The organism is Sphingosinicella microcystinivorans (genome assembly GCF_003634215.1).
GTDB classification, from domain to species: Bacteria; Pseudomonadota; Alphaproteobacteria; order Sphingomonadales; family Sphingomonadaceae; genus Sphingosinicella; species Sphingosinicella microcystinivorans.
This window is the reverse complement of record NZ_RBWX01000007.1, coordinates 50,001-161,751: the sequence shown is the minus strand read 5'-3', so window position 1 is coordinate 161,751 and position 111,751 is coordinate 50,001. Positions and strand designations below refer to the sequence as shown.

Sequence of the window (111,751 nt, the reverse complement as noted above, 5' to 3'; positions counted from 1 at the left end):
CACGTCGCCCGCGCCGAAGTTTTCCACGGCAACGACATGGCCGAGAGCGGTTCCGTCATCGGCTTCGGCGGGAAGGCCGATCAGATCGAAATGATAATATTCGCCCGCCTCAAGCGGCGGCAATTCCGAGCGGGGAACCGTCAGCGCCGTACCGCGCAACGCCTCGGCGGCATTCCGGTCCCCAACCTCGACAAAACGCGCGATCGCGCCTTTTGGAATGATGCGCAGCGATTTCAGCGTCAGTGCGCCATCGTTGAAGCGCTGGTAGCGGCCAAGATCATCAGCGAAGATTTTCAGCCGCACCTCGCCGGTCACGCCATGCGCACCGGTGACGGCGGCAAGCGTGACGCGGCGTTCAGACATAAGTTACGCAGCCGTCTCGTCGGCCGCCGGCGTTTCTTCGGCAACCGCTTCAGCGGCAGCTTCTTCAGCCGGAGCTTCGGCAGCGGCTTCTTCCTCGGCAGGTGCGTTCGCGGCGGCTTCGGCTTCGGCTGCCTTCGCGGCACGCTCTTCGGCGCGCTCCTTGGCCTTCTCGCCCGGTTCAGCCTTCTTCGGGTTGTTCTTCGCCGTGCGCTTCATGAGGCCGGCGGCATCGAGGAAGCGGGCAACGCGGTCAGACGGCTGCGCGCCGACCTTCAGCCAGTGCGCAGCGCGCTCGGTGTCGAGCTTCACGCGCTCGCCCGAATCCTTCGGCAGCAGCGGGTTGTAGGTGCCGAGGCGCTCCAGATACTTGCCGTCGCGCGGATTGCGCGAGTCGGCGACGACGATGCGGTAAACGGGGCGCTTCTTGGCGCCGCCGCGGGCGAGACGGATGGAAATAGCCATTTTCTTCGTTTCCTTGCTTGAACTGAACTCTAACGCTTGAACTTGTCGAAGCCGGGCGGCAGCTGCGGCATCCCGCCTCCGCCCAATCCTCCGAGACCACCAAGGCCGGGAATGCCCCCGCCCATTTTCCCCATGAGACCGGCGAGCCCCTTCATGCCGCCCATCTTCCGGATCTTCTTCATCGCGGTGGACATTTCCTGGTGCATCTTCAGGAGCTTGTTCACCTCCTGCACCGTCGTCCCCGCGCCGTTCGCGATGCGGATCTTGCGCTTCGCGTTCAAAATCTCGGGCTTGCCGCGCTCCTTCGGCGTCATGGAGAGGATCACCGCCTCCATCCGGCCGAGCAGCTTGTCGTCGGCGCCCGCCTTCTCGGCCTGCGCGGCGAGCTTGCCCATGCCGGGCAGCATCCCGATCAGGCCCGCCATGCCGCCCATCTTCTGCATCTGCTGAAGCTGCGAGCGCAGGTCGTTCATGTCGAACTGACCCTTGGCGAGCTTCGCCGCCATGCGCTCGGCGTCTTCCTGCTCGATCGTCGCCGCCGCCTTCTCGACAAGGCTGACGACGTCGCCCATGCCCAGGATACGGCCCGCGACACGCTGCGGATCGAACGCATCGAGCGCATCGAGCTTTTCGCCGACGCCGACGAACTTGATCGGCTTGCCGGTGACGTGCCGCATCGAAAGCGCCGCACCGCCGCGCGCGTCGCCATCCATGCGGGTCAGCACGACGCCGGTGAGATCAACCTGTTTCGAGAAATTCTCGGCGACGTTCACGGCGTCCTGACCCGTCAGCGAGTCGACCACCAGCAGGATTTCCTGCGGAACCGCCACGGCGGCAACGCTCTGCATTTCCGCCATCAGCGCCGCATCGACGTGCAGGCGACCCGCCGTGTCGAGCATCAGCACGTCGAAGCCCTGCAGCTTCGCGGCCTGAAGTGCGCGGCGGGCGATATCGACCGGCTGCTGCCCTGCGATCACCGGCAGCGTCGCCACCTCGGTCTGCTCGCCAAGCACGCGGAGCTGTTCCTGCGCGGCCGGGCGATTGACGTCGAGCGAGGCCATCAGGACCTTCTTGCGGTCCTTTTCCTTCAGACGCTTCGCGATCTTCGCGGTCGTCGTCGTCTTGCCCGAACCCTGGAGGCCGACCATCATGATGATGGCGGGCGGCGTGACATCCAGTTCGAGCCCTTCGGCGTCGCCGCCGAGCATCATCGCGAGCTCGTCGTGGACGATCTTGACGACCTGCTGGCCGGGCGTGACCGAACGGGTGACCTCGGCGCCAATGGCGCGCTCAGTGACCTTGTCGATGAAGCTCTTGGCAACGGGCAGCGCAACGTCGGCTTCCAGAAGCGCGACGCGGACCTCGCGCATCGCTGCGCGCACGTCCGCCTCGGTCAGCGCACCGCGACCGCGAAGACGATCGAAGACACCGCCAAGACGCTCTGAAAGACTTTCGAACATCACAATCCCTTATGCGAAACGCTCCAACGCAAAATACGCCGGTGGGCGAACCTTCGCTGACCGGCGTGCATCCGTAGACGCGTCTCGTACTCGCGCTTTTCAAGAAAAAGCGTGGCTCCCCTAGGCGGAGGCACCCTCAATGTCAATGCCGCAGGCGCTGATGTGGCTGACCTGCAACACCGCGGACACGTTTCGTCCTCTCCCATGCAACCCGAACCCACAGCCGCTGGTTATGCGGGGGTCGCCGGTTCGAGTGGGCAATTTGACCGGCGAGATGTTCAGCCCAGGCCATGGGTTTCTCCCATGGGCCTCAGCGTAAGAGGAAAATCTCCATGAAAGCCATTATGATTGCAGCGCTCGCCGCTGCCACCCTCCCGTTTGCCGCCGCGAACGCGCAGGAAGCTCCCGATGGCAGCAAAGCTTTCGGCATCGAACCCTATGTAGGCATCGGTGGCGGCTGGCACGATTTCGACACCGGCAACAAGGGCCTGCTGCAGACGCAGGGCAGCGCCAAGGGCGGCCTCCTGACCGGCTTTGCGGGCGTAAACGTGCCGCTCGGCATGTTTGTCGTCGGCGCCGAGGGCAACATCGCCAAGGGTTTCGGCGACATCGATTGGGAATACGGTGTCACCGGCCATCTTGGCCTGCGCATCGGCGAAAGCGGCATGATCTTCGGCCGTGCGGGTTATCAGTGGGTCAACACCGACATCGGCGATGACCGCAACGAGCTTTACGGGTTCGGCATCGAGGTCGGCCCGAAGGACATCGGCCTCGGCGGCGTCACCGGCGAGAGCGGCGTGCGCCTGCGCCTGGCGGTCGACACGTTCGATGAGTTCCAGAGCATCCGCCCGACAGCGGCGGTCGTGTTCCACTTCTAATGCAGCCAGCGGCGCCGTGGAGGCCTACGGGTCTCTACGGCGCCGATCGGCAAGGTTGAATGTCGATGGGCCGGGGACGCGGCTTCGTCGCCGCGTAGACCGCCAGATACGACTTGCCATCCAGCTCGTGCAGCGCCTGCCGTTCAAAGCCGATCGCCTGCACTTCACAGTCGACCAGCCAAGGCGGCGTACCATGGTTGCGCGTCGGTCGGTCGGCATCGACAATACCGACAAGCGCATCCGGCTTCAGGCTTGTCCGCAGATTCCAGAGCAGCTCATACGGGTTCTCGATCTCGTGGTACATGTGCACGAGGAGCACACGATCGAGACTTGTCGCCGGCAGCTTAGGATCGCCGGGCGTGCCCAGCACCACAGACACGTTTGCGAACCCGGCGGCATGAACGCGGCCACGCAGGTCGTTCACGGTGTTGTCGAAAATATCCTCCGCGTAGACCCGGCCTTTATCGCCCACCCGGCGCGAAAGGTTAACCGTATAATAGCCGCGCCCGGCGCCGATGTCAGCGACGATCGAGCCCGGGGCGATGCCCATCAGATCCATTACACGGCGCGCCTCCCCCGCCTGCTCACGGCTTTCCTCGTCTGAAAACTGCGCGCTGACGATCTCGGCGACAGGCCGCTCGACGGAGGGGAAACTGTCTTCTCCGGGCGGAGACGGCGGCGCCGGCGGCGCCTTGCAGGCAGCCAGCAGCACGAGTGAAGACAGCAGGAGGGTGCGACTATTCATTGAACCCTGTCTACCGCGAACGCTGCCGCGCAGGCAATCCGATGGGCGCGTGCATGGACTTGGGCGCGTGCAATCCCTAAATGCGGCGCGATGACCCGTCCGTTTCTCAAGATGCACGGCCTCGGCAACGACTTCGTCGTGTTCGATGCGCGCGTGGAGCCGCTGTCGCTGACGGCGCAGCAGGTGCGCGCCATCGCCGACCGGCATACGGGGATCGGCTGCGATCAGCTGATCGTTATCGAGCGATCCGACCGCGCCGACGCGTGGATGCGGATCTGGAACGCCGATGGGAGCGAGGTCGAGGCGTGCGGCAACGCATCCCGCTGCGTGGCGCAGGTGATCGGCGCGAATGCCCTGATCGAGACGGCTGGCGGCCTCATCGAGGGCACGGCGACGGCAGAAGGCGCCAGCATCGACATGGGCACGCCACGCTTTGGGTGGGATGAGATCCCGCTCGCCTACGCGATGGACACGCTGCACATGCCGGTCGGCTGGGAAACGCTGGAAAGCCCGGTCGCGGTGAACGTGGGCAACCCGCACGTCGTGTTCTTCGTGCCCGACACTGATTCGGTGGACCTGGAGCGGCTGGGGCCGATCATCGAACATGACCCGCTGTTCCCCGCGCGCATCAATGTGAACGTTGCAAGCATCGTCTCGCGCGAACACATCCGCCTGCGGGTGTGGGAACGCGGCGTCGGGCTGACGCGCGCCTGCGGCACCGGGGCGTGCGCCACCGCGATCGCGGCGATGCGGCGCGGCCTTGTTGATCGCGACGTGACGGTGACGCTGCCCGGCGGCGACCTTTCGATCGCATGGCGGGACGACAACCATATCGTCATGACCGGCCCGGCGACGACCGCTTTCACCGGCGAGATCGACCTCGAGGCCTACGCTTGAGCGACCATCAGGTCATCAATCTCGGTTGCCGCCTCAACATCTACGAGGGCGAGATCATCCGGCAGCACCTCGCCACCGCCGGAGACGCTGACACCATCGTCATCAACAGCTGCGCCGTCACCGGCGAAGCGGTGCGACAGGCGCGGCAGACGATCCGGCGGCTGAAGCGCGAGCGCCCGGAAGCACGCGTCATCGTCACCGGCTGCGCGGCGCAGGTGGACGCGGCGGGCTTTGCGGCAATGCCCGAAGTCTCCCGCGTCGTCGGCAATGCTGAGAAGCTGGACGCCGCCACGCTGCTCGGGGGCGAGCGCGTCCGCGTCGGCGACATCATGGCGGTGCGCGAGACGGCGCCGCACTTGATCGACGGCTTCGCCGCCAACACCCGCGCCTTCGTGGAGGTCCAGAACGGCTGCGACCACCGCTGCACCTTCTGCATCATCCCCTACGCGCGCGGCAATTCGCGCAGCGTGCCTGCGGGCCTTGTCATCGACCGCATCAAAAGGCTGATGGACGCTGGCGCGCAGGAGGTGGTGCTGACCGGAGTCGACCTTACCTCCTACGGCCCCGATCTTCCGGGCAGCCCAACGCTCGGCAGCCTCGTGCAGCGCATTCTGACCCACGTTCCGACATTGCGCCGCCTGCGCCTCTCCTCGATCGACTCGATCGAGGCCGACCCCGCGCTCGTCGAAGCGATCACGGGCGAGACGCGCGTGATGCCGCACCTGCACCTGTCGCTGCAATCGGGCGACGACATGATCCTGAAACGCATGAAGCGCCGCCACACACGGGCCGATGCCGTGCGCTTCGTGGAGGCGGTAAAGACGAGGCGGCCGGAGATCGCCATCGGCGCGGACATCATCGCCGGTTTCCCGACCGAAACCGACGACATGTTCGAAAACTCGCTGCGCCTGATCGACGACTGCGACATCGTGTTCGGCCACATCTTCCCCTACTCAGCGCGCGCCGGCACGCCCGCCGCGCGGATGCCCCAGCTTGCCGTTCCCATCCGCAAGGCACGCGCGGCCCGGATGCGCGAAGCCGCCGCCCGGAGGCTCGCCGCCCACCTCGCCGCGCAACAGGGCCACGCCATCGACATGCTCGTGGAAAAAGACGGGCGCACCGGCCACGCCGCCGATTTCACCCCCGCCGCGCTCGATCGGTCCGTCGCGCCCGGCAGCATCGTGCGCGCATGCGTCACTGGCGCGGAAGCGTCGAGGCTGCTAGCGACCCCGGCGTGAGCGAAGAACAGGCAGAACCCAAAGGCTGGCTCGCGCGGCTCCGCGCCGGGCTTCAGCGTACCTCCGGCAAGCTCGGCGAGAATCTCGCGGGGCTTGTTTCGAAGCGCCCGCTTGACGATGCGATGCTGGAGGAGATCGAGGAGGCGCTGATCGCGTCCGATCTCGGCCCCGCCACCGCCGCGCGCATCACCGCGAAACTCGCTGCCGACAAATTCGACCGGCAGGTGAGCGACGACGAAGTGAAAACGGTCGTCGCCGCCGAAGTGGAAGCGGTGCTGACGAAGGTTGCTCACCCCATCGAAGTGACGGCGTTTCCGCGCCCGCACGTGATCCTTGTCGTCGGCGTCAACGGATCGGGCAAAACCACGACCATCGCCAAGCTCGCGCATCTGTTTCAGGAGCAGGACTATTCGGTGATGCTGGCGGCGGGCGATACGTTCCGCGCCGCGGCCATCGAACAGCTTTCGATCTGGGGCGGGCGGCTCAACATCCCCGTCGTTTCCGGCAAGGTCGGCGGCGACGCTGCCGCACTTTCGTTCGAAGCGCTGACGAAGGCGCGCGCGGCGGGTGCGGACGTGCTGATCATCGACACAGCCGGGCGCCTGCAGAACAAGGCCGGGCTGATGGACGAGCTCGCCAAGATCAAACGCGTGCTGAAGCGCCAGATGGAATCCGCACCGCACGACGTCGTGCTCGTACTCGACGCGACCACGGGCCAGAACGCGCTCAATCAGATCGACGTGTTCCGAGAGGTCGCGGGGGTCACGGGCCTTGTGATGACGAAGCTCGACGGCACCGCGCGCGGCGGCGTTCTCGTCGCGGCGGCGGACCGTTCTAAACTCCCCGTTCACGCGATCGGCGTAGGGGAACAGATCGACGACCTGCGCCCGTTCGATCCGGCGGAGTTCGCCCGCGCGCTTGCGGGTATGGGCGCGAAGAAGGACGCGTAATGGCGGAAGACAAGACCAAAGGTTCGGGCCTGCGCATGGCGCTCGATTTCGGGCCGCTGCTCGTGTTCTTCGCGGTGAACAGCCTTGCGCCGGGCGACGACGTCAACCAGGCGATGTGGGCGACCGGCGCGTTCATGATCGCAACCGCCATCGCGATGATCGTTTCCAAGCTGAAGACGGGCCGCGTCGGACCTATGCAGTGGTTCACCGGCATCATCGTCGCCGTGTTCGGCGGCCTGACAATCTACCTGCACGACGAACGCTTCTTCCAGATCAAGACGACAATCATCTACGCGATGTTCGCCGCGATCCTGTTCTTCGGGCTCGTCACCGGCCGGCCGCTGCTGAAGCTCGTGATGGAAAGCGGCTTTCCCGAAATGGACGACCACGGCTGGAAGAAACTGACGCGCAACTGGGCGTTCTTCTTTCTCGCCATGGCGATCCTGAACGAAGGCTTGCGCGCCTACCTGACCTTCGACCAGTGGGTCGCCTTCAAGGTTTGGGGCGTGCTCGTGATCTCGATGATCTTCGCCGCTTCACAGGCGCCGATCCTGATGAAGCACGGTAAGGATCAGGAAACAGACGCCTGACCAGCGCCTGTCACGTTACCGGTCATACGCGCACAGGCTGAAGCCGTGTTCGCCGCCTCAGCAGCCAGCGCTGCGCGGGCTTCTCGATGTAGCGAAATAAAAGGTGCGATGCGATGAGCAGGCCCAGATAGAATCCCATCACGAGCCATAGCGGCGTCACCTCGTCTGCCTTCACGAACACATGCTTGAAGGCGATGAAACCGAGGTAGTGGCAGAGGTAGGTTGCGTAGGAAATATCCCCGAGCCACACGAGCGGTCGATATGCCAGCGGGTTGGCGCGGCGCCACAGGGCGAATCCCAGGATCAAGGTCACCCAGATCAGGGGGATGACGGGTGCCTGCGTATCCAAAGCCCTTATTGTTATGAAGAGGGCCGCGATGGCAAGCAGAGCCGCGATCTTGAGCGCACTCGCGCGCTCATCGCGAAGGTAGATGACGCACAGGATCATTCCCATAAGGAATTGGGACACACAGCGCAGAAGGCCGGTCTGCTCGATACCCCCCGCGAAATTCAAGCCGAGCACCTGAAAATACAGGTGTAGCCCGAACGCGATGAGGACCAAAACACCCCCGAGGAGCCATGTTGGCCACTCGCGGACCTTCACGAAAAATCCCAAAGCCGGAAAACAGAGGTAGGCGAAAAATTCCGTCGATATCGACCAGGCCGGGACATTCCATTGCAGGCCGTTCGAAAACCCCCAGTTTTGCACAAGAAACACGGATTGAATGAAATACGAATACGTTTCTTTTTCCGGAAAATCTCCAGAAAATATGGAAAATGCGGAAAAATAAATTAAAAACAATATAAGTAAAAAAATATGAAGCGGATATATTCGCGCAAATCTCTTGTATAGAAAATCCGATATCGAAGAGAACGATTTCCCAATCTTCTCGGAATAATTAAGATACATGACAAAGCCGGACAAAACAAAAAACATGTCGACCGCGAGATCGCCATTCCGGAAAAAAGACATCACCGGTGTCAGGACATGGGGCTCCAGAACGGACCTGGTGTGATATAAAACCACCCACCACGCTGCGAGGCCTCTAAGGCTCGTGAGGGCGTTGAGGTGCTGGTTGGATTGCAATGACGTATTCACGGCTGCGCCCGCTTGTCCCTTTCAAAGGCAACTGCGGCATGTTTCCAGCTTAGAATACCTGGATAGCGCCATACTTTCGTTGCACGGCTTGCTCGTTCCGTCTTGACGATGGCGTCGTCCAGCCCGTCGAAGGGCCGAAGCCAGCCGCGATCACTTGCATCGCGTGCAAAGCGAAGCACCCAGTATCCGCGAAGAACAGTATGAGGACTTGCGCCGTCGAAACTGTCTGTTGGGTGCTGGCTGGTCGAATTCACCCATTCTATAAACGAAGCTCGATCACGGTACGGCATCTGGCCCTTGACGAGGATAGGAAAGCCGCTTCCAGACCCGGCACCGTAAACCCCTCGGGCACCGCCGATCGCCCCGAACCGAAGCAGAAAATTTTCCGTAATGCGCGACAGCAGTGCCGGCTCTCCGGCCGAAGCCCAGAGATAGGCCGCCTCGGGGCCATAAATCTGTATCATGAAGTTCGAATAGGCATTGTCGTCATTGCCATCGATACCGCGGAATATCGAGACTGAACGGTTCTGCGGATTGGGCGATACATCAAGACGCGCAAGATCAGCCTTCCACCCGGCCCACATGTCTGCGTTCATCTTGCGCGCGCGCACCTGCGGCCAGAAAATATTGCCCCGCTCGGTGCGGACGTTCGCTGCAATGTCGCGCAGCTTCCACATGGCGGAAAACTGATTGAGCGTAGTGCGCTGATAAGCAAAACGCGGTCGATAACGGCCAGCGCTGCGCTGGTAGTTGCTGGCCAGTGCATACGCCATGATCGCCTGCTGCAGGATCGCAGCGCGCGGATCGCCCGTGGCCAGCCAATAGGCATAGCCGTGGTTGAAGAGATGCGCCTCGTCCCGGCGATGGCTATAGGTCTTCCCCGCCTCTGCCTTGATCTCGGCGAGCCATGGGTAATCCGCGGGTGCAGTCCACTTTCCTTCGTCGCCATAGCCATCGCCGCCGGAGATTCTGCCTTCATTGGCGTAGGGACGATCACCCGGCAGCGGTATCTGCGGATCGCGCATTTGATGATGCCGCTCGGACCAGATCACGAAATTGGGCAGGCTGAGACCATAAAGCGTTTCGACGCGGGCGCGCTTTGCGGCGGCTTCAAAGGTACCACCATCGCGATCCAGGGCCGCCGCAATCATGCGTGCGTCCGTTCCAGACACGAATCCACGCGACGAACCCGCCTCGCCCGCCTGCCCCGAGACGGTGCCAATGGCGTTGTTTGAAGACGAGCGCCCATAGATCCGGTCCGGGCGGTAGATATCCTCCGGTGTTTTCCGCGTGCGCGGTTTAAGGAATCCAGAGAAGGCGGTGGCCGAGAAGGGAAGAACCCTCTTTTCCTGCACCGCCTGCGCAAGTCGCGCCATTGTCGGCTTTACCGGTTCGCCGTTGTCTGCGCATTTCATTGATCCGGGCAGGACCGTAATCGGCATCGCCCGTCCATCTGCCGTCATGTCATAGCGGCGATCGTCGATACTGCCGTCGCCGTCGGGCGCGCGGACAATGCACAGCGAAAACCAGTCCGGCTTCGCGCGGTACGTGAAGAGGTAGGCGCGGCCTTCAGCGACCCGACCGAGATCGAAGACCGGCCATTCACCGCTGGGTGTCTGGATGACGTCTAGCGGAACGGGTCGTACCGCCCGGCCATCAATGGCAAAAGTGGCTGGCGCGGCCCTCGCTGTTTCAGAAACTTGCAGGCTGCAGAAAGCTGCAAGAGCGAGCGGGAGCAGACGGAAACGGCAACAGCGAAACATTCCGCAAGGTGGCACCTTGTCCCGAAAAGGACAAGGTGCCCGGGGGGAAGAAGGGTTTGCGAGACCCGCAGGCTGGTTCAGCCTGAAACGATCCGGTCTAGAAACTGACGGCCGCGTGCTTCCACGCCAAGGCGCTCGTGTCCTTGTTGGGTGCGGTTTTCGAACGCGCGGCTTCCATCCTGGCAATGGCGTCGTCAATGCCCGGGACTGCATCCATCCAGCCACGTTTCACAGCGTCCTGCGCGAGCTTCAGCGACCAGTAGGCGCGTTGCACCGTGTGCAGCGCGGCGCCGTCGAAGCTGTCGGCAGGAAGCGCATTCCCGTCGTTCGTCCAGGCAACGAAGCTCTCGGTATCGGTGTAGGGCATGGTGCCGCCGTCAAGAACGAGGAAACCCGAACCCGAGCCCTTGCCATAAACGCCGCGCGTTCCGCCGATTTTTCCAAAGCGCAGGACCATGTTCTCGGCAATCCGCTTCAGCATGGCCGGTTCACCCTTCGACGCGAACAGGTAGGCCGCCTCCGGTCCGTAAAGCTGGATCATGAAGTTGGAATAGGCATTGTCGGAGTTGAGATCGATGCCGCGGAAAATGGACGACGAGCGCTCATAAACACTCGTGCCCGCATCCATCTTGGCAAGCTGCGCCTTCCAGTCGGCAAAGACGTCACCGACCATCTTAAGCGCGCGCGCCCTGGACCAAAGGATATTGCCGTTCGAGCTGCTGGCGTTTTCCGCGACGTCCTGCAGTTTCCACAACGCCGACCAGACGTTCATCGTCGTCCGCTGGTAGCTGAAACGCGTGCGATAGCGACCGTCCGAATAGGCCCCCTGATAGACGCTGGCGAGCGCAAAGGCCGCGATGGCCTGCTGCAGAACGGCTGCTCGTGGGTCGCCCGTGGCCAGCCAGTAGGCATAACCATGGTTGAAGAGATGCGCCTCGTCGCGCGTATGCGAGTAGCATGAGCCTGCGGTCGCGCCGATCTGGCTGAGCCAGGGGTAATCATCGGGGGCACACCATTCGCCCTCATTGCCCAGCTGATCGGCCTTTGTGCTCGTACCCTCGTTCACATACGGCCGGTCTCCAGCGAGCGGGACCTGCGGATCCCGAAGCTGATTGTGATTTTCCGACCAGATCGCGAGGTTGGGAAGGCTGAGGCCATAAAGTGTCTGGATACGGGCCTGTTCGGCCGCATCGTTGAAGACGGTGGTGTTGCCCGCAAGCGCTGCCGCAATCATCACGGCATCGTCACCCGAAATGAAGCCGCGGGACGATCCGTATTCGCCGCCCGCACCGGTGATCGCATAGGCGATCGCATTGTTCATGCCGGAGCGGCCATAGATGCGGCCTGGGACGTATCCTGCCCTGTTTTCGGTCGTGCGCTCGGTTTCAAGCGTCGGCGACTTCGGCCAGCCGGCGAAGGCGGCGCTTGAATAAGGCATCACGCGCTTCGCGGTGACCGCTGCGCGGATGCGGTCCATCGACGGCGCGATTGGTTCGCCGTTGTCGATGCACTTCATGCTGCCGCCAAGGACGGAAAGCGTCGTTTCCACGCCGCTGACGGAGATCGCGTAGCTGCGCTCGCCGACCGTGGTGTCGCCCGGCACGGCATAGCGCACAATGCAGACGCTCCACCACGTCGGGCGGCTTGCAAGGCCGAACATATAAGCGCGGCCGCCGCTGACAGGACCGAGATCGCTGACGGGCCACGTGCCGGTCGGCGTGGTGATGGTGTCCATCGCCGCCGCGGAGAGACGCGTGCCGGCCACGGACACGCTCACCGGACCCGACGGCATTGTCGGATCAGCCGGCGGAGGCGTCGGCGTTGGTGTGGGCGTAGGAGTCGGTGTGGGAGTCGGCGTCGGCGTAGGAGTCGGCGTCGGTGTGGGAGTCGGCGTAGGAGTCGGCGTCGGCGTGGGAGTCGGCGTCGGCGTGGGAGACGGATCGGACGGCGTCACCGATGCCGGGGGCGTAGGGCTCCCCGCATCGGTTTGCGTGCCGCCAGAGCTGCCGCCTCCACAGGCCGACAGAAGAATTAACGCGGAGATGAAAGCCACAGGCTGGCCTCGGCCGCGCAGACGCCCAGCAGAATAAATGTTCATTGACCCCAACGACCCCTCGTTGTGACCGCAAAATCGCGGATTTGAGGGGATTCTTGGGCGCCAACTCTAAACAAATACCTAATACATCAAGTGCCGTGCGACACTTTGATGGTTAAGACAGGCGAAGTGATTGTAATTACGGCGACGAAATGTCGGTTAATTTCTCATTTTCTTTTAGCCGTAACATTTCGTCAACGAAGATTGGTCGCCGCAAAGGACCAGTTCATCGTATTGGTTAAGAAATCGTCTACGAAGTCCGGCCGGGCATTCTGGTAATCCAGATAATAAGCGTGTTCCCAAACATCGAGCGTGATGAGGGGGTTAAGCCCCTTATGGACGAGCGCGGAATCGGCATCGTGAGTCGAAATGATCTTCAGACCGTCGGTGCCTTCCTGGCAGAGCCATGCCCAGCCGCTGCCGAAATGACCGGTCGCTTCGGTCTTGAAGGCCTTTTTGAATTCCGACAGGCCGCCGAACGCCGAGTCGATCATGTCCTTGAGCTTACCTTCGGGCCCGGCAGCCTTCGGCGACAGTGAGTTCCAGAAGAAGGTATGATTCCAGGCCTGAGCGGCGTTGTTGAAAAGACCGTCGTCGCCTTTGCTCTTGGCCGTCTTCACGATCTCTTCCAGCGAGGCGTTTTCCAAAGGCGTTCCGGCAATCGCCGCGTTCGTCTTGTCGACATAACCCTTGTGATGCTTGCCGTGGTGAAATTCGAGCGTGCGCGCGGACATGTGCGGCTCCAGCGCATCCTTCGCGAACGGCAGCGGCGGGAGTTCGATAGCCATGAATAGCTCCTTTGTTTTGGGTGGGTGTTCAGAGGGATAACGCAGCGCCGTGACGGATGTTGCGTTCAAAAACCCTATCGATGTGGGTCAGGATGCCGCAGCGGCGCGGTGCAGGCCGTGACGGCGCAGGCAGTGCCTGAGCTGATCGTAAGTGACCGCGAGCGCCTCCGCGGCGGCACGCTGGTTATAGCGGCAGCTTTCGAGCGTGCGGACGAGAATGTCCCGCTCGTATTCCGCGACGGCAGCGCGCAGGTCGCTGACCGCAGCGCGCTCCTCAGCCGCCGCGATAGCCGCAACTGCCGGTGCAGCCGGCGGCGCCTTTGCCGCCTCCACCCCCGCCATCACGATCGACCGCTTCGGCCGCCACGGGGAGTCGAACGGATCGAACTGGAGGGCATCAACGGGCGTCGCGGGATCACCCCACCTGTAGAGCGCGCGCTCCACGACGTTCTTCAGCTCGCGGACGTTGCCCGGCCATGCGTAGGCGCGCAGCTGCTGGCGCACCTCGCGGCTGAAGCCGGGGAAGTCCGGCCAGCCCAGCTCGACGGACATGCGCCGCGCAAAATGGTTCGCCAGTTCCATGATATCGTCGGAGCGCGCACGCAGCGGCGGCAGGGTGATGACTTCGAAGGAGAGGCGATCGAGCAGGTCGGCCCGAAAGCGCCCCTTTTCGACAAGCGCAGGCAAATCTTCGTTGGTGGCGCCGACGATACGGACGTCGACGGTGAGCGGCCGGTTCGCACCGAGCCGGGTCAGCTCCCCATATTCGACGACGCGCAACAGGCGCTCCTGCGCGGCGGAGGAGAGCGTCCCCACCTCGTCGAGGAACAAGGTGCCGCCGTCTGCCTCTTCAAACCGTCCGCGCCGCGCCGAGGTCGCGCCGGTAAAGGCCCCTGCCTCATAGCCGAAGAGCTCGGCATCGATGAGGTTCTCTGACATCGCCGCGCAGTTCATTGCGATGAACGGCTCCTCCCAGCGCGGACTGAGGCGGTGCAGGCGCTCCGCGACCATCTCCTTGCCGGTGCCGCGCTCGCCGATGACGAGCACAGAACGGTTCAGCGCGGCGGCAAGGCTCGCCCGCTCAATCGCATCGAGCAGTTCGGTCGATTGGCCAACGAGAGTCGCCGAGTCCTTCATTGCCAATATTTAGCAAAAAATCCCAATTTTTTGCAATATGCACACACGGAAATTTCGCCAACTTCCAAGCAGAATACGTATAACATATTGAAAATACACAAATCACAGCGTGCCAGAAAAACTGGCACGACCCTTGCTGAACATTGGGCAACGGATTTGAAAGCAACAGTTAAACACAGGAGGCATCAATGCTTACGCAGGCCAACAGCAACATGTTCCGGACCCTCTTCTGCACCGTCGGTGCGGTCGCGGTCAGCTCGGTCTTCCTCTTCGCCGCGGCGGGTCCCGCCCGCGCCGAAACCCCGGCCAAGCTTGCCCAGGTCCAGATCATCCCGGTTTCGACGAGCGCTCCGATCGTTTACTGATCGGCCCGCAGCGTCTAGCGGCCGGAGCGGATCCCCCCAGTCCCCTCCCGCTCCGGCCGCCACCTTCAACTTCAGGAGTTCAGACCAGATGGGCATTTTCTCGAGGACGCGCGACATCATCGCCGCAAACGTCACCGACCTTCTCGACCGCGCCGAAGACCCGGCGAAGATGATCCGCATGATCATCATGGAGATGGAAGAGACGCTCGTGGAAGTCCGCGCCTCCGCCGCCCGCACCATCGCCGACCAGAAGGAAATGCGCCGCACGATCCTGAAACTGGATCAGGCGCAGGCGACGTGGGCCGAGAAGGCTGAACTGGCACTGTCCAAGGGCCGCGAGGATCTCGCCAAGGCGGCGCTGCTCGAAAAGCAGAAGATGAGCGGCAGCGGCGCCCAGCTGCAGGCCGAAGTCGATCTGCTCGACGAACAACTCTCGCACTACGAAGGCGACATCCAGAAGCTGGAAAGCAAGCTTCGCGAGGCACGCACACGCCAATCGGCGCTGCTGTCGCGGCTTGAGACGGCGAACAACCGGGTGCGGATGCGCAGCCTGCTGCGCGGCCCGAAGGTGGACGAGGCCTTCTCGCGCTTCGAGGTGCTGGAACGCCGCGTCGACTACGCCGAAGGCCAGGTGGACGCGCTCGCACTCGGCGAGACGCGCAGCCTGGAGATGCAGATCGCCGATCTGCGCACCGACGACGCCGTCGAGGCCGAGCTTGCCGCGCTGAAATCGCGCATGGCCCAGAAGCAGGAGGGCTGATCCATGGCCGAAGCTATCGTTCCGCTTATCGCCATCCTTGCCATCTTCATCGGTATGCCGTGGCTGTTCCTGCATTACCGCATGAAATCCAAGCAGAACCGCAGCCTTTCGATCGAGGACGAGCGTATGCTCGACGATCTCCACCAGGCCGCGATGCGCCTGGAGGATCGACTGCAGACGATCGAACGCATCATGTCGGTCGACAATCCCAACTGGCGCCACATCGCCGCCGGCAGCCCGGTCGGCGAACGCCTTGAAGACACGCGCACCGCGGAAATCAGGAGGATGAAATGAGCTTCGCACTCGACAAGAGAAACGCCATTTTCCTCGGCGTCTGTGCCGGATTTGCAAGGATGACCAAGACCGATGCGCTCTGGTGGCGGCTTGGCGCCGTCGTCGGCACCATCGTCGGCTTCGGCATCCTGCCGATCATCTACCTGCTCATCGCCTGGCTCGCCCAGCCGCGCACTCACGACGCCTGACACGATCCGAAAACGGGAGGCACAAATGTCCAGCCGCACGAAATTCTACCTCAATAAGCGCGAAAAGAAGTGGCTGGGCGTGTGTGCCGGCCTTGCGGACTTCACGGGTATCGATGTGCTGTGGTGGCGCGTAGGTGCAGTGGTCGGCACCATCCTCGGTGCAGGCATCCTGCCGGTGGCCTATCTGGTGATCGGCCTGATGGCCTCTGACAAGCCCACGGAATTTTACGGCGAAAGCGTCGTCGACCAGAAGTTCTGGCAGAAGGTCCGCGTGGCGCCGAGCCGCTCGATCCGCGACGTTCATGCGAGCTTCCGCGACATCGACCGCCGCCTTGCCCACGTCGAGCGGCACTACACGTCGCAGAACACACGGCTTGCCGACGAGATCGACAGCCTGCGCTAGCCCAAGCGAAGGGAAGCATCGCCATGGATTGGGGTTCACCGTTCTTCGTGCTCGCCATCATCGCCATCAGCACGGGCGGCTGGCTGATCAGTACCTGGATCCGCGCCCGCCACGGCTATCCGATCGAAAACGAGTTCTGGGGCACGACCAACAAGACCGCGGGTGAGAGCCTCGCCGCGAGCCGTAAGACCGAACTGCTGGCGAACGAGAATGCGGAAATGAAGGGCCAGATCGCCAGGCTCGAAGAGCGGATCACGGTTCTGGAGCGCATCGCGACGGACAGGTCGCGCAGGCTCTCCGACGAGATCGACGGCCTTCGTTAGCACGGCCAAACAGGGGGAATGTGAGCCATGCCTGCCGAAGTCGGATTTCTGATCGGTCTCCTCGCCGGAGCCGCCGGCATGTGGCTGGTGCAGGTGTGCAGCAGACGCGGCGCGGCAAGCGAGCCCGCCGAAGCTTCCGCCGAAACACCGGTCTACAGCTTCGAACGTGAACTCGAAAGCCGTCGCCTTGCCGCCGAGAACGCCGCGCTGATCACCCAGATGGAGGATGTGCGCGAACGGCTGGCCACACTGGAACGCCTCGCGATCGACCGCTCTACGCGGCTCGCCGATGAAATAGAGGCCCTGCGGGCCTGAACAAAAGGGACTGGATCATGGACATCTTCATCTACCCCTATCTCCCCTGGATTGTCGGCGGCGGCTTCGCGCTCGGTGCGCTCGGCATCGCGGGCTGGGTGTTCACGACCTTCATGCGCATCAAGCACGGCTATCCGCTGGAAAACGCCTGGGGCATGGCGGTGCATCCCAAGGTTTCGACCGAGGCGCAGGAGCGCATTACACTTCTGACCAACGAAAATGTTCAGCTTCGCGCCGAACTCGGCAGCGTGAAGGACAGGCTCGCCAACGTGGAACGCATTGTGACCGACAGCTCGTTCAGGCTGGAAAACGAGATCGAACAGCTTCGCGGCCCGAAGAACTGAGACGCGGCAAGACACGGGAAAGGGACAAGCGATGCATCCGTTCGAAATGGTAGTCCTGATCGTCGCCATCGTGGTGTTCGGCAAGATCGCGCTTCAGTACATGAAGCAGAAAGGCCGCGGACGGCCTGACGCCGAACTTGAAAACGACCGCCTGCGCGGCGAGATCGGCGACCTGAAAGACCGCATTGCAACGCTGGAACGGCTGGCGACCGACCGCAGCCGCCTTCTGGCTGACGAAATCGACGCGCTTGGGCGCGATCGGTAAGAAGGGAGTGACGGACATGCCCGGATTTGAAAGTCTGATCGTCATTACCGCCGGGGCCATATTGGGGCTCGGCATGATTGCCGGCATCGCCGCGTGGTGCTGGAAGGGTTGGCTCGAACTGAAGCGCGCGGAGCTCGGAAACGGCCGCGTCGCGGCAGGTCCGCCCGTATCGGGCCGGATCGACGTCGCCGACCTCAAGGAACGCGTGCGCAAGCTCGAAGCGATCGCCGCCGGCGTCGACTACTGACGCCGGCGACGCTCGCGGATCTTCAGTCGAACAGCTCTTCCAGGAACGATTTCCGCTTTTTCCCATAGCCGTAGCCATAGGGTTTGTGATCGCGCGCATAGCGATCATCGTCCCGCCGGGGCACGGAAACGCGCGGCGCCTCAGATGGTGCAGCGTCCCGGGCGCTTCTCTCCAGAATCTTGTCCAGCTCGCCGCGATCCAGCCAGACACCGCGGCACTGCGGGCAATAATCGATCTCTACACCCTGACGCTCGCTCATCACGAGCGCCACCTTGCACACGGGGCATGGCATTCCGGCAGCGGGGTTCGTCATTTCCTGGTCTCTCCTCTTGTCTGAATGCCAATCGAAGGCGACCGGCATCGAGATGGCTCGATGCGGTCCGACATCGCAGATCGTCAAAAATGACGACCGCCAGAGGGGCCCGGCCCGCTGGCTTTAGTTGAGCGCCCGCACGCCGGCTTTCAAGACCCGCGCGCGCCTTCGGCTTGACGCGGCATCGCGGCTCGCCCAAGTCTTCGCCCGCAATGACACTGCCCGACTTCGATACCATCCGCGACGATTTCGAGATCCTCGACGAGCCCGACGACCGCTACCGGCTGCTCATCGATCTCGGAAAGGCGTTGGAGCCGATGCCGGACGCGCTGAAGACCGACGCCACCAAGGTGCGCGGCTGCTCGGCGAGCGTCTGGGTGTATCCGACCATCGCCGAAAAGGGCCGCCTACACTTCCTTGCCGACAGCGACGCCGCGATCACCAAGGGCATTGTCGCGCTGATCCTGACGCTGGTGCAGGACCGCACGGCGGACGAGGTGCTGGCGATGGACATCGCCGCCGAACTCGCGCCGTTCGCGCTTTCGAAGCATCTTTCCTCGAATCGCACGCAGGGCATCCCCAACATGATCGCGCTCATCCGCGAAACCGCCGCGCGGCTCGCTGCATGACCCCGATCCTGAAGCCCGTCGTCGACAGTTTCCTGCGCTTCCTGCCCCATGTGAAAGCGCTCGGCATCGGTTTCCACGGGATCGGCGACAATTGGGCGGAACTCGCCCTGCCCTACGCCGAACATCTCGTCGCCTATCCGGGCGACGACGGCGTGCCCGGGATCATCGCCTCAGGCGCGATCTTCTCGCTCATGGATTCGGTTGGTGGCATGGCGGTGGTCGCGAAGTCGAAGCGCATGGTCCGGCAGGCGACGCTCGACCTTCGGATCGACTATCTGCGCCCGGCAGAACCCGGCAAGACCGTGATCGGCCGTGCCGAAGTGACCAAGCTGACACGCGCCGTCGCCTTCGTGAAAGGCATTGCGCACGATGGCGACCCGGACGATCCCGTCGCGCTGATGACGGCGAGCTACATGTTCACGGCGGGCGCGAAGTCATGAACTTCGACACGCTGGTCCGCGAGCTTCTGGGGGCGCCTGACGAAGGCCCATTGTCCTCGCTGCCCTATGCGCGCACGCTCGGGCTCAGCTACCGCCGCGATGCGGACGGCATCGTGATCATCATGCCCTTCTCCAAGGATCTGATCGGCGCGCCGAACCGGCTGCACGGCGGCACCGTCGCCGGGCTGCTCGAAATCGCCTCGATCGCGCAGCTCGTCCATGTCCTCGGCCGCGAGGAGACCGCGCCGGGCGTCAAACCTATCAACGTCACCGTCGATTATCTCCGCGCCGCTGCCTGCGAGACCACATACGCCGCCGCGATCGTCACCCGCATGGGCCGCCGCATCGCCAACGTGCGCGCCGAGGCGTGGCAGGGAGACCGGGCCGCGCCCGTCGCCGCCGCGCACATGAACGTGATGCTGGTTCGGGAATAGCAGGTCTAGACCGCCGTCTCGTAAGCGGCATGGCCCTCGCGCACCTTGTCCCCGTCGAACCGAAGCGTCTCGGCTACGCGGATGCCGGCCTGGTTGCGGTAGAGGATCGTCACCATATCCACGCCGCCGAACACGCCTTCGATCGTGAAATGCAGATCAGGCACGGCACGCACGCCGCCGGTCCAATAGGCGCGAAGCGCGGCCTTGCCTCTCACCGTGCCGCCCGATTCCGGAACCCGCTGCGCGGCGAGCGGCGATGTGAACACAGCGTCGTCATGGAAATGCGCAAGCACGCGCTCGACATCGCGCGCATTCCAGGCCGCGCACCACTCGGCTGCGAAATCCGCCCAGTTCGGTCCGATCATGCGCTCAGTCTTCGCCTTTCCAGCTCTTGCCCTCTTCGGCGCGGCGCAGCACTTCATAGGCTGCCTGCACAGCGTGGAACTGCCGCGCAGCCTCCTTGTCGCTCTGGTTGCGATCCGGGTGATACAGCTTGGCGAGCTTGCGGTAGGCGCGCTTCACCGCCTCGAAATCCGCATCGTCCTCCAGTTCGAGCGCGCGCAGGGCATCGAGCTCGCCGCGCGTGCGGCTGCCGTCGCCGGGGCCGGTCCACTGCCAGTGGCGCGCCTGTTCGAACGCGGTATCGCCGCGCTCGGCCTGTTCGCGCGACGCGGCCTCCTCCTTCGTGAGCCCCTCGAAGTAGTTCCAGTTCTTGTTGTACTCGGCGGCGTGGACTTCGCAGAAGAACCAGCGTTCGGGGCTGTTGGGAGACTTGGGCGCGGGGCGGTCGCCGGGCGAGGTGCACCCGTGGCGGTCGCACAGACGCACATTCACCGCCTCGCGCGCGCCGCCGTAGCTGCGCCAGCGGGGAAAACCCCAGTCGTCCTTGCGAGTCTGTCTGGCCATGACGTCTAGTTAGGCGACCGTCGGCAGCGGCGCCAGATCGGGAGTGACGAAATTCCGCCGAGCCTCCGCTGAAAACAGCCGGTCCCGACTGTAGAAGCCGAGCGGCCAGTCGCGCCGACCCTCGGGTGCGGCAAGCAGCGCATTCACCGCCTCTGCAAGGCCAAGCGCCGCGTGCCGGGCCGCGAAGACGCGCACGCCCGCGACATAGAGCTGCGTGATCGTCTCATGATAGCCCTGCGTGTCGTCGTTCACGCCGCCCACGGCGACGTTGTAGCCGGCGATGATGCCCGGCAGTTCGCGCGTCAGCTCGATGTCCGGCCGCTCGCGGACCAGCCACAGGCAGGCCGCCAGATGCGCCTCGTGCGTCCACGCGTCGCGCGGCAGCGTGTGCGCGAGCAGGCCTTCGCCGATTCGGCGCACGGCGGCGTCGTCCGCAAACAGTCGCGGCTCATTGAGGGTCATATCCGCCTCCAAAAATGGAAAGCGCGCCGGCCACGGGGACCGACGCGCTTTTTTGAGCTTGTCCTGGGTTCGGTGTCAGGCTGCCTTGGGGGCCGCCTGCCGAACGCCTTCGTCCACGTGATCCGCGAATTGGGCGAAATTGTCGATGAACAACCCCACCAGCTTGCGGGCTTGCGCATCATATGCAGCCTTGTCCGCCCATGTTTCGCGCGGGTTGAGGATCGCGCTGTCGACACCCGGCACCGCGGTCGGCACCTGGAAGCCGAAGAACGGATCGGTCACGAAGCTCGCACCCTTGAGGCTGCCGTCGAGCGCGGCGTTCAAAAGCGCGCGCGTCGCCTTGATCGGCATGCGGTGACCGGTGCCGTAGGCGCCGCCCGTCCAGCCCGTGTTGACCAGCCAGCAATCGACACCGCCCTTGGCGATCCGCTCCTTGAGAAGGTTGCCGTAGATGCTCGGGTGGCGCGGCATGAACGGCGCGCCGAAGCAGGTGGAGAAAGTCGCGCTCGGCTCGGTGACGCCGATCTCGGTGCCCGCCACGCGCGCGGTGTAGCCCGACAGGAAGTGGTACATCGCCTGCTCGGGCGTGAGCTTCGCGATCGGCGGCAGCACGCCGTAGGCATCGGCGGTGAGGAAGATGATATTCTTCGGCACCGGCCCAAGGTTCTTTTCAGAAGCGTTCGGAATGAAATCGATCGGGTACGAGCCGCGGCTGTTCTCGGCGAGGCTGTTGTCGTCGAGGTTGATCTTGCGTGTGACCGGATCGATCACGACGTTTTCAAGCACCGTGCCGAAACGGCGCGTCGTCGCGTAGATTTCCGGCTCGGCCTCGGCCGAGAGGTTGATCACCTTCGCGTAGCAGCCGCCTTCGAAGTTGAAGACCGCCGTGTCCGACCAGCCGTGCTCGTCGTCGCCGATGAGTGTGCGGGAGGCGTCGGCCGAAAGCGTCGTCTTTCCCGTGCCCGAAAGCCCGAAGAAGACCGCGCTCGATCCGTCGCTGCCGATGTTGGCGCTGCAGTGCATGGGCATCACGCCCTGCTCGGGGAGCATGTAGTTCAGAAGCCCGAACACCGACTTCTTCATCTCGCCAGCATAAGCAGTGCCGCCGATGAGGATCAGCTTTTCGGTAAAATTGACGGCGATCACCGTTTCGGTGCGGCAGCCGTGCCGCGCCGGATCGGCCCGGAAGGTCGGCAGATCGATGATCGTGAACTCGGGCGTGAAGCCGGGGAGGTCCGCCGGGTTCGGGCGCACGAGCAGCGTGCGGATGAAGAGATTGTGCCACGCGAGCTCGTTGATGACGCGCACGCGGACGCGATATTCCGGCTGCGAACCACCGTAGAGGTCCTGCACGAACAGCGTCTTCTTCTCACCGAGCGCGGCGAGGAAATCGGCCTTGAGCGCGGCGAAATGCTCCGGGCTCATCTTCTGGTTGCCGCCGTTGAACCAGATCGTGTCCCGGGTCGTGGCGTCCTCGACCGTGAACTTGTCCTTTGCGGAACGGCCGGTGTGCTTGCCGGTCTTCACGACGAAGGCGCCGTGTTCGGAGAGGAGGCCTTCCTGTCGCTCAACGGCCTTTTCGATGAGCGGGGCGGTGCCCAGGTTCCAGTGAAGCTCCGCCCCGGTGATAATCCCCTGTTTATCAAGAGTGAAGGCGGGAATCGGGGACGCGGTCATGATCACTCCTCAAGGATTCGGGCGGGCGCTTTTGCGGGAGCCCCTACACGATTCGCGCGCGATACGTCAAAAAATGCAAAGTTGGCGTTAAACGCGATCCGGTTTGCGCCGCGAATCCCGTTCGTTTACTGGTGCGTCCCATGTCATCCGCGCCCGCAACGATCGCCCTTGTCGACGACGACCGCAACATCCTGACCTCGGTCTCGATCGCGCTGCAGGCCGAGGGCTACACCGTCCGCGTTTATTCGGACGGGGCGAGCGCTCTGAAGGCACTCACAGACAATCCACCCGACCTTGCCGTGCTCGACATCAAGATGCCGCGCATGGACGGGATGGAGCTGCTGCTCAAGCTGCGTGAGAAATCGAACCTGCCGGTGATTTTCCTTACCTCCAAGGACACCGAGATCGACGAGGCGCTGGGCCTAGCGATGGGCGCCGACGATTATATCGGCAAGCCGTTCAGCCAGCGCCTGCTGATCGAACGCATTCGCGCCGTGCTGCGCCGTGCCCAGAACCGTGCCCAGGCGGCAGGGGAAAACGCCGAGGAAGAGGAAGCACGCACCCTGACGCGCGGGCGTCTCTCGATGGATACCGGCCGCCACCGCGTGACGTGGGACGGCAAGGAGGTGCAGCTCACCGTCACCGAGTTCCTGATCCTGGAAACGCTGGCGATGCGACCCGGCTTCGTGAAATCGCGCGATCAGCTGATGGACGCCGCCTATCAGGACGACGTTTACGTCGATGACCGCACCATCGACAGCCACATCAAGCGGCTGAGAAAGAAGTTTCGCGCGGTCGATTCGACCTTCGAGGCGATCGAGACCCTGTATGGCGTCGGCTACCGCTTTGACGAAGAGTAGCGAGGGCACGCGCGACGACACGCAGCTCCGGTGGTCGCGCGGCTGGTCGCTGACGGCGCGCATCCTCGCCGTGAACATGTTCGCCGTGCTGATGCTCGCGGGCGGTATCATCTACCTCGACAGCTTTCGCGAGCGGATGCTCGAACGCCGCGCCGAAGAGGCCGGTGTCGCCGCCAATCTGATGGCGGCAGCGATTTCCGACCGGATGCTGCAGGCACCCAATCGGCTGGACCCCATACTGGCGCACTTTGGGAAGACGACCGCCGCGCGGCTGCGAATCTATGATCGGCAGGGCGCCCGCGTGATCGACAGCTGGTCGCTTACCGGCCCCACGTTCACGCTTCGAGACCCCGACGCGGAGCCGCTGCGCAAGGACGTCGCGCGATTCCTGGACCGCATGATCGAGGGCGCGGTCGGGGCGCGGCAGTTTGACCGCTTCGCCGAGCCCACCCCCGACGTGCGCCGTGCCTGGCCCGAGGCGGAAGCGGCTCTGGCCCGGAAAACGGTGGACACCACGATCCGCTTCGCGCCGGACCGCACCATCATCATCACCGCCGCTGCCCCGCTTGCCGATGGCAGCGTGCTCCACATGACGATCGACGCGCGCGACGTGACGCGCGGGGTGCGCGACGAGCGGCTGACGCTGTTCGTGATCTTCCTGGGCGTGCTGCTGCTCTCGCTGCTGCTTTCAAGTTTCCTTGCGCGCACGATCGTGCGCCCGCTGCGCCGCCTTGCGATCGCCGCCCAGCGCGTCCGACTGGGCCGCGCACGCGAGGTGACGATCCCGCGCTTCCAGAAGCGCCGCGACGAGATCGGCGCGCTTTCCCGCACGCTTTCGGACATGACCGCAGCGCTCCGGGCGCGCATCGACGCGACCGAAGCCTTCGCCGCCGATGTCGCGCACGAGATCAAGAATCCGCTCGCCTCGCTGCGCTCCGCCGTGGACGCGATGGGGAACGTGAAGGATCCCGAGCTTTCCGCGCGGCTGCTCACTGTCGTGCGCGACGACGTGCAGCGCATCGACCGGCTGATTTCCGACATTTCCGATGCCTCGCGCCTCGACGCGGAACTGAGCCGCGTGCGCTTTGAGCGCATCGACCTCGGCGTCATGCTCGCGACCTTGATGAGCATTTACGAGACGCAGCCTGCGACCGCCGGTGTGACTCTGGCGTTCGCGCGGCCGCAGTTCGGATCGGCAGTGGTGAACGGGGACGGCAGCCGCCTCGCGCAGGTCGCCCGCAACCTCATCGACAATGCGATCAGCTTCTCGCCATCGGGCGGCCTTGTGCAGGTGACGGTGGCGCGCGCCGGCGAACGCGTGCTGATGCGCGTCGACGACGACGGTCCCGGCCTGCCGGCCGAAGGCATCAACCGCATCTTCGAGCGCTTCTATTCGGAGCGGCCCGAAGGCGAAGCGTTCGGCAAGCATTCCGGCCTCGGGCTCGCAATCGCCAAGGCCATCGTGGAGGCGCACGACGGCACCATCGCGGCGGAAAACCGCATCGAACGCGGCGAGGTGAAAGGCGCCCGCTTCACCGTCAGCCTGCCCGCCACGCAATGACGCGCATTCACGCCACCGCTGTTTCCATCGGCGGCAAGGCAGTGCTGCTGACCGGCGCATCGGGCGCGGGCAAGTCCGATCTCGCATTGCGGCTGATCGACCGGGGCGCGGTGCTCATCGCCGACGACCAGGTCGAGCTCCGCCTGCAGGACGGCGTTTTGCGCGCATCGCCCCCGCCCACGATCGAAGGCAGAATCGAGGTGCGCGGAGTTGGCATCGTGGCGATGCCGTTCACTTGCGACGTGCCCGTGGCACTCGCGATCGACCTCGATCTGCCGCCTGAACGCCTGCCGGAACGGCGCACGCGCATGATCGGCGGGACTGCCGTATCGCTCGCACTCCTCGACCCGCGCGAAATCAGCGCACCCCTGAAAGTCGAACTGCTCTTGAGCAGTTGTCCAACGGCACTAGATTAGGGGACATAATGGCAAATGCCGATCACCCCGTCGCACGTGCACCCTTGTTGCTTGTTACCGGCATGTCCGGCGCCGGGCGCTCGACGGCGCTGAAAGCGCTGGAAGACAACGGTTTCGAGGTTGTCGACAACCTGCCGCTCTCGCTGCTGAAGCGCCTGCTGGCGGTGCACGACAAGACGCAGACCGGCAGCGATTCGGACCGGCCGCTCGCGGTGGGCATCGACGCGCGCACGCACGCGTTCGATGCCGAATCGGTCGTTTCCCACATAAAGTCGATGCGCGAGCGTGGCTTTGATGCGCGTGTTCTATTCATCGATTGTGCGGGCGGAGAGCTCGTGCGGCGCTTTTCGGAAACGCGCCGGCGGCACCCGCTGGCGCTCGACCGGCCCGCCGCAGACGGCATCGCGCGGGAACGCGAGGTGATGGCTCCGCTCCGGCGCTGGGCGGATATCGTGATCGATACGACCGACTTCAGCGTCCACGACCTCAGGCGCACGATTCGCGAGAAGTTTGCCCGCCACCTGCGCGGCGAACTGACGCTCACGGTGATGTCATTCGGATTCGCGCGCGGGCTGCCGCGCGATGCCGACATGGTGTTCGACATGCGATTCCTCGCAAATCCGCACTGGCAGCCGAACCTCCGACCGCTCACGGGAAAAGACGAGGCCGTGGGGCGCTATGTTGCCGCCGATCCGGCGTATGTCGATGCTTTCGAACGGATTTCCGGCCTCGTCCTGTCGCTGATCCCAAGCTATCGGCGCGAGGGGAAGGCCTATCTCACCATCGCCATCGGCTGCACCGGCGGACGCCACCGGTCGGTTTTTGTTGCCGAACGCCTTGCCGAAACGATAAGGGCCGCCGGCTATACGTTGAACATCGTGCACCGCGATATGAGCGGGCACAGCGAGGGCGTGGAGGCCGAAAGCTTCGCGCTCCCGGATCATGGAGAGAGACTGCCCGCATGATCGGTATTGTGCTGGTGACGCACGGGCGGCTTGCGGCTGAGTTCGTCGCGGCCATGGAGCACGTGGTCGGCCCCCAGAAGAACGTCGCCTCAATCTGCATCGACGCCGATGACGACATGGAGGTGCGCCGCGCCGACATCGCGAACGCGGTGAAGACGGTGGACACCGGGCGCGGCGTCGTTATCCTCACCGACATGTTCGGGGGGACGCCATCCAACCTTGCGATTTCGCTGCTTTCGGGCGGCCATGTGGAGGTGATCGCGGGGGTCAACCTGCCGATGCTGATCCGCCTCGCCAGCGTACGCGGCGAGATGAAACTCGCCGAAGCGGTCGTGGCAGCGCAGGAGGCGGGACGTAAATACATCTCCGTTGCATCGAAAATTCTGGGAGAAGTCGCCTGAGCGACGATACTGACGGCGTTCCCGTCGGCGACGCGCTCGCCGTCCGCCAGCGCGTGCTCATTCGCAACAAGCGCGGTCTCCATGCGCGCGCCAGCGCCAAATTCGTGACGCTAACCTCCGAGTTTGCCGCAGCTGTCGTGGTGGAAAAGGATGGCCAGAGCGTCACCGGCACGTCCATCATGGGCCTGATGATGCTGGCCGCGAGCCCCGGCGACGAGATCGAGATCATCGCGAGCGGCGCCGATGCGGATGCTGCCCTCGCCGCGCTCGTCCGCCTCGTCGAGGACCGCTTCGGCGAGGAATAATGCCCCGCCGCATCACCAGCTTTTCCAACGAGACGATCAAACGCATCCGGTCGCTCGAACAGAAGAAATTCCGCCGCATCGAGAACCGCTTCATGGCGGAAGGCATGCGTATTGTCGCCGAGGCCGCGGAGGCGGGACGGATCGCCGAAACGCTGGTGTTTGCGGAGGACCTCGCGGAGCACGCGCTGCTTCGGCGGCTCATCGCGCAATGCGAGGCGGCGGGCGGCGAGGCGATCGAGGTGCCGCGCGAGATCCTTCACAAGATCACCGGCAAAGACAATCCGCAGGCGCTCGTTGGGGTGTTTCCGATCCCCGAGACGCGGCTGGAAGACCTCGACCGGAAGTCCTCCGACCTTTGGACGGTATGCCAGTCATTGAAGGACCCCGGCAATCTCGGCACCATCCTGCGCACGAACGATGCGGTGGGCGCGGGCGGGTTGATCCTGCTCGACCAGAGCTGCGATCCGTGGTCGGTGGAAGCCGTGCGCGCCTCGATGGGGGCGCTGTTTACGCAGCCGATCGTGCAGACGACGGGCCCGGCGTTCTTCGAATGGTTGCGCGCGGGCCCGGGAATGCTCGTCGGCACCAGCCTGCGCACGGACCACGACTATCAGGACGTTCGCTACGACGCGCCGACCTTTATTCTGATGGGCAACGAGCAGCACGGCCTGCCGCAGGAGTACGAAGATGCCTGCGACGTGCTGGTGAAGATTCCCATGCGCGGCAAGGCCGATTCGCTGAACGTCGCGGTCAGCTGCGCGGTGATGCTCTACGAAGTGCTGAACCAGCGGCGGCGCTGATCACTCCGCCGCGAGCTTGGTGAGCGGTCGCGGCTCGCCGGTCACGCGCGGCAAATCCTCCACGGTTTTCGACGGTGCGGCGATGGCGTGTTCGCGGAGGCGATGCGCCGAGGTCATGACCTGGCTTTCGAGACTGCCGACCATTTTGTTGTAGGCCGTATTCGCGGCTTCAAGATTCCGCCCGACCTTGGCGACATGTTCCCCCATCGTCGCCAGCCGGTCGTAGAGCTGCTTGCCGAGTTCGGCGATTGCGCGCGCGTCGGCGCTCGCCCGCTCCTGCTGCCACACCATCGCCACCGTCCGCGCGATGGCGATGAGATTGGTCGGCGAGGCGAGGAGGACGCGGCGCTGGAACGCCGCTTCGAACAGTTCCTGATCCGCTTCCAGCGCGGCGGCGAGGAAGTTCTCGCCGGGCACGAACATGATCACGAAATCGAGCGTGTCGCCGAACTGCTCCGCGTAGCTCTTCTTGCCCAGGGCATCGACATGGACGCGCAGGTTCCTTGCGTGCGCGAGGAGATGCGCGCGCCGTGCATCCTCGTCCGGCGCGTCGAGCGCGTCCTGATAAGAGTTCAGCGAGCACTTGGCGTCGATCACCAGCACGCGTTCACCCGGAAGGCGCACAACGGCATCGGGACGCTGGCGCCCCTCTTCCGTTTCCACCGAAACCTCCTCGGCGAAATCGACGTGCGGCGACAGTCCGGCCATTTCGAGCACGCGGCGAAGCTGATGCTCGCCCCAGCGGCCGCGCGCCTTGGGGGCGCTGCGGAGCGCATTGACGAGCTTCGCAGCCTCGCCCGAAACCCGCTCCTGCCCCTGCTTCACCTCGGCGATCGCGTTGTGGATGGCCCCGTAAGCCGTCGCCCGCGCCTCTTCGATCTGGCCAAGTTTCAACTCGTACTTCGCAAGCGTGTCGCGCATCGGCTGAATGAGCTTGTCCATCTCGGCGCGGTTCTTCTGGAGGCCTTCGCCGGCCGCCTCGCGGTGGCGCTTTAGCGTCTCCTCGGCAAGCTTCACGAACGTCTCGTGGCTCTTCGAGAGCGATGCGCTCGCCAGCGCATCGAAGCGCTGATTGAGGTCCGCCTCGCGCTCGGCGAACGCGCGCTCACGTTCATCGGCGCGGCTTTTCAGTTCTGCAAGCGCAACACTGTCTTTCCGGAGTTCAGCGATCTCCGCCTTTAACCCTTCGATCCCGGCCGCACGCTGTTCGGCTAGCGCCTTGTCGGTGCGAAGCCCCGCCGCTGCATCCATCAACCCGTCCCGCTCGGCGCGCAGCGAATCACGTTCGCTGCGCAGCGCGGCGCGGTCTCGCGACCAGAGCAGCCAGCCAAGGCCGCAGCCGAGGGCGAACATCGCAAGGCCGACAATAAGAGCAACAGGGGTCATGCGACACGCCTTCGAACGTGAACAGATCAGGAACTTCATAGCTAGCGCAATTGCCTGCCAGACGCAAAGACCTTGCATCGAAAGCGCTTTGGCGGACAGGATGCAGCGGGAGGACGGATCGGAATGAGCGCATTCGAAATCGTCGCGGAAGGCCTGCAGTTTCCCGAAGGTCCGGTGTGGATGCAGGACGGCAGCGTGATCGTCGTGGAGATCGCGGCGGGTCGCATCACGCGCGTGCTGCCGGACGGCCGCACCGAGACGATCGCCGCGCCGGGCGGCGGGCCCAACGGCGCCGCGATCGGGCCGGACGGCGCGCTTTACGTGTGCAACAACGGCGGCTTCGAGTGGATGCTGCAGGACGGGCTGATGATCCCCGGCCACATCGCCGCCGACTACACGACCGGACGTATCGAGCGGATCGACCTTTCAACGGGTAAGATCGAGCGACTTTATGACGCCTGCGACGGTCGAGCGCTGTCCGGCCCGAACGACATCGTCTTCGATACGGCAGGCGGTTTCTGGTTCACCGACCTCGGCAAGATTCGCGACCACGCCACCGACCATGGCGGGCTCTATTATGCCAGGGCAGACGGCTCCGGCATCCGCTGCGCGGTTTACGGCCCGAATATGAACGGCGTCGGCCTCTCGCCCGACGGACGGACTGTGTATACGGCACTCACCATGGAACGGACCGTCCTTGCTTTCGACATCACCGGCCCCGGCGAAGTCGCGCCCTCGGCGCTTGAAGCGCTGCCTGGACGCGTCGTCACCGCCTTCGGCGGGCATACACTGCTCGATTCGCTGGCGATCGACGCGGATGGCAACATCTGTGTGGCGACACTTGTCGCCCAGCCCGGCATCACCTCGGTCGATCCCGTGACCGGCGCGCAGACCTGGCGCGAATTTCCCGATCTGCTTCCCACCAACATCTGCTTCGGCGGTGCGGACATGCAGGATGCGTGGGTGACGCTGTCGACCACCGGCCGGATCGCAAAAACACGCTGGGACCGGCCCGGCCTGAGACTTGCGCATTATGGCTGAGGCGGAGGCCCCCGCAGAGGGTCGGATCAGCGAGAGTGAAACGGACGAAGGGCGGACGGTTCACCTCTCGGGCCGCATGACGATCCGCTTCATCGACCCGATCTCGCGGCGCCTGCGGGCGCTCGAAGCCGATCCCGAGCCGCTCACCATCGATCTCGCCGATATCGAACGCATCGATACGGCAGGCGCCTGGGTGCTCTACCGCACGCGCACGGCACGCGAAGCGGCGGGTCTCCCCTTCCAGCTGACAGGCGCGAGCGACAAGGCCGAAGAGCTGATCGAGCAGATCTGCTCGCACACCCAGCCCACCAAGATCCGGCCGGACCCGATGCCGGGCTTCATCCGCACACTGGAAAAGCTCGGTGCGTGGATCACCTTCGTGGCGACCACGTTCGGCGGCTTCCTTGCCTTCCTTGGCCTCACGCTCGTTTCGCTCGGCAAGGTGATCGCGGCGCGGCGGGCCTTCCGCTGGCGCGCCTTTATCAACCAGTTCGAGGCGGTGGGCGTCGCCTCGCTCGGCATCATCGGACTGATGAGTTTCCTTGTCGGCATCGTCGTCGCGCAGCAGGGCGCGGTGCAGCTCCGCCAGTTTGGCGCTGATGTGTTCGTCATCAACCTCGTCGGTCGCATCACCTTCCGCGAACTCGGCGTGCTGATGACCGCGATCATGGTCGCGGGCCGCTCGGGAAGCGCCTTCGCCGCACAGATCGGTTCGATGAAGCTGGCCGAAGAGGTCGATGCGATGCGCACGATCGGGATGCCGCCCATCGAGGTACTGGTCATCCCGCGCCTGCTTGCCGCCGTATTCGCCATGCCCTTGCTTGCATTCTACGGATCAATGCTCGGCATTCTGGGCGGCATGCTGCTGACATGGGCATCGCTGGGTATTCCCCCGGCGACCTTCGTGCAGCGCATTCAGGAGGTGGTGCCGCTCACCGACGTTTGGGTCGGGCTGATCAAGGCGCCGGTGTTCGGGCTCGTGATCGCCGTGACGGGATGTTTCCAGGGGATGCAGGTGCGCGGCAACGCCGAAGAGGTCGGGCTGCGGACCACCGCCGCGGTCGTGCAGGCGATCTTCCTCGTCATCGTACTCGACGCGTTTTTCGCCGTGTTCTTTTCAGCGATCGGGTGGAACTGATGGCGCTGGAGGACGACCGCCGCGGCCCCGTGATCCGCGTGACCGGGCTTCGCAACAGCTTCGGTGACCAGGTTATCCACGAAAACCTGGACCTCGAGGTCCGGCGCGGCGAGATCATCGGCATCGTCGGCGGATCGGGCACGGGGAAGACCGTGCTGATGCGATCGATCATCGGCCTGCAGCGCTACACCGCCGGCGAAGTGGAGATTTTCGGGCGCCGTGTGAGTGGCCTCGGCGAACTTGAAGAGCTGGAGCTGCGCCGCCAGTTCGGAGTGCTGTTTCAGAACGGCGCGCTGTTCTCCACGCTCACCGTCGCCGAGAACATCGAAGTGCCGATGCGCGAGTTCTATCACATCGAAGACGCGCTGATGGACGAGATCGCGGCCTACAAGATCGCGATGGTCGGCCTGCCCCCCGATGCCGGTCCCAAGCACCCGAGCGAGCTTTCGGGCGGCATGAAGAAGCGCGCCGGCCTTGCCCGCGCGCTCGCGCTCGACCCGCGCCTGCTTTTCCTCGACGAGCCGACAGCGGGCCTCGATCCGATCGGTGCGGCGGCGTTCGACCAGCTGATTCTTCAGCTGCGCCAGGCGCTGGACCTCACCGTGTTTCTCATCACGCACGATCTCGACACGCTGCACACGATTTGCGACCGTGTCGCCGTGCTGGCAGACAAGCGCGTGCTGACGGTGGGAACTATCGACGAACTTCTGGCTTTCGATCATCCGTGGGTTCAGGAGTATTTCCGCGGACCGCGTGGGCGCGCCGCGCTTGCGAGCACCGCAGCAGGGGGTTGATTTTGGAAACGAGAAGCAACCACGTTCTCGTCGGCGCCGTCGCAATCGCGCTGTTCATTACCGCGTTCCTGTTCATCCTTTGGATCGCGCGCGTCGATACGTCGGACCGGCAGAAATACGACATCTTCTTCCGGTCCGTTTCCGGCCTCGCGCGCGGCAGCGCCGTGAACTATTCGGGCGTGCCCGTGGGCACGGTTCAGGAAATCCGGCTGATGCCGGAATCGCCGAATTTCGTGCGTGTCCGCATCGAGATCGATGAGGGGGTGCCGATCCTGCAGGGGACGGTTGCGACGGTTTCGAGCGTGGGTTTCACGGGGGTTTCGATCGTCGAGCTGGAAGGCGCGATCAAGGGCGCGCCGCCTATCGACGAACCGGGACCGTACGGAGCGCCGGTGATCCCCACCAAGCCGGGCGCGCTCGGCCAATTGCTGGATTCGGCGCCGCAGCTTCTGGAGCGCATAAGCACGCTTACCGCACGCCTCAATGAGGTGCTGAGCCCGCAGAACCAGGATTCGATCGCCGGCATCCTCAAGAACGCGAACACGATCACCGCCGCCATCGCCAGTCGCGACGGCGACATCGCAGAGGCGGTGACGGAAATTCGCGCCACGATCGCGGAGACCCGCAAGACCGCCGCAGCGCTCGCCCTGCTTGCCGAAAGCACGAGCAAGCTCGTCGATTCGGAGGGTAGGCCGCTCATCGCCGATCTCCGCAAGACGCTGCAGCACGCGGAAACGGCACTCGGTGAGCTGGAGGCGACCTCACGCGCGGCGCGCACCGGCGCCGAAGCGTTTAATGCGCACACCCTGCCCGAGGTGAACCTCCTCGTCGGCGACCTGCGCGAGATGTCGCGTTCGCTCGGCGCCATCGCCGCCAAGCTCGATGAAGACCCGGCGGGCGCCCTCGTCGGCGGCCGCAAGCTGCCTGAATACAAGCCCGACGGAGAAAATCGATGAAACCGATCGCCCTGTTCGCGGCGCTGATGATCACCGGCTGCGGGCCTCTGGTGCAGATCGGCGGCGCCGGAGAAGCGCCGGACTCGCTGCTCACCATCCGCGCCGATACGGGTGAACCTAAGCCTGTGACCGGCAAACCGCTGCTCGTGACCACCCCGAGCGCGCCGGGCGCACTGCGTACGCTGCGCATTCCAGTCACCACGCAGGCGACCGAGATTGCCTATCTTCCCGAAGCCAGCTGGGTGGAACAGCCGGTGGTGCTGTTCCAGCGCCTGCTGGGAGAGGTCGTTCAGGCACGCACGGGCCGACCGGTCATCGACGAGCGCAACGCCGATATCGCGGGCGCGCACCGGCTTTCCGGCCGGCTGATCGAGTTCGGGCTCGATGTACGCAGCGCGCCGCAGGTGCGTGTTCGCTACGATGCCATGTTGTCGGCACCCGGAACCGGCTATGTTGCGAGCCGCAGCTTCGAGGCGACGCGGCCGGTTAATGCCGAGACTGGGCCCGCCGTCGCCCGTGCGCTTAACGACGCGGCCAACGAGGTCGCCGCGAGCGTTGGAGACTGGGCGGCATCGCAGCCGTAACGATCCTCGGGAACCGGCGAGGCATGTCGCCGGTTTAACGGGTGGCAGGCATTTTAAGGAACAGGAACCTTATGAGGAAAGAAGCGCAGCAGGCCTTGGGGATCGCGCTGAGCACAATGGTGCTCGGTGCGTGCGTGACCGGACCGGGGACGAGCGCGAGCGCTCAGAAGCCGCGCCAGATCAGCGCCAGTGAACGCGCGCAGGCGGCCCAGGCACACCCGGAAATCCTGGCCGAATTCGGCGGCGCCTATGAGGGCCCCGGCACGGCGATGGTGAAGCGCATCGGCAAGGAGGTCGCCGTTCGCTCCAACATCGCGTCGGCCGAAAACGAATGCACGGTGACGCTGCTCAACACCACGGTCGTCAACGCCTTCGCCATTCCCGGCTGCTACGTCTACATGACGCGCGGTCTGCTTTCGATCATGAACAGCGAGGCAGAGCTTGCCTCGGTACTCGGCCACGAAGTCGGCCATGTCGACGCCCAGCATTCCAAGAAGCGGCAGAATGCGGCGCTTGGCAGCGGGCTCGTATCGATCCTCGCCACCGTGCTGACCGGCAGCAGCCAGATCGGCCAGCTCGCCGGCCAGCTCGGGCAGGTGTGGACGATGAAATACTCGCGCGATCAGGAATACCAATCCGACGATCTCGGCATCCGCTACATGACGGCGGCGGGCTACGACCCCTATGCGGCGGCGGACATTCTGCAGTCGCTTGGCGATCAGGAGGCTCTGGAGACGCGGATTCGCGGCCAGAACGAGGCTGCGCAGATCCCTTCATGGGCGCGAAGCCACCCGCTCACCGCCGCGCGCGTCAAGCGTGCCTCTCAGAAGGCCGCGGCGACGGGCGTGAAGCCCGGCCAGCTGAAACGGGATGCGCCCGATTATTACGCGGCGGTCAACGGCATGCTTTACGGCGACGATCCGGCACAGGGCTTCGTTGAGGGGCACAAGTTTGCGCACCCCGTACTCAAAATCGCCTTCGAGGTGCCGCAGGGCTACTACCTGAGCAATGGTGCCGCGGCAGTGACGGCGACCGGCGGGCAGGCGCAGATTCAGTTCAGCGGCGCCAAGCTCAGCGACGGCGACAGCCTCGACTCCTATATTTCCAACGTGTTCCAGGGCGTGCTCGGCAACAACAAGGCGCGGTACACCGGCGTGCAGCGCACGACGATCAACGGCATGGACGCCGCGACCGCAACCGCGCGCGTCGCCACGCAAAACGGCAATCGCGATGTGACCGTCGTCGCCTACCGCTTCGACGGCGGCAACGGCTATCACTTCATTTTTGTCTCGCCGTCGAACGTGAACGTCTCGAACGTGGTTAACACCACGTCGCGCTCATTCCGCAAGCTGACCGACGCGCAGGCAGCAGCGCTGCGCAAACGGGTGATCCAGGTGGTGACCGTCAAGCCCGGCGACACCGCCCAGTCGATTTCCCAGCGCATGGCGTTCGACAGCTACAAGCTTGAACGCTTCCTCGTGATGAACAACCGCGAGGCGAACCCGACGCTGCGTGCGGGCGAGAAGGTGAAGATCGTCGTTTACGGCTGACAAACGAAAAGGGCGCCGGGTTTCCCCGACGCCCTGATCGTTTCGCTTGCGCGGGATCGACGCTTAGGCGTCGGTCATCGCACTCGCAGCGTTGTTCATCGTCTGGCTGATGGCGTTGCCCAGCGCACCCATGGCGCCGATGGCCGCAACCGCGATGAGAGCCGCAATCAGGCCGTATTCAATGGCCGTCGCGCCCTTCTCTTCCTTACGAAGCTTACGGAAAAACGACATTTCTTGTCTCCTATACCAGTTCGGTACGTACCGGGTAGTTCCTCTGTCCCCGTCCAAGAGGTCAGCAATGCATCACTATCGCATTGCTCTTGCCAATTGCTTAAAGCGGCTGGTGAAAATGCGTTAACTTTCGAAGCAATTGTTTCGGGTCAAAAAAAACAGGCCCGAAGGCCTGTTTGTTTTTTCCAACCGTCCGCCGCCATGGCTACGAACTCGACTTCACATTGTTCTCGATCTTGCCCCACATGTTGGTGAGACCGTTACCGAAAGAATTGAAACCCGAGATGGCGCCGACGGCAATCAGCGCCGCGATCAGGCCGTACTCGATCGCTGTCGCGCCCTCGGACTGGCGAACCAGTTTGCGGATGAATTCGGGCATAGCCGCTACCTTCAGTTCAAACACGGATTCAGGACTTGCATTGTCGATGCCGCTCCGTTCTAGCCGTCAGGCGTTAACAAAATCACACAAGCCGGACTAAGCGCGGGGTTAACCAAATGAATCCATTGCCGATCCGTATGGTCGTCGCCGCCGCGCTCATCGACCGCGACGGTCGCGTTCTGCTCGCCGAGCGCCCGGCCGGAAAGCATCTTGCCGGAACCTGGGAGTTCCCCGGCGGCAAGGTGGAGACGGGCGAAACGCCCGAAGCGGCGCTCATTCGTGAACTGCGTGAGGAGCTGGGTATCGAGACGGAAGCCTCGTGTCTTGCCCCGGCGACCTTCGCCAGCCACGCCTACGAACATTTCCACCTCGTGCTGATGCTCTATGTCTGCCGCAAGTGGCAGGGCACTCCGCACGGGCACGACGGCCAGCGCCTGCGCTGGGAGCGCGTGAACGACCTGTTCTCGATCGATATGCCGCCCGCCGACCGGCCGCTGATCGGCACGCTCGCAGCGCTTATCTAAGCGGCGGCGCCCGACCGGTCATTGTGACGATTTCAAGCGGGACAGGGTGCCGGCCATCGACCTCCCCTTCTGTTTCCGCCGCTGCGCAGAGCGCCGCAGCGTCGGCGCGCGAAATGGGCTTGCGGCTCCGCGCGTGAAGCACGTTGCTCTCCCCCATGCCCCGCAGATCGGCCAGCATGGACGCGGCGCCGCGATACCGCACGGTCTGCTGGTGCACATCGACAACCGGCTCGATAAAGCCCGCGCGCTGCAGCAGCCCGGGCGCTTCGCGCGGATCGACCATCGGCAGAAAGCGCGGGGAGGCACCGTCGTGGCGCGTCATTTCGGCCGCGAGCAGGCGCGCGCGCAGCGCCGCAAGCGATGCGCCGCCGACGAACGACGCAAGGAACACGCCGCCCGGTTTCAGCGCGTGCCGGATTTGCACGAGCGCGCCGGGTAGATCATTGACGCCGTGCAGACTGGCCGCCGACAGCACCGCATCGAAACTGCCGGCCGCGAACGGCAGGCGGTCCTCGTCGCACATCACGCCATGCGCCATTTCTGCAAACCGAAACCCGGCGTCGGCCGCAACGATTTCGCTGTCGGGCAGGAGGGCAGCAATGCGCCCGTCGTGCGACCCGAGATCTAGAATGCGAGGGAACGACGGCCCGAGCTCCGAAAGCCGCTCGGCGAGATCGGCGGCGAGCGCCTCTTTCAGGAACGCGAAGCGGGCGAAATCGGCTGCGGCACGATCACGGGCGCGGCGGCGGGCGGTGCGGTCGAACGGTTCGATGGGGTTTGACATGCAGAGCCCCTCTTGTCGGAGGGAGGCTGCAAGCGCAATGGCGGGCTGCTACGACATGCCGATGGAGAGGGCCGTTTTCCAGCTTCTGAAACGAACGGGCGCGGGTTTCGTGGACCTGCTGCTGCCGCCGCGCTGCCCGTCGTGCCGAACGATCGTGAGCGAGGACGGCAATTTCTGCGTTCCGTGCTGGTCGCGGCTGAACTTCCTCACCGCACCGATGTGCGCCTGCTGCGGCCTGCCGTTCCCCTATAGCACGGGAGACGATACGCGTTGCGGCGCCTGCATGGAAACGCCGCCGCCGTTCGACCACGCCCGCGCCGCGCTCGCTTATAACGGACCGAGCGCCGGACTCGTGTTGGCGTTGAAGCACGGCGACCGCACCGGACTGGCGCGCATCATGGCGGGCATGATGGCCCGCGCCGCCGCGCCGATGCTCGCCGATCGCCCCCTTCTGATGCCAGTGCCGCTGCACACGCGCCGCCTGCGTCTGCGCCGCTTCAACCAAGCCGCGCTGCTAGCGCACGCACTGGCCCGCCGCACCGGGCTCAGCGTGCTGACCACCGCACTTGCCCGCGTGCGCGATACACCGATCAGCCGCGGCATGTCGCGGCGCCAGCGCGCGGAAAACGTGAGGGGCGCGATCCGCGTCCGTGCGGCGACGCACATCAAGGGCGCCCACGTCCTTTTGGTTGACGACGTGATGACGACAGGCGCGACAGCCGAGGCTTGCGCCCGCGCGCTCCGCCGCGCAGGGGCGGCGCGCATAGATATTGTAACTTTTGCCCGCGTCACCCATGATACTGTCGAACAGGGCTGAAAAGAGCCAAAGGGATCGCAGTTTGTCCAAGATTGAAATTTATACGAAATTCCTGTGCCCCTACTGCACACGCGCGAAGTCGCTTTTGAAGGCGAAGGGCGCCGCCTTCGAGGAAATCGACATTACCTTGTGCGGAGATCGCCGCGCCGAGATGATCCAGCGCGCGCACGGCCGCACCACGGTGCCTCAGATTTTCATCGGCGGTCAGCATATCGGCGGATCGGACGACCTCGCGCAGCTCGACGCCGATGGCAAGCTCGATCCGCTACTGGCACAAACCGCCTGAACGCGCCATATCGAGCCCCATGACGACACGCATCGCCATCGCCCAGATGACGTCCGGCACGGACTCCGCCGTCAACGCCGCCGTGCTCTCCGGCTATGTTGAGGCCGCAGCAGCAGGCGGCGCGACAATGCTGTTCACGCCCGAGATGTCCGGCATGCTGGACCGGAACACCGCGCGCCTCTTCGCCAATGCCCGCGGCGAGGACGAGGATGTGGCGCTCGCCGCCGTGCGCGAGGCCGCCCAGAAAACGGGCATTTGGGTGGCGCTCGGCTCGCTCGCGCTACGCGATGCGCGCCATGCGGACCGTTTGGTCAACCGCAGCCTCGTGATCGACGACAAGGGCGAGATCCATGCGCGATACGACAAGATGCACCTGTTCGATGTCGAGGCCGCTCCGGGCGAATATTACCGCGAATCCGCTAGCTTTGTGGCGGGCGCAGGCGTCGCGCTCGCCGAAACGCCCGTCGGCACGCTCGGTCTGGCGATCTGCTACGACGTACGCTTCCCGCGCCTGTTCGATGCGCTGAGCGGCGCAGGCGCCGAGGTGATCGCGCTCCCGGCCGCGTTCACGCGCCCCACGGGACGCGCGCATTGGCACACGCTGCTGCGCGCCCGCGCCATTGAAACGGCCTCGTTCGTGGTCGCCGCCGGGCAAACCGGTGAGCACGAGGACGGACGCTCCACCTACGGCCACTCGCTGGTGATCGATCCCTGGGGCGACATCCTGCTCGATGCGGGCGAAGAGCCGGGGCTTCACTTCGCCGAAATCGATCTTGAACGTATTGCCGACGTGCGCCGCCGCATCCCGGTGCTGCAGCACCGTAGGGACATCGCTGCGCCGTGATCGTCTTCGACCTGAAATGCGGTGAGGCCCACGTCTTCGAAGCGTGGTTTGGCTCCACGAGTGACTACGAGACGCAGAAGGAGCGTGGCCTTCTCGCGTGCCCGCTTTGCAGCAATACCGAGATCACGAAGGCTGTGATGGCACCTGCCGTTCCCGCCAAGGGCAACATGCGAGACGAAACGCGCCCTGTTCCCGTGGCAGGCGGCGAAGACGCGCGGATCAAGCAGATGCTTGGCGCGCTCGCCGAAATGCAGAAGAGCATGATCGAAAGCAGTGAATACGTCGGCAACCGCTTTGCCGAGGAAGCGCGCGCGATCCACTACGGCGAAACCGACGCGCGCGGCATTTACGGCGAAACCAGCGCAGACGAGGCGGCGCAGCTTCGCGATGAAGGCATCGAAGCGATGCCGCTGCTGTTCCCAACCCGCCCGGGCGGCACCGACGCTTGATATTTTCGCCCGCTGCCGCCACTGATGCGGCGTGCGTGCCCCCGTAGCTCAGCAGGATAGAGCGACGGTTTCCTAAACCGCAGGCCAGAGGTTCGAATCCTCTCGGGGGCACCATTCTTCCTGCCCCTCTGCCGCCGCGCGACCTGGTCCGAAACCCAGGCTTTCTCTCGCACAGGCGCAGGCAACCGGTCCCGTCAGAAATCTTTCCGGCTTGGGCTTCGAGTCGTTTTTGCTGTCTCGTACGCCGTGTTGGGGCATGCGGCGGCTGCCGTCTTCAGACGGGGTTCGACAAGTGTGTCGACGCGTCCCATCCATACGCAGGATTCTGCGGAATCGCGCGGGAAGGCGAGGAATACGACCAGTCGTTTTTTCCTAGGGACCGACCGTGACTCGAAGCCGGAACCACGTATGGGCATTCCACCCAAACAAAGTTAGAGATTGTTAACAAACGCCGGTCAATACTCTGGGTCAAACTAGCAGAGTGGCAGCAGGCAGGGTTCGGCCCACGCACGGGACCGAACTCAAAAAATAATAATTCGCGGTGGGTCAAAGAATGAACAATTTGGGTCTAACGGAAAGCATCAATCCGAATGAGACCTTTGGCGTTCATAAAAATCATGTAAACAATGAAAGTTACTCTGGAATTAACGCAAATTGCAATTTTCCAGAACCCATCGAAAAACAGCCTTCCGTTAAAGCGCCGAAGCCCAAAAAGGCTCGGAATTTAAGCCAATATTCGATCAGGCCTCTCAAGGTCGGCGATATTGCGCGCGCGATGAAAATCGCCGCAGACAATTTCAGCGGCGAAGTCGGCCTCGTTGCGCGCAGCTATCTGTGGCACTTTGCCAGCAAGGTAGGTCTCCCCCAGATCACATCCATGTGGGCCAAGTGGGAAGTCCACATCGAGGAAGACGGCGAAGCCGTGAAACTCGATCTCCTCTCGTCCTTCGTTCATGGGCGCGACGTCGCGTGGATCGATCTTGCCGCACAGTCTGAAGCCACGATCGATCTCGCCGTTGCGGCGATGCGCCGTTGGCCGCGTTTCCATCGATTGCTCGTCGTGCGCGTCGAGCGCGGATATGCGCCGCAGTTCCTGGCTGCCGGCTTTCGGGTCGCGGGCCATCTTCCCGATGGGCAAGGCCAGCATATCTACCTCTATGCCGAGCGGAAAAGGCTCATCAACCCGCATCAACCGCCCGTGCGGCTGCGCTTCAGCGGACGCCGCAGCGTTTCGTCGGACTGCGAGTTCAGCGTCGTGGAATGCAGCGGCGCGATCATCGGCCTTACCGGCATTTACGAAACAGAGTTCTGGCACGACGTCACCTGGGGCGCCTGGGGCGCCATCGATCCAGCGCGCGCGCGTCGGGATGCCGTGTTCCAGACGCTGCGCCTGACGGAAGACCGCGCGAAGCGAAACGGCGCGCGGTGGTTCTGCCTCGAAACGTCCGATTGCGAAAAATACCGCCATGCGCGGCGCATTTACGAGCTTTACGGTTTGCGCCCGCTGCTGACGATCCCGAACTTCTATACGGGCGACGACGGCAAAGCCGAAAAGTTCATCGTATACGGGAAGCCGATCAGCGAGGATGTCGTTCGCGCACCGACGGCGGTGTCCGAAAAGGCTTGACGGGCCGCCTCGGCCTGCGCCCCACTCCCTGTCCGGTTCGAGGATAAACGGGGAGGACGACTTCGATGCACTATCTCTATCTTGCAGGCGCGATCCTTGCCGAAACGATCGGCACGTCCGCGCTCAGCCAGACCGCGGGCTTCACGCGGTTGACGCCCACGCTCATTGTCCTCGTCAGCTTTGCGACGTCGTTTTACCTGATGTCGCTGGCCCTTCAGAGCATTCCCGTGGGTATCGCCTACGCGATCTGGGCAGGCATCGGCATCGTGCTCATCACGTTCATCGGCTGGGCCTTCCTGAAGCAAACACTCGATGCGCCGGCCTTCGTCGGCATAGCTTTGATCCTTGCCGGAGTGGTTGTCCTCCGACTTTTCTCCCGCGCGGCGGTGCACTGAGCATCGCCTGAAGCGTCGTCGGAATTCTTTACAATTTTCGCTGCGCATTTTTCAGCGCCGAAACGGACAGCCCGTTAACCTCGGAAAATTAACCCTTTCTTCACCTCTGCCGCAAATGGCACGCGACTTGCTTCCCTGATTTCGGCTATCAGTTCTCAGGAGGCGTTCAATGCGCAACAAGGTTCTCAACAAGGTTCTGCCCGCGATGGCGCTTGTCGCCGCGGTTGGAACGTCCACCGCTGCCCAGGCGGCTTTCGTCAACACCTGGTCATACGAAGTGACCTCGGCGTTCTCCAACCCGGTTTTCGAAGCTTCGGGCACGGGCACGCAGCAGGTCAGCTCCACGCGCATTCAGTGGGGCCCCTCGAGCGTCAAGAGCGCCATCGGCGTCACCGACACCCCGACCTCGGGTCTGCTCGACACCAACGGCACCTGGAACCTCGCTGATCAGTACTATCACGAGAACCGGACGCTTCCGTCGGGCACCAAGTCGCTGCTCAGCACCGACCTCTCGATCACGATCGCGCTGACCCCGTTCGATCCGGCCGGTGACCCGCTCGCCTCGCCGCTCGAGCGCACGTTCAACATTTCGTTCATCGAGACGCCGAACGCGGGTTCGGGCGGCGTCTGCGCCGACGGTGGCGCTGTGGGCGTCGGCATCAACAGCGCAGGCTGCGCCGACATCTTCGTGCTCGACTTCGACTTCGGTCAGTTCGACTTCTCTTATGACGGCGTCAACTACTCGCTGTTCATCTTCGAAGATCCGGACTCGGCTCCGACGCTCGGCTTCCTCTCCGCCGAAGCTTGCGCTTCGGCCGGTGTGGCTGCGGGCTGCTTCGGCTTCCTGACGGCCGAAGCCGCGACGACCTTCGCACAGTTCGCGCTGTCGATCGAAGGCCGCGAAGTTCCGGAACCGGCTGCGCTTGCGCTCTTCGGTCTCGGCCTCGTCGGTCTCGGCGCCACGCGCCGCCGCCGCAAGGCTGCCTGAACGCCTCACAGCGTTTGACTAACGAAAGAGACCCGGTTCAGGAAACTGAGCCGGGTCTTTTCGTATGTGCGCGTAGAAGGCTTTCCGCACGCACGACAAGACCCCTTCCCCACTCTGCAACCCTGGCGCTCAATCGGGATTGACAATTTTCTATATGGGACGATTTTATCCCATACAGGAAAATGTCAACCGAGTGATTGGAGTCGCCGGTGGCAGAGTATTTGTCTTGAGGGGGGCTGTTCGTATGGTCGGTAAATATCTGAAGCTCATTTTGGGACTCATCGTCCTATCCGCACAGACGGCGGCAGCACCGCCCCCCGAAGATACACTCTCTTCGCCGGCCGCTTCGGTCACGCCAAGTCACCTGCTCAACAAGGCCGACGTCGATGCGTGGCTCGACGGGCTCATGCCCTATGCGCTTTCTCGCGGCGCGATCGCGGGTGCGGTCGTCGTCGTCGTGAAGGACGGCCAGGTGCTTACGGAGCGCGGCTATGGATACGCCGACGTCGAAAAGCGCACGCCGGTCGACCCTGAAAAGACACTGTTCCGGCCCGGTTCCGTGTCGAAACTGTTTACGTGGACGGCTGTGATGCAGCTCGTCCAGGAAGGCAAACTCGACCTCGACGCCGACGTAAACACCTACCTCGATTTCAATATCCCGGCATATGAAGGCAAGCCGATCACGCTGCGCAACATCATGACGCACACCTCCGGCTTCGAAGAATCGGTACGTGAGCTGATCTCGGACGAGAAGGAAGCACCCGCGCCGCTCGACGCCGTAATGAAACGCTGGGTGCCGCACCGGATTTTTGCGCCCGGTACGACGCCCGCCTATTCGAACTACGCGACGGGAATCGCCGGTTACATCGTTGAGCGCGTCTCAGGCGTGCCGTTCGAAGACTATATCGAGCAGCACATTCTGAAGCCGATCGGCATGACGCATTCAACCTTCCGTCAGCCGCTTCCCGCAGCTCTCAAGCCGCTGATGTCCAACAGCTATCAGACCGCTTCAGGCAAGGCGATGCCCTTCGAGGTGGTCGAACCCGCGCCCGCGGGCAGCCTTTCGGCAAGCGGCGCGGACATGGGCAAGTTCATGATCGCACATCTCGCGAACGGTGGGCCGCTGCTCTCGCCCGAAACCGCGAAGACGATGCACACCACCTTCCTCGACATGATCCCGCCGCTCAACCGCATGGCGCTCGGGTTCTACGAGCAGAATCAGAACGGCTATCGCATCATCGGCCATAACGGCGGAACACAGCGCTTCTTCACCTATCTGTGGCTGCTGATCGACCAAAACGTCGGCGTTTACATCTCGATCAACAGTGTCGGGAAGGACGGCGCCCCGAGCGCGATTCACAACGCGCTGATCACCGGCTTCATGGATCGCTATTTCCCCGGCACGCCCAAGGACGGCGCCGTGGATGCGAAAACCGCCGCGGCTCATGCCCGGATGATGGCGGGGCATTACATTGCCAGCCGCCGTTCCGACTCCAGCTTCATGCGCACCGGCGCTTACGCGTCGCAGATCGCCGTGACGGTGGGCGCGGACGGTGGGCTTCTGGTGCCGAACTTCAAGACACCGGGCGGCGAGCCGCGCGCGTGGAAAGAGATCGCGCCCTTCGTGTGGCGTGAGGTCGGCGGCAAACAGCGGCTCGCGGCGAAGGTTGTGAACGGCAAGGTTCAGCGTTTCAGTGTCGACGCCGGATCGGCGGCGGTGGTGTTCGAACCCGCGCCGTGGCACGCGAATGCAGGATGGCTGAACCCCGCCATGGTGTTCGCCGCCATCGTGCTGTTGCTGACGGCGCTGTCGTGGCCCGCCGGTGCAATCGCCCGGCGTCTTTATTCGGCCCCGCTGGCGCTCTCGGGCCGGGCGCGAATGCGCTATCACCTGCTGCGCGGCTTTGCCGTCGCCGTTTTGCTGGTCTGCGTCGGCTGGCTCTTCATCTTCAGCGCGATGTCGCAGGAGGGCTTTACCGCCATCAACGGCAAGTATGATGGGCTGGTTATTGTTCTGCAGGCCGCCGGTCTGATCGGGTTCATCGGGCTTCTCGCGCTTGCGCTCTGGAACGCCTGGAGTGCCTGGACGGGAGGACGCTGGAGTTCACGTCTGTGGAGCGTGATACTGGTCGGAGCGGCGATCGTCGCGCTTTGGGCAGCAGCCACGCTCGGACTGCTCAGCTTCGGCCTCAACTACTGATATGAAGGAAAGACTCCGCATTTGACGTGCGGAAGAGAGAGGGGACGCCCCGCGGCGTCCCCTTTTTTGTGTTCAGCGGCCCTTGCCGGTTCCGAGGATCGCTTCCCCGGGGAAGACCTTGTTCGATAGTTTGCCGCCATCGACGACAGGTGTGCCGTTGACCAGAACGTAGCGGATGCCGCGCGATGCCTGCATCGGCTTTTCGAATGTGGCCACGTCGGTCACGGTTGCCGGATCGAACAGCGTGAGATCGGCATCAGCGCCGACCGACACACGGCCCTTCTTCGCCATCTGCGGCGAAATGCCCTCCAGCCGCTGCGCGGGCATGATCGTCATCTTGCGGAGTGCCGCCATCAGATCGAGCGTACCGCGTTCACGGACATAGCGGCCGAGTACACGCGCATAAGTGCCAGCACCGCGCGGATGCTCGCCCGACGTGCGCCACGGCATGCCATCCGACGCGATCGAGATCGCGGGTTCGGCGATGATCTGGTCGACGACATCTTCGGGGATCATGTGCACGACCACCGCAGCATTCGGCTGCTCGCGGCGGTAGCGTTCGAACGTCTCCTTCGTCAGCCGCTCGCCCGTCGCCGGCCACTGGAGGTCGCCGTAGCTGATCCCCGAACGCTCCTGCCAACCATCGCGGAAAAACTCCGATCCGATCGACGTGCTGCCCGCCGTGTAAGGATAGGCTTCCGAGGTAATGTCCAGGCCGCGCGCCTGCGCGTGCTTCACCATGTCGATCAGGATCGGCGTGTCCTTGAGCCCGGTGGAGTGCAGGTGAACGATCTGCAGCGGCGCCCCGGTGATGGCGGCATTCGCGATCACTTCCTGCGCCACTGCGATCGGCACGCCGGGCGCCGGATCGAGCGGACGGCTGCGGACATGGACGAACACCGGCGCGCGCGTTTCCGCGGCGGCTTTGAAGATGTCGTAGATCTCGCTGCGCCCGGCGCCAGGCGTGTATTCGATGCCTAGGCCATAGCCGAGCGCGCCCGCCGCAACCTCGCGGTCGAGCGCGGCGACGATCGCCTTCTGCTGCTCCGGCGTCGCCGACGCGGTATAGGCCTTTCGGTCCGCGACCGTCTCACCGTTCGTCGCGCCGTGTCCCTTGCAGGGCGCAGCCGCGATCACTTCCATGCGCGCGCACTGGTGCGATGCGCTCGCGCCGAAGTTGATGAGCGCATGTCCCTTCATCGCCCCCACGAACGCCTGCACCGGCATCGCGCCACCTTCGGCATCGATCGCGGTCGTCACGCCGTCCAGCACCTGGAACTGCTGCCCCTTGTCGTGCTGTCCATGCGCATGGAGATCGACGAAGCCTGGTGCGACGACAAGCCCGCGCGCGTCTATCTTGCGCTTGCCTTTGAGCGGCGTCGCCGAGATTTCAGCAATACGGTTGCCGATGATCCCGACATTGGCGATCTCGTCGCGTCCGCTTTCGGGGTCCATCACCCGGCCGCCGGAAATCACGACATCATAGGTTTCGGCAAGCGCCGGTGTCGCGAACGCAGCCAGCGCGGTCGCCAGAAACAGTGCAGTTTTCATTCAGCCCTCCTCAATTCGCAAACAGGAAATAATCGCGGATCGTCCGTGCGATTTCGGCAATGGCGCGCTCGCGATCGGCAGTCGGCGCCGCGCTCGTCTTCACATAGGCGGCGATCACGACCCCGGTGCCATCGGGCAGGCTCACCATGCCGACGTCGTTCACCGTTCCGCCGATCGTGCCGGTCTTGTGGGCGACGATCGTACCCGGCGGCATCTGCCCCGGGAGACGTGCTGCGCCGGTGCGGCAGCGCTCCATGATCGCGGTAAAGGCCTTCGTGCTTTCAGGCGAGAGCGCCTTTCCGGCGAACATACGCGTCAGGAGCGTCGCCATCGCTGCGGGGCTCGCCGTGTCCCTGGGGTCGGCATCGAAAGTTGCGTCCGGCTTCGAGCCCTTGGTCAGAAGCGATGGCTCGGCCTTCGCCGCCTTGTCGAACGCCTCCGTCAGCGGGCCTTCACCGAGACCGTAAAAATCTCGCAGCAACCGATTCGTATCCCGATCGACGCGCATCGCGGTAACGCCCTGCGCGCGCGCCCACGCCGTCACCGCCTGCGGGCCGCCCGCTGCCTTCATCAGCACGTCAGTCGCCGTGTTGTCGCTCTGGGTCAGCATCACTTCGAGCAGATTGTGCACCGAAAGGCTGACACCGGAATGGATGAAGCGATCGGCAATCACCTCCGAAGGCGACATCATCTCCTGCGGCACGTCCAGCATGGTATCGAGGCGGATCTGCCCCTTGTCGACCATGTCGAAAATCTTGCCCGCGAGCGGGACCTTGTAGGTGCTTGCCATGGGGAACGATGCGTCCGCATTGAACAGCACGCGGGAGCCCTTCCCATCCAGCCGCCACGCCGCGATGCCGACAACACCCCCCGCGCCTGCAGCAAGCCGTTCGACCTCCGTATCCACGGCCTTTGTCGCCACCGGTGCGGCTGCAGAGGCCTCCCCCACGCTGAGCGCAGCAAAAACCAGCGGCAAACAGAGCCAGCGCATGGCGTTCCGTTTCATCATTCCCTCCCTCGTTGGAATTTGAAGGCCGCAGCCTTGGCGCGGCAAATTCTCCGTACAGGACAATGAGAGTAAATTTCTTCAATTGCAACACGAGATACGCATCTCGTTATGTGTTTGATAAAATGGAATTAAATTTATTTCTGAAAACGCAGGTATGCTTTTTGACAATCCCAATTTGAAAATATCATCCTGATATGTCAAAATTCTGGAACATAACATTGGGAAGGGAGAGTCGGGGTGATGCGCGAACGCAATCGGTCCGTGGCAATGCGGCGTGTTTTCGGCGGGGCTGCGCTTGCTCTCGCACTTCTGGCAACTGCGCCCTCGGCCGCAGCGCCGACCGCGTCCGTCACAAACGTCGATCCAGCGCGCCTTGCCGGGCTCCCGGAGTTCGTCGACGGCGTGATGGCGCAGCAAATTGCCACGCGGGAGGTGGCAGGCGCCGTCGTCACCGTGGTTTCCGGCGGAAAGGTCGTTTTCAGCAAGGGTTACGGCTACGCCGATATCGATCGAAAAATACCGGTGGATGGCGAAAAGACGCTCTTTCGACCGGGATCGGTATCAAAGCTGTTCACCTGGACCGCGCTTATGCAGCAGGTCGAAAAAGGGCGCGTGAAGCTGGACGACGACGTCAACAAATACCTCGACTTCAAGATTCCAGCCACATACGCGAAGCCGATCCTCGTCCGCGACCTTCTTACCCACGCACCCGGCCTTGAAGACAGGGGCGGCATTACGGTGGAAAGCCCGGCAGGCTTCGTTCCACTCGGCACATTCCTGAAGAACAACATCCCCACCCGCGTTCGCGACTCGGGAGTCGAAACCTCGTATTCCAACTATGGCTCGGCGATCGCCGGCTATATCGTGGAGCGCGTCTCGGGCGAGGCGTTCCCTGACTACATCGACCGCCACATCTTCAGCCCGCTCGGAATGACAAGCGCGACCTTTCGCGAGCCGCTGACGGGCACGCGCGCCGAAAACATGGCGCTCGGCTACGAACTCAAGGATGGCCGCTTCGTCGCCAAGCCGTTCGAGCTTTATGGGAACATCATGCCCGCAGGCTCAGCTTCCGCGACGGGCCCCGACATGGCGCGCTTCATGCTCGCCCATCTCGGCGACGGCGCGCTTGGCGACGCGCGCATCCTGAAACCGGAAACCATGAAGCTGATGCGCGAGACGCTTCACAAGAATGCACCGTCTCTGCCGGGCATGGCGTATGGCTACATGGTCGTGCGCGAGGCGGGGCCGCGCCTTGTCGGCCATGGCGGCAACACCGCCGATTTCCACTCGTTCCTGATCCTCGCACCTGAGGCCGACTTCGGCTTCTTCGTGTCCACGACAGGTGGCTGGGGAAGCTACGGCGCACGCACGGAGCTTCAGAACGCCATTATCGGCCGCGTTTTCCCTGAAAACCCCGCGCCGCGCTGGACCGGCACATCCACGCCGACGGTCGGCGCCTATCGCACGAACCGCCGGACCTACAGCGATCCGCCGCAGCCCGAGTTCGACATCAAGGTCAGCGCCTCCGGGCCGCATGGTCTCGTGGTCGAGAATCGCGGCAACAAGACCTATTGGGAGCAGATCGGACCGCAGCTCTACGAGCAGGTTACGGCAGCACGCGACGGCGGCCCGTTCGAGAAGCTTGAGTTCTATGGGCCGGAGAACGACCGGAAAATGTCGTTCTCCTCGCAGCCGCACGTTCTTTACCGTGTTGTTAAATAGCAACCCATAGAGAGAAACATCGTCCTATTCAGGATATCGATGTAGACAACTGAAAATTTTTGGGTGATTTTCCGATTTTGAAACAGACGCTCGCGCAACCGCGCCGAGCGCGATTTCCTTCACACGCACGTCAAGAGGGGACTGTCATGACTATGCCTGTTATCCGTTCATCCACCCGCATCGCGTCGGCCAGCGCGCTGGCGATTGGAATCGCACTCGCGGTTTCCGGTCCGGCATCTGCGCAGGAAGCCGCAGACACAACCGCAGCCGAAAATTCGGAGGTCATCATCATCACCGGCTCGCGCATCAGCACGGTCGGCTTCGACGCGCCGACGCCGACCACGGTCGTCAGCGCGGCAGACCTGAAGATCGCCGGGCGTACGGACATCCAGGCGGCACTCGCCGACCTTCCGCAGTTCCGCATGTCGCAGAGCGCAACCTCGACGAACACGGTGACGACTTCGGGCGTTTCACCGGCGGACCTTCGCGGCCTCGGTGCATCGCGCACGCTCGTTCTCATCAACGGACGCCGCTACGTCACCATCAACGACCTGCAGACGATCCCCTACGGGCTGGTGAAGAGCATCGACGTTGTGACCGGCGGCGCCTCGGCCGCTTACGGCACCGACGCCGTCGCGGGCGTGGTCAACATCATGCTCGACAACAAGCGCGAGGGCATCGAGCTCGGCGCGCAGACCGGCATTTCATCGCGCGGTGACGGTCAGAAGTATCTCCTGGAGGGTTCGGGCGGCTTCAAGTTCGACGACGGGCGCGGCCACGTGATCTTCGGCGCCGACTACCTCAACGACAAGGGCGTCATCCCCGGCGTCGCTCGTCCGCGCATCGGTGCTGCAGCTTTCTATCCGAACGAGAACGGCTTTTTGGAGCCCACCATGGGCTTGACAGAAAACAATCGCCACGAGCAGGGTGTCATCAACACCGGCGTCCTTGCTGGCCAGGTCTTCAATAACGACGGCACGCTGCGGCCGTACCAGTATGGCCAGATCAACCCTGGCGGCGGCAGTTTGATGATCGGTGGCGAAGGCTACCACATCGACAACTACCGTTCACTGTCCGCTCCGATCGAGCGCGTGAATGCGCTGGTGCGCACCAGCTACGACCTCACCGACACGTTCACCGTGTGGGCTGAAGGCAACTATAACCGCGTTTGGAATGAGCGCGTCTTCTTCCCGGACCTCGGCATCAATCAGCTGACCATTCAGGCTGACAACGCCTACCTGTCCGACGCGATCAAGAGCCAGCTCGCGACCGCCGGCCAGACTGAGTTCCGGATGGGCCGCGCGCTCACCGACATGTCGCTGGCGCGGTACGACTTCGAGCGTGAGACCTACCAGGGTGCGATCGGCTTCGACGGCAGCTTCGCCGACGGCAAGTGGCGTTATTCTGCTTTCGTCAGCAAGGGTAAGCAGACGCAGGATATGACCCTGAAGGACATCACGCTTCGTGAGAACTTCTTCAATGCCGTGGATGCTGTGACGGGACCGGGCGGAACCCCTGTCTGCCGCATTGCGCTCACGGACCCGACGACGGAGTGTCGGCCGCTCAATCTGTTTGGTTCGGGCAATGCCGATGCGGCTGCTATTGATTATGCAACCGCCGATTGGAACGTGGTCCAGACTTACAAGCTGACCAACGCGGGGTTCACGCTGAGCGGCGAGCCGTTCGAACTGTGGAACCACCCGGTTTCGTTCGCGACCGGCTTTGACTATCGCAAGCAGAGCTTCCGTTCCCAGTACGATGAAAACGCGCTGGCGAATCGTTTCACGACGATCAACGGCGTGAACATCGACGGTGTCGGCAACAACGTGAAGGAAGCCTTCGTCGAAGTTGCAGTGCCGGTTCTTGCGGACCTGCCGTTCGCCGAAAAGCTGATGGTCAACGCAGCAGCCCGCTGGTCGGACTACAGCACCGAAGGCACGATCTGGGCCTGGAAGGTCGGCGCAACGTGGGACATCAACGAAAGCATCACGCTGCGTGCAACGCGCTCGCGTGACGTCCGTGCAGCCAGCATCACCGAACTCTTCGGTACCCGCTCCACGCTGTACACGTCGGTGAACGATCTCGGCCGTCCGAGTAGCCCGCTGACGAGCATCATCGCCTACACGGGCGGTAATCCTGAGCTGCAGCCCGAAAAGGCTGATACGCTCACCGTCGGCATCGTCCTGACGCCGAGCTTCCTCCCGGGCCTCCGCTTCTCGGCTGACTACTATGACATCAAGATCGATGATGTCATCACGACGCTGAATGCACAGACCATCGTCAACAACTGCTACAATTCGAACATCCAGGCCGCTTGCGACCAGATCGTTCGTGACGGCACGGGCGCGATTGCGACCATCAACGCCGCGTACCTGAACATTGCCAAGTTCAGGACCAAGGGCCTCGACTTCGAAGCATCCTACAAGACCGACCTCGACAGCATCGGTCTTCCGGGTCAACTGAACGTTCGCGCCCTTGCGAACTACACGGACACGCTGGCACTCGACAACACGGTCGTGAAAATCGATGGCGTTGGTTACCTCGGTTCGCAACAGCCCTTCCTCGTCCCGCAATGGCGCGGAACGCTCTCCTCCGTTTACGAAAGCGAGCGCATCGGCGCGGACCTCCGCGTTCGCTACGTCGACGGCGGTGGCTATGCTCCGGCAAACGTGCTGCCAAACCAGGATCCGTCCAACAGCATCTCGGCTCGCTGGTACTTCGACCTCGGTGCCCGTGCGTACATCCCGTACGGCGACGGCAAGAAGTTCACCGTCTACGGCAACGTCCAGAACCTCTTCGACCGTGATCCGGCGGTCGCTGCGGTCAGCTCACCATATCACGATCTGATCGGCCGCTATTTCACGGTCGGAGCCCGTATCAACTTCTAATTTCCCTCCCGGGTCGGGAACAAGATGCCCGCGGATCGACCTCGATCCGCGGGCATTTTTTGTTCGCCATTCAAAAAGGTAGGCGCGGATCAGCGTTGAGCGCAGGCCTCCACCCCACTAAACATCCATTGCTTCCAGCCAGCACGCCGGGCGAGGCGGTTACTGGCAATGTGCAAGCTAATAAGCCCTTCGCCGGACCAGCCTGGTGTGGGGAATGATCGAAAACAGCTTTTGACGGGCCTCGCGACGGCCGTTGGTGTGTTTTCACAGCAACCCATAGGGAAAATTACGTCCCATTTAGGATATTGATGTGGACAGGCCGAAAGTTTTGGTGAACTTTCCACGGTCGAAATAACGTTCGCGTGAGTAGACGAACGCCACATTTCGAAGCAGGTCAAAAGGGGACTGTCATGACTTCCATGCTTGGTATCCGTTCATCCGCGCGCGCGGCTTCGGTGAGTGTATTGGCGCTAGGCCTTGCGCTTACATTTTCCAACTCCGCGTTCGCGCAGGATGCAGCAGAATCGAACGCTGCGGAAAACTCCGAACTTATCATCGTCACGGGCTCGCGCATCCAACGCTCGGGCTTTGATGCGCCGACCCCGACGACCGTTCTGGGGGTAGAGGAGCTGGCGCAGGGCAATCGGCCGAGCATCGCGCAGGCGCTGAACGACGTTCCGCAGTTCCGCGCTACGAACACACCTGCCACGACCACGGGCAATACGAACGCAGCGGCATCGCCGGCCGACCTTCGCGGGCTCGGCATTACGCGCACGCTGACACTGTTCAACGGTTACCGCTTCACCGGCTCCGCCGATCTTAACTCTGTGCCGCAGAATGTGATCAAGCGCGTTGACGTGGTGACCGGCGGCGCGTCCGCCGCTTGGGGTTCGGGCGCCGTCGCGGGTGTCGTCAACCTCATCATCGACGACAATATGACAGGCGTAAAAGCGGGGCTCAACACGGGTGTGTCCACATACGGCGACGGCCAACGCTACGGCGGCGACCTTGCTTGGGGCACGAAATTCGCCGACGACCGCGGGCATTTCATGATCGCTGGCGAATATCTGCAGGACAAAGGCGCCTGGGATCGCGATTCACGCAAGAACATGAACGGCGGCCTCTTTCAGCGTGCTGACGGTCAACTCGTTCTGACTGAAGATATCAAGTACACCATCCTCAATCGTGGCGGCTCAATCCTCAGCCTGACGGCGGCACCCTACAATCTGATCTTCAATCCCGATGGTTCGGTCGGCCCGCTGCCGCTCGGCAGCGAAACGTTCGGCCAGCAGACTGTCGGCGGCGACGGTCAGGGCCTCTACGAGTATCTCTCGGTCAGCACGCCTTACAAGCGCATCAACGTTTTCGCGCGCGCGAGCTATGACGTGACGGACACGATGAAGTTTTGGGTCGATGCCCGCTACAACCGCATGTCGTCCGATTTCACGTTCTTCCCGGACACGCCCATCGCCGTCATCATGCCGGACAACGCGTTCCTAACGGATCAGGCACGCACACAACTCGCCACGGCAGGTGTCACCGGACCATTCGTTCTGGGACGCATCCTGGACGACGTGGGGCCGGACCGGTTCCTCAACTATCGTTACAAGCGCCGCAACATGGAGATCGCGGCTGGCGTCGATGGTTCGATCGGGGATCGATGGAAATATCGCGCCTACTACAATCATGGTGAACTGAAGAACGATCAGTGGCTGGACAACCAGAGGATCACCGCCAATTTCAACCGTGCGGTCGATTCGGTTCTGGTCGGCGGTACGCCGGTCTGCCGCGTCAATGCCGACGCGAATCTCGCAAACGATGATCCGGCCTGCGTTCCCATCAACATCCTCGGCAATGGCAACATCACCGATGCGGCGCGCGCTTATTCTTTCGCGTCGGGTGGTTCGGTGACAACGACCAAGCTCGACACCGCTGGCGTCAGCCTCAGCGGAGAGCTTTTCTCAATGTGGGCCGGGCCCGTGGACATCGCTGTCGGCAGCGACTGGCGCTGGGAAGAGTTCACGACCAACTCAACCGACCCCTACTCGGTAAACCGCCAACTGACGCCGCTCAACTTCTCGGCCACCAACGGCGGTTTCGACGTGAAGGAGTTCTTCGCGGAGGTAAACGCACCGCTGCTCGATGTCGCCGATACAGCACGCCTCGACGTGAACGGTGCGATCCGCTACTCCGACTACAGCACGAGCGGCGGCATCTGGACTTGGAAGACCGGCAGCACGCTGCGGCTCTTCAACGACCTGCTGCTGAGGGCCGTCTATTCGCGTGATATTCGTTCGCCCAGCATTACCGAATATTATCTCGCCCGTGCCACCAATCTCGGCAACATGATTGATCCGTTCCGCAGCAACGCGCTTGCGCTCAACGTGTACAGCTACACGGGCGGCAATCCCGATCTGGATCCCGAAGTCGCGCACACGCTGACGCTCGGCGGTTCTTACTCCCCGAATTTCGTCCCAGGCCTGCGGGTTTCGGCCGATTTCTATAAGATCAAAATCGACGACGTCATCGTGACCCTTCTAGGACAGGACGTGCTGGGTCTCTGCTACGCGGAAAATCCGAGCGACAACACCTGCGGCGGACTGATCGAGCGCGATTCCAGCGGGGGGCTGGTCTCGGTGCTGCGGACCTTCCGCAACCTTGCGAAGTACGAAACCAAGGGCATCGATCTTGAAGCGTCCTACCAGATGCCCGTCGGCGCCGGCTCGCTGACGTTCCGCGCGCTTGCAACACACGTGATCGAACTGCTGATCGACGACGGCGTTCGCGTAACGGATCGCGCAGGCATCGTCGGCGGCGATACCGTGTTCTCGACCCCGAAATGGCGCGGAACCGCGACGATCACCTATCAGGATGAGCGCTTCGGCAGCGACCTGCGATTCCGTTATGTCGATGGCGGCATCTACAGCAATCAGATCGGACCAAACGGACAGCCGATCCTCAACAACGATATCAGCAGCCGTACCTATGTGGATTTCGGCATGCGTATGAAGGTTGGCGAGTTCACGCTCTACGGCAACGTCAACAATCTATTCAACGTGAGCGCCCCGCGCACGCAGTACACCAATCCGAACTATGAAGTGATGGGTCGGTACTTCTCCGGCGGCGTGAAGGTAAACTTCTAATCCAAAGACGCCATATCACGGCCTAGTTCAGGTTCAGTTTGTCAAGGAAACCCGCGGATCTGCTTCGATCCGCGGGTTTTTCCTTATCGAACGCCCATAGCCTTCACTGCATCTGCGAGAACCGATCGCATCAGCATGTATCCATCCGGGTTTGGGTGTAGCCCGTCTTCGCTGAGGTCGGCGCGCAGGCGGCCTTCGGCGTTTGCCAATCCGCTGTAGTCAGCGAATGCATAACGTCGCGCCTTTGCGAATGTGCGCAGCCACGCGTTCGCTGCGCGCCACGTTTCCGGGTCGCGCCGGTCGCCATCGCGGGGCGCATCAAACGGTGGAATGGCGCTGAGCACGACACGGATCTCGCGCGCATCGGCGATATCCGACATTGCCGTCACGTTGCTGCGGAGCCGCGCGAGGATGGCGGGCGACGCATCGGCATGGCTTCCAGCATAGACCCTGAGGTCGTTTGTGCCCGCGAGGATCACGACGACGGCTGGCGAGAGTGCGACGACATCACCTTCGAAGCGCAGCAGCATCTGGCTGCTGTTCTGCCCCGGGATACCGCGATTGACCCAGGCCGCGCTGCCGAGCCGGGGCAGTAGCGCGGGCGTCCAGTGATAGGTGATCGAATCGCCCATCAGTACGATGCGCGGCTCCGCAACGGGCGATGCCCGAAGCGCCGCGTTAGCGGAGGCATAGACGCCGGTGCCCGCGATATCGCCCTGCTGCATCATCCATTTCGCGGCGAAATCCTGCACGGTCATCGAAGCGACGGGATTGGGGTCCGCATGGGCGGATGCGGCAAGGATCGCCGAGATGGCGATGGTGCAGGCGCTAAGCCGCATTTCGGACGAGGCGGTCGTCTGCCTGCGCACGCCGAGCACGTTTCTGCCTGCGCGCGGAGAGCCAAAGCCACACGCCGCTGCCCGCGAAGAACACAAGCGCGATACCGGCCGCGAGCACGACAAGACGGCCAACCAGTCCGCCCGCCTTGCCGGTGTGGATCGTGAACAGCCAGTCATAGGCGGTGTTCATCGGCGGCAGCGCGGCAGGCTCGTAGCGACCGAGTTCGACGCCTTCGTAAGCGTTGTAGAAATACTGGCGTGTCGCATTTGGACGGCGCGATGCTTCATCCTGAAAATAAAGCGCGACGACCTGACCGGCTGCCCCCGAAAAGCGGACCTCGCGCAGTGGCTGTTGCCCATGGCGAACGCGCGCATCGGCGATCAGCGTGTCGACCGGACGTAGAGGAGCTTGCGACAGTGCAACGTCGAACTTCGGTCGCGGCACAACGGGAAGATAGGGTTGCAACGCTGCGCGATGGATGAGCAGCGCGCCCGTGACCCCCGACATCACCAGCACGATGCCGACCGCTGCACCGATCGCACGATGCGCAGTGCGGACAGTGCGGTCCGCTCCCTGTCCCGTGAGAATACGAAAGCCGGATTTCAGCCGACGACGCCCCGGCCACCAGATGATGATGCCGAACACGGCAAGGAAGATGAGCGCAACGCCTTCGATGGTGACGATGATTTCGCCCGTCTTCCCCGCGAGCAGTGTGTCGTGGAGGTGAAACAGCCACTCGGCAGGCCACGCCCCGTAGCTGCCCGCGCGCACGATCTCGCCTGTATAAGGATCAATCGCGACAATCCATGGCGTATCGTTTTCCAGTTTTAGGGAAGCCATGGCCGCGCGCGTGGGATCGTCGGCGAACTTGATGCGCTGCAGCTGGGCTTGCGGCGCGGATTCGCGAACCGTGTCGACAATCCCCTGCATGGAGGCCCGCGTCTCCGACGGGGCCACCACGAGCGCCGGGTGAATGATGCCTTCGATCTCTTCACGGAACACCAGAAGCGTGCCGGACAGACCCTGCACAAGCAGCAACACCGCGAAGGCGAGGCCGACCCAGCGATGAAGCTTGAGCAGTGTCGTGCGCGTCGAAGGCTTCATGTCAGTGTGCCGAATAGGCCTTCACGAGGCGGTAGAGGAAAGCCCGCGCATCCATCAGCGACGTGACGCGGATACGTTCGTCGAGACCGTGCACACCGTTGCCGTCCGGCTCCCTGAACACGCCCGAAATACCGTAGGTCGGAATCCCCGCAGCATTCAGGAAACGACCGTCGGTCGCGCCGCTGCTCAAATGCGGGATGACAGGAACACCGGGCCACATGTCCGCCGCGATCGCTTCGACGGGTTTCATGATCCGCGCATCAAGCGGCGGCGCGGCAGACTGCGGCCCCGGCTCCGCGGCAAGGCGAATCTCGACTTTCGGATCGGCCACGACATCTTGAAGACGCGCCAGCACAGCATCGAGGGTTTCGCCAGGCATGACCCTGCAATTCACATTCGCCTGCGCATGTTGCGGCTGCGCATTGGGCGCATGACCGCCGGCGAGCTGTGTGGGAATGCAGGTTGTGCGGAGGAACGCGTTCCAGAGCGGATCCGCCGCGCCGATGCGGGCGAAAGCGGCATCATCGGCCGTGCCATTGCCGGCTGCCGCCAGATCCTGCGCAATCTGTCCTTCGTAAAGCGCCGACGAGCGCCGGAAGAACCCTTTGGTGGCATCCGTCATGTTGACAGGAAACCGGTAGCGATCGATCCGGGTAACAGCCGCGGCAAGGCGTCCGATTGCATTGTCATCCGTCGGTCTTGCGCTGTGGCCACCGGGCGCCGTGACGGTGAAGGTGAAATCCTGATAGATTTTCTCACCGACCTGCACACCGAAAGAAATCCGCTTGCCGTTCTCGTCCAGATTTCCCGAACCACCCTCGTTCACCGCGAATTCCGCAGCGAATGCATCGGGCATCGTCTTCAGCAGATAACGGACGCCGTTGAACACGCTGTCCGTTTCCTCGCCGCAGGTCAGAGCGAGCTTGATCGTTCGTTTCGGCCGGTAGCCCTCTTTCTTGTAGCGGACGAAAGCATCCACGAACGACGATGCCATGGCTTTGTCGTCGACAGCGCCGCGCGCATAGAAATAGCCGTTCTCTTCAACGAGCTTGAACGGGTCCCGCTTCCAGTCGGTCCGCTTCGCCTCGACAACATCGATGTGCGCAAGCAGCAACATCGGCGCGAGCTTCGCATCGCTGCCGTTGATCCGCGCGACGAGATTGCCCTGCCGGGGGAAATCCGGTGGCACGACGACCTGCACCTCGCTCTTCGCATAGCCTGCTGCCAACAGCCGTGCCGCCATACGCTCCGCGGCGAGCGTGCAACTGCCGCTCGAAAGCGAGGTGTCCGTCTCCACGAGTTCACGGTAAACGGCCCGAAAATCAGCCTCGCCGGCGCGTGCCGGATCGGATTTTGGCGCAGCGAGGGCAGCCGGACCGAACACAGCGCAAACGGCAACAATGGCAACCGAGGTCAAACGGAACACGTGCATTTCCCTCCACATCTCTCCGGCGGACGCCAAGCTAGGACCGCGCAGCTTTCAACGGCCTGTCGCATTACGCGCCACCTGCCCCCAAGTCTCGCGGAAAGTCGATCAGGACGCGCAGGCCGCCGCCCGGCCGATCGGTGACCGCAATGCCACCGCCGAGCGCGGTTGCAAGCTCGCTGACGATGGCAAGGCCAAGCCCGCTGCCTTCACTGTGGTCGCGGTCCAGCCGCCGGAAGCGCTGAAACATCTGCGCGCGCATCCTGGGCGGAATGCCCGGCCCGTCGTCTTCCACCACAACACGCACACCCACCGCCTCGGCCGTGACCCAGAGCCATACGGTGCCGCCGCGCCGGTTGTAGCGGATCGCGTTATCGACAAGGTTCGAGATGAGTTCGCGCGCGAATTCGCCGACGGTACGCACCGCCGCGCTCCCCTCCGCGTCGAATTCGATCTCGACACCCGCTTCGAGCGCGGCCGGAACGTGATCCTCCGCGACCGACCGGGCAAGCGCGGCGAGATCCACATTGCGCGCGAGCCGCATGACGTTTTCGCGGTTGCCCTCGGCGCGGGCGAGCGCGAGCAACTGCGTCAGCAGCCGTTGCAAGCGTACAGTCGCGGTGTCGATATCCGCAAGTGAGGCGCGTCCGCCCTCGGTTTCCGTGCCTTCGCGCTTCAACACCTGCAGATGTGCACGCAGGATCGAAAGCGGCGTCCGCATCTGGTGCGAAGCATCCGCCGTGAAGCGGCGCAGGCCCTCGACGGCGTTTTCCAGGCGAAGCAGAAGGCCATTGAAGGCATCGACGAAACTGCGCAGTTCAGCCGGCACCTGCTGCAGCGTCAGCGGCGTAAAATCGGTCGGTGAGCGGCTGGCGATACCCCTGCGCACCTCTGCGAGCGGCACGAGGCCCCAGCGCACCGCAACCGGCACGAGCAGCACGAGCAGGCCGACAATCAGCGCTTCGAGCACGAGGAGGCCGGCCAGCATACGCGAGGACAGGCTGTTCCTCGCTTCGAGCGTTTCCGCGACCTGCACGACGACGGGCGCCTCAACGCGCGGCACCCGCCGCACGATTGCCGCCACACGGACGGGGGCATCGCGGTACGCCGAATAAGCGAAGGCGACATCGTCCGTCCGCGCCGAACCGGCCTTGATCTGAGGAAGATCGGGGTAGCCGGTAAGCAGTTCTCCACCGACGCGCACACTGTAGTAGACATTGTCGCGCTCGTCGTTTTCCAGCATCCCGAACGCGGAGGGAGGCAGGTCGAGCGTGACTTCGCCATCCTCCAGTGCAAGCGTGTCCGCGATCGAGCGCGCCGAAGCATCGAGCAGGCGGTCATTCACGCTTTCGACGATGCGCCCGATGATGAGCGCACCGCCAACGCCGAGCACCAGCGCCAGCGCCGCCGTCGGCCCGATCAGCGCGACGAGAAGCCGCGCGGTCAGCGAAACGCGAAGATTACGTCTCAGCGGCAGGCGTGTTCTCCATCACATAGCCAAGGCCGCGCATCGTGCGGATCGCCGGGCCCTGCGGGCCAAGCTTGCGGCGCAGGCGGGCAATGTAAACCTCGATCGCGTTCGGCGCGACCGCCTCGTCGAATCCGAACACCTCGGCGGCAAGCCGATCCTTCGAGACCACCTTGCCGACGCGCACGACGAGTCGTTCCAGCAGCACCCATTCGCGGCGGCGCAGATCGATCTGTTCGCCCGAGACCCAAATGACGCACCGCGACCGATCGATCTCAAGATTTCCAACGCGGATGAGCGGCGAGGGGTCCGCGGCGGGACGGCGCAGCAGCGCCCGCAACCGCGCCGCGAGTTCGGCAGGCTCGAACGGTTTAAGCAGATAGTCGTCAGCACCGAGATCGAGGCCCTTCACCCGGTCCTCAAGCGAATCGCGCGCGGTCAGCATCAGGATCGGGGCGCGGCAACCGTTCGATCGCAGCGACTTCAGCACATCGAAGCCGCTCATGTCGGGAAGGTTCACGTCGAGCGTGATGACGGCGTAAGGCTCGTCGCGCGCCATTTCGAGCGCGGTTTCGCCGTCCGGCGCAGGGTCGACCGAATAGCCCTCCCCGCGTAGCGCAGCCGTCAGACCGCGTGCGAGCGCTACGTCGTCCTCCACCAGCAATATCCGCGCCATGCTTCCCTCTTTGACAGAATGGCGATGGGCCCGCACATTGCGCGCACTATGCGCGTGACCGGGCCGCTTCGCAAAATTCTGTGCTTCGTTTCCCAGCGGCGCGCTCTATTGCTTCTGCCTGCCGCATTCGCGTTGATAGCAGCGGGGCAACCGAGAGGCTATCCCCGCTCCTATGCCGATACGATCGCGGCCGCGCGGCGTGAAGGCGTTGTCGTCGTATATTCCACCACAGATCGTCACGAGGTGACGGCTGCGCTGAATGCGTTTCGGAAGCGCTATCCGTTCCTGCGTGTCGATTACCGCGAATTGGAATCGCCGAAGCTTTACAATCGTGTGATCGCGGAATCACGCGCACGGAAGCCCACGGGTGATCTGATCTGGAGTTCTGCAATGGATCTTCAGATCAAGCTTGTGAACGATGGCTATGCGCAGGCCTATGCTTCGCCGGAAAAGCCCTATTTGCCGAATTGGGCGATCTGGAAGAACGAGGCCTGGGGCGTGACCGCCGAACCCGTGGTGATCGCCTATAACAAGCGTCTCGTGCCTGTGAAGGACGTGCCGCGCACGCATTCGAGCTTCGAGCGCCTGCTGCGAAACAAGGCTGCATTCTATCAGGGCCGGGTCTCCACTTACGACCCGCGCCTGTCCGGTTTCGGCTATTTGCAGCTGACGCAGGATTACCACGCGAGCCGGGATATCATGTCGCTTGTCGGCGCACTCGGCGCTGCGGGCGTGCGGCTGCATACGTCGAGCGGGCCGCTGCTTGCCGACCTTGAAACCGGGCGCAGCCTGTTCGCATACAATGCGCTCGGTTCGTATGCGCTGGAACACGCCACGCGCAATCCCGACATCGGCGTGATCATGCCGAGCGACTATACGCTCGTCGTCTCGCGCATCGCGCTCATCGCGCGTGAGGCGCGGCAGCCCAATGCCGCGAAACTCCTGCTCGATTTCCTGCTCTCCGCCGAAGGTCAGCGCCATCTGGCGCGCGCCTACATGGCGCCATCGCGCGAAGATGTCGTGCCCCTCGCCGGCAGCAAGCCGCCCGCTGTGGCCGCGCGGCCGGTGAAGCTCGGACCCGCGCTGCTCGCGAACCTCGATCGTATTCGTCGTCAGCGTTTTCTCGCCAACTGGCAAGCCGCGCTCGACGGGGAATAGAAATTCAGGCGTACCACGGGAAAAGGCCGAGCAGCAGGCAGGTGACCATGAACACCGCGCACGCGCCGAGCGCCCATTTCATCGTGAAGCGCTGGTGGTCGCCAAGCTCGACGCCTGCGGTCGCAACGAGGAGATAGGTCGAAGCGACAAGCGGACTGAGCAGGTGAATCTGCTGCCCGACGAGGGACGCGCGCGCGACCTCCATCGCGGTGATGCCATAATGCCCCGCCGATTGTGCGAGCACGGGCAGCATCCCGAAATAGAAAGCGTCGTTGGAGATCAGCACCGTGAACGGAATGCTGACGAGCGCGGTGATCGGCGCCATGTAAGGCCCAAGTGCGTCGGGAATGAAACCCGTCACCGTATTCGCCATGGCATCGACCATCTTCGTACCCGAAAGTACCCCGGTGAAAATACCGGCCGCGAAAACAAGACCTGCGGTCGCAAGCGCGTTCGAGGCGTGCGCGGCGACGCGCTCGCGCTGCATCTCCACCTGCGGATAGTTGACCATAGCGGCAATCGCGAACGCGACCATGAAGAGCACCTGCAGCGGCACATCACCGAACAGCAGGACGCCCATGAGCGCGGCGGTAAGCGCGGCGTTGAACCAGTAAAGGCGCGGGCGCCGCGTGGACGGCGTTCCGTCGCTGTCCGGCGTCGAAAGATCGAGCTGACCGGGCGCCGGCATCGCCACGCGCTCGGTGACGCCGAGCCGCTTCCGCTCTGCGCGGCCAAGCATCCACGCGGTGAACAGCACCCAGCAGACCGTGGTGAGCACGGGCGGAATCAGCGACAGGAACAGCGCGCGCGGATCGACACCAAGCGCGATCGCCGCCCGCGAAGTCGGCCCGCCCCAGGGCACGAGATTCATCGCGGCGACCGCCATGATCAGAATGCAGGTAAGCACCCGCACATCCATCTTCATGTGCTTGTAAAGCGGCAGCAGCGCCGAGAGCGTGATCATGTAAGTGGTCGTGCCGTCCCCATCGAGCGCGACCACGAGACCAAGGATCGCCGACCCCATCGTGATCCGCAAGGGATCGCCGTGCGCGAGTTCCACCACCTTGCGCGTCAGCGGATCGAAAAGCCCCGCGTCGATCATGATGCCGAAATAGAGGATCGCGAACAGCAGCATCACGCCCGTCGGCGCGATATCCCGGATCCCCGCGAGCATCATCTCGCCGAGCCCCGCCGAGAATCCCGCAATCAGCGCGAACGCGGTCGGCACGATGATGAGCGCGATCATCGCCGACATGCGCTTCGTCATGATCAGAGTCATGAACGTGGCGACCATGCCAAAGGCGAGAATGGATAGCATCAGCCGGCGGTCCCCCTCAGTGCCTGCCGACGTGTGGGCAGTCCCAGTATTTGCATCATCCTAGCCGCCTTTGTCTTTCACGAAGCTGTCAATGATGCGCGAAGCATCAGCGGCAACAGGCCGCCGGCCTTCAGCACGCGCACCTCGGCCTGCGTCTCCACTGCCGCGCGCGCTGTGAGGGCCTGGGCGTCGCCGTTCGCCCGCAGCACGCGCACGGCGCATGGCGCGGACGGCGCGAGCGCATGTTCCGGCATATCGATCTCGATGCGGTCACCGCTCGCAAGCGAGAGCGCGGCGGGAAGTTCGAGTGGAAGGATGCCCATGTTGCAGAGGTTGGAGCGGTGGATGCGCTCGAACCCCGCGGCGAGCACCGCCCGTACGCCGAGCAGGTACTGGCCCTTCGCCGCCCAGTCGCGCGACGAACCCATGCCATAGCGATCCCCCGCGACGACGACCACGGCCTGCCCTTCGGCGGCATAGCGCGCCGCGGCTTCCCAGAGCGGCAGAACCTCGCCGCTCGGCACATGGATCGTCGATCCCGGCGGAATGTCCCGGCCGATGTGGTTGCGCACGGACGGGTTCGTGAAGAGACCACGCAGCATCACCTCCCAATTGCCGCGGCGCGCCGAGAAGACGTTGAGATCGTCCGCCCGCTCGCCGCGCTCGATGAGCCAGCGGCCTGCGTCGCCCTGCGCGGGAATCGCACCGGCGGGCGAGATATGATCGGTCGTGATGTCGTCGCAGAGAACAAGCAGCGGATACGCTGCGTAACGGCCCAGGCGCGACTGCGCGCCAAGCGCGACGAAGGGCGGAGGCCGCAGATACGTCGAAGCCTGATCCCACGGGAAGAGCGGCCCATCTGATGCCGGGAGCGCCGCCCAGTCGGCGTTCGCTTCCGCAGCCGCATAAGCGGCTTCGAAATCGGCAGGATTCGCGGCGGCAGCGAGCGCCCTATCGATCTCGTGTTCGGCGGGCCAGATGTCGCGCAGGAAGACGTGTGTGCCGTCTGAACCGGTGCCAAGCGGATCGGTTTCGATCGCGATGCTGAAATCACCCGCAAGCGCATAAGCGATGACGAGCGGCGGCGCGGCGAGATACGAATCGCGGACCGCCTGATGAACGCGGCCGGGAAAGTTGCGATTGCCCGAAAGCACCGCGATGGGATGCGCGCCTTCGGCGATCAGCGCGTCCATCTCGGGCGAAAGCGGCCCGCTGTTGCCGATGCAGGTTGTGCAGCCGTAGGCGACAATCGCGAAGCCGAGCGCTTCGAGCGCCTCGCGCAGCCCGGCGCGTTCAAGAAGCGCCGCGGCCGTGGGGGAGCCGGGTGCAAGGCTGGTCTTCACCCAGCGCGGTACGGAAAGACCGCGTGCCAGCGCCGCGCGCGCGACAAGACCGGCGGTCACTAGGAGACGCGGATCGGACGTGTTCGTGCAGCTGGTGATTGCCGCGAGCGCGACAGGCCGCCTTTCCGCGGACGCAGATGTTTCCGCGCGCGCAATCCGGTCCTGCGGGCGGTGCGGACCGGCGAGGCTCGGCACGACGCTGCCCAGATCGAGATGCAGACCGAGATCGTAATCGGGCGCGGCGTCCGGATCGAACCAAAGCTTCTGGCGCCGGAGATAGTCCCCCACCTGCCGGATGTGATCGGACGCGCGGCCAGTCGCGCGCAGATAGGCGATCACGGCCTCATCGGGCGGGAAATAACCCGTCGCGCCGCCGAACTCGGGCGCCATGTTCGCAACGACGGCGCGTGTCCCTGCGGAAAGCGTCGAAACGCCCGCCCCGAAGAATTCGACGAACCGCCCGTCGATCCGCACGCCGCGCAGCATCTGCGTGATCGTGAGCGCAAGATCCGTCGCCGTGACACCGGGCCGGAGCCGCCCCGTGAGGCGCACGCCGACAACCTCGGGCACGCGCAGCGTCACCGGCATTCCGAGCATCACGCTTTCGGCTTCAAGCCCGCCGACGCCCCAGCCGAGCACGCCGATGCCGTTTATCATCGGCGTGTGACTGTCCGTGCCGATCAGCGTATCGGGGAACAGCCAGTCCCGCCCCTGCCATGTCTCGCGGCTCACCACGGTGGCGAGGCGTTCGAGGTTGATCGTGTGCATGATGCCGGTGCCCGGCGGATGCACATGCAGCGAAGGGAAAGCATTCCCCGCCCATTTCATCAGCCCGAAACGCTCGGCATTGCGCGCCATCTCGGCGGCGAGATTGGCTTCGAGCGCACCGCGCGCACCATAGCTGTCCACGGCGATGCTGTGATCGGTGGAAACGTCGACGCGCAAGCCCGGCAAGATCCGGCGTGGGTCCCCGCCCTCGGCAGCGACCACCGAACGCATCGCGGCAAGATCGACAAGCGCGGGGCCGCAGGTCGTGTCGTGCATCAGGAGACGCGCGGGCACGAACGGCAATTCGATCGTCCGGTTGCCGCGTTCCAGCCACTCCTGCGCCGCATGGTCGGCATCGGCGTCCACCGCGCTACGACGGAGCAGATTCTCGGCGAGGATTCGATGGACCCACGGCATGTGCGCCAGCCGCGCCCCGAGCGTGCCGGGGAGATTCACCATCATCGACGGTGACACGCCTACCGCGCCTTGCGCGCGATAAACAGCGGAACGCGAAAGCGGCGCTCGATCACCCCGCCGAAGCCCTGTTCGCCGACAGCCTCGATCCCGGCGAGCATACGCGCGCGCAATTCCGGCGCCATGCGGCGAATCATCGAGAAGGTCGCATACAGCGCGCGCATCTCGGCTGCGGTCATCCGCACGGTCAGTTCGTGCATCTGGTGCTCCACGTGCGCAAACCCGGCTGCGCTGAGTTCGGCAAGCCGATCATCGGTCCACAGCGAATAATGCCGCTGTTCCGGCCCGCGCAGCGATGGCGGCAGCTCCGCATCTTTCAGAAGCGGCAATACCGCCCGGCTGAACAGATCCTGTTCGGGATCGTGAAGCACATTCCACCACATTGCCCAGACGCCGCCGGGGCGCAGAAGATCACGCACCATCGGAAGCCCGCGTGCGGAATCGACCCAGTGGAACGAGGTCGCCGCAACACCCAGATCGAATGCGCTTTGCGGCAGCCCGGCCTCTTCCAGCGGCGCGTTCACGACGCGAACGTTGTTTCCAAGATCCGCGAGCCGCGCGGCAAGCACGGGATCGGGTTCGATGAGCGTGAGGGAAGCGATATCCGCTGCGATCAGCCGCCGGCTCGCCTGCCCGGTTCCCGGCCCGATCTCGAAAACATCCGCGCCGGGGGTAAGCGCTTCGGCTGCGAGCGCGACATACAGCGATTCCGGATACTGCGGGCGCGCGCTGGCGTAGCCTGCGGCATCCGAACCGAAAATGTGCCGACCGACACGTTGGTTTTCGGCGGTCATCGTTCGCCGTGCTCCTCGTCGATACGGATGACAACGCCCGTGGCAACAACTGTCCGCGTCGCGTCGAGCGAGGCGTAGGTCCAGAAGATTTCGAGCGGCACGCTTTCCGACACGTTCCGAAAGAAATGCGGAACGCCGGCGGGAATCCACGTCAGGTCACGCGGACGCACATCATGCTCCTCGCCATCGATATGCGCGCGTCCCGCGCCCGAAAGCACGAGCACGCTTTCCTCGCAATTGTGGAAATGAAGCGGCACCGCGCAGCCGGGATCGATGACGGTGACGCCGTTCAGCATCTGCCGCGACCCCACCTTCGCCGTCACCATGGGCCGCGTGCGGATGCCGCCGCCGCGATCCTTCACGGAGAGCATTTCAGGCCGCAGCAGGACGGCGCTCATCGCTGCGCCCGAACCGCACTGCACACCGCCTCGCCGAATGCGGCGGTGCCGAGTGTGCCGCCGATGTCGCGCGTGCGCGTGGCCGGGGTGTTCAGCACATCTTCGACCGCCGCTTCGAGCCGCGCGGCGGCAGCGACGAGATCGTCCCGCCTGTGCTTCCGGCCGAACCAATCCAGCAGCATCGCCGCCGAAAGGATCAGCGAGGTCGGATTGGCGATGTCCTTGCCCGCGATATCAGGCGCGGAGCCGTGCTGCGCCTGCGCAACGCAGATGTCGTCGCCGGCGTTGATCGATCCGCCGAGACCAAGGCTGCCGCACAGTTCGGAGGCTTCGTCTGAAAGAATATCCCCGAACATGTTGGTGGTGACGATCACATCGAACCGGTCCGGGCTGCGGATGAGCAGCGCGGCAGCGGCATCGACGATGATTTCCTCCAGCTCCACGTCGGGGAATTCGGCGGCGACCTTGCGTACCTCGCGCAGGAACAGCCCATCCGACAGTTTCAGCACGTTGGCCTTGTGCACGGCTGTCACCTTCTTCCGGCGCGTGCGCGCCAGCGCGAATGCGGCGCGTGCGACCCGGGAAGCGCCTTTCGCGGTGATCTTGCGGATGGAGAGCGCCATATCCTCGTCGGGCATGAACTCGCCGCTTCCCACGTGCATGTTGCGATCGGAATAGAAGCCTTCGGTGTTCTCGCGCACGATCACGAGATCCATCGGTTTCCGAAGAATGCTGAGGTCCGGCCGCGAACGGCAAGGCCGGATGTTGGCGTAGAGCGCGAACTGTGTGCGCAGCGCTGCCGAAGGATTGATACCGCCCTCCGCGCGCGGGGGATAATCGAAATGCGAGACGGGGCCGAGGATGACGCCGTCCACCTGCGGAATCCGCTCCAGAACCGCATCGGGGAGTGTCGTGCCGGATGCGGCGAGGCTGGCGAAGCCGATGGCGCTTTCCTCGATCGTGATCGGCGCGCCGCATGTCTCCGCGAGCACCTCCAGCACCCGGCGCGTGGCAGCGGAGATTTCGGGGCCGATGCCGTCGCCGGGAAGCAGAAGGAGATTCATGTAAGCGTCCGTTGCAATCGGCACCGACCGGCGTCACGCATGTTGACGCCGGTCGGCAACGGTCAATACCCGCTTAGAAGATGTTCGCGGTGAGCGAGAACTTGATCACCGACGGCGCACCGAAGGCGATGTAGTTGCTGCTCGTGGAGGCGAAATACTTCTTGCCCGTGATGTTCTGGGCATTGACGCGCGCGGTCATGCCCACGCCGCCGATCTCGAAGGCATACGATCCGCCGAGATCAAACAGCGTGTAACCCGGAACGAACAGCGTGTTCTGCGGATTGATCGCCCGCGCTCCCGTGTAATAGGCACCCGCATTGATCGCGAGACCTTCCACAAGCTGCGTGAGGCGATATTCGCCCGACACCGACCACTGCGACTTCGCGGTGTTTTCGATGCGATTGCCGATTAGCGCCGTGTCTGCCGTTTCACCCTGCTTGGCGCGCAGGAACAATGCCGATCCGTAAAGCGAAAGGTCCGGCGTAACTTCACCCGTCAAGCTGAGTTCAAGGCCGCGATAGGTGGCCCTGCCATCCTGCACGAAGAAATTCGCGGAATTGAGATACGTCAGTTGCCGCGTGATATCGAAGTAGGCCGCCGTGAACAGCAGGCCCTTCTTCGGTTCGACCTTGATACCGCCTTCGTACTGCTTCGAATTGCTTGCCGGCAGAATCTCGCCCGCATTGTTCGCCGTCAGCGGCGCGCCCGGCGTCGATTCAAGGCCTTCGATGTAGGTCGCATAGGCGCTGATCCACTCTTGCGGCTTTACCACAAGGCCACCCGACAGCGCGAGCGGCTTGTCGGAAAAGGTTTCCGTGCTCGGCCCGACGGCGTTCTTCCGCTTCTCCTTGTAGATCGACTTGCGCGCACCGACGAGCACGCTGATCAGATCATCGTTGGGTCCGCCGAAACGCATCCGGTCGAAGGCATAGAAGCCGGTATCCTCGATCGAGGTATCGCGTGCGGGGTTGTACGGCGTCGTGCCGTCGTAGCGGATATCCGGGAGGTCGATCGGATCATACGCGCTCTGCAAACAGTCCGAGGCAAGTCCGAGTGCGACACAGTTTGCGCGCGTGGTCGGATTGTTCGTGCCTACGCTCGCATTCGACAACGGCGAATACTGACGGCGGATATTTTTCGACGCGCCCACGAGCAGTTCATGAATGACAGGACCGGTCGCAAAGGTGCCGGCAAGTTCGATGCGCCCGTTCTTGTTCCGGTAAAGCTGGCCATCCGCCGCGCCCATGGTCAGGCGCCCCTTGCCGGTGACAGGGTCGAAGGCTGACAGCGAGCTGAAACGACGATCGCGTTCCAGATATGAAATTCCGCCCTCGGCGACGATCTCCCATGCCGGCGTGAACTTCCACGCCACACGGCCGAGGACGTTGGTCGCGTCCGCCTTGTTCATGAAACCTTTGCTGCCGGGATTGTTCGACGCACTCGTCAGGCGCGGAAGCGCCGTTGTGGCCGTCGTGAGCTGAAGCACGGTCGGCTCCGTCACCTCTTTCGAGATATGCTCGACATCGAGGTTGATGCGAAGATTGTCCGAAGGCGTCAGCTGGAACGCGCCGGACTGGAAGCTGCGGCGGCCCCAAGTGTTGTCGATGCCAGAATCGACCGTGCCGTAAACAAGGTTGCCGCGCACGCCGAGGATGCCCCACGTGCCGCCGGCGTCGATGTGGCCCTGCACCTGGCCGTGATCGTTGCCGTTCACCGCGACGGAGAACACCGGATCGAGCGTCGGACGCTTCGTGGTGAGATTGATGATGCCGGACGGCGTCGTGAAGCCGTAATAGAGCGCCGACGCGCCCTTCAGCGCTTCGACGCGTACCTTGTTTTCAAGCGGCAGGTCGATGAGGTTCACGATCGGCAGCGAGCCGTTGAGGCGGTAGTTGCCGCGGTTCTCGACCGGAATGCCGCGGATCGAGAGGTTATTGTAAACCGTGGGGCTCGTCTGCGAGCTGGTGACGCCCGGCGAGTTGCGCAGCGCATCGAGAATGCTCTGCGCCTGCTGCGATTTCAGCACCTGCTCGGGAATGACGCTGACGGTGAGCGGCGTATCGATCTGGCGCGCGCCGCGGAAGCTGCCCGCCTGCACGAAATCCGCGCTATAGCTGTCCTGACGGTCGGCGGTGACGACGATTTCCTCGAGCACGAGGCCCGACTGCGCTCCGGATTCGGCCTGCTGCGCCATCGCCTGACCGGCTGCTGCCATCGCGATTCCGCTGACACCGAGCCCGGCGATCCATTTCCACTTCGTGGCCATTCCTTGCACCCCTTTTTATCTCCGCCCGAAAGAGCGGCAGTTTCCCCATTTACCGGCGTGCACGATCCGGCACGCCGCGTCTCTCGACCGGCGCGCCGCGATACGCGAACGCCGATGTCGGGCTGACGATATGCCGCCTAGCTGTCACAAACCTGTCTCGCCTGTGCCGGGTGGGTGACAGCTTGGCGACAGACTGCTTTCCTAGGCTAGTGTGGAGGAACGGCATCACGTGCCGCGGGGAGACCAAATTGGAAACAGCGGATACCTTCAGCCTTTCACGGCGCCGCTTCACCGGATCGATGCTTGGCGGTGCCGGGCTGATCGCATTGCCTGGCCTTGCCGCGTGCGCGCGGGCGGTAACACCGGGCGTATCGCCCATCGACGGCCTGCCCCGCGCCCGACCTGAAGCACACGGCGTCGATCCGCAGGCGATCCTCGCCTTTCTCGACGAGGTGCGGGGCGCGGGGCTGGAACTGCACAGCTTCATGCTGTCGCGCGGCGGCGACGTGATCAGCGAAGGCTGGTGGACCCCCTATCGCGCCGATCGGCCGCACATGATGCACTCGCTCACGAAAAGCGTCGCCGTCTCGGGTGTCGCCATTGCGATGCAGGAGGGTCTGTTCGGCATCGACGACAAGGTCGCCTCCTTCTTCCCGGATGAGCTCCCGCCCACGGTGAGCGAAAACCTCGCCGCGATGACCTTGCGCGACCTCCTCACGATGCGCACCGGGCACGCCGAGGAAATCTCCGGCTCCGTCTGGCGGCAGATCAAGACGAGCTGGGTCGCGGAATTCTTCAAGGTGCCGGTCGTTCACAAGCCGGGCACCCGCTTCGTCTATTCGAGCGCCGCGAGTTTCATGCTCTCCGCCATCGTCACGAAGGTAACCGGGCAGACGCTGCGCGATTATATGGAGCCGCGTTTCTTCAAGCCCCTCGGCATCACCGGGCTCAGCTGGGACGTGGGGCCGGGCGGCATCAATCCGGGCGGCAACGGCCTCACCTGGAAAACCGCCGACGCGCTCAAACTCGGAATGCTCTACGCGCAGAAAGGCCGCTGGAACGGGCAGCAGATCCTCTCCCCCGCATGGGTGGAGGCCGTCAGCAAGCCGCAGGTGGCCGAGGGCGAATACAGCTATCAGTGGTGGATCGGCGCGAACAACACGTATTACGCGGTCGGCCTGTTCACGCAGATGTCGATCGTCTTCCCCGATCACGACGCGGTGCTCGCCGTCACGGGCGCGATCCGCAAGAGCGAGATGCTTTCGCCGATCGTTGACAAGCACTTCCCCGCCGCGTTCGCCGCCGGGAGCCTGTCGCCGAACGACGCGGGCTATGCGGCGCTGACGGGGCGCACACGCAACTTGTCGCTGCTTCCGGCGCTGCCCGCCACGACATCGCCCATGGTGGCACGCATTTCAGGCAAGGCGTTCAAGGCGAGCGAAAATGCCGATGGCATCGAGAGTTTCGGTTTCACGTTCGAAGGCGACCGCTGCCGCTTCACGATGCGCGACGGACGCGGCGAACACAGCGTGGATGTCGGGATCGGGCGCTGGATCGAGGGCGAGACGAGCATGACCGGCAACAAGCTGCACCACCAGTACCAACCGGATTCGATGGTCGTCGTCGCGGGCGGGCGCTGGACTGCGCCGGACACGTTCGAGATGATCTGGCAATTCGCCGAAACAGCCTTCCGCGACACGGTCGTGTGCCGCTTCGATGGCGACACGATGACCTTCGATCGCAGCGTCAACGTGAATTCAGCGGCGATGTCGCTCCCCACCGTCCGTTCAACGCTCGGCTGAGGACGATCGCCATGCTGCCTGCGGCCTTGCTGTTTGCGATGATGGGCGGGGCGGCTGGCGCCGAGCGCTTTCCACCGCCCGAATGCGAAACCTATGTGGCCTACGACCGCGACATGGTGCTGCCCGGCTATCTCATCCCTTCGAAAACGGGTGCGAAGGTCTGCGTTCCGTTCGCCACCGTCGGCGCCCGAACGCCTGCGGGCTACACGGGCGATTTCTACGTCGATGAATTCGCGGAGCCCGTCCTCCGCGCGCGCTGGCTTCAGTGCAAGGCCGATCCCGTGTGTGCGGCGCGCGTGTCGCCGGTCGTCAATCGCCGGAAGCCGCCCAACCGGGAGCAACGCATCACCGATCCGCACCATCGCCACCTGCTCGGCAAGACCGACGAAAATGCCGATCTCGCGGCGATTCGGCGCCCGACGTTCTTCGCGCAAGCGCCCTATCGCGAACCCATCGCCGCGGTCGAAGCGAACACCTACACGGTCGAATTCACCGCCCCCGCTGAAGCACACGAGCGTATCCACAAGGGGATCGAAGCGCCGGTCAAACTCCGGGGCTGGTATATGCAGGGGCGCGGCGTGCCGGATGCGGAGGGTCGCACAGTCCGCGCGCTCATCGTGATGAGCGGCGGCGGCGGCACGCGCCTCGCCGCGATCGATCATCCCGAGGACCGGCTTTACAGCGTCCATCCCGAAACCCGGAAAACCGCGATCAATGCCTTCCCGAACACGCGCACCGGCTCGCCCGGCCAGGCCGGGTGGCGATCGCTGATGGCGATGCTGAATACGGCGGGTTTCGACGTGCTCGCCTATGACCGGCGCGGCGTCGGCGTTTCGAGCGGTTTCAGCGACACCAACACGCTGCAGCAGGGCCGCGATCTGCTGGCGGCGCTCGCCAGCCTCCGCTCGGGCGAAGGGATGCGCGCGCTGTCGCCGATGGGCAGGCTCTATGCGGGCGCAGATGCCGCCCGCGTTCTACGCGGCAAGGCCGGTGAACTGCCCACGCTGCTGCTCGGCAATTCGCGCGGCACGATGGCGACCGGCTGGGCGATGACGATGAACTTCGACAAGGACTGCAGCTACGATCTTCCCGAGATCGCCTGCACGCCGCCCCGCCGCGACCCGTCGATCAAGGGCGCGATGCTGATGGCGGAATTTACGAGCGGCCCCGGCTTCGTTTCCGCGACACCGACGCCCGAGGACGAGGAGCGCGGGCTCGGCAAGGATCGCGGCCTGTTCATCGGCGCGAGCCAGATCGAGCACAACATTGTCTTCTTCCCCGGATCGGCGATCCTTGCGGGCATGAAGACATGGCCTGCCGCCTTCTTCGCGCGCGGCCTCTGGGATTATGCCGCCAGCCTGGAAGGTACGATCGCCTCCTACGACCGCGTGCCGGGGCTTAAGGAGCTTGTCGTGGTGCGTGGGCCGCACCCGTTCGAAACATGGCCCGAGGCGGAGAAGATGCGCGTCCGGGAACGCCTGCGCGCCTTCGCTTTGGCCGCGATCCGCGGCGCGCACGAGGTGCCCGGCGCGCGCCCGTGGACGACGATGAAAGCGCTTGTCGCGACGACCGAAGATGCGTGGGAGGCGTCGTCGACGCCGCGACAGTGATTTCCCGTTAGGCACCAGCGGGCAAACACCGATAGACTGAAGATGCGGAGGTCGGTCTATGCAATTGATTATCAACGGCAAAAAGCACACGTATGACGGCGATCCCGACATGCCGCTGCTCTGGTACGTGCGCGACCTTGCGGGATTGACCGGCACCAAGTTCGGCTGCGGCGCAGGTCTGTGCGGCGCGTGCACTGTGCATGTGGACGGCGCGGCGATGCGGTCGTGCCAGCTTCCGATGTCAGCGGTGGAAGGCCAGTCGGTGACGACGATCGAGGGTCTGTCGGAAAGCGGCGACCATGCCGTGCAGCGCGCCTGGCGCGAGCACGCCGTCGCGCAGTGCGGCTACTGCCAGTCCGGCCAGATCATGCAGGCGGCGGCGCTGCTCGCCGAAACACCGAAGCCCACCGACGCAGACATCGACGCCGCAATGGCAGGCAACATCTGCCGCTGCGGCACCTATGCCCGCATCCGCGCCGCGATAAAGGCGGCGAGCACGGCAGGAGCGGACGCATGACGGCAGAAACATTCGACCGGATCGCCAACATCAGCCGCCGCGGCCTCCTCGGCGGAGGCGGCGCCTTCGTGCTCGCGATGGGCCTGCCCCGCACCGTGCTGGCGCAGGCGAAGGAAACGCCGAAGTATGGCGCCGATGCGCAGTCCGGCGGCTGGCGCGACGATCCCACGCTGTTCGTTGCGATCGCAGAGGACGGTACGGTGACCATCACCTGCCACCGCGCAGAGATGGGCCAGGGCATCCGCACCAGCCTTGCCATGGTGATCGCCGACGAGCTCGAGGCGGACTGGAGCCGCGTGCGTGTCGAACAGGCGGTGGGCGACGAGGCGCGCTACGGCAACCAGAACACTGATGGATCGCGCAGCATGCGCCATCTGTTCCTGCCGCTCCGCCGCTGCGGCGCGGCGGCGCGCACCATGCTGGAGCAGGCCGCCGCAACACGCTGGGGCGTCCCCGTCGGCGAGGTCGCGGCGCAGTTGCACGCGGTTGCGCATCGACCCACGGGGCGGACGCTCGGCTACGGCGCACTTGCAAAGGATGCAGCAGCGCTCGCCGTGCCCGACCGGAACAGTGTGACGCTGAAGGCACCGGCGACGTTCCGCTACATCGGCCGCAACGTGGCGTCCGCCGACGGCGTTGCCATGACGACGGGCCGCGCGAACTACGGCGTCGATGCGCGCCTGCCGGACATGCTCTACGCCGTGGTCGCCCGCCCGCCCGTCTACGGCGGCAAGGTGAAGAGCGTGGACAAAGCCGCGGCGCTGAAGGTGCCCGGCGTCGTCCAGATCGTCGACCTGCCCGCGCCCACGCTGCCCTCGGCATTCCAGCCGCTCGGCGGCGTTGCCGTGCTCGCGGCGAACACCTGGGCGGCGATCAAGGGGCGCGAGGCGCTCACCATCGCGTGGGACGACGGCCCGAACGGCACCTACGATTCAGACATATATCGTACCGAGCTCGAACGCGCGGCCCGCGCGCCGGGGCAGGTCTCGCGCAGCGACGGCGACGCGGAGGCCGCGCTCGGCAAGGCCGCGAAGCGCATCACGGCGGAGTATTATCTCCCCCACCTCGCGCAGGCGCCGATGGAGCCGCCGATGGCACTCGCACACGCCGCCGCCGACCGCTGCGAGGCGTGGGCCTGCACGCAAGACCCGCAGGCGGCGCGCGACCTCATCGCCGAGGCGCTGAAGATTCCGGTCGCCGATGTCACCCTCCACCAGACGCTGCTCGGCGGCGGGTTCGGGCGCAAGTCCAAGCCCGACTACGTGCTCGAAGCGGCACTGCTCAGCCGGGCGGCGGGCGGCAAGCCCGTGAAGGTGGTGTGGACGCGCGAGGATGACCTGCACCACAGCTACTTCCACACCGTTTCGGTCGAGCGACTGGAGGGCGGGCTCGACAAGAACGGCCGCACGGTGGCGTGGCGGCACCGGAGCGCGGCACCCACGATCGGCTCGATCTTCGGGCCGGACCCGAAGCACCAGCTGCCGTTCGAGCAGGGCATGGGGCTGCGCAACGTGCCGTTCGCGATTCCCGACTTCCGCGCCGAGACGTGCGAAGCGACCGCGCATACGCGCATCGGCTGGTTCCGCTCGGTTTCCAACATCCCGCACTGCTTCGCGGTGCAGTCGTTCGTGGCCGAGCTTGCCGCGGCGGCGGGGCGCGACCCAAAGGACTATCTGCTCGAGCTTATCGGCCCCGACCGTACGATCGACCCGCGCGCGATGGGCGACACCACCAACTCCGGCGAGGACCCGGCGCGCTACCCGGTCGAGACCGCGCGGCTGAAGGCGGTGATCAATGCCGCCGCCAAGGGCATCGGTTGGGGCCGTACGCTGCCGGCGGGCCACGGGCTCGGCATCGCCGCGCACTACAGCTTCGTCAGCTACACCGCCTGCGCCTTCGAAGTTTCGGTCACGGACGGCGAACTCACCATCGAGCGCGCCGACATCGCGGTCGACTGCGGCCCGCAGGTGAACCCGGAGCGTATCCAATCGCAGATGGAAGGCTCGGTCGTGATGGGGATCAGCCTCGCAACGCTTGGCGAGATCAGCTTCAAGGGGGGCCGCGTCCAGCAGGATAATTTCGACGGTTATGCGCTCACCCGCATCGACGGCGCACCGAAGGTCACGCAGGTGCATCTCGTCGGCGGCGGCAACTGGAACGCCCCGCCCGGCGGCATCGGCGAGCCCGGCGTGCCCCCTGTCGCGCCGGCCCTCTGCAACGCAATCCATGCCGCGACAAACAAGCGCATCCGGTCACTGCCGATCGGAGAGCAGCTGAAAATCTAGCGCGAGATCCGCGCTGAAGTTTGGAAGATGTCTGGCTGGAACGAATTTTCGTCGGCATCGCGCATGAAATTGAGAAAAAGATTCGGATGTCTTTAAACAGAAATCCAAATCGAAAATCATTCTCATAATCAAAACGAAAATTTTCCTAGGAACCGGAAAATCATCAGGATAACGACTGAACCGCGTTATACGCGGCGTCAGCCTATTGATGCTGGCATCTCATAATTAATATTGAAATTGACTTGCAAAGTCGGGAGGGTTTGATGCGATATTGTGTGATCGCGGGTTTCGCCGCTGTTGTTTCATTCCCCGCATTTGCAGAAGGCCATCTTCCACACGGCCACACGCATAGCCGGGGCGAAATCGACGAGAGCCATTCCCCGCTGCTGCTCCAGGCAACCTATACCGGTGAAGTGATGTCCAACGTCTCCGGCGGCCTCAAGCGCGGGAGCCGCTACCTCGACAATCTCGACATCGTCGCCGAAGCCGACCTCGAGGCGATTGCCGGGTGGAAGGGCGCGAGCGCCCACGTCTACGGCCTCTACAACAACGGCAAGTCGTTCAGCGACCTCGCCGGCGACGCGCAGACGGCGAGCAATATCGAAACCGGCGTGCAGGCCTTCCGCCTCTACGAAGCGTGGATCGAGCAGAAATTCGTCGGCGGGTCGCTGAGGGTCGGCCTCTACGATCTCAACTCGGAGTTCGACGCGCTTGACGCCTCCGGCCTGTTCATCGGCAGCCCGCACGGCATTGGTACAGACTTCGCCCAGACCGGCGAAAACGGCCCTTCGATCTTCCCATCGACCTCGCTTGCCGCGCGCGTTTCCATTGAACCAGCCGAAGGATGGGTCGTGCGCGCCGCCGTGCTCGACGGTGTTCCGGGCGACCCTGATCGGACGAAGCGTACCGCCGTGAAGCTGGGCGACGGTGACGGCGCGCTCCTCGTCGCGGAAATCGAGGCACCTCTGCCACATGGGCGGCTTCTGTTCGGCGGCTGGAGCTACACGGCACGCTTCGACGATCACACGGGCAACAGCGGCCGCGGCAATGACGGTCTCTATGTGCGCGGCGAAACCGCCTTGTTCGAGGAAGCCGGCGATCCCGCGCAGGGGCTCGCCGCCTTCGCCCGTCTCGGCATCGCCGACGGACGCTTCAATACGTTCGGAAAGTTCGCGAGCGCCGGCCTTAATTACACAGGGCCGTTCAAGGGCCGTGACGAGGATCAGTTGGGATTCGCCGTTGCCGCTGCGTTCACGGGGGATGCGTATAAGCGTGCCGTTCCGGCAGATAACGCGGAGGTCGCTTTCGAGCTGACTTATCGTGCGCCTGTCGCGTCGTGGCTGTCACTCCAGCCGAGCGCGCACTACATCATCAATCCCGGCGCCGACCCGACCGTGCGCAATGCGGTCGCCTTCGGCCTGCGGGCAGAAATCTCGTTCAATATTCTGGGCTGAGAACAAGGGCCCGGCCCGTGCATTCAGGATGCACGGGCCGGGATAACCGCAACTAGAACCGGGCGCGAACGCCGACGTACAGCTTGCGTCCGATCACATCGTAGATCGACGCGTTGGTTGCCGAGTTCGAGATGAAGTCGATCGGCGCAACCGGGGGCGTGCGATCGAACAGATTGTCGACGCCCGCATAGATCTCGGTGTTCGAACCGAACAGGTTCTCGAGTTTGTACTTCACCGACATATCGACGTAGACAACCGCGCCGATGTGGTTGTCTTTCTTCGACAAATCTTCGGGGCCGAAGGTGACGTCGTAGACGCCGCCATCGATATAGCGCGCCTGCACGAAGGCACCCCAGCGTTCGGCTTCGTAATTGGCCGAAAGTGTCGCCTTGAAATCCGGCATCCCGCCGGCGTTACGACCGCCGACTTCGCCTGCGACATCCAGCGGCGTACCGCCCGACGGTGCGATCTTCTTGTGAATGAGATAGCTCGCGACGGCACCGAGACCCAGCGTGCCGTTGCCGAGGTCGGTCGCGTAGCGCGCTTCGAAGTCTAGACCACGAAGCTTGTAGGTGCCGAGGTTCAGGTTCTGCTGGCGGACTTCCTCGAGCGTTTGGCCCGGTCCGAAGGTAATGAGCGAGCAAATTTCCGTTTCGCCGGCGTAGCAGCGATTGACGACATCTTGCGGGCTCAGCGAGCCGATCGCATCCTTGAGATTGATATCCCACCAGTCGAGCGAAGCCCGGAAGCTTCCGAGCGTCAGCACGGCGCCAAGTGTCTTCGTGGTCGCGCGTTCCTCGCTAAGATTCACATTGCCCGAAAGCGGAACCCTTACGAGAGATGTGCCGCTCCCAGGAATGAACGGGTTGCTGAGGTTGCCGAACAAGAGCACGGTTTCGACGAAGGTTTCACCGATGCTGGGCGCGCGAATGTCGCGGGAGATCGTGCCGCGGAAGCGCAGAATGTCGATCGGCTCGAACACCAATCCTGCCTTCCACGTGACGACATTGCCGACCGTGGAGTAGTGCGTATAGCGCGCCGCACCGTTGAAATCGAGGCGCTGGGCGCCGTCGATCAGCGGAATGGCAACTTCGGCAAAGCCTTCCGTCACGTCATACTTACCGTCCAGCGGCTGCGCGTTGACGATCAGGAACTCCTCGTTGTCGTTCGGCGCGTTCACCGTGCGATGCAATTTCTGCTTGCGATGTTCCGCGCCGACGGTCGCAAGAATCGGACCCGCCCAGCCCTGGAAGAGTTCACCGTTGATTTGGCCAGCAAACACGGACTGCTCGATGCGCGTCTTCGAAACGCCGGTTTCGGTAATGTAATCGATCGCGGCCTGGCTCGGTGAACCCTTGCCGAACAGGTTAATCGGCACACAGGCCGAATCATTGTTCAGCGGATCGGCATCGGCATTCACGCGGCAAACGATGTTGCCCCCGACATCAACTGCGTCGGCCGCCTTAACGAGGTTGCCAACCAACAGATTGTTATACTGCTTGTTGCTGAAATCGGTTTGGCCGTACTGCCCTGAAAGTTCCCAGCTCCAATTCGATCCAAACTTACCCCTGAGGCCGCCTACCAGGCGAATATTCTCAGTCACCGACGCTGATGTGATCGGATCGAATTCCTCAAAGGTGCGGAACAGAACGACGGGATCGCCGAGCGCAGCCACATCCGCAGGCAGATAGGGATTATCGGGCGTGATCACCACGTCGCCGAAAGAGAAGGCATTTACAAGCGCGCCGCGCGACTTCGAACGCGCGAAGCTCGCCTCGCCGAACACTGTGACGCTTTCCGAAACTTCATAATTGACTGCGCCGAGCACGTTGAAGCGCTCGGTAGGAACCACCAGCGCGGTCTGGTCTGCAAGACGCGAGCCGCTACCGCCGATCATCAGGTTGCCGCCGATGTCGCCGAGGATGCGCGTGCGCGCAATGCCGTCCGGGAAGAACTCGAGGTTGTCGGTGGCAAAACCCAACGGAAGCGTCACGCCGTTCGGGCTACCAATGAACAAGACGGCGTTATCGCGGAACATGTACTCCGGAATGCCGTCGCTCGGGCCGGTGTCATCCGGATTGGAGACGATCGCCGGGCTGCGGCGCTGCCACTTGCGCGCGGAGGCCTTAGGAATACCCTTGTTGTCGTCGTAGTCTGCTGCGAGCAGGAAGTGACCGCGGCCTTCATCGAAGCCACTGCCCCATGCGGCTGACAGACGAAGATTCTCTGCATCGCCGCGATCTGACAGCCCATACTGCGCGTTCAGTTTCAGCTCTTCGAGCTTTTCATCATAGACGAGGTTGATGACGCCCGAGACGGCATCCGAACCATAAGCCGCTGAAGCACCGCCAGTGACGATATCAACGCGCTTGAGCGCAAGTGACGGCACGACGTTGAGGTCGACGTTCTCGAATTCATCGAACGGCGTCGAGCGACGGCCATTGACGAGCACGAGGTTGCGATTGGTGCCGAGGCCGCGAAGGTCGACCACGTTCACGCCGTTCTGACGGCTGTTCAGGTTGGTCGAGGCGGGCGTCAGCGTGCCGGTGAAGGCCGGAATTTCGTTGATGACGTTGGCGACGTTGGTGGTGCCGCGCTGGTCGATAAGCTCGGTCCCGATCGCTTGGACCGGGGTCGGCGCCTCGAAGTTGCCCTTGATGCGCGTACCGGTGACCGTGATGATCTCGGCGGCTTCATCCGCCTGAGCAGCATCGCCGGCGGCCTGCGCAAATGCCGGAGCTGCCACAGCCCACAGCGCCACACCAGCCAAGCTCTTGAATTTGGACCTGAATATCATCTGGATTTCCCCTTTGATCGCTCTCGGTTCCACCGAGTTTTTCAGCGCAAGGGAGTTGATATAGCATTCCTGATTGGAAATAAAGCAGCCTTATTGGAGATTTTTTCAGAAATAAGGCTGCCATATTTCATTCGCAGCTTCCGGAATAACAGCCGCCTCGCCTTCAGGATGGCCTTAACGCAGAAGCATCCGCGAGGCACAGGCGAAAATTCGGCCCTCTACAGGCCGAGGCTGTGGGCGTTCAGCTTCCCGTGGGTAAAGATCGCATGGAGGACCCTGTCCTCGCAGGACGAGATCATCATCAGCGTATGCCTGCGAATTTCGTCGGTCTGATTGTTCTTCACCAGTTCCAGCAGGCTTTTATGCTGCTCCCATGGGAAGGGCAGCGACTTGGTGAGCTTGATGTAAATCCAGTAGATTCGCATCGTCGTTTCCTCGAGCTGCCGGATCCAGCTGATCAGGAGCTGAAACCGCGTCTGCTGCGCGATGTAAATGTTGAACTCCCGGTTCGCTCTCAGAATCCGCAGCGCGTCTTCATCGGTCTCGATCGGGCCCTCGTGGAAGATCGCATCGTTGCGGCGCTTGAACTCGGCCTCCTCGATCTGGGGCGAGATCATCGAGAGAATGCTCGGCTCCATCATCTTGCGGATCGTGAAGTTCTCCTTCACGTCGCGGAGGGTAAGCGGGGCGATCCGTGTGATCCGGGGTGAGTTCGAGACCATGAACTGCTGAGCGGTCATCTGCTCCATGGCGTTGCGCGCCGCCGTGCGGCTGATGCCGAACATGCGCGTCAGGATGTTTTCTGAAACCTTCTGGCCGGGCGCCAGGCGCTGCGTGACGATCGCATCCATGATCCGGTCGAAAACATCGAGGGAGTCGGTCTCCGTCTGTTGATCTGCCATCTTCGTCCTGCATCGGGTTTCCGCTGTTGCCCAAGTGGTACAGCCCGGAGATGTCAAGTCAAAGGGGCACCGGGGCGACGCCGGCGGCCGGCCTGGGCCGGCGCCAGGCCGGTTCATCTATTGCGTCAACGCCGCGACACGCCTATCGCGTGACGAAAGCGGGCGACAGCGCCTTGCCGCCGCCGACATGTGTCGCGGAATGCACAAGCAAGAGAACATGATTTTCAAGAACATTCCCGCGCTTCTATCCGAAGCGCTCGTAACGCGCGGCTACTCTGCGCCCACCCCCGTACAGGCTGCCGTGCTTGAAACCGAGGCGGAGGGGCGGGATCTGATCGTTTCCGCCCAGACAGGTTCCGGCAAGACCGTAGCCTTCGGCCTCGCCATCGCCGCGGATTTGCTGGATGAAAAGAGCATGGCGCTGCCCGCCGAGGCCCCGCTTGCGCTGGTCATCGCGCCGACGCGCGAGCTCGCGCTTCAGGTGAGCCGCGAGCTGTCGTGGCTGTACGAAAGCACCGGCGTGCGCGTCACGACGTGCGTGGGCGGCATGAACCCTTCGCTCGAGCGGCGTGCGCTTGCGCGCGGCGCGCAGATCGTCGTGGGCACGCCGGGTCGCCTGCGCGACCATCTGGAGCGCGGCGCACTCGAGCTTCGCGCGCTTGCCGCCGTTATCCTGGATGAAGCGGACGAGATGCTCGACATGGGCTTCCGCGAAGACCTGGAAGAGCTGCTCGACGCAACGCCGCAGGAACGCCGCACGTTGCTGTTTTCGGCAACCATGCCAAAGCCGATCGTCGCACTGGCGCGCCGCTATCAACGCGACGCGCTGCGCATCTCCACGGTGGAGGAGAACCGCGGGCATGGTGACATCAGCTATCAGGCCGTCGCCATCGCGCCGTCAGACATCGAACACGCCGTCGTCAATCTGCTGCGCTTTCACGAGGCGGAAACCGCCATATTGTTCTGCGCGACACGCGATAATGTGCGGCATCTGCACGCAAGCCTGATCGAGCGGGGCTTTGCGGCCGTGGCGCTCTCCGGCGAACACAGCCAGAACGAGCGGAATCAAGCGCTTCAGGCGCTGCGCGACCGGCGCGCGCGCGTTTGCGTCGCAACCGACGTCGCCGCGCGCGGTATCGACCTGCCGGGCCTCTCGCTCGTCATCCATGTCGAGATACCGCGCGATGCGGAAGCGTTGCAGCATCGATCGGGTCGCACGGGCCGCGCCGGCAAGAAAGGCACCGCGATCCTGGTGGTGCCTTATCCGCGGCGCCGTCGCGTGGAGTCCATGCTGCGCGGGGCGCGGATCGCGGCCGAGTGGATCGCGCCGCCTTCGGCCGATGAAATTCGCAGCGCCGACAGCGAAAGGCTGCTCGCCCGGCTGCTGACGCCGACCGAAATCGCTGAGGAAGACCGCGCTCTTGCCAACCGGCTTCTGGCGGAACGCAGTCCCGAGGAGATCGCCGCCGCGCTGGTGCATGTTCACCGCGCGGCTCTGCCCGAGCCGGAGGAATTGCTGGCCGAGAACGGCGCGCCCGGCCCGCGCGCGCCACGCGACGGCTTCGAAGGCAGCGCGTGGTTCCGCCTGAACCTTGGCCGCAGACAGAACGCCGATCCGCGCTGGATTCTGCCCCTGCTCTGTCGCCGGGGCCATGTCAGCCGCAGCGATATCGGCGCGATCCGCATCACCGCGAACGAGACCCTGTTTGAAGTTCAACAGGCCGCCGCCGCGCGGTTCCTCAGCATGGTCCGTTCCCCGGCGAGCGAGAGCGATGACGATGTGGAAATCGTGCCAATTGAGGGACAGCCGCGCGAAGCGGCGCGGCATAACCGCCGCAATGCCAACAACGACGGGCCGGGGCCATCGCGTCCGCATCGCCCGAAACCTTCGCACGGCGCCGGGGCACGGGGCGCGGATGCACGCGGCGGCGACGCACGCGGTCCGCGGCATCCAGGCCGCAAGCCGGGCGGTTACAAGAAGCCGGCTCGCCCCCGGTGATGCGAATCCTCGTCGATGCCGATGCATGCCCGGTGAAGGACGAGATATACAAGGTCGCCTTCCGTCATGCGGTGCCGGTGACGATCGTGAGCAACAGCCCGATCCGCACCCCCGCGCATGACCTTATCAGCCGCGTCGTCGTCAGCGACGGCTTCGATGCGGCCGACGACTGGATCGCCGAACGCGCGGACGGCGCCGCGGTGTGCGTCACGGCCGATATCCTGCTCGCCGATCGCTGCCTAAAGGCCGGGGCGACGGTCATCGCACCGAACGGCAAGCTCTTCACCGCCAATTCCATCGGAAGTGCGGTTGCCACTCGGGCGATCATGGCAGACCTGCGCGCCAACGGCGACGCGATCGGCGGGCCGCCTCCGTTCACCAAGGCAGACCGGTCGCGCTTTCTCTCGGCTCTCGACGATGCGCTCGTCCGCCTGCGGCGCCAGGCCTGAAGGCGGCGCCGGCGTTGGACGCCCCCGCCGTCTTCCATTTTTTCAGGCCTTTTCAAAGCAAGACGTTCGGGCCACTATCTTCCATATTGTCGGGAGAGACCCATGCGTTCGTTGCTGGTCGCGTTGCCGTTTCTGGTTTTGGCCGAACCGGTATTGGCTGAAGGCGCACAGGGCGACCTCGCGGTCACCATCTACAACAACAACATCGCACTCGTGCAGGATGCGCGCATGCTGACCGTCCCCGCGGGCCGCAGCCGTCAGGAGTTTCCGGATGTTTCGGCGCAGATCCGCCCCGAAACCACCAGCCTTTCCGGGGCAGGCATCGCGATCGTCGAGCAGAATTTCGATTACGACCTGCTCTCGCCGGACAAACTCATGGAAAAGGCGGTCGGCAAGACGATCACGATCGTCCGCACCAATCCCGCCACCGGCGCCGAAACCCGCGAGCAGGCCCGCGTTCTCGCGGCAAACGGCGGGATCGTGCTTCAGATCGGTACGCGGATCGAGGTGTTGCGGGACGACGGGCTTCCCGTCCGCGTCGTCTTCGACAAGGTGCCGGAAAACCTCCGCGCGCGCCCGACGCTTTCGGTGACGATCGAAGCCGCGCGGGCCGGATCGGTGCCGACGCGGCTTTCCTACCTTACGCCCGGCCTTGGGTGGACCAGCGACTATGTGATGCTGTTCGACGAGAAGACGGGCGCCACAGACATGCAGGGCTGGGTGACGCTCACGAACAACACCGGCACGACCTACACGAATGCGCGAACGCTGCTCGTCGCCGGCAATGTCGGCGGCGGCCAAAACCGTTTCCAGGCGCTGGGCGGGCGGCTCGACGAAGCGGGCACGGAAAGCGGCACGCGGGAGCGGCTGGGCGACTATTATCTCTATCCGCTCGCCGAGCGCACGACGATCGCCAACGCGCAGCAGAAGCAGGTGAGCTTCCTGGATGTGAAAGGCGCACCCGCGCGCAAGACCTACGAGTTCGTGAACGGCTGGCTCGGCAGCAACGACACGCCGAGAAGCGCCGTCAGCGTCATCAAGTTCTCCACCTCCAGGCAGGGCGGTCTCGGCGATCAACTGCCCGCCGGCACGATCCGCGTCTACATGCGCGACGCGCGCGGTGACCCGCAGTTCATCGGCGAAAGTCGGATCGATCATACGCCGATGGGCTCCTCGCTTGCCGTGCCCACCGGCGACGCCTTCGACGTGAAGGTGAAAACCGTGGTGGAGGAGCGCAAGCGCCTCTCCGAACGGCGGTGGCAGACGACGATGCGCTACACGCTGACCAACGCCCGCCCGGAGCCGGTGACGGTGGATGTGCTGCAGGGCGGCCTGTGGGGTGACGTGCGTGTTCCCGCGCAGAGCATTGCCGGCAACCGGGTTTCTGCAGACCGCATGGAATGGAAGGTCCCCGTCCCCGCCAACGGCACCACCGAGCTGACCGCAACATTCGACACGCGGTACTAGCGCCAGTGCGCGTGATCGCGCCCCTCCTGCTGCTTCTCGGCTGGGCCGCGCCCGCTCCGGCCGCAACCGTCGTATCTCGTGAGGTTTCCGATGTCGCGGTGACGATCTACCGGGCGCCGGGCCGCAGCAGCGGCGCTCTGGATCGGGCGTGGCCGGCCGGTTACGCGCTCATCAGCGAAACCCGGACGATCACCATTCCGGCCGGCGACAGCATTGTGCGCTTCGAAGGCGTGGCGGAGGGCCTTTTGCCCGAAACCGCGATCGTTACCGGCCTTCCGGAAGATGTCCGCGAGAAGAACCGCGACGCGCGGCTTGTTTCGCCCGCCGGGCTTGTAGACGCCTTCCTGAAGCGGCGCGTCACGCTGCAGCGCACCAACCGCCAGACGGGCAAGGTCACCAAGCAGGATGCGATCATCCAGGCGGGACCGAACGGCGGCGTGATTGTCCAGACCGCCGAAGGCTATGAGGCCCTCGCCTGCTCCGGCCTGCCCGAACGGATGCTTTATCCCGAAATTCCGGCCGACCTTTCGCCGCGCCCAACGCTCTCCGTGTTGACGCGCAGCGACCGGCGGGTGACCGCAACGGTTCAGCTTACTTACATGGCACAGGGGTTCGACTGGTCGGCGAGCTATGTTGCCAGGGCGGACACGGATAGCGGCAAGATCGCCCTGTTCGCCTGGCTCACGCTTGCCAATGGTGGGGCGCAGACGTTCCCGGATGCGCGGCTTCAGGTTGTGGCCCGACAGCCGAAGAGGGAACGCAGCGCGCGGCCCCCGAAGCCATCGAACCCTGCCCTGCATTTGAAATGCTGGCCGATGGACATAACCAGCACGCACCCCCGGCACGTTTTCAGCCGTCTTCCCTGGCCCGCGGAAGAAGAGCGGTCCTACGAAGCCCTCGCAGACATCGTGGTAACCGCGCAGCGGCGGGGTCGACCCGCCATCCCGATGCCTCCGCCACCGCCCGCACCCGCACCGGTCGCGATGGTGGCAGAGCAGGAAGACCTCGGCGATCTGAAACTCTACCGCGTGCCGGAACGCGTGACCGTGTCGGCGCAAGGGCAGAAGCAGGTCGCGATGATCGAAAAACCTTCCGCCGTGTTCGAGCGGATATACGCCGCGAACGTGTCTTCGGGATCGCCGGACTATCGGCCGATGCCCTTCCTGCTGCGCGGCAGGAACAGCGTGGAAAAGGGGCTGGGCGTGCCCTTGCCCGCGGGCGCCGTGACCATTTTCGAGACGATCGAAGGCAACGATCTTCTGGTGGGCAGCGCCGACCTTGCCGATCTTGCCGTGAACGAACGCGTCGAATTCCCGATCGGACAGAGCCCGGATGTGCAATGGCGCCTGACGAAGGTGAAGGAGAGCCGGAAGCGGCAGGATTGGCGTGTCGAGCTCACAAACGCCCGGCCCGTTCCGGTCCGTGCCGAGATCATCGTGCCCTTCGATCTTGCAGAGCGCCTGCCGGGAACCGAGCGTGGTCAGGGCGGCTGGGTGCTGCCGGTTACCGTGCCGGAGAACGGCTCGGCTTCGCTCTCTTATACCGTGAAGCTGGAGCGGCGCTGAAAGGTACGCCGTCCGGTTCGATCAGCCTGCGTCGCCGTTGGCGGATCGCGCCATGTTTGCGACGAGCACCTGCTGAACATTTTTTACATGATCGGCGATCGATTGAACCGCTTCGTCCACGGCCCCAACGGCGATGAGATCCACGATGCGGCGGTGCTGGCTGATGGCCTCCGACATGCGCGTGCGCGACGAAGGCAGCCGGTGCCGCAGCGCGCGCATCTTGAGCGCGAGACGCGAATAGCTCTCCAGCAGGTAGCGGTTGCCCGATAGCCGCAGCAGCGTTTCGTGGAAATTCGTATCGAGCGCTTCCACCGTTTCAAGATCGCTCTTTTCCACGGCAATCGCGGCCTGGGCGACAATCCTGCCCAGCGCCACGATCAGCTTGTCGGGATCGGACTGCATACCGAGCCGCAGAGCATCGGCTTCGAAAAGGCCGCGCGCAACGCAGATTTCCGCGATCTCTTCCGCATCGGGATTGAAGGGAGGGGCGCCCTCCGGAAACTCGACCATATTCTGGCGGAGGAAGAGGATTTCTCTTCTATATCAATTACTTACCACTACTTGGTGCGGTCGAGAAGACTCGAACTTCCACGGCCTTTCGGCCACAGCGACCTCAACGCTGCGCGTCTACCAGTTCCGCCACGACCGCACGTGAAAAGCAGGGCGCATTCGCGCTCTGCCGACTGGCAAGGCGTGGGCCTCTAGCAGGGAAAATCGCTGACCGCAACAGCGGATCAGCGGCTGCCCCATGAAAAAGGGCGACCCTCTCGGATCGCCCCTTCTTAACTGAAAAAAGATGCCGCAATCAGGCCGCTACAGCGTCTTGCTGTGCCTTCACGCCGGCGAGCTTCTTCATGAGCACTTCTTCGATCTTGGTTTGCGCCGCAGCCTCGTCGACGCCCTCCATGGCGGCGAGTTCGCGGGCAAGACGACCGATCGCCGCTTCGTAGATCTGGCGTTCGGAATAGCTCTGCTCGGGCTGGTCTTCAGCGCGGTGCAAATCACGAACCACCTCGGCGATCGAAACGAGGTCACCCGAGTTGATCTTCGCTTCGTACTCCTGCGCTCGGCGCGACCACATGGTGCGCTTCACCTTGGGCTTGCCCTTCAGCGTCGTCATCGCGTCAGCGAGCGTCGCCTGACTCGAAAGCTTGCGCATACCCACGGCTTCGGCCTTGTTCATGGGAACGCGGAGCGTCATGCGCTCCTTCTCGAAGCGCAGCACATAGAGCTCCAGTTTCGCGCCCGCGATTTCGGTCGCCTGGAGTTCAACAATACGGCCGACGCCATGCTTCGGATACACGACATGGTCGCCAACGCTGAAGCCAGGTGCCTTTGCTGCCATAGATTTGGTTCCTTCGTCAGATGTTCAAAGAGCGCGGACGTGGCCCCGACCTAAATCGGACACGCGAAAAATTCAGATTGTCCTGCCGCGACCCTGCGTTCAGGCGGGCGGCCGGCAGGTGCGACCGCGCGCGGTGGATTATACAAAGCAAGAGCGCGGTTCAGGGGGCTAGAAAGCCCGCAAAACTGCGCTCAACGACGCTTATATAACAGAAAAGTGACGTCGGCGCTACGTCGAATCTGCGTCAATCGGGCGCAGGCCGGGCGAAATCAGCCCGGATTTGAAGAAAAATACTTCTCGAACTTGCCGGCTTCGCCCTTGTGGGCGTCCGCGTCGTCGGGCGCGTCACCCTTGGCAGTGATGTTCGGCCACTGCGCCGAATAGGTCGCATTCAGCTCCAGCCACTGATCGAGACCGTCTTCGGTATCGGGCAGAATCGCCTCCGCGGGGCACTCCGGCTCGCACACGCCGCAATCGATGCACTCGCTGGGATTGATGACGAGCATGTTCTCGCCCTCGTAGAAGCAATCCACAGGGCAGACTTCCACGCAGTCCATATACTTGCACTTGATGCAGGCTTCGGTCACCACATAAGTCATCGCGTGTCACCTTCAAAAACGAACGGCGTGTTTCCCGCGTCTGCTACACAGCGACAGTGGCCGGCGTCAATCCACCTGATTCCGGCGAGAGATCGGTGTAGAGTTGGCGCGCCTCCGAATAGGGGCCGCGCCGTTCCGCAAGCGCTTCCACCCGCACGATGTGCACCTCTCCCCCGCGCGTGTAACTGAGCACGGCGCCGGGCCGCACCCGCGCCGAGGCGCGGTCTATGACGCGGCCGTCCATGCGGAGGCGACGGCTTTCGCACAGGTTCTGCGCCTCACTGCGGGACTGGGTGCAGCGCGCGTACCAGAGCCATTTATCGAGACGAAGCGCGGGTCCGAATACCAAGGGCATCATCCTTTCTTCATGGAGGCGAGAACAGCGAAGGGCGAATGGCTTTGCGGCGCGGCGCGGGGCGCAGGGCGCTTCGCCGGCACTCCTCGCCACGCGAAGGTCGTACGGCCTTCCTGCTGCAGGCTACGGTAGCCGAGCGCGCGCATCAGCTGGCTGAAGCTCTTCTGCGAAATGCCGAGACTTTGTATCCAGAGCGCATCGGGCACGAAGGGCGCGGAGCCACGGCGCTGCTTGTGCATCGCCTTCACCAGCCGCTCGACCATATCGACGCGGACGGCGTCGGTGACGATCGGCCAGAAGCCGGCGACCTCGTAGAAAGCGCGGGGCGCGTTCTCGTCGATGGCCACGGAGACACGGCCCGGGGCCGGCGGCGGCGGAGCGGATTCGAGGCCTTGGGCAACAGCCCAGAGCGCAAGGCGCCAGCGCGTCGGCTCGGGGCGGAGGAGATCGGGGAAGTAGACGTGGGTGGCACCGACCCGGACACCACTTCTGTAGAGGAGAGCGTTGTCGACCTCGCCAAGGTCGGAGAGGAGCGGAAGCGTGGGGGCGCGAGCGAGACAACCGAGACCCTGCGTCAGCTGGACGACGAGGCCGCGGAGCGCCGGGGAGGCGTCTCGGTCGACGCGGGCCTTGAGCTTCAGGAGCGGGCCGAGGTGGCGCTCGACACGCCCGGCGAACCATGTTTCAAGCCGGGCGCGCACAGCGCCGCGCGAAGCGGGATCGAGATCCGCGAGACTACGATCGAGCCGTACACGCGGGCTAAGCGGATCGGGGCCGCGCGAGAGATAGCCGACGCGCGCGCCGTTCCAGAGAATGCGCGGGGGCAGCGACCCGTTGAATTCGAGCGCGAGCGCCCCATCCTCGCAGGACGCGAGCAGCCCCGCGCGGCGCACCAGCTCGCCTGCAAGGCGGCGTTCCGCAGCAGCAAGCAACCGGCGCTTTTCACCCGCCCGCGCAGCCGGATCGGTTTCAAAACGGAAACCGGTCAACCGTCCGATCGCCTCGCCGCCGACGACGACGGCGCCGTCCTCGTCGATCTCGGTGGGCAGCAGATGGCCGCGCGCCGAAAGCTCGCGCATCAGCACCGAGGTGCGGCGATCGACGAAGCGCTGCGTCAGCCGCTGGTGGAGCGCATCCGAAAGCCGATCCTCGATCTCGCGCGAACGCTGCGTCCAGGCCTGCGGATCGACGAGCCAGTCCGGTCGGTGCGCCGCGAACGTCCACGTGCGCGCCGCCGCGATGCGGTTCGCCAGCATCTCGATATCGCCCTGCACATCATCGAGCCGCGCCAGCTCGGCCGCGACCCAATCCGTAGGAATCCGCCCCGTGCCCTCGGTGAGATATCCAAAGATGCGCGCGATGAAGCGGGCGTGCGTATCCGGCCCGGTCTTGCGGTAATCCGGGAGGCCGCACACCGCCCACAGCCGCTGCAGCCGCGCCGGGCTGTTCGCACGCTCGATTATCCAGTCTTCGCGAGCAAGGCGCTTCAGCACCTGGAAATCGACCTCGTCGTCGGACCGCGTGAGCCGTGCGTGCTCCGGCCGCACGCCGAGCGAGGCGATGAGCCGCCCGAGCGAGCCGAAATCGAGCCGCGCGTTGCGCCACACCAGCCGGTCGAGCGCCGGGAACGTGTGCGCCTCAATCGCCTCCACCTCGCTCGCCTCGAACGCCGGCCCGTCGTCATCGGCCACCGCAAGCGGCCCGAAGCTGCCGTCGGTCTGATAGCGCCCGGCTCGGCCGGCGATCTGCGCCATTTCGGCGGGCCGCAGCCGCCGCACGCGCTTGCCGTCGAACTTGGTGAGCGCGGCAAAGGCGACGTGCGCGATATCCATGTTGAGGCCCATGCCGATGGCGTCGGTGGCCACCAGATAATCGACCTCTCCGGACTGATAGAGCTCCACCTGCGCATTGCGCGTGCGCGGCGACAGCCCGCCCATCACCACCGCCGCGCCGCCCTTCTGGCGGCGGATCATCTCGGCGAGGCCATAGACATCCTCCGCGCTGAACGCGACGACCGCGCTGCGCTTGGGCAGGCGCGAGAGCTTTTTCGGCCCTACGTGGCTCAGCGTCGAGAACCGCGGCCGGCCGACGATTTCAGCGTCGGGCAGCAGGGCGCGCACGATAGGCCGGATCGTGTCCGACCCCAGGATCATCGTTTCGTCGCGGCCGCGCACATGGAGCAGGCGATCGGTGAACACGTGTCCGCGCTCTGGGTCCGCGCCGAGCTGCGCCTCGTCGAGCGCCACGAAGGCGACATCCTTGCCCACCGGCATCGATTCCGCCGTGCACAGGAAATAGCGCGCGCCATCGGGAACGATCTTTTCCTCGCCGGTGACGAGCGCGACCTGCGCTGCACCCTTGATCTGCACCACCCGGTCGTAAACCTCGCGCGCGAGCAAGCGCAGCGGAAAGCCGATCATGCCGCTGGAATGGGCGCACATACGGGTGACGGCGAGGTGGGTCTTGCCCGTGTTGGTGGGCCCGAGAACGGCAGTGACGGAGCGGTCAGTGCCGCTCATGGGCGCGCTTCCTGACCGGGATCTTCAGGCGAAGGTTTCGGTGCATTGCACTCACGAAACAGCACATCTCCCTAAAACACAACATATGGTGTCACTGATCCCTGCGACACGCAAGCGACGAAACGATGAAACGAATCGTTTCGTGTGCGTCCAACGGCTCGCCGCTCGAATCCTGTCGTTTCATCGCAGCCACGCCGCTTAACCCCCCGTGTTAAATTGACATTAAGCACCCTGAACGACACTTTGCGGCTCGCGGGGAACGGTCGATTTTCGGCCAATTCCAAATTGATGGGTCGCACGCAGATAGGTTGCCAGCGTCAAGGGCAACATCTGCGTTGAAAATTTGAGGCGGGGGCTTCGTGTTTCAACCCACCACACGCGCTTTTGAAGGCGCGACATTCTCCATCCCGGCGGCTTCGGCGCAGGGTCCCTTTGCGTCCGCAAAGCCTGCCGCGCGCCTGTCCGGTATGCGCGGGGCCGACATTGTCGTGGATCTCGGCGCAGATATCGGCTCGAAGCGCTGGTGGCGCGGCATGGGCACACTCGGCGCGATGCTTGGTGTTGCGGCGACCGTTGCGCTGAACCCGGCGCCGCTCGTTCAGCCCGTTCAGCCCGAACTCGCGCCCACGCAGCTTGCCGCGCTCGAGACCGTTTCCATCGCCCCGCTCGCGCAGACGTCGCAGGGCCTTGCCTTTCACCAGCCCACATCCCGCGTCACCGCGCTCGCCGAGCCGCCGGAGCGCCCGCGCATCGAAGTGACCGCACGCCTGCGCGATGTGGACAGCTTCAACGGCGCGCTGCGCCGTGCCGGCGTTTCCGCAGCGGATATCGCCAACGTGTCGCTGCTCGTTGCCGGCCATACGGACGTGAAATCGCTGAAGCCCGGCGCCACGATCGACCTCGTGCTCGGCCGCCGCAGCGACAAGTCGCAGCCGCGCCCGCTCGAATCACTCGCCTTCCGTGCCGCGTTCGACCTGCGCCTTGAAGTGAACCGCAGCCAGGCCGGTGACCTGATCGTGACGCGCGACGAGATCGCGGTCGACGACAGCCCGCTCGTCGTTGCAGGTGATGTCGGCGGTAGCCTCTACCAGTCCGCGCGCGCCTTCGGCCTGCCGAGCCGCGTCGTCGCGAGCTACATCAAGGCGCTGAGCCCCAAGGTGAACTTCCAGCGGGACGTCAGCTCGCGCGACAGCTTCCAGATGGTCGTCGAGCACCGCCGTGCCGAAACCGGCGAGACCGAGACGGGCAACCTCATTTATGCGAAGCTCGGCGGCAAGCGCGATGTCGAGCTGCTGCGCTGGGTCCACAACGGCCGCACCAAGTTCTTCCTCGCCGACGGCTCCTCGGCCGTCGAGGGCATGATCAAGTCGCCGGTGGCGGGCGCGCGTTTCAGCTCCGGCTTCGGCACGCGCTTCCACCCGATCCTGAAGCGTGCGCGGATGCACGCGGGCGTCGATTTCGCGGCGCGTAGCGGCACGCCGGTGATGTCCACCGCGCCGGGCACGGTGATCTTCGCGGGCCGCAACGGCGGCTACGGCAACCAAGTGCAGGTGCGCCACGCGAACGGCATCGTCACCACCTACAGCCACCTTTCGCGCATTGCATCGCGCAGCGGCCAGCGCGTCGGCGCGGGCGACGTGATCGGCAATGTCGGCTCCACCGGCCTTTCGACCGGCCCGCACCTCCACTACGAAGTCCACGTCGCCGGTCGCCCCGTGAACCCGCGCTCCGCCAAGCTGCCGATTCAGGAACAGCTGGAAGGCCAGGAACTCGCCCGCTTCAAGGCCGAGCTGCAGCGTATGCGGCAGATGAAGCCGATCGCGGTAAGCCACGACGCGTAAAGGCCCGTAGCCTTTACAGTTCCAACCGCATGAAGACCGTTCCCGCGACGGGCGTCTCGTAATATGCCTCGGCCTGCGTGAACCCATGGCGGCGATAAAGCTGCTGAGCGGCGTGCATCGTGGGCACTGTATCCAGCCATAGCTCCCGATAGCCTCGCAGGCGGGCCGTTTCGATAAGGCGATCAAGAAGCGCCCTGCCGACGCCAGTGCCCCGCGCTTCCGGACGAACGAAGAGGCGCTTCATTTCACACGCACCATCCCACGGCATCGCGCGCAGCGCCGCACAGGCGAGAGGATGCCTGTCCGCCGTTGCCGCGAGGAGCAGCTCACCGCCAGGCGGCGCGTACTTGCCGGGCAGACCGGCGAGTTCGGCTTCGAAATCCTGATAGGAGAGATCGACATCGAGCGATGCCTCATACTCACGAAACAGCAGCCGGATGGCCTCAAGCGCGCCGAGCGTACGCACGAGTTCGACAAGGATTGTGCCCATCACAGCATAAAGCGGAAAACGTGGTGGGCTTCGCTCACCGCGACCAGCGCGCGAAGATCGCCGTGGGCAGCAGCAGCCCCCGCGCTTCCTCGCGGATCGTCATTTCACCCGCCTGCACGCTGCCGCCAAGCGGGCGCGTGACCTCTTCGGTGACGTTCGCGATGGCGATAGCGGAAAGGCGTACGGCATAGGCCGTGAGCACGAGGAACTTCGAGCCTTCGTCTAGGAGCGCTGCGCACGCCGCCATCAGTGCGGCGAGCTTTTCATCGAGCTCCCACACCTCGCCCTTCGGCCCGCGGCCGTATTTGGGCGGATCGAGAATGATGCCGGCGTAGCGACGTCCGCGACGTACCTCCCGTTCCACGAACTTGAGCGCGTCGTCGATGATCCAGCGAATGGGAGCGTCACCGAGGCCCGAGAGCTTCTGGTTTTCGACCGCTGCGCTGACCGCCTTTTTCGACGCATCGACATGCGTGACGCGCGCGCCCTTCGCCGCCATCACGAGGCTGGCAACGCCGGTGTAGCCGAAGAGGTTGAGCACTTCGTCGCCCGGAGCGATGTGGCTTTCGATCCAATCCCACTGGGGCGCCATGTCCGGAAAGAAGGCGAGGTGGCGGAACGGCGTGTTCGAGGCCCAGAACTTGACGTTGCCGCGCGAAAGCGGCCAGCTGGGCGGGACTTTCGGTGAAAGCGTCCAACGTCCGCCGCCGTCTGCATCCGATCCGCCGACGAACTCGCCGTCGGCACGCCAATCGGGAGTAGCTGGCGCCCACATCGCCTGCGGTTCCGGGCGGATGAAACGCCATGGGCCATAACGTTCAAGCTTGCGGCCATGACCGCTGTCGACGAGGCCGAAATCGGCCCACGGATCGGTGACGAGCGTTTCGAGTGCCATCAGGCCGCGAGCGCTTTCTCGGCAGCTCCCACAGAGGCGCGCGCCGACGCCCCGGCAAGCATCGAATGCCCCGCGGCGCGGGCGGCCTCCAGCGTCACGGCATCGATTTCGGCGACAACCTCTGCAGGCTCGACGAGGCGGCCACAGAGCGCGAGCTGCCGCGCTACATAGCTCGCCTGCCCCTCGGTGCTTTCAAGGCTCATGAGCAGCCCGGCCTTCACGAGCGCACGGGCGCGTTCCAGCTCGGCGGGCTGAAGGCTTGTCACGGCGCCGGCAAGCTCATCACGCACGAGCGCCATCGCCGCTGCTGCCTCGCGCCGTTCCGTGGCTAGGTAAATGTAAAACAGCCCGGCATCGTCGAAGGACTGCAGCGCAGCGTAGATGCTGTATGCAAGGCCCCGCTCCTCGCGCACTGACTGGAACAGGCGCGAGGACATGCCGCCGCCCACGGCCTCCGCGAACAGTCGCGCGGCGAAATAATCGGGCGCGAGCGCACGCGGCGCGGCGAAACCGAGCGCGAGATGCGCCTGCTCGAAGGGGCGCGGGTCCGCCGAAAGCCCGCCGACGAAAGTCGCGGGCTCGGGAAGCGTGGGCTCGGCGTGGACGAGATCGCCGAAGCGCACGGCGGCGAGATCGACGAGCATGTCGTGATCGACCTTGCCCGCCGCGACCAGGATCAGCCCGGCCGGCCGGTAGCGCTGCTGCCAGCCGATGAGATCGGCGCGCGTGATGCCGCCCACGCTCGCCTCGTCGCCGAGGATCGAGCGGCCGAGCGGCTGGCCGGGAAAGGCGACCGACTGCAGATTATCGAAAATAATGTCGCCCGGCGTGTCGCGCGCCTCGCCGAGCTCCTGAAGCACCACGCGCTTTTCGCGCTCGATTTCCTCATCGTCGAAATGCGGCAGGCGCACGAGATCGGCAATGATGCCGGTGCCGAGCGCGAGATCTTCCGCCAGCAGGCGTGCGGAGAATACGGTGGTCTCGCGGCTCGTCGCGGCATTGAGCTCGCCGCCGACATCCTCGATCGCTTCGGCGATGGCGCGTGCACTGCGCCCGCCCGCGCCCTTGAAGACCATGTGCTCGAAGAGGTGCGCGAGGCCGTTTTCGCGCGTGCGCTCGTGGCGCGACCCGATGTCCGCGAACAGGCCCACCGACACCGTCTCGACGCTCGGCATCTCGCGCGTCGCCACGCGAAGCCCGTTCGCGAGGATCGAGAGGCGCATCATCTGGGCGTAGCCCTCGCCGTGACGAAATCGCGGACGGCGGCATAATTGCCGGGGAGCGACGTGAAGCTCTCCTCGCGGTCGAAAAGGCCCGAGAGGCGCGCAGGCAGCACGGGTCGCACGCCGGTCGCGCGCTCCACGGCATCGCGGAACTTCGCGGGGTGCGCGGTTGCGAGCGTGACGACGGGGATGGCGGGATCGAGATCAACCGCACGCGCGGCGGCAAGGCCGATCGCCGTGTGCGGATCGATGATGTTGCCGGCCTTTTCAGACGCCCAGCGCAGCGTGAGCGCCATCTCGTCCTCGTCCACGCGGCAGCTGGTGAAATGCTCGGCGGCGCGCGCGCGCATGTCGGCGGGGATTTCGAGCACTTTCGAGGCGTCGAACGCGTGCATCATCGCGGTGAGCTTCCCGCCGTCGCGGCCTGCAAGATCGAACAGCAGGCGCTCGAAATTGCTCGACACCTGAATGTCCATCGAGGGCGCCGCGGTGGGGGTGACCGTGCCGGCGGAATAATCTCCGGCGGAGAGCGCGCGGTGCAGGATGTCGTTGATGTTGGTCGCAACGATCAACCGCGCGACGGGCAACCCCATGCGCGCCGCGACATAGCCAGCGAACACGTCACCGAAATTGCCCGTCGGCACCGAGAAGGCAACCTCGCGGTGCGGTGCGCCGAGGCGGACGGCAGCGTAGAAATAATAGACGACCTGCGCCATCAGACGCGCCCAGTTGATCGAATTGACCGCGCTGATCTCGAAGCGGCTTGTGACATCCGTGTCGCCGAACATGCGCTTCACCATCGCCTGCGCGTCGTCGAATGTGCCGGAAATCGCTATGTTGTGGATGTTGGGCGCCATCACAGTGGTCATTTGGCAGCGCTGGACGTCGCTGACGCGGCCTTCCGGGTGCAGCATGAACACGTCGACATGCTCGCGGCCCGCCAGCGCCTGGATCGCGGCAGAGCCGGTGTCGCCCGAGGTGGCGCCTACGATCGTGAGATGACGGCCGGCGTCCTTCAGGAAATGCTCGAACAGCAGGCCGAGGAACTGCAGTGCGACATCCTTGAACGCCAGCGTCGGGCCGTGGAAAAGCTCGAGCAGGAAGTGCCGCGCATCGAGCTGCACGAGCGGCGTCACCGCGGCGTGATCGAAACTCGCATAGGCTTCATCGATCAGGCGCTTCAGGTCCGCAGCCGCGATCGAATCGCCGGTGAAGCGGCGGAAGATCGCGAAGGCCGTGTCGGCATAGCTGAGGCCGGAGAGCGCGGCGATCTCGTCCTTCGACAGGACCGGCCATTCCTCCGGCACGTAAAGGCCGCCGTCCGACGCGAGACCGGCGAGCGTGACGCCCCGAAAATCGAGTGCGGGTGCTCCCCCGCGCGTGCTGATGTACCGCATAACCGCGCGGACTTATCGGGAAGCGGAGGGCATCGCAACATATAGCGCACAATCCGACGCTATTCCCGATCTTCATGGGCCGGAAAACAGAAAATATGGGCACGCGCCGGACCGCGGCTTTCATACACGACCAGAGAGAGGAGAGTGGATGTGACACGCGGCAGACCCGGAATGTGCATCGTGAACCCGGCGTTGGTGGCGGAGATCGCGCCGCTTACCGGATCGCAGAGCGAGATCATGCGCCGCGCGGGCATCAGCTGGAACAGCTGGATCAAGGTCTCCGCGGGCCTCCCCATCCGGGTTTCGGTCGGTCGTCGCCTTAAGGCACGGATTCTCCCGCGCGCGCACGAGAGCGAGGGCCTACGCCGCCGATTTCCAGCGGAAACAACCGACGGCATCGACCACGCGGCGCTCGATGCAGCATTCCTGCGCCCGGTCGCGCCCGCGGTTTCGACAGACGTGACGGCGCTTCCGCCGATCCGCTCGATCCGGCGCGCCCGGCAATTGCTGGTCGGGCGCTACCCGGCCGCAGTATACGGCGGCGTCGCGCTTTCCTGACCGGGAACTTTCCGCCCCTTCCGGGATTGTGCCCCCGGAGAGACACATGGGCGACCGCTACCCGGACGGCATCACGCAAACGCATGTCACGCATCGTGGGCTGCGATGCGCCAATCCGCTATCTCTCCTCGTTCTCTCTGCCCTCATGCTGGTCGCGTTTTCGGGCGCACTCGGCGGCTTTCCAAATCCGTCGCAGAGCGTGGTAGGTCCGAAAGCACGGCTGACGCTGGAAGCCCCAGGAATTGCGCGCAGCGGCATGGTCTTCGAGATGCGGATGCGCATCGACGCCGCGCGCGCTATCCCGCGGCCCGTGATTGCGATCTCCCCAAGCTACTGGCATGAGCTGACGATCAATACGATGATGCCTGCGGCCGATGAAAATTACGGACGCGGCGGTTACCGCTTCGAATACGCGCCGCTGGCGGCAGGTGACACGCTCTTCATCAAGGTGGACGGGCAGGTCAATCCGGCGCTCTTCGGCGGCACGACTGGCCGTATCACGCTCTACGATGGAGAGACGCCGCTCGCCGCGCTGCCCACACGGCTAGAGGTGCGTCCCTGATGGATATCGTACTTCGCGCCTCGGCCGTTTTCGTCATCCTCTATTTGCTGCTGCGCCTGCTCGGAAAGCGGGAGCTCGGCCAGTTGACCCCTTTCGAGTTGCTGGTGATGATCGTGATGGGCGATCTCATCCAGCAAGGTGTGACGCACAACGATTTTAGTCTGACGGGCGCACTGCTCGCGGTCGCCACTTTCGGTTTTCTGGCGCTGCTCCTCAGCTGGATTACCTATCTGTCTCCCGCGATGGAATGTCTGCTCGACGGCAAACCGCGCGTCGTCATACGGGACGGCACGATCATCGCCGAGAATCTGCGGCGGGATCGGGTGACGCGCGCTGAGCTGGAATCAGAAATGCGCCTCGCGGGAATCGCTTCGTTGAAGGATGTGGCGTGGGCGATCATCGAGCCGCAGGGCAAAATCAGCTTTATCAAATCCGACGGCGGAACTTTGGTTCAGAAGGACCACAACGATCCGATTTAAGGTTCGAAGCGAATCTCGACGGGCGCCGTGCCTGCGATTTCCGCGACGAGCGTTTCACCCGGCAGGATCGGACCGACACCGGCGGGCGTGCCGGTGAAGATGAGGTCGCCGGGGGCGAGAGCGACATAAGAGGAGAGCTTGGAAATCACCTCGGCGACGTTCCAGATCATCTGCGAGAGGTCGCCGTTCTGCCGGAGGTCGCCGTTCACGCGGAGCGTGATCGCGCCCGCGGTGGGCGGTGCGCCTGGCGTCAGCGCGCCGACAGGCGCGGAGGCATCGAAGCCCTTCGCCATGTCCCATGGGCGACCCTTCGCCTTCGCATCCGCCTGCAGATCGCGGCGGGTGAGATCGATTCCGGCGGCGTGGCCGAAAATCATCGCGCCAGCATCCGCAACGGCGACATCGCTGCCGCCCGCTCCGAGCGCGACGACGAGTTCGACCTCGTGGTGGAGATTGTTCGTTTGGATCGGGAACGGCAGCGTCGCACCGCTTTCGACTACCGCATCGGCGGGCTTAGAGAAGAAGAAGGGCTGCTCGCGATCCGGGCTCCCGCCCATCTCACGCGCGTGATCCGCATAGTTCTGCCCGACGCAAAAAATGCGCCGCACGGGAAAGCGCTGCGTCGTGCCGGCAATCGCGATCGTGGGCACCTCGACCTTCGGTAAAGCCATCATTTCCCCCGTCTCAGCCGCGACACGTAAACCGCATAGATGATGCCCAGCGTGGCCGCGAAAGCGAACCACTGCACGGCATAGGCCATGTGGTTGTTGGGTATATCTTCGGGCGACGGCGGCGCGCTCGGCACCAACGGCGCGGGCGCAGCTTCGGAGACGAGCGTGTAGCGCGGCCCGGCCCCGCCCGTGCGGACGAGCGTGCCGGTAACGGCGAACGCGCCCTTGGGCGGCCACGGCGCGGCCAGCTTCGTCCAGCCATCGGGGCGATCGGACCAGCCAGCATCGACAAAGATCGGCTGCGCCGCGGCGCTGCACAGCAGGAGCATCGAAAAACCGACCTGCCCGGCCGCGTTCTTGCCGCTGCGGCCCTTCACGGATGGATCGGGGCAATCCGCCATTAGGCGGACGCGGCGAAATTCCAGATCATCGGAAAGACGGGCGGTTTCGAGAACCGGCAGCTTCGCCTGCGCGTCCAGCCGCACGAGCAGATCGGCCTTCCAGCCCGCGCGGTGCAACTGCCAGAAACCGAGGCCGATCATCACCGGCACCATCACGGTGACCATCAATGTCGGCAGAAGCGGCAGGCGCATCAGGCGTCCGGCTTGTCGCTAAGCCGGCCTTCCGCGGCCTCGTTCCGGAATTCGAGCGCGAGAAGGATCGCCTTGCCGACGCGCAGGCCCCACACGGTGAGTACGACGAGGATCGGCGGCCAGAGCAGCGCGTGGACCCACCACGGTGGATGCACGCCGAATTCCAGCCACATGGCGAGGCCGACAACGAGGAAGCCGAGCAGGAAGATCAGGAACGCGGCTGGCCCATCGCCGACATTGAAGCCGGCGATATCGAGCCCGCACGCCGGACAGCGATCCGTGAATTCCAGGAGATTGCGATAGAGCCTGCCCTTGCCGCAGCGCGGGCAACAGCCCTTAAGCGCGGCCCGAACCGGGTCGACAGCGCCGACGCCGTCCGGGCCCGAAGCCATTAGTGACCCGCGACGACAGCCGCGCCGAAATCACTGCCCCAGACGTAGATCGCCACAAAGAGGAACAGCCACACGACGTCGACGAAGTGCCAGTACCACGCGGCCGCTTCGAAACCGAAGTGCTGCTTCGGCGTGAAGTCGCCCTTGTAGGTGCGAATAAGGCAGACGATCAGGAAGATCGTGCCGACGATGACGTGGAAGCCGTGGAAGCCAGTCGCCATGTAGAAGGTGGCGCCGTAGATGTTGCCCGCCATGCCGAAGGCGGCGTGGCTGTATTCATACGCCTGCACGCACGAGAAGATGAAGCCGAGGATGACGGTGAGCCAGAGGCCCTTCTTCAGCCCTTCGCGGTCGCCGTGGATCAGCGCATGGTGCGCCCACGTGACCGTGGTGCCCGAGAGCAGCAGGATGAGCGTGTTGAGCAGCGGATAGACGAAGGGATCGAGCACCTCGATACCGTGCGGCGGCCAGACGCCGCCGACCGCCTCGCCCGTGTCCGGATAGAGCGCGGCGTCGAAATAGGCCCAGAACCACGCAACGAAGAACATCACTTCAGACGCGATGAACAGGATCATGCCGTAGCGGTGATGCAGCTGCACGACCGGCGTGTGATCGCCCGTGTTCGCTTCGCGGATCACATCCGACCACCAGCTGTAGAAGGTGAACAGCACAAAGGCGAAGCCAAGGAAGAAGACCCAGCCGCCCCACGCCTGCTCATGCATCCAGCCCACGCCGCCGGCTGCCATCGTAAGCGCCGAGAAAGCACCGATGAGCGGCCACGGGCTCGGCGGCAGGATGTGGAAGTCGTGGTTCTTGGCACCGGCCATGGTCTTACCCCTGTGTTCCGTCGGCCGCCTTTACGGCCGTATTGGCTGCTGTCTTATTCGTCTCTTCTTCCTGTGGGAAGAAGGTATAGCTGAGCGTAATCTCATCGATCCGGCGGGCGCTCTGGTCGTCCAGAATCGCCGGGTCGATGTAGTAGCTGACCGGCATGTCCACCGTCTCGCCGGGCTGCAGCGTCTGCTGATCGAAGCAGAAGCAGTGGATCTTCATGAAGTAGCCGCCGGCGGTATCGGGCGAGACATTGTAGGTCGCCATGCCGGTGATCGGTTTGTCGGTGAGATTGGTCGCCTGATAGAAGGCCATCTTGCGCTCGCCGATGCGGATCGTCGCCTGGGTTTGCACGGGTTTGAAAGTCCAGGCGAGGCCGGGTGCGACATTCGCGTCGAAGCGTACTTTGATGACCTTGTCGACCACCTTCGGCGCGGCATCTTCATCCACGCGTATCGTGGCGCCGCCGAAACCGGTGACCTGGCAGAACAGGCGATAGAGCGGCACGCTCGCATAAGCGAGGCCGAGCATCGCGACTGCGACGCCCCCGGCGATGAGGCCGGTGCGACGGATACCGCGCTCGCCGTTCATCCCATCCTCGCGATCGTGATGGCGTAGAACAGCACGGCGAGCCCGATGAGCACCGCGCCGAGTGCGAAATTGCGGCTCTTCCGCTTTTTCTGAAGGTCGTCGTCCGCCATGATCAAGCCAGCAGCCAGCGATCGGCGACAAGCGCGCCGAACATGACGAAGAGATAAAGGACGGAAAAGGCGAAGAGACGGCGTTCCGGCCGCATCGCGGCGGGATCGGTCGCGTCATTGCGGAACACCGCGATCGCAAGCGCCATGAACACTGCGCCGAGGACAGCCGCCGTCACGCCGTAGATCGCACCGGTGAGGCGCATCGCCCACGGCACGAGGCTGACACCGATGAGGAGCGGCGTGTAGGCGAGTATCTGGTTGCGCGTTACGCGCGCGCCGTGCGTGACGGGCAGCATCGGCACGCCCGCGTTCGCATAGTCGCCGCGCACGAAGAGCGCGAGGCTCCAGAAATGCGGGGGCGTCCAGAGGAAGATGAGCGCGAAGAGGAGAACGGGGAGCGCGGTCACATCACCCGTGACGGCCGCCCAGCCGATCACCGGCGGGAAGGCGCCGGCCGCGCCGCCGATGACGATGTTCTGCGGCGTGCGGCGCTTCAGCCAGACCGTGTAAACAAACACGTAGAACAGAATCGAAATGGTGAGGAGCGCGGCGGCGGCAAGGTTCACGGCCAGCGCCATCACCGCGACAGCGCCGATGGCAAGGCTGACGGCGAAGCCGAAGGCCGAAGCCGGATCGATGCGCCCAGCCGGGATCGGACGGTTCGCCGTACGCTTCATTCGCGCGTCGAGATCAGCCTCGTACCACATGTTGAGCGCGCCCGAGGCACCAGCCGCGACGGCGATGCAGAGCACCGCCGTGAAGCCGATCACCGGGTGGATATGGCCGGGCGCCGCCAACAGCCCGCAAAGCCCGGTGAAGACGACAAGCGTCATCACGCGCGGCTTCAAGAGCGCGAAATAGTCGCGCCAGTCAGCGAAGTCGCTGACCGGCGTGACGGAAACTGCGGGTACGCTGGCCACCAGTGTGCCTTACTTGATTTCCGGCAGCGTTTCGAACTGGTGGAACGGCGGCGGCGAGGACAGCGTCCACTCGAGCGTCGTTGCACCTTCACCCCACGGATTATCGGCAGCCTTCTTGCCGCCAATCAGCGAGATGATGATGTTCACGAAGAAGAACACCATGCCGACGGCCATGATCACGTAACCGAGCGACGCGATGTGGTTCCAGTAGGCGAACGCATCCGGATAATCCGGGTAGCGGCGCGGCATGCCGTCCTGACCCAGGAAGTGCATCGGGAAGAACAGCACGTTCACACCGATGAAGAAGACCCAGAAGTGCAGCTTGCCAAGGAACTCGTTGTACATCCGGCCCGACATCTTCGGGAACCAGTAGTAGAAGCCCGCGAACAGCGCGAACACGGCACCGAGCGAGAGCACGTAGTGGAAGTGCGCCACGACGTAGTAGGTGTCGTGCATGATCGTGTCGACGCCGGCGTTCGAGAGCACAACGCCCGTGACGCCGCCGAGCGTGAACATGATGATGAAGCCGATCGCCCACAGCATCGGGGTTTCGAAGCTGATCGAGCCGCCCCACATCGTGGCGATCCACGAGAAGATCTTGATGCCGGTGGGCACCGCGATGATCATCGTCGCAGCCGTGAAGTAGAGCTTCACGTTCACGTCGAGGCCGACCGTGTACATGTGGTGCGCCCACACGATGAAGCCGATGAAGCCGATCGCGACCATCGCATAGGCCATGCCGAGATAGCCGAAGGCCGGCTTGCGGCTGAACGTCGATACGACCTGGCTGACGATGCCGAAGCCCGGCAGGATCATGATGTACACTTCGGGGTGACCGAAGAACCAGAACAGGTGCTGGTAGAGTACGGGATCGCCGCCGCCGGCCGGATCGAAGAACGTCGTGCCGAAGTTGCGGTCCGTCAGCATCATGGTGATCGCGCCGGCGAGAACCGGGAGCGAGAGCAGCAGCAGCCACGCGGTGACCAGCACCGACCATACGAACAGCGGCATCTTGTGCAGGGTCATGCCCGGCGCGCGCATATTGAAGATGGTGGTGATGAAGTTGATGGCGCCGAGGATCGACGACGCGCCCGCGAGGTGCAGAGAGAAAATCGCAAGGTCGACCGCCGGCCCCGGATGACCGCTCGTCGACAGGGTCGGATAGACCGTCCAGCCCGTGCCCGCGCCCTTGAAGCCCGCCGGACCTTCGACGAACATCGAGGCAAGCAGCAGCAGGAAGGCGGGGATGATCAGCCAGAACGAAATGTTGTTCATGCGCGGGAACGCCATGTCCGGTGCGCCGATCATGATCGGCACGAACCAGTTGCCGAAGCCGCCGATCATCGCGGGCATGACCATGAAGAACACCATGATGAGGCCGTGCGCGGTGATGAACGCATTCCACATGTGATACGCCGCGTCGACGTTGCCGCCGACCCAGCCCGGCAGATACTGCATACCCGGTTCTGCGAGTTCGAGGCGCATAACGCCCGAGATCGCGCCGCCGATGATACCCGCAACGATCGCGAAGATCAGGTAGAGCGTCCCGATGTCCTTGTGGTTCGTGGACAGGAACCAGCGAGCGAAGAAGCCCGGCGTATGGTGATCGTCATGATGCGCGTGGGCATGATCGCCGTGAGCGTCGTAGTGGGCGGCAGTGGTCTCGGCCATGAGTGTCGTTCCTACCCGAACTTGATCTTAAAGCGTTTCAGCGGCAGCGGCAGGCGCCGCTTCCGGTGCAGCGGGGGCGGCGGCGGCATCAGCCGCAGGCGCGGCAGCCGCGACCTCGACGCCGGCATCGGCCTGGCGCGCGGCGACCCAGGCATCGAACTTGTCCTTCGACACGACTTCGACCGCGATCGGCATGAAACCGTGCTTGGTGCCGCAAAGCTCCGAGCACTGGCCGTAGTAGAGGCCTTCGCGATCGGTCTTGAACCAGGTTTCGTTCACGCGGCCCGGAACGGCATCCATCTTCACCCAGAAGGCCGGAACCGCCCAGCTGTGAATCACGTCCGACGCGGTCAGCAGCACCTTCACGACGGCGCCGGCGGGAACGACGATGCGGTTGTCGACAGCCAAAAGCTTCGGTTCGCCAGCCTTTTCAGCATCTTCAGGCGAAAGCATAATGGAATCGAAACCGAAACCGCCCTGGTCCGGATATTCATAGCTCCAGTACCACTGGTGACCGGTCGCCTTGATCGTGAGATCGGCCTTGGGCGGATCGTACTGCGACGCGAGCAGCTTGAACGAGGGGATCGCGATGCCGACGAGCACGAGCACGGGCACCAGCGTCCACACCACCTCGATCAGCACATTGTGCGTCGTTTTCGAAGGGACGGGATTCGCACTGCGACGAAAGCGGATCATCGACCAGATCAGCAGCGCGAAGACGAAGGCGGTGATGACACCCATGATGAGCAGCAGCGCGCTGTTGAAATCCGAACCGCGCTGACCGAGCTCGGTCACCTGCGGCTGGATGTGCCAGCCGCCCTGCGGCTGACCGACCGTTGCATCGGGCGCCGTGCCCATGTTCGCCAGATTGACGGCGGGCGCCGCCGTTTCCGCGACCGGAGCAGCCGCAGCTTGCTCGGCCGTGGCGGCGGCCGGAGCCGACGCGTCCTGCGCCTGTGCCTGAACGGCGCCGAACGTCAGCGCCGCAGCAACCGCCAATGCCTTGAATCCGCGCATCAAACCCCCACTTGTTCACATACGGACGGTCGGCGCGCGAACGCACCGACGGAATCGATTTGGCGCGCCTTATAGATGCGCCCGGATTCGTGAACAAGCGATAGCTTGCCGCACCCGGCGCTTTCCGGCGAAGCGCGGCGCCCGTTCACCCTGCATCCTTGAAGCGGGGCGGGCGCTTTCGAAGCTGCGCATCCATCGCCTCGCCGAGATCCGCGCCCGGCAGAAACGCCGAATTCCAGATCGCAACATAGTCGAGTCCCTCGGCAATGCTCTGGTCGCGGCCACGATTGAGCACCGCCTTCGTCCCCTGAATGGCGACGGGCGATTTCGACGCGATCTCCGCTGCCAGCGCCTCGCCTGCGGCAATCGCCTCATCGTGCGTGGGGAGCGCGCGGTTCAGGAAACCCTGGCGCACCGCCTCGTCCGCCATGAAGCGCCGCCCCGTATAGGCCAGCTCCCGCACCAGACCCTGCGGCAGCAGGTGCGGGATACGCTGCAGCGTGCCGACGTCGGCGACAATGCCGACATTGATCTCCTGAATGCTGAAAAAACAGTCCGCCGTGCCGATGCGGATGTCGCACGCGGTGACGAGATCGACACCGCCGCCGATGCAGCCGCCCTGCACCACCGCGATCACCGGCGCCTTGCACTGGTCGATGACCGTGAAGCTCCGCTGCATCGCCTTCACCTTGCGACGGAGCGCCAGCCGCTGCCGCGCGACCTCTCCATCCCCCGCGGCGAGCAGGTCCGCGCCAGCCCATGCGAGATCGAGTCCCGCCGTGAAGTGCCGACCGGTCGAGACGATCAGCACCGCGCGCACCGACGGATCCGCCTCAATCGCCTCGAAAACGTCGATGATCTCGGTCCAGAACGCTTCCGTCATGGTGTTCAGCGCCTCGGCCCGCGTCATCGTTACGCGCGCGATTCCGTCGTTCACGGCGAGCGACAGCGTTTGCAGTTCCATTCGGACACCTCTGCGTCTAAATCTCACCTCGTCATGACTCGCTTCACCATCAACGGCAATCCTGTCGCTTTTGACCTGCCGGCAGACACGCCGCTGCTCTGGGCCCTGCGCGACGCAATGAATCTCACGGGCACCAAGTTCGGCTGCGGCGCAGGGCTTTGCGGCGCCTGCACGGTGCACATCGACGGGCAGGCACAGCGCAGCTGCCAGGTGAATATCGGGGACATCGAAGGGACATTCGTCACAACGATCGAGGGGCTTTCGAAAGACGGCAACCACCCCGTGCAGCAGGCCTGGATCGCCGAGCAGGTGCCGCAGTGCGGCTATTGCCAGCCCGGCATGATCATGGCGGCGGCGGCGTTTCTGAAGGACACGCCGAAGCCCACCGAGGACGACATAAAAACAGGGATCACCAACCTCTGCCGCTGCGGAACGTATCCGCGCATCAAGAAGGCGATCCTGCGCGCGGCGGGGACGCCGAAAGAGGGATAAGGTCGATCGCCTTCAACCCTGATGAGCCTGCCCACATTTTCCGGAACATTCCGGGATGATTTTGCCATAATTCAAGCCTAGCAAGACGACATTCCGCGAGATTTCGGGGGTTGCCCATGCGCGACATCCTGCCCGTTCCGTTCACGCCGAAGCTCTTCACCGTGCTTCGCGAGGGGTACGGCATTGCGCAGCTGCGCACCGATGCGCTCGCCGGGCTTACCGTCGCCATCGTCGCGCTGCCGCTTGCCATGGCGCTCGGCATCGCGAGCGGCGCCTCGCCTGACAAGGGGCTGGTGACGGCGGTGGTCGCCGGGTTCCTGATTTCGGCGCTCGGCGGCTCGCGCACGCAGATCGGCGGGCCGACGGGCGCGTTTGTCGTCGTCGTGTTCAACATCATCGCCGAGCACGGCTATGACGGGCTGGTGCTTGCGACACTGATGGCGGGCGCGATCCTGCTTGTTGCGGGCTACGCGCGGCTCGGCAGCCTCATCAAGTTCATTCCGCACCCCGTCGTCACCGGTTTCACGGCCGGGATCGCCGTCATCATTGCGGCAACGCAGGTGAAGGATTTCCTTGGCCTGCGCATGGCGGCGGTGCCCGCCGACTTCCTGCCCAAGCTCGCCGCCTATGCCGACGCGATCGGCACCATCGATCTCGCGACGCTTGGCGTTGGCGCTGCCGCGCTCGGCATCATCATCGTGCTGCGCCGCACGGCGCCGAAAGTGCCGGGCTTCCTGGTCGCCGTGGTGGCGGCAGCGCTTGCCGTATCGCTGCTTGGCCTTCCCGTCGATACGGTGGGATCGCGCTTTCCCGATATTCCGTCCGGCCTTCCGGCGCCGCATATTCCCGCGCTCGACCTCGACAAGGTGACCTCGGTGCTTCCGGCGGCGTTCACGATCGCCTTCCTTGCGGGCATCGAGGCGCTGCTTTCCGCCGTCGTCGCCGACGGCATGACCGGCTACCGCCACCGTTCCAATCAGGAACTCGTGGGGCAGGGCGCCGCCAATCTCGCCTCGGCGCTCTTCGGCGGGCTTCCGGCAACCGGTGCCATCGCACGCACCGCGACCAACATTCGCGCCGGGGGGCGCACGCCCGTTTCGGGCATGTTCCACGCGCTGTTCCTGCTGCTGTTCATGGCCTTCGGCACGAAGCTGATGGGCTATATCCCGATGGCGGCGCTCGCGGCGATCCTGTTCATGGTGGCGTGGGGCATGAGCGAATACGAGCGGCTGCTGCGTATCCGCGCCATGCCGGGGGGCGACCGCGTCGTTCTGCTGCTGACCTTCGCGCTGACCGTGCTCGTCGATCTTACTGTTGCGATCGGTGTCGGCGTCACGCTCGCCAGCCTGATGTTCATGGAACGGATGAGCCGCACGGTCGCGGTGACGGTGCGGGAGGTGGAAACCGAGGACGCCGCGCAGCGGGACGACCTGCCGCCGGGCGTGGAGGTTTTCCGCATCACCGGGCCGTTCTTCTTCGGGGTCGCATCCGATCTCGTGGAGACGCTGCGCCGCATGGGCCAGCCGCCGCGCGTGATCATCCTGCGGCTGCGCGAGGTGCCGCTGCTCGACGCAAGCGGCGTTGAAGGCATAAAGGAGTTCGTGGCGATGGCGCACAGGCACGGTGCGGCTGTGATCTTTTCGAACGTGCAGCCCGAGCCCGCGCAGGTGCTGCGCCGCAACGGCCTTGGCCCCCGCAGCGGCAAGGTGCGCTTCGCGCCAGATTATGCTGCCGCGCTCGCGATGGCCTCAGCCGAGCACACGGAGCCGAGCTAAAGCCGCCTCCGCCTCGGAAAGCGTGCGCGCGACGATTTCTGCGCAGCTGAGAATCGCATCGACCCCGCCGCCGCCCTGCCCCGCCGCGAGGCACTGGGTGTTCGGATCAACATCCAGGATGCCGGCGACCGGCCCCAGCCGATTCGCCTGCGCCGACTCCATCGCCTGCAGCGGAAAGGGCTTCAACTCTTCTGGGTGCCTGTCGAAATGATCGGTCGTCTCGTTGGCGATCGCGCGCAGCGTCTTGCCGGTGAAACCGCGGCTGATCGTGGTGGACGTGTCGTGCATGGCGACGATCGCATCCTTGTAGGCTTGGCCCGCGTGCGCCTCGTGGCTGGCGATGAAGCGCGTGCCCATCCACACTCCCTGGCAACCGAACGCGAGGGCCGCTGCGAGCCCGCGCCCGTCATAAAGTCCGCCCGCGGCGATCACCGGCACATCGACGGCATCGACGCATTGCGGCCAAAGCGCCGCGCTTGCCACCTTTCCCGTGTGTCCGCCGCCCTCCGTGCCCTGAGCGATCACCGCGTCGCAGCCTGCCGCCGCCGCCTTCACGGCATGGCCGACCGTGCCGCACATCGACATGACGACGATGCCCGCCGCCTTCAGCTGCGCGAGGATCGGCGTCGGTACGCCGAGCCCCGCAATGAACGCCTTCGCGCCTTCCGCAATGATGACGTCCACGCTCGCAGTGAGCGTTTCGGGCTGCGCGGCGAGGAGATCGACACCGAAGGGCTTGTCCGTCAAATCCCTCACGCGTTTCATCTGATCGCGAATGAACGCGGGACTGGTGCCCGCCATGCCGAGCGATCCGAAGCCGCCAGCGTTCGAAACCGCCGCGCACACCTCCGCATAGGAAACGCCGCCCATTCCGGCGAGCAGGATCGGGTGTTCGATGCCGAGCAGGTCGCAGATCGGGGTTCGAAGGGACATTCTGACCTCCCGGCTGTTTCAATTGGCCGGAGTATGCGGCGCTGTCGGCGCGGCGCGTAGCTCGCGTTCCTGATAAGCTGTAAACAGCGCAAGGAACCTTTGCCGGCCCGCGCAATTCAAACAGCCATGACGTGGGAAGACATCGCCCTGCGGCTTGGCGCCGCGACTGCGATCGGGCTGGCGTTCGGCTTCGACCGGGAGATGCGCGGGCACGAGGCGGGACTGCGTACGCACGCGCTTGTTGCTCTCAGCTCTGCGATGATCGTGATTTCGGCGCTGATGCTGTTCGAAGCGCATCGCGGGGAGAACGCGCAGCCCGATCCGCTGCGTGCGATCGAAGGCCTCGCCCAGGCTGTCGGCTTCATCGCCGCCGGACTGATCTTCGTGCGCGGCGACAAGGTGAAGAATTTGACGACGGCGGCCAACATCTGGCTTTGCGCGGCTGTCGGCATCGCGTGCGGCGCCGGGCAGGTGCCGCTCGTGGTGATCGGCACACTGCTCGGGCTCACGGTGCTTGTGGTGCTGCGTATCCTTTACCGGGTCACGCCGAACGCGGAGGACTGATTATTCGGCGGCGATCGCCTCGCCGTAGCCGATCATCGCCTTCGTTTCGAGGAACTCGCCGAATGCATGATCGCCCCATTCGCGCCCGTTTCCGGACTGCTTGTAGCCGCCGAACGGTGCCATCAGGTCGCTGCCCGCGCCATTGATGATGACCTGGCCGGCACGAAGCTGCGACGCGATCTCGCGGGCCTTCTCGATATCCGTCGACTGCACGTAGGCGGCGAGCCCATAGACGGTGTCGTTGCCCTCTTCGATCGCGCGGTCGAGGCTGTCGTAGCCGAGGATCGAGATCACCGGCCCGAAGATTTCCTCGCGCGCAATCGTCATGTCGTTGGTGACGTTCGCGAACACGGTGGGCTTCACGTAATAGCCGGTTTCCAGCCCCTCGGGCTTGCCGGTGCCACCCGCGACGAGTTCGGCGCCTTCATCGATGCCCTTCTGGATCAGGCCCTGGATCTTGGTCCACTGCAGCTCGGAAACGACAGGCCCCATGCGCGCGTTGCCGTTCGGATCGCCCGGCGCCCACGCGTCGGCAGTCGCCTTCGCCACCGTTTTCGCCTCGTCCATGCGCCCGGCGGGCACGAACATGCGCGTCG

General features: G+C 64.1%; 113 protein-coding genes and 2 tRNA genes (2 of these 115 only partly in view). 61 read left to right on the top strand and 54 right to left on the bottom strand.

Going from position 1 to position 111,751, the window contains the following annotated elements; all coding sequences use genetic code 11:
* The 3 genes in view from rimM to ffh are tightly spaced (at most 29 nt apart) and all read right to left on the bottom strand, a layout consistent with a single transcriptional unit that may run on beyond the window.
* On the bottom strand, positions 1-363 hold the 5' portion of the coding sequence (gene rimM / locus DFR51_RS01035; RefSeq protein WP_121047198.1) for a ribosome maturation factor RimM. It extends 111 nt beyond the left edge of the window; only the first 363 of its 474 coding nucleotides appear in the window; it begins with the start codon at positions 361-363; its stop codon lies off the left edge, out of view.
* A 3-nt stretch (positions 364-366) separates the two neighbouring features.
* Complete coding sequence (gene rpsP, locus DFR51_RS01030; RefSeq protein ID WP_121047197.1) at positions 367-825, bottom strand: 30S ribosomal protein S16; 459 nt, start codon at positions 823-825, stop codon at positions 367-369.
* A 29-nt stretch (positions 826-854) separates the two neighbouring features.
* Positions 855-2,285 carry a signal recognition particle protein gene (gene ffh / locus DFR51_RS01025; protein WP_174234219.1) on the bottom strand — a complete coding sequence of 477 codons (1,431 nt, stop codon included), beginning with the start codon at positions 2,283-2,285 and terminating at the stop codon, positions 855-857.
* A gap of 332 nt (positions 2,286-2,617) precedes the next feature.
* Between ffh and DFR51_RS01020 the strand changes: the two genes are divergently transcribed.
* Complete coding sequence (locus tag DFR51_RS01020) at positions 2,618-3,163, top strand: opacity protein (protein WP_121047195.1); 546 nt, start codon at positions 2,618-2,620, stop codon at positions 3,161-3,163.
* 34 nt (positions 3,164-3,197) lie between these two features.
* Here DFR51_RS01020 and DFR51_RS01015 read toward each other — a convergent pair whose 3' ends face one another.
* Entirely contained in the window at positions 3,198-3,908 is a 711-nt protein-coding gene (locus DFR51_RS01015; RefSeq protein ID WP_121047194.1) for a class I SAM-dependent methyltransferase, read from the bottom strand.
* Positions 3,909-3,998: 90 nt separating this feature from the next.
* Between DFR51_RS01015 and dapF the strand changes: the two genes are divergently transcribed.
* Genes dapF through ispZ form a run of 4 tightly spaced genes read left to right on the top strand, consistent with a single transcriptional unit; the run spans position 3,999 to position 7,583 of the window.
* Positions 3,999-4,805 carry a diaminopimelate epimerase gene (dapF, locus tag DFR51_RS01010; protein ID WP_121047193.1) on the top strand — a complete coding sequence of 269 codons (807 nt, stop codon included), beginning with the start codon at positions 3,999-4,001 and terminating at the stop codon, positions 4,803-4,805.
* The gene (gene mtaB / locus DFR51_RS01005) at positions 4,802-6,043 is read left to right on the top strand and encodes a tRNA (N(6)-L-threonylcarbamoyladenosine(37)-C(2))-methylthiotransferase MtaB (protein WP_121047192.1); all 1,242 of its coding nucleotides are present in this window, start codon (positions 4,802-4,804) and stop codon (positions 6,041-6,043) included. The genes dapF and mtaB overlap by 4 nt, the downstream gene beginning before the upstream one ends.
* The gene (gene ftsY, locus DFR51_RS01000) at positions 6,040-6,993 is read left to right on the top strand and encodes a signal recognition particle-docking protein FtsY (protein ID WP_243445571.1); all 954 of its coding nucleotides are present in this window, start codon (positions 6,040-6,042) and stop codon (positions 6,991-6,993) included. Before mtaB ends, ftsY begins: the two co-directional genes overlap by 4 nt.
* Complete coding sequence (gene ispZ, locus DFR51_RS00995) at positions 6,993-7,583, top strand: septation protein IspZ (protein WP_243445570.1); 591 nt, start codon at positions 6,993-6,995, stop codon at positions 7,581-7,583. Before ftsY ends, ispZ begins: the two co-directional genes overlap by 1 nt.
* Positions 7,584-7,605: 22 nt before the next feature.
* Here ispZ and DFR51_RS00990 read toward each other — a convergent pair whose 3' ends face one another.
* The 5 genes from DFR51_RS00990 to pspF form a co-directional block, all read right to left on the bottom strand.
* Entirely contained in the window at positions 7,606-8,670 is a 1,065-nt protein-coding gene (locus tag DFR51_RS00990; protein WP_170151734.1) for an acyltransferase family protein, read from the bottom strand.
* Positions 8,671-8,678: 8 nt separating this feature from the next.
* Positions 8,679-10,145, bottom strand: a complete 1,467-nt coding sequence (locus DFR51_RS00985; RefSeq protein ID WP_145987962.1) for a hypothetical protein — start codon at positions 10,143-10,145, stop codon at positions 8,679-8,681.
* 397 nt (positions 10,146-10,542) lie between these two features.
* Positions 10,543-12,210: a hypothetical protein gene (locus DFR51_RS18905; protein WP_162500674.1), complete on the bottom strand. Its 1,668-nt coding sequence runs from the start codon at positions 12,208-12,210 to the stop codon at positions 10,543-10,545.
* Between the two features lie 524 nt (positions 12,211-12,734).
* Positions 12,735-13,328: a superoxide dismutase gene (locus DFR51_RS00975; protein ID WP_121047188.1), complete on the bottom strand. Its 594-nt coding sequence runs from the start codon at positions 13,326-13,328 to the stop codon at positions 12,735-12,737.
* A gap of 87 nt (positions 13,329-13,415) precedes the next feature.
* Positions 13,416-14,465, bottom strand: a complete 1,050-nt coding sequence (gene pspF / locus DFR51_RS00970; RefSeq protein ID WP_121047187.1) for a phage shock protein operon transcriptional activator — start codon at positions 14,463-14,465, stop codon at positions 13,416-13,418.
* A gap of 188 nt (positions 14,466-14,653) precedes the next feature.
* Between pspF and DFR51_RS18900 the strand changes: the two genes are divergently transcribed.
* The 10 genes from DFR51_RS18900 to DFR51_RS00925 all read left to right on the top strand — a co-directional run bounded on the left by DFR51_RS18900 (position 14,654) and on the right by DFR51_RS00925 (position 17,969).
* The gene (locus tag DFR51_RS18900) at positions 14,654-14,830 is read left to right on the top strand and encodes a hypothetical protein (protein WP_160119106.1); all 177 of its coding nucleotides are present in this window, start codon (positions 14,654-14,656) and stop codon (positions 14,828-14,830) included.
* Positions 14,831-14,918: 88 nt separating this feature from the next.
* Positions 14,919-15,590, top strand: coding sequence for a phage shock protein PspA (gene pspA, locus DFR51_RS00965; RefSeq protein ID WP_121047186.1), 672 nt, complete (start codon positions 14,919-14,921; stop codon positions 15,588-15,590).
* Positions 15,591-15,593: 3 nt separating this feature from the next.
* Positions 15,594-15,884, top strand: a complete 291-nt coding sequence (gene pspB / locus DFR51_RS00960; RefSeq protein WP_121047185.1) for an envelope stress response membrane protein PspB — start codon at positions 15,594-15,596, stop codon at positions 15,882-15,884.
* Positions 15,881-16,072 (top strand): PspC domain-containing protein, encoded by a 192-nt coding sequence (locus tag DFR51_RS00955; protein WP_121047184.1) that lies wholly within the window; start codon positions 15,881-15,883, stop codon positions 16,070-16,072. Before pspB ends, DFR51_RS00955 begins: the two co-directional genes overlap by 4 nt.
* Positions 16,073-16,097: 25 nt before the next feature.
* On the top strand, positions 16,098-16,475 hold the full coding sequence (gene pspC / locus DFR51_RS00950) for an envelope stress response membrane protein PspC (RefSeq protein WP_121047183.1): 378 nt from the start codon (positions 16,098-16,100) through the stop codon (positions 16,473-16,475).
* A gap of 23 nt (positions 16,476-16,498) precedes the next feature.
* On the top strand, positions 16,499-16,798 hold the full coding sequence (locus tag DFR51_RS00945) for a hypothetical protein (protein ID WP_121047182.1): 300 nt from the start codon (positions 16,499-16,501) through the stop codon (positions 16,796-16,798).
* Positions 16,799-16,825: 27 nt separating this feature from the next.
* Positions 16,826-17,113 carry a hypothetical protein gene (locus DFR51_RS00940; protein WP_121047181.1) on the top strand — a complete coding sequence of 96 codons (288 nt, stop codon included), beginning with the start codon at positions 16,826-16,828 and terminating at the stop codon, positions 17,111-17,113.
* A 17-nt stretch (positions 17,114-17,130) separates the two neighbouring features.
* Positions 17,131-17,457, top strand: a complete 327-nt coding sequence (locus DFR51_RS00935; RefSeq protein WP_174234218.1) for a hypothetical protein — start codon at positions 17,131-17,133, stop codon at positions 17,455-17,457.
* A 31-nt stretch (positions 17,458-17,488) separates the two neighbouring features.
* The gene (locus DFR51_RS00930) at positions 17,489-17,722 is read left to right on the top strand and encodes a hypothetical protein (protein ID WP_121047179.1); all 234 of its coding nucleotides are present in this window, start codon (positions 17,489-17,491) and stop codon (positions 17,720-17,722) included.
* 16 nt (positions 17,723-17,738) lie between these two features.
* Positions 17,739-17,969 carry a hypothetical protein gene (locus tag DFR51_RS00925; RefSeq protein WP_121049552.1) on the top strand — a complete coding sequence of 77 codons (231 nt, stop codon included), beginning with the start codon at positions 17,739-17,741 and terminating at the stop codon, positions 17,967-17,969.
* Between the two features lie 22 nt (positions 17,970-17,991).
* On the opposite strand, the gene DFR51_RS00920 is transcribed toward DFR51_RS00925, so the two are convergent.
* Entirely contained in the window at positions 17,992-18,282 is a 291-nt protein-coding gene (locus tag DFR51_RS00920) for a TFIIB-type zinc ribbon-containing protein (protein WP_121047178.1), read from the bottom strand.
* A 212-nt stretch (positions 18,283-18,494) separates the two neighbouring features.
* Here DFR51_RS00920 and DFR51_RS00915 point away from each other — a divergent pair, with 212 nt between their 5' ends.
* The 3 genes from DFR51_RS00915 to DFR51_RS00905 are packed head-to-tail and all read left to right on the top strand — an operon-like array spanning position 18,495 to position 19,785.
* Positions 18,495-18,911 (top strand): SufE family protein, encoded by a 417-nt coding sequence (locus tag DFR51_RS00915; RefSeq protein WP_121047177.1) that lies wholly within the window; start codon positions 18,495-18,497, stop codon positions 18,909-18,911.
* Entirely contained in the window at positions 18,908-19,351 is a 444-nt protein-coding gene (locus DFR51_RS00910; protein WP_121047176.1) for a PaaI family thioesterase, read from the top strand. The genes DFR51_RS00915 and DFR51_RS00910 overlap by 4 nt, the downstream gene beginning before the upstream one ends.
* Entirely contained in the window at positions 19,348-19,785 is a 438-nt protein-coding gene (locus DFR51_RS00905; RefSeq protein WP_121047175.1) for a PaaI family thioesterase, read from the top strand. The genes DFR51_RS00910 and DFR51_RS00905 overlap by 4 nt, the downstream gene beginning before the upstream one ends.
* Positions 19,786-19,790: 5 nt before the next feature.
* On the opposite strand, the gene DFR51_RS00900 is transcribed toward DFR51_RS00905, so the two are convergent.
* From DFR51_RS00900 to DFR51_RS00885, 4 genes are all read right to left on the bottom strand, one after another.
* Complete coding sequence (locus tag DFR51_RS00900; RefSeq protein WP_121047174.1) at positions 19,791-20,150, bottom strand: nuclear transport factor 2 family protein; 360 nt, start codon at positions 20,148-20,150, stop codon at positions 19,791-19,793.
* A 4-nt stretch (positions 20,151-20,154) separates the two neighbouring features.
* Positions 20,155-20,691, bottom strand: a complete 537-nt coding sequence (locus DFR51_RS00895; RefSeq protein WP_121047173.1) for a J domain-containing protein — start codon at positions 20,689-20,691, stop codon at positions 20,155-20,157.
* Between the two features lie 9 nt (positions 20,692-20,700).
* Positions 20,701-21,153, bottom strand: coding sequence for a hypothetical protein (locus tag DFR51_RS00890; RefSeq protein ID WP_121047172.1), 453 nt, complete (start codon positions 21,151-21,153; stop codon positions 20,701-20,703).
* A 75-nt stretch (positions 21,154-21,228) separates the two neighbouring features.
* Positions 21,229-22,830, bottom strand: a complete 1,602-nt coding sequence (locus tag DFR51_RS00885) for a phosphoenolpyruvate carboxykinase (protein ID WP_121049549.1) — start codon at positions 22,828-22,830, stop codon at positions 21,229-21,231.
* Positions 22,831-22,970: 140 nt separating this feature from the next.
* Here DFR51_RS00885 and DFR51_RS00880 point away from each other — a divergent pair, with 140 nt between their 5' ends.
* From DFR51_RS00880 to DFR51_RS00850, 7 genes are read left to right on the top strand one after another with little or no spacing between them, the layout of a single operon-like run.
* Positions 22,971-23,690 (top strand): response regulator transcription factor, encoded by a 720-nt coding sequence (locus tag DFR51_RS00880; RefSeq protein ID WP_121047171.1) that lies wholly within the window; start codon positions 22,971-22,973, stop codon positions 23,688-23,690.
* A complete protein-coding gene (locus DFR51_RS00875; protein ID WP_121047170.1) occupies positions 23,659-25,251 on the top strand; it encodes a stimulus-sensing domain-containing protein in 1,593 nt (530 codons plus the stop codon). The genes DFR51_RS00880 and DFR51_RS00875 overlap by 32 nt, the downstream gene beginning before the upstream one ends.
* Complete coding sequence (locus DFR51_RS00870) at positions 25,248-25,667, top strand: HPr kinase/phosphorylase (protein ID WP_121047169.1); 420 nt, start codon at positions 25,248-25,250, stop codon at positions 25,665-25,667. The genes DFR51_RS00875 and DFR51_RS00870 overlap by 4 nt, the downstream gene beginning before the upstream one ends.
* 8 nt (positions 25,668-25,675) lie before the next feature.
* Complete coding sequence (gene rapZ / locus DFR51_RS00865) at positions 25,676-26,632, top strand: RNase adapter RapZ (protein ID WP_121047168.1); 957 nt, start codon at positions 25,676-25,678, stop codon at positions 26,630-26,632.
* The gene (locus tag DFR51_RS00860; protein ID WP_121047167.1) at positions 26,629-27,033 is read left to right on the top strand and encodes a PTS sugar transporter subunit IIA; all 405 of its coding nucleotides are present in this window, start codon (positions 26,629-26,631) and stop codon (positions 27,031-27,033) included. Before rapZ ends, DFR51_RS00860 begins: the two co-directional genes overlap by 4 nt.
* Positions 27,034-27,086: 53 nt before the next feature.
* Complete coding sequence (locus tag DFR51_RS00855) at positions 27,087-27,338, top strand: HPr family phosphocarrier protein (RefSeq protein ID WP_243445569.1); 252 nt, start codon at positions 27,087-27,089, stop codon at positions 27,336-27,338.
* Positions 27,338-28,138, top strand: coding sequence for a TrmH family RNA methyltransferase (locus DFR51_RS00850; protein WP_121047165.1), 801 nt, complete (start codon positions 27,338-27,340; stop codon positions 28,136-28,138). The genes DFR51_RS00855 and DFR51_RS00850 overlap by 1 nt, the downstream gene beginning before the upstream one ends.
* On the opposite strand, the gene DFR51_RS00845 is transcribed toward DFR51_RS00850, so the two are convergent.
* Positions 28,139-29,524: a DNA recombination protein RmuC gene (locus DFR51_RS00845; RefSeq protein WP_160119105.1), complete on the bottom strand. Its 1,386-nt coding sequence runs from the start codon at positions 29,522-29,524 to the stop codon at positions 28,139-28,141.
* 123 nt (positions 29,525-29,647) lie between these two features.
* Between DFR51_RS00845 and DFR51_RS00840 the strand changes: the two genes are divergently transcribed.
* From DFR51_RS00840 to DFR51_RS00815, 6 genes are all read left to right on the top strand, one after another.
* On the top strand, positions 29,648-30,565 hold the full coding sequence (locus DFR51_RS00840; RefSeq protein ID WP_121047163.1) for an SMP-30/gluconolactonase/LRE family protein: 918 nt from the start codon (positions 29,648-29,650) through the stop codon (positions 30,563-30,565).
* Complete coding sequence (locus DFR51_RS00835; RefSeq protein WP_121047162.1) at positions 30,558-31,703, top strand: ABC transporter permease; 1,146 nt, start codon at positions 30,558-30,560, stop codon at positions 31,701-31,703. Before DFR51_RS00840 ends, DFR51_RS00835 begins: the two co-directional genes overlap by 8 nt.
* Positions 31,703-32,497 (top strand): ABC transporter ATP-binding protein, encoded by a 795-nt coding sequence (locus tag DFR51_RS00830; RefSeq protein ID WP_121047161.1) that lies wholly within the window; start codon positions 31,703-31,705, stop codon positions 32,495-32,497. Before DFR51_RS00835 ends, DFR51_RS00830 begins: the two co-directional genes overlap by 1 nt.
* Before the next feature lie 2 nt (positions 32,498-32,499).
* Positions 32,500-33,453, top strand: coding sequence for an MlaD family protein (locus tag DFR51_RS00825; RefSeq protein ID WP_121047160.1), 954 nt, complete (start codon positions 32,500-32,502; stop codon positions 33,451-33,453).
* On the top strand, positions 33,450-34,037 hold the full coding sequence (locus tag DFR51_RS00820; RefSeq protein WP_121047159.1) for an ABC-type transport auxiliary lipoprotein family protein: 588 nt from the start codon (positions 33,450-33,452) through the stop codon (positions 34,035-34,037). Before DFR51_RS00825 ends, DFR51_RS00820 begins: the two co-directional genes overlap by 4 nt.
* A 71-nt stretch (positions 34,038-34,108) precedes the next feature.
* Entirely contained in the window at positions 34,109-35,587 is a 1,479-nt protein-coding gene (locus DFR51_RS00815) for a M48 family metalloprotease (RefSeq protein WP_243445568.1), read from the top strand.
* A gap of 63 nt (positions 35,588-35,650) precedes the next feature.
* Here DFR51_RS00815 and DFR51_RS00810 read toward each other — a convergent pair whose 3' ends face one another.
* Both DFR51_RS00810 and DFR51_RS00805 read right to left on the bottom strand, forming a co-directional pair.
* Positions 35,651-35,818, bottom strand: a complete 168-nt coding sequence (locus DFR51_RS00810) for a Flp family type IVb pilin (RefSeq protein WP_121047158.1) — start codon at positions 35,816-35,818, stop codon at positions 35,651-35,653.
* Between the two features lie 205 nt (positions 35,819-36,023).
* A complete protein-coding gene (locus DFR51_RS00805) occupies positions 36,024-36,197 on the bottom strand; it encodes a Flp family type IVb pilin (protein ID WP_121047157.1) in 174 nt (57 codons plus the stop codon).
* 137 nt (positions 36,198-36,334) lie between these two features.
* On the opposite strand from DFR51_RS00805, the gene mutT reads away from it, so the two are divergent.
* The gene (gene mutT / locus DFR51_RS00800; RefSeq protein WP_243446526.1) at positions 36,335-36,721 is read left to right on the top strand and encodes an 8-oxo-dGTP diphosphatase MutT; all 387 of its coding nucleotides are present in this window, start codon (positions 36,335-36,337) and stop codon (positions 36,719-36,721) included.
* Here the strand turns inward: mutT and DFR51_RS00795 are convergent.
* Positions 36,714-37,505 carry a class I SAM-dependent methyltransferase gene (locus DFR51_RS00795; RefSeq protein ID WP_121047156.1) on the bottom strand — a complete coding sequence of 264 codons (792 nt, stop codon included), beginning with the start codon at positions 37,503-37,505 and terminating at the stop codon, positions 36,714-36,716. The two genes, mutT and DFR51_RS00795, sit on opposite strands and share 8 nt — an antisense overlap.
* 37 nt (positions 37,506-37,542) lie before the next feature.
* On the opposite strand from DFR51_RS00795, the gene DFR51_RS00790 reads away from it, so the two are divergent.
* The 9 genes from DFR51_RS00790 to DFR51_RS00750 all read left to right on the top strand — a co-directional run bounded on the left by DFR51_RS00790 (position 37,543) and on the right by DFR51_RS00750 (position 45,111).
* The gene (locus tag DFR51_RS00790) at positions 37,543-38,322 is read left to right on the top strand and encodes a double zinc ribbon domain-containing protein (RefSeq protein ID WP_243445567.1); all 780 of its coding nucleotides are present in this window, start codon (positions 37,543-37,545) and stop codon (positions 38,320-38,322) included.
* A gap of 22 nt (positions 38,323-38,344) precedes the next feature.
* Positions 38,345-38,608 carry a glutaredoxin 3 gene (gene grxC / locus DFR51_RS00785; RefSeq protein ID WP_121047155.1) on the top strand — a complete coding sequence of 88 codons (264 nt, stop codon included), beginning with the start codon at positions 38,345-38,347 and terminating at the stop codon, positions 38,606-38,608.
* Between the two features lie 19 nt (positions 38,609-38,627).
* The gene (locus tag DFR51_RS00780) at positions 38,628-39,452 is read left to right on the top strand and encodes a carbon-nitrogen hydrolase family protein (RefSeq protein WP_121047154.1); all 825 of its coding nucleotides are present in this window, start codon (positions 38,628-38,630) and stop codon (positions 39,450-39,452) included.
* Entirely contained in the window at positions 39,449-39,901 is a 453-nt protein-coding gene (locus DFR51_RS00775) for a DUF1178 family protein (protein WP_121047153.1), read from the top strand. Before DFR51_RS00780 ends, DFR51_RS00775 begins: the two co-directional genes overlap by 4 nt.
* Positions 39,902-39,938: 37 nt before the next feature.
* Positions 39,939-40,015: transfer RNA gene (locus DFR51_RS00770), tRNA-Arg, on the top strand.
* A 661-nt stretch (positions 40,016-40,676) separates the two neighbouring features.
* The gene (locus DFR51_RS00765) at positions 40,677-41,528 is read left to right on the top strand and encodes a hypothetical protein (RefSeq protein WP_121047152.1); all 852 of its coding nucleotides are present in this window, start codon (positions 40,677-40,679) and stop codon (positions 41,526-41,528) included.
* Positions 41,529-41,593: 65 nt separating this feature from the next.
* Positions 41,594-41,923 carry a DMT family transporter gene (locus tag DFR51_RS00760; protein WP_121047151.1) on the top strand — a complete coding sequence of 110 codons (330 nt, stop codon included), beginning with the start codon at positions 41,594-41,596 and terminating at the stop codon, positions 41,921-41,923.
* Between the two features lie 169 nt (positions 41,924-42,092).
* Positions 42,093-42,911, top strand: coding sequence for a THxN family PEP-CTERM protein (locus DFR51_RS00755; protein ID WP_121047150.1), 819 nt, complete (start codon positions 42,093-42,095; stop codon positions 42,909-42,911).
* A gap of 244 nt (positions 42,912-43,155) precedes the next feature.
* Positions 43,156-45,111, top strand: a complete 1,956-nt coding sequence (locus DFR51_RS00750) for a serine hydrolase domain-containing protein (protein ID WP_121047149.1) — start codon at positions 43,156-43,158, stop codon at positions 45,109-45,111.
* Between the two features lie 72 nt (positions 45,112-45,183).
* On the opposite strand, the gene DFR51_RS00745 is transcribed toward DFR51_RS00750, so the two are convergent.
* Together DFR51_RS00745 and bla are read right to left on the bottom strand one after the other, a co-directional pair.
* A complete protein-coding gene (locus DFR51_RS00745; protein ID WP_121047148.1) occupies positions 45,184-46,662 on the bottom strand; it encodes an amidohydrolase family protein in 1,479 nt (492 codons plus the stop codon).
* Positions 46,663-46,672: 10 nt separating this feature from the next.
* Positions 46,673-47,668, bottom strand: coding sequence for a class A beta-lactamase (gene bla, locus DFR51_RS00740; protein ID WP_207790667.1), 996 nt, complete (start codon positions 47,666-47,668; stop codon positions 46,673-46,675).
* Between the two features lie 270 nt (positions 47,669-47,938).
* On the opposite strand from bla, the gene DFR51_RS00735 reads away from it, so the two are divergent.
* The 3 genes from DFR51_RS00735 to DFR51_RS00725 all read left to right on the top strand — a co-directional run bounded on the left by DFR51_RS00735 (position 47,939) and on the right by DFR51_RS00725 (position 55,424).
* On the top strand, positions 47,939-49,393 hold the full coding sequence (locus tag DFR51_RS00735) for a serine hydrolase domain-containing protein (RefSeq protein WP_170151732.1): 1,455 nt from the start codon (positions 47,939-47,941) through the stop codon (positions 49,391-49,393).
* Between the two features lie 146 nt (positions 49,394-49,539).
* On the top strand, positions 49,540-52,281 hold the full coding sequence (locus tag DFR51_RS00730) for a TonB-dependent receptor domain-containing protein (RefSeq protein ID WP_121047145.1): 2,742 nt from the start codon (positions 49,540-49,542) through the stop codon (positions 52,279-52,281).
* A 410-nt stretch (positions 52,282-52,691) separates the two neighbouring features.
* Positions 52,692-55,424, top strand: coding sequence for a TonB-dependent receptor plug domain-containing protein (locus tag DFR51_RS00725; protein WP_121047144.1), 2,733 nt, complete (start codon positions 52,692-52,694; stop codon positions 55,422-55,424).
* An 83-nt stretch (positions 55,425-55,507) separates the two neighbouring features.
* On the opposite strand, the gene DFR51_RS00720 is transcribed toward DFR51_RS00725, so the two are convergent.
* The 5 genes from DFR51_RS00720 to DFR51_RS00700 all read right to left on the bottom strand — a co-directional run bounded on the left by DFR51_RS00720 (position 55,508) and on the right by DFR51_RS00700 (position 60,938).
* Positions 55,508-56,293, bottom strand: coding sequence for a GDSL-type esterase/lipase family protein (locus DFR51_RS00720; RefSeq protein WP_160119104.1), 786 nt, complete (start codon positions 56,291-56,293; stop codon positions 55,508-55,510).
* Entirely contained in the window at positions 56,253-57,368 is a 1,116-nt protein-coding gene (locus DFR51_RS00715) for a PepSY-associated TM helix domain-containing protein (RefSeq protein ID WP_121047142.1), read from the bottom strand. Before DFR51_RS00715 ends, DFR51_RS00720 begins: the two co-directional genes overlap by 41 nt.
* Position 57,369: 1 nt before the next feature.
* On the bottom strand, positions 57,370-58,794 hold the full coding sequence (locus tag DFR51_RS00710; protein WP_243445566.1) for a M20/M25/M40 family metallo-hydrolase: 1,425 nt from the start codon (positions 58,792-58,794) through the stop codon (positions 57,370-57,372).
* A gap of 70 nt (positions 58,795-58,864) precedes the next feature.
* Positions 58,865-60,190 (bottom strand): sensor histidine kinase, encoded by a 1,326-nt coding sequence (locus tag DFR51_RS00705; protein WP_338068304.1) that lies wholly within the window; start codon positions 60,188-60,190, stop codon positions 58,865-58,867.
* A 64-nt stretch (positions 60,191-60,254) separates the two neighbouring features.
* Positions 60,255-60,938 carry a response regulator transcription factor gene (locus tag DFR51_RS00700; protein WP_121047139.1) on the bottom strand — a complete coding sequence of 228 codons (684 nt, stop codon included), beginning with the start codon at positions 60,936-60,938 and terminating at the stop codon, positions 60,255-60,257.
* Between the two features lie 54 nt (positions 60,939-60,992).
* On the opposite strand from DFR51_RS00700, the gene DFR51_RS00695 reads away from it, so the two are divergent.
* Complete coding sequence (locus DFR51_RS00695) at positions 60,993-62,096, top strand: ABC transporter substrate-binding protein (protein ID WP_243446525.1); 1,104 nt, start codon at positions 60,993-60,995, stop codon at positions 62,094-62,096.
* Between the two features lie 4 nt (positions 62,097-62,100).
* On the opposite strand, the gene DFR51_RS00690 is transcribed toward DFR51_RS00695, so the two are convergent.
* The 6 genes from DFR51_RS00690 to DFR51_RS00665 all read right to left on the bottom strand — a co-directional run bounded on the left by DFR51_RS00690 (position 62,101) and on the right by DFR51_RS00665 (position 70,521).
* Positions 62,101-63,414, bottom strand: a complete 1,314-nt coding sequence (locus tag DFR51_RS00690; RefSeq protein ID WP_121047138.1) for a CitMHS family transporter — start codon at positions 63,412-63,414, stop codon at positions 62,101-62,103.
* A gap of 77 nt (positions 63,415-63,491) precedes the next feature.
* Positions 63,492-65,999: an aconitate hydratase AcnA gene (gene acnA / locus DFR51_RS00685; protein WP_207790666.1), complete on the bottom strand. Its 2,508-nt coding sequence runs from the start codon at positions 65,997-65,999 to the stop codon at positions 63,492-63,494.
* A 2-nt stretch (positions 66,000-66,001) separates the two neighbouring features.
* Entirely contained in the window at positions 66,002-66,793 is a 792-nt protein-coding gene (locus tag DFR51_RS00680) for a class I SAM-dependent methyltransferase (protein WP_121047136.1), read from the bottom strand.
* Positions 66,790-67,191: a cupin domain-containing protein gene (locus DFR51_RS00675; RefSeq protein ID WP_121047135.1), complete on the bottom strand. Its 402-nt coding sequence runs from the start codon at positions 67,189-67,191 to the stop codon at positions 66,790-66,792. Before DFR51_RS00675 ends, DFR51_RS00680 begins: the two co-directional genes overlap by 4 nt.
* Positions 67,188-68,255 carry an isocitrate/isopropylmalate dehydrogenase family protein gene (locus tag DFR51_RS00670; RefSeq protein ID WP_121047134.1) on the bottom strand — a complete coding sequence of 356 codons (1,068 nt, stop codon included), beginning with the start codon at positions 68,253-68,255 and terminating at the stop codon, positions 67,188-67,190. The genes DFR51_RS00675 and DFR51_RS00670 overlap by 4 nt, the downstream gene beginning before the upstream one ends.
* Before the next feature lie 73 nt (positions 68,256-68,328).
* Complete coding sequence (locus tag DFR51_RS00665; RefSeq protein ID WP_121047133.1) at positions 68,329-70,521, bottom strand: TonB-dependent siderophore receptor; 2,193 nt, start codon at positions 70,519-70,521, stop codon at positions 68,329-68,331.
* A gap of 248 nt (positions 70,522-70,769) precedes the next feature.
* Here DFR51_RS00665 and DFR51_RS00660 point away from each other — a divergent pair, with 248 nt between their 5' ends.
* The 5 genes from DFR51_RS00660 to DFR51_RS00640 all read left to right on the top strand — a co-directional run bounded on the left by DFR51_RS00660 (position 70,770) and on the right by DFR51_RS00640 (position 78,189).
* Positions 70,770-72,323 carry a serine hydrolase domain-containing protein gene (locus DFR51_RS00660; RefSeq protein ID WP_121047132.1) on the top strand — a complete coding sequence of 518 codons (1,554 nt, stop codon included), beginning with the start codon at positions 70,770-70,772 and terminating at the stop codon, positions 72,321-72,323.
* 11 nt (positions 72,324-72,334) lie between these two features.
* Entirely contained in the window at positions 72,335-73,933 is a 1,599-nt protein-coding gene (locus DFR51_RS00655) for an alpha/beta hydrolase (protein ID WP_197723694.1), read from the top strand.
* A 58-nt stretch (positions 73,934-73,991) separates the two neighbouring features.
* Positions 73,992-74,450, top strand: coding sequence for a (2Fe-2S)-binding protein (locus tag DFR51_RS00650; protein ID WP_121047131.1), 459 nt, complete (start codon positions 73,992-73,994; stop codon positions 74,448-74,450).
* A complete protein-coding gene (locus tag DFR51_RS00645; protein ID WP_121047130.1) occupies positions 74,447-76,735 on the top strand; it encodes a xanthine dehydrogenase family protein molybdopterin-binding subunit in 2,289 nt (762 codons plus the stop codon). Before DFR51_RS00650 ends, DFR51_RS00645 begins: the two co-directional genes overlap by 4 nt.
* A gap of 275 nt (positions 76,736-77,010) precedes the next feature.
* Positions 77,011-78,189, top strand: a complete 1,179-nt coding sequence (locus tag DFR51_RS00640) for a carbohydrate porin (protein WP_243445564.1) — start codon at positions 77,011-77,013, stop codon at positions 78,187-78,189.
* A 52-nt stretch (positions 78,190-78,241) separates the two neighbouring features.
* Here DFR51_RS00640 and DFR51_RS00635 read toward each other — a convergent pair whose 3' ends face one another.
* Positions 78,242-80,986: a TonB-dependent receptor domain-containing protein gene (locus DFR51_RS00635; RefSeq protein ID WP_121047128.1), complete on the bottom strand. Its 2,745-nt coding sequence runs from the start codon at positions 80,984-80,986 to the stop codon at positions 78,242-78,244.
* A 218-nt stretch (positions 80,987-81,204) separates the two neighbouring features.
* Positions 81,205-81,888: a GntR family transcriptional regulator gene (locus DFR51_RS00630; RefSeq protein WP_121047127.1), complete on the bottom strand. Its 684-nt coding sequence runs from the start codon at positions 81,886-81,888 to the stop codon at positions 81,205-81,207.
* A gap of 217 nt (positions 81,889-82,105) precedes the next feature.
* Here DFR51_RS00630 and DFR51_RS00625 point away from each other — a divergent pair, with 217 nt between their 5' ends.
* From DFR51_RS00625 to DFR51_RS00610, 4 genes are all read left to right on the top strand, one after another.
* Positions 82,106-83,887, top strand: coding sequence for a DEAD/DEAH box helicase (locus DFR51_RS00625; RefSeq protein WP_121049529.1), 1,782 nt, complete (start codon positions 82,106-82,108; stop codon positions 83,885-83,887).
* Positions 83,887-84,336, top strand: a complete 450-nt coding sequence (locus tag DFR51_RS00620; RefSeq protein ID WP_121047126.1) for a YaiI/YqxD family protein — start codon at positions 83,887-83,889, stop codon at positions 84,334-84,336. Before DFR51_RS00625 ends, DFR51_RS00620 begins: the two co-directional genes overlap by 1 nt.
* A 102-nt stretch (positions 84,337-84,438) precedes the next feature.
* Positions 84,439-85,803 carry a DUF4139 domain-containing protein gene (locus DFR51_RS00615; protein WP_121047125.1) on the top strand — a complete coding sequence of 455 codons (1,365 nt, stop codon included), beginning with the start codon at positions 84,439-84,441 and terminating at the stop codon, positions 85,801-85,803.
* An 11-nt stretch (positions 85,804-85,814) separates the two neighbouring features.
* Positions 85,815-87,368 carry a DUF4139 domain-containing protein gene (locus tag DFR51_RS00610; protein WP_243445563.1) on the top strand — a complete coding sequence of 518 codons (1,554 nt, stop codon included), beginning with the start codon at positions 85,815-85,817 and terminating at the stop codon, positions 87,366-87,368.
* A gap of 21 nt (positions 87,369-87,389) precedes the next feature.
* Here the strand turns inward: DFR51_RS00610 and DFR51_RS00605 are convergent, their stop codons facing one another.
* The 6 genes from DFR51_RS00605 to DFR51_RS00580 form a co-directional block, all read right to left on the bottom strand.
* Positions 87,390-87,878, bottom strand: a complete 489-nt coding sequence (locus DFR51_RS00605) for a GntR family transcriptional regulator (RefSeq protein WP_121047124.1) — start codon at positions 87,876-87,878, stop codon at positions 87,390-87,392.
* Positions 87,879-87,930: 52 nt separating this feature from the next.
* Positions 87,931-88,017, bottom strand: a tRNA-Leu gene (locus DFR51_RS00600).
* Positions 88,018-88,173: 156 nt separating this feature from the next.
* Complete coding sequence (locus DFR51_RS00595; RefSeq protein ID WP_121047123.1) at positions 88,174-88,713, bottom strand: CarD family transcriptional regulator; 540 nt, start codon at positions 88,711-88,713, stop codon at positions 88,174-88,176.
* 269 nt (positions 88,714-88,982) lie between these two features.
* On the bottom strand, positions 88,983-89,312 hold the full coding sequence (gene fdxA, locus DFR51_RS00590; protein WP_121047122.1) for a ferredoxin FdxA: 330 nt from the start codon (positions 89,310-89,312) through the stop codon (positions 88,983-88,985).
* Positions 89,313-89,355: 43 nt separating this feature from the next.
* Positions 89,356-89,667 (bottom strand): RNA-binding S4 domain-containing protein, encoded by a 312-nt coding sequence (locus DFR51_RS00585; protein ID WP_121049523.1) that lies wholly within the window; start codon positions 89,665-89,667, stop codon positions 89,356-89,358.
* Entirely contained in the window at positions 89,667-92,186 is a 2,520-nt protein-coding gene (locus tag DFR51_RS00580) for a helicase-related protein (RefSeq protein ID WP_121047121.1), read from the bottom strand. Before DFR51_RS00580 ends, DFR51_RS00585 begins: the two co-directional genes overlap by 1 nt.
* A gap of 359 nt (positions 92,187-92,545) precedes the next feature.
* On the opposite strand from DFR51_RS00580, the gene DFR51_RS00575 reads away from it, so the two are divergent.
* Positions 92,546-94,027 (top strand): M23 family metallopeptidase, encoded by a 1,482-nt coding sequence (locus tag DFR51_RS00575; RefSeq protein ID WP_126494547.1) that lies wholly within the window; start codon positions 92,546-92,548, stop codon positions 94,025-94,027.
* Positions 94,028-94,040: 13 nt separating this feature from the next.
* Here DFR51_RS00575 and DFR51_RS00570 read toward each other — a convergent pair whose 3' ends face one another.
* The 4 genes from DFR51_RS00570 to thrC are packed head-to-tail and all read right to left on the bottom strand — an operon-like array spanning position 94,041 to position 98,032.
* The gene (locus DFR51_RS00570) at positions 94,041-94,517 is read right to left on the bottom strand and encodes a GNAT family N-acetyltransferase (protein ID WP_121047119.1); all 477 of its coding nucleotides are present in this window, start codon (positions 94,515-94,517) and stop codon (positions 94,041-94,043) included.
* Between the two features lie 34 nt (positions 94,518-94,551).
* Positions 94,552-95,412 carry an RsmD family RNA methyltransferase gene (locus DFR51_RS00565; protein ID WP_121047118.1) on the bottom strand — a complete coding sequence of 287 codons (861 nt, stop codon included), beginning with the start codon at positions 95,410-95,412 and terminating at the stop codon, positions 94,552-94,554.
* A complete protein-coding gene (locus DFR51_RS00560; RefSeq protein WP_121047117.1) occupies positions 95,412-96,638 on the bottom strand; it encodes a M16 family metallopeptidase in 1,227 nt (408 codons plus the stop codon). Before DFR51_RS00560 ends, DFR51_RS00565 begins: the two co-directional genes overlap by 1 nt.
* Positions 96,635-98,032 (bottom strand): threonine synthase, encoded by a 1,398-nt coding sequence (gene thrC, locus DFR51_RS00555; RefSeq protein ID WP_121047116.1) that lies wholly within the window; start codon positions 98,030-98,032, stop codon positions 96,635-96,637. Before thrC ends, DFR51_RS00560 begins: the two co-directional genes overlap by 4 nt.
* A 150-nt stretch (positions 98,033-98,182) precedes the next feature.
* Between thrC and DFR51_RS00550 the strand changes: the two genes are divergently transcribed.
* Genes DFR51_RS00550 through DFR51_RS00540 form a run of 3 tightly spaced genes read left to right on the top strand, consistent with a single transcriptional unit; the run spans position 98,183 to position 99,631 of the window.
* Positions 98,183-98,590, top strand: a complete 408-nt coding sequence (locus DFR51_RS00550) for a hypothetical protein (protein WP_126494545.1) — start codon at positions 98,183-98,185, stop codon at positions 98,588-98,590.
* 46 nt (positions 98,591-98,636) lie between these two features.
* Complete coding sequence (locus DFR51_RS00545; RefSeq protein WP_121047114.1) at positions 98,637-99,152, top strand: hypothetical protein; 516 nt, start codon at positions 98,637-98,639, stop codon at positions 99,150-99,152.
* Complete coding sequence (locus DFR51_RS00540; RefSeq protein ID WP_121047113.1) at positions 99,152-99,631, top strand: DUF421 domain-containing protein; 480 nt, start codon at positions 99,152-99,154, stop codon at positions 99,629-99,631. The genes DFR51_RS00545 and DFR51_RS00540 overlap by 1 nt, the downstream gene beginning before the upstream one ends.
* On the opposite strand, the gene DFR51_RS00535 is transcribed toward DFR51_RS00540, so the two are convergent.
* The 9 genes from DFR51_RS00535 to DFR51_RS00495 all read right to left on the bottom strand — a co-directional run bounded on the left by DFR51_RS00535 (position 99,628) and on the right by DFR51_RS00495 (position 107,391).
* Positions 99,628-100,305, bottom strand: coding sequence for a fumarylacetoacetate hydrolase family protein (locus tag DFR51_RS00535; RefSeq protein WP_121047112.1), 678 nt, complete (start codon positions 100,303-100,305; stop codon positions 99,628-99,630). The genes DFR51_RS00540 and DFR51_RS00535 overlap by 4 nt on opposite strands.
* Positions 100,302-100,895, bottom strand: coding sequence for an SURF1 family protein (locus DFR51_RS00530; RefSeq protein ID WP_121047111.1), 594 nt, complete (start codon positions 100,893-100,895; stop codon positions 100,302-100,304). Before DFR51_RS00530 ends, DFR51_RS00535 begins: the two co-directional genes overlap by 4 nt.
* Positions 100,895-101,287: a DUF983 domain-containing protein gene (locus tag DFR51_RS00525; RefSeq protein ID WP_121047110.1), complete on the bottom strand. Its 393-nt coding sequence runs from the start codon at positions 101,285-101,287 to the stop codon at positions 100,895-100,897. The genes DFR51_RS00530 and DFR51_RS00525 overlap by 1 nt, the downstream gene beginning before the upstream one ends.
* Positions 101,287-102,114: a cytochrome c oxidase subunit 3 gene (locus tag DFR51_RS00520; RefSeq protein WP_121047109.1), complete on the bottom strand. Its 828-nt coding sequence runs from the start codon at positions 102,112-102,114 to the stop codon at positions 101,287-101,289. Before DFR51_RS00520 ends, DFR51_RS00525 begins: the two co-directional genes overlap by 1 nt.
* Before the next feature lie 4 nt (positions 102,115-102,118).
* A complete protein-coding gene (locus tag DFR51_RS00515) occupies positions 102,119-102,709 on the bottom strand; it encodes a cytochrome c oxidase assembly protein (protein ID WP_121047108.1) in 591 nt (196 codons plus the stop codon).
* 112 nt (positions 102,710-102,821) lie between these two features.
* A complete protein-coding gene (locus tag DFR51_RS00510) occupies positions 102,822-103,739 on the bottom strand; it encodes a heme o synthase (RefSeq protein WP_243445561.1) in 918 nt (305 codons plus the stop codon).
* Positions 103,740-103,748: 9 nt separating this feature from the next.
* Positions 103,749-105,410, bottom strand: a complete 1,662-nt coding sequence (ctaD, locus tag DFR51_RS00505) for a cytochrome c oxidase subunit I (RefSeq protein WP_121047106.1) — start codon at positions 105,408-105,410, stop codon at positions 103,749-103,751.
* Between the two features lie 27 nt (positions 105,411-105,437).
* Complete coding sequence (gene coxB, locus DFR51_RS00500; RefSeq protein ID WP_121049520.1) at positions 105,438-106,427, bottom strand: cytochrome c oxidase subunit II; 990 nt, start codon at positions 106,425-106,427, stop codon at positions 105,438-105,440.
* Between the two features lie 145 nt (positions 106,428-106,572).
* Positions 106,573-107,391 carry a crotonase/enoyl-CoA hydratase family protein gene (locus DFR51_RS00495; RefSeq protein ID WP_121047105.1) on the bottom strand — a complete coding sequence of 273 codons (819 nt, stop codon included), beginning with the start codon at positions 107,389-107,391 and terminating at the stop codon, positions 106,573-106,575.
* 33 nt (positions 107,392-107,424) lie between these two features.
* Between DFR51_RS00495 and DFR51_RS00490 the strand changes: the two genes are divergently transcribed.
* Both DFR51_RS00490 and DFR51_RS00485 read left to right on the top strand, forming a co-directional pair.
* On the top strand, positions 107,425-107,883 hold the full coding sequence (locus tag DFR51_RS00490; protein WP_121047104.1) for a (2Fe-2S)-binding protein: 459 nt from the start codon (positions 107,425-107,427) through the stop codon (positions 107,881-107,883).
* A 116-nt stretch (positions 107,884-107,999) separates the two neighbouring features.
* A complete protein-coding gene (locus DFR51_RS00485; RefSeq protein WP_121047103.1) occupies positions 108,000-109,658 on the top strand; it encodes a SulP family inorganic anion transporter in 1,659 nt (552 codons plus the stop codon).
* Here DFR51_RS00485 and DFR51_RS00480 read toward each other — a convergent pair.
* Positions 109,632-110,591: an NAD(P)H-dependent flavin oxidoreductase gene (locus DFR51_RS00480; RefSeq protein WP_121047102.1), complete on the bottom strand. Its 960-nt coding sequence runs from the start codon at positions 110,589-110,591 to the stop codon at positions 109,632-109,634. The genes DFR51_RS00485 and DFR51_RS00480 overlap by 27 nt on opposite strands.
* A gap of 126 nt (positions 110,592-110,717) precedes the next feature.
* On the opposite strand from DFR51_RS00480, the gene DFR51_RS00475 reads away from it, so the two are divergent.
* Entirely contained in the window at positions 110,718-111,155 is a 438-nt protein-coding gene (locus tag DFR51_RS00475) for an MgtC/SapB family protein (protein ID WP_121047101.1), read from the top strand.
* On the opposite strand, the gene DFR51_RS00470 is transcribed toward DFR51_RS00475, so the two are convergent.
* Positions 111,156-111,751, bottom strand: partial view of an aldehyde dehydrogenase family protein gene (locus DFR51_RS00470; protein WP_121047100.1) — the 3' portion only. 847 nt of this gene lie beyond the right edge of the window; only the last 596 of its 1,443 coding nucleotides appear in the window; its start codon lies off the right edge, out of view; the stop codon is at positions 111,156-111,158.

What these genes read in the sequence shown, in the direction of transcription:
- DFR51_RS00890 (WP_121047172.1), bottom strand. Translation starts at nt 21,153, where the DNA reads ATGACCCTCAATGAGCCGCGACTGTTTGCGGACGACGCCGCCGTGCGC.
- DFR51_RS00650 (WP_121047131.1), top strand. Translation starts at nt 73,992, where the DNA reads ATGCAATTGATTATCAACGGCAAAAAGCACACGTATGACGGCGATCCC.
- DFR51_RS00725 (WP_121047144.1), top strand. Translation starts at nt 52,692, where the DNA reads ATGACTTCCATGCTTGGTATCCGTTCATCCGCGCGCGCGGCTTCGGTG.
- DFR51_RS00530 (WP_121047111.1), bottom strand. Translation starts at nt 100,895, where the DNA reads ATGCGCCTGCCGCTTCTGCCGACATTGATGGTCACCGTGATGGTGCCG.
- DFR51_RS00805 (WP_121047157.1), bottom strand. Translation starts at nt 36,197, where the DNA reads ATGCCCGAATTCATCCGCAAACTGGTTCGCCAGTCCGAGGGCGCGACA.
- DFR51_RS00750 (WP_121047149.1), top strand. Translation starts at nt 43,156, where the DNA reads ATGGTCGGTAAATATCTGAAGCTCATTTTGGGACTCATCGTCCTATCC.
- DFR51_RS00605 (WP_121047124.1), bottom strand. Translation starts at nt 87,878, where the DNA reads ATGGTCGAGTTTCCGGAGGGCGCCCCTCCCTTCAATCCCGATGCGGAA.
- DFR51_RS00665 (WP_121047133.1), bottom strand. Translation starts at nt 70,521, where the DNA reads ATGGCCACGAAGTGGAAATGGATCGCCGGGCTCGGTGTCAGCGGAATC.
- DFR51_RS00645 (WP_121047130.1), top strand. Translation starts at nt 74,447, where the DNA reads ATGACGGCAGAAACATTCGACCGGATCGCCAACATCAGCCGCCGCGGC.
- DFR51_RS00655 (WP_197723694.1), top strand. Translation starts at nt 72,335, where the DNA reads ATGCTGCCTGCGGCCTTGCTGTTTGCGATGATGGGCGGGGCGGCTGGC.
- DFR51_RS00755 (WP_121047150.1), top strand. Translation starts at nt 42,093, where the DNA reads ATGCGCAACAAGGTTCTCAACAAGGTTCTGCCCGCGATGGCGCTTGTC.
- DFR51_RS00795 (WP_121047156.1), bottom strand. Translation starts at nt 37,505, where the DNA reads ATGTCAAACCCCATCGAACCGTTCGACCGCACCGCCCGCCGCCGCGCC.
- DFR51_RS00480 (WP_121047102.1), bottom strand. Translation starts at nt 110,591, where the DNA reads ATGTCCCTTCGAACCCCGATCTGCGACCTGCTCGGCATCGAACACCCG.
- ispZ (WP_243445570.1), top strand. Translation starts at nt 6,993, where the DNA reads ATGGCGGAAGACAAGACCAAAGGTTCGGGCCTGCGCATGGCGCTCGAT.
- DFR51_RS00520 (WP_121047109.1), bottom strand. Translation starts at nt 102,114, where the DNA reads ATGGCCGGTGCCAAGAACCACGACTTCCACATCCTGCCGCCGAGCCCG.
- DFR51_RS00780 (WP_121047154.1), top strand. Translation starts at nt 38,628, where the DNA reads ATGACGACACGCATCGCCATCGCCCAGATGACGTCCGGCACGGACTCC.
- DFR51_RS00580 (WP_121047121.1), bottom strand. Translation starts at nt 92,186, where the DNA reads ATGAGCGGCACTGACCGCTCCGTCACTGCCGTTCTCGGGCCCACCAAC.
- DFR51_RS00895 (WP_121047173.1), bottom strand. Translation starts at nt 20,691, where the DNA reads ATGGCCAGACAGACTCGCAAGGACGACTGGGGTTTTCCCCGCTGGCGC.
- DFR51_RS00985 (WP_145987962.1), bottom strand. Translation starts at nt 10,145, where the DNA reads ATGACGGCAGATGGACGGGCGATGCCGATTACGGTCCTGCCCGGATCA.
- DFR51_RS00835 (WP_121047162.1), top strand. Translation starts at nt 30,558, where the DNA reads ATGGCTGAGGCGGAGGCCCCCGCAGAGGGTCGGATCAGCGAGAGTGAA.
- DFR51_RS00545 (WP_121047114.1), top strand. Translation starts at nt 98,637, where the DNA reads ATGGGCGACCGCTACCCGGACGGCATCACGCAAACGCATGTCACGCAT.
- DFR51_RS00815 (WP_243445568.1), top strand. Translation starts at nt 34,109, where the DNA reads ATGAGGAAAGAAGCGCAGCAGGCCTTGGGGATCGCGCTGAGCACAATG.
- DFR51_RS00670 (WP_121047134.1), bottom strand. Translation starts at nt 68,255, where the DNA reads ATGAATCTCCTTCTGCTTCCCGGCGACGGCATCGGCCCCGAAATCTCC.
- DFR51_RS00925 (WP_121049552.1), top strand. Translation starts at nt 17,739, where the DNA reads ATGCCCGGATTTGAAAGTCTGATCGTCATTACCGCCGGGGCCATATTG.
- rapZ (WP_121047168.1), top strand. Translation starts at nt 25,676, where the DNA reads ATGGCAAATGCCGATCACCCCGTCGCACGTGCACCCTTGTTGCTTGTT.
- DFR51_RS00595 (WP_121047123.1), bottom strand. Translation starts at nt 88,713, where the DNA reads ATGGCAGCAAAGGCACCTGGCTTCAGCGTTGGCGACCATGTCGTGTAT.
- DFR51_RS00955 (WP_121047184.1), top strand. Translation starts at nt 15,881, where the DNA reads ATGAGCTTCGCACTCGACAAGAGAAACGCCATTTTCCTCGGCGTCTGT.
- DFR51_RS00915 (WP_121047177.1), top strand. Translation starts at nt 18,495, where the DNA reads ATGACACTGCCCGACTTCGATACCATCCGCGACGATTTCGAGATCCTC.
- rpsP (WP_121047197.1), bottom strand. Translation starts at nt 825, where the DNA reads ATGGCTATTTCCATCCGTCTCGCCCGCGGCGGCGCCAAGAAGCGCCCC.
- DFR51_RS00975 (WP_121047188.1), bottom strand. Translation starts at nt 13,328, where the DNA reads ATGGCTATCGAACTCCCGCCGCTGCCGTTCGCGAAGGATGCGCTGGAG.
- DFR51_RS00525 (WP_121047110.1), bottom strand. Translation starts at nt 101,287, where the DNA reads ATGGCTTCGGGCCCGGACGGCGTCGGCGCTGTCGACCCGGTTCGGGCC.
- pspB (WP_121047185.1), top strand. Translation starts at nt 15,594, where the DNA reads ATGGCCGAAGCTATCGTTCCGCTTATCGCCATCCTTGCCATCTTCATC.
- DFR51_RS00680 (WP_121047136.1), bottom strand. Translation starts at nt 66,793, where the DNA reads ATGACCGCCGAAAACCAACGTGTCGGTCGGCACATTTTCGGTTCGGAT.
- DFR51_RS00930 (WP_121047179.1), top strand. Translation starts at nt 17,489, where the DNA reads ATGCATCCGTTCGAAATGGTAGTCCTGATCGTCGCCATCGTGGTGTTC.
- DFR51_RS00875 (WP_121047170.1), top strand. Translation starts at nt 23,659, where the DNA reads ATGGCGTCGGCTACCGCTTTGACGAAGAGTAGCGAGGGCACGCGCGAC.
- DFR51_RS18900 (WP_160119106.1), top strand. Translation starts at nt 14,654, where the DNA reads ATGCTTACGCAGGCCAACAGCAACATGTTCCGGACCCTCTTCTGCACC.
- DFR51_RS00945 (WP_121047182.1), top strand. Translation starts at nt 16,499, where the DNA reads ATGGATTGGGGTTCACCGTTCTTCGTGCTCGCCATCATCGCCATCAGC.
- DFR51_RS00495 (WP_121047105.1), bottom strand. Translation starts at nt 107,391, where the DNA reads ATGGAACTGCAAACGCTGTCGCTCGCCGTGAACGACGGAATCGCGCGC.
- DFR51_RS00635 (WP_121047128.1), bottom strand. Translation starts at nt 80,986, where the DNA reads ATGATATTCAGGTCCAAATTCAAGAGCTTGGCTGGTGTGGCGCTGTGG.
- dapF (WP_121047193.1), top strand. Translation starts at nt 3,999, where the DNA reads ATGACCCGTCCGTTTCTCAAGATGCACGGCCTCGGCAACGACTTCGTC.
- DFR51_RS01020 (WP_121047195.1), top strand. Translation starts at nt 2,618, where the DNA reads ATGAAAGCCATTATGATTGCAGCGCTCGCCGCTGCCACCCTCCCGTTT.
- DFR51_RS00745 (WP_121047148.1), bottom strand. Translation starts at nt 46,662, where the DNA reads ATGAAAACTGCACTGTTTCTGGCGACCGCGCTGGCTGCGTTCGCGACA.
- DFR51_RS00900 (WP_121047174.1), bottom strand. Translation starts at nt 20,150, where the DNA reads ATGATCGGACCGAACTGGGCGGATTTCGCAGCCGAGTGGTGCGCGGCC.
- DFR51_RS00870 (WP_121047169.1), top strand. Translation starts at nt 25,248, where the DNA reads ATGACGCGCATTCACGCCACCGCTGTTTCCATCGGCGGCAAGGCAGTG.
- DFR51_RS00765 (WP_121047152.1), top strand. Translation starts at nt 40,677, where the DNA reads ATGAAAATCGCCGCAGACAATTTCAGCGGCGAAGTCGGCCTCGTTGCG.
- DFR51_RS00560 (WP_121047117.1), bottom strand. Translation starts at nt 96,638, where the DNA reads ATGATGCGCCTCTCGATCCTCGCGAACGGGCTTCGCGTGGCGACGCGC.
- DFR51_RS00790 (WP_243445567.1), top strand. Translation starts at nt 37,543, where the DNA reads ATGGCGGGCTGCTACGACATGCCGATGGAGAGGGCCGTTTTCCAGCTT.
- DFR51_RS00715 (WP_121047142.1), bottom strand. Translation starts at nt 57,368, where the DNA reads ATGAAGCCTTCGACGCGCACGACACTGCTCAAGCTTCATCGCTGGGTC.
- bla (WP_207790667.1), bottom strand. Translation starts at nt 47,668, where the DNA reads ATGAAACGGAACGCCATGCGCTGGCTCTGTTTGCCGCTGGTTTTTGCT.
- coxB (WP_121049520.1), bottom strand. Translation starts at nt 106,427, where the DNA reads ATGCGCGGATTCAAGGCATTGGCGGTTGCTGCGGCGCTGACGTTCGGC.
- DFR51_RS00585 (WP_121049523.1), bottom strand. Translation starts at nt 89,667, where the DNA reads ATGCCCTTGGTATTCGGACCCGCGCTTCGTCTCGATAAATGGCTCTGG.
- DFR51_RS00760 (WP_121047151.1), top strand. Translation starts at nt 41,594, where the DNA reads ATGCACTATCTCTATCTTGCAGGCGCGATCCTTGCCGAAACGATCGGC.
- DFR51_RS00830 (WP_121047161.1), top strand. Translation starts at nt 31,703, where the DNA reads ATGGCGCTGGAGGACGACCGCCGCGGCCCCGTGATCCGCGTGACCGGG.
- DFR51_RS00485 (WP_121047103.1), top strand. Translation starts at nt 108,000, where the DNA reads ATGCGCGACATCCTGCCCGTTCCGTTCACGCCGAAGCTCTTCACCGTG.
- fdxA (WP_121047122.1), bottom strand. Translation starts at nt 89,312, where the DNA reads ATGACTTATGTGGTGACCGAAGCCTGCATCAAGTGCAAGTATATGGAC.
- DFR51_RS00840 (WP_121047163.1), top strand. Translation starts at nt 29,648, where the DNA reads ATGAGCGCATTCGAAATCGTCGCGGAAGGCCTGCAGTTTCCCGAAGGT.
- DFR51_RS00615 (WP_121047125.1), top strand. Translation starts at nt 84,439, where the DNA reads ATGCGTTCGTTGCTGGTCGCGTTGCCGTTTCTGGTTTTGGCCGAACCG.
- DFR51_RS00475 (WP_121047101.1), top strand. Translation starts at nt 110,718, where the DNA reads ATGACGTGGGAAGACATCGCCCTGCGGCTTGGCGCCGCGACTGCGATC.
- DFR51_RS00620 (WP_121047126.1), top strand. Translation starts at nt 83,887, where the DNA reads ATGCGAATCCTCGTCGATGCCGATGCATGCCCGGTGAAGGACGAGATA.
- DFR51_RS00880 (WP_121047171.1), top strand. Translation starts at nt 22,971, where the DNA reads ATGTCATCCGCGCCCGCAACGATCGCCCTTGTCGACGACGACCGCAAC.
- pspC (WP_121047183.1), top strand. Translation starts at nt 16,098, where the DNA reads ATGTCCAGCCGCACGAAATTCTACCTCAATAAGCGCGAAAAGAAGTGG.
- DFR51_RS00810 (WP_121047158.1), bottom strand. Translation starts at nt 35,818, where the DNA reads ATGTCGTTTTTCCGTAAGCTTCGTAAGGAAGAGAAGGGCGCGACGGCC.
- DFR51_RS00850 (WP_121047165.1), top strand. Translation starts at nt 27,338, where the DNA reads ATGCCCCGCCGCATCACCAGCTTTTCCAACGAGACGATCAAACGCATC.
- DFR51_RS00540 (WP_121047113.1), top strand. Translation starts at nt 99,152, where the DNA reads ATGGATATCGTACTTCGCGCCTCGGCCGTTTTCGTCATCCTCTATTTG.
- DFR51_RS00935 (WP_174234218.1), top strand. Translation starts at nt 17,131, where the DNA reads ATGGACATCTTCATCTACCCCTATCTCCCCTGGATTGTCGGCGGCGGC.
- DFR51_RS00820 (WP_121047159.1), top strand. Translation starts at nt 33,450, where the DNA reads ATGAAACCGATCGCCCTGTTCGCGGCGCTGATGATCACCGGCTGCGGG.
- DFR51_RS00565 (WP_121047118.1), bottom strand. Translation starts at nt 95,412, where the DNA reads ATGGCACTCGAAACGCTCGTCACCGATCCGTGGGCCGATTTCGGCCTC.
- DFR51_RS00860 (WP_121047167.1), top strand. Translation starts at nt 26,629, where the DNA reads ATGATCGGTATTGTGCTGGTGACGCACGGGCGGCTTGCGGCTGAGTTC.
- thrC (WP_121047116.1), bottom strand. Translation starts at nt 98,032, where the DNA reads ATGCGGTACATCAGCACGCGCGGGGGAGCACCCGCACTCGATTTTCGG.
- DFR51_RS00730 (WP_121047145.1), top strand. Translation starts at nt 49,540, where the DNA reads ATGACTATGCCTGTTATCCGTTCATCCACCCGCATCGCGTCGGCCAGC.
- DFR51_RS00490 (WP_121047104.1), top strand. Translation starts at nt 107,425, where the DNA reads ATGACTCGCTTCACCATCAACGGCAATCCTGTCGCTTTTGACCTGCCG.
- DFR51_RS00910 (WP_121047176.1), top strand. Translation starts at nt 18,908, where the DNA reads ATGACCCCGATCCTGAAGCCCGTCGTCGACAGTTTCCTGCGCTTCCTG.
- DFR51_RS01015 (WP_121047194.1), bottom strand. Translation starts at nt 3,908, where the DNA reads ATGAATAGTCGCACCCTCCTGCTGTCTTCACTCGTGCTGCTGGCTGCC.
- DFR51_RS00920 (WP_121047178.1), bottom strand. Translation starts at nt 18,282, where the DNA reads ATGACGAACCCCGCTGCCGGAATGCCATGCCCCGTGTGCAAGGTGGCG.
- DFR51_RS00535 (WP_121047112.1), bottom strand. Translation starts at nt 100,305, where the DNA reads ATGATGGCTTTACCGAAGGTCGAGGTGCCCACGATCGCGATTGCCGGC.
- pspA (WP_121047186.1), top strand. Translation starts at nt 14,919, where the DNA reads ATGGGCATTTTCTCGAGGACGCGCGACATCATCGCCGCAAACGTCACC.
- DFR51_RS00630 (WP_121047127.1), bottom strand. Translation starts at nt 81,888, where the DNA reads ATGGCAGATCAACAGACGGAGACCGACTCCCTCGATGTTTTCGACCGG.
- DFR51_RS00570 (WP_121047119.1), bottom strand. Translation starts at nt 94,517, where the DNA reads ATGGGCACAATCCTTGTCGAACTCGTGCGTACGCTCGGCGCGCTTGAG.
- DFR51_RS00675 (WP_121047135.1), bottom strand. Translation starts at nt 67,191, where the DNA reads ATGAGCGCCGTCCTGCTGCGGCCTGAAATGCTCTCCGTGAAGGATCGC.
- mutT (WP_243446526.1), top strand. Translation starts at nt 36,335, where the DNA reads ATGGTCGTCGCCGCCGCGCTCATCGACCGCGACGGTCGCGTTCTGCTC.
- DFR51_RS00905 (WP_121047175.1), top strand. Translation starts at nt 19,348, where the DNA reads ATGAACTTCGACACGCTGGTCCGCGAGCTTCTGGGGGCGCCTGACGAA.
- DFR51_RS00845 (WP_160119105.1), bottom strand. Translation starts at nt 29,524, where the DNA reads ATGACCCCTGTTGCTCTTATTGTCGGCCTTGCGATGTTCGCCCTCGGC.
- DFR51_RS00735 (WP_170151732.1), top strand. Translation starts at nt 47,939, where the DNA reads ATGCGGCGTGTTTTCGGCGGGGCTGCGCTTGCTCTCGCACTTCTGGCA.
- DFR51_RS00885 (WP_121049549.1), bottom strand. Translation starts at nt 22,830, where the DNA reads ATGACCGCGTCCCCGATTCCCGCCTTCACTCTTGATAAACAGGGGATT.
- DFR51_RS00625 (WP_121049529.1), top strand. Translation starts at nt 82,106, where the DNA reads ATGATTTTCAAGAACATTCCCGCGCTTCTATCCGAAGCGCTCGTAACG.
- DFR51_RS00940 (WP_121047181.1), top strand. Translation starts at nt 16,826, where the DNA reads ATGCCTGCCGAAGTCGGATTTCTGATCGGTCTCCTCGCCGGAGCCGCC.
- ctaD (WP_121047106.1), bottom strand. Translation starts at nt 105,410, where the DNA reads ATGGCCGAGACCACTGCCGCCCACTACGACGCTCACGGCGATCATGCC.
- DFR51_RS00700 (WP_121047139.1), bottom strand. Translation starts at nt 60,938, where the DNA reads ATGGCGCGGATATTGCTGGTGGAGGACGACGTAGCGCTCGCACGCGGT.
- pspF (WP_121047187.1), bottom strand. Translation starts at nt 14,465, where the DNA reads ATGAAGGACTCGGCGACTCTCGTTGGCCAATCGACCGAACTGCTCGAT.
- DFR51_RS00690 (WP_121047138.1), bottom strand. Translation starts at nt 63,414, where the DNA reads ATGCTATCCATTCTCGCCTTTGGCATGGTCGCCACGTTCATGACTCTG.
- DFR51_RS00515 (WP_121047108.1), bottom strand. Translation starts at nt 102,709, where the DNA reads ATGAACGGCGAGCGCGGTATCCGTCGCACCGGCCTCATCGCCGGGGGC.
- ffh (WP_174234219.1), bottom strand. Translation starts at nt 2,285, where the DNA reads ATGTTCGAAAGTCTTTCAGAGCGTCTTGGCGGTGTCTTCGATCGTCTT.